The organism is Paenarthrobacter sp. GQ52 (assembly GCF_059759005.1).
In genome coordinates this window covers 56,317-158,189 of sequence record NZ_JCAXEJ010000009.1, presented here as the reverse complement: position 1 = coordinate 158,189, position 101,873 = coordinate 56,317, and the positions used below count along the sequence as shown (strand labels likewise).

88 protein-coding genes, 1 tRNA gene, 6 pseudogenes and 1 riboswitch (1 of these 96 running past the window's edge) are annotated in these 101,873 nt (G+C 58.0%); of the genes and pseudogenes, 28 read left to right on the top strand and 67 right to left on the bottom strand.

The features are described 5' to 3' along the window. From AC6CH8_RS14005 to AC6CH8_RS13985, 5 genes are all read right to left on the bottom strand, one after another. Positions 1–1,037 (bottom strand): ADP-ribosylglycohydrolase family protein (locus tag AC6CH8_RS14005; RefSeq protein ID WP_498191214.1); only part of this gene is annotated, 1,037 nt, incomplete at its 3' end. Between the two features lie 41 nt (positions 1,038–1,078). After that, the gene (locus tag AC6CH8_RS14000; protein ID WP_498191203.1) at positions 1,079–1,786 is read right to left on the bottom strand and encodes a DarT ssDNA thymidine ADP-ribosyltransferase family protein; all 708 of its coding nucleotides are present in this window, start codon (positions 1,784–1,786) and stop codon (positions 1,079–1,081) included. After that, positions 1,783–3,201 (bottom strand): 3'-5' exonuclease, encoded by a 1,419-nt coding sequence (locus AC6CH8_RS13995; protein ID WP_498191201.1) that lies wholly within the window; start codon positions 3,199–3,201, stop codon positions 1,783–1,785. The genes AC6CH8_RS14000 and AC6CH8_RS13995 overlap by 4 nt, the downstream gene beginning before the upstream one ends. A gap of 95 nt (positions 3,202–3,296) precedes the next feature. Next, a complete protein-coding gene (locus AC6CH8_RS13990; RefSeq protein WP_498191212.1) occupies positions 3,297–4,532 on the bottom strand; it encodes a helix-turn-helix domain-containing protein in 1,236 nt (411 codons plus the stop codon). After that, positions 4,462–4,899, bottom strand: coding sequence for a hypothetical protein (locus AC6CH8_RS13985; RefSeq protein ID WP_498191216.1), 438 nt, complete (start codon positions 4,897–4,899; stop codon positions 4,462–4,464). Before AC6CH8_RS13985 ends, AC6CH8_RS13990 begins: the two co-directional genes overlap by 71 nt. A 1,254-nt stretch (positions 4,900–6,153) precedes the next feature. Between AC6CH8_RS13985 and AC6CH8_RS13980 the strand changes: the two genes are divergently transcribed. Then, a complete protein-coding gene (locus AC6CH8_RS13980; RefSeq protein WP_498191200.1) occupies positions 6,154–6,387 on the top strand; it encodes a DUF2188 domain-containing protein in 234 nt (77 codons plus the stop codon). Between the two features lie 453 nt (positions 6,388–6,840). After that, positions 6,841–7,794 (top strand): hypothetical protein, encoded by a 954-nt coding sequence (locus tag AC6CH8_RS13975; RefSeq protein ID WP_498191198.1) that lies wholly within the window; start codon positions 6,841–6,843, stop codon positions 7,792–7,794. Between the two features lie 597 nt (positions 7,795–8,391). On the opposite strand, the gene AC6CH8_RS13970 is transcribed toward AC6CH8_RS13975, so the two are convergent. The 3 genes from AC6CH8_RS13970 to AC6CH8_RS13960 form a co-directional block, all read right to left on the bottom strand. Beyond that, positions 8,392–8,898 carry an HAD domain-containing protein gene (locus AC6CH8_RS13970; RefSeq protein WP_498191196.1) on the bottom strand — a complete coding sequence of 169 codons (507 nt, stop codon included), beginning with the start codon at positions 8,896–8,898 and terminating at the stop codon, positions 8,392–8,394. Positions 8,899–9,239: 341 nt separating this feature from the next. Beyond that, positions 9,240–11,018 carry a hypothetical protein gene (locus tag AC6CH8_RS13965; RefSeq protein WP_498191194.1) on the bottom strand — a complete coding sequence of 593 codons (1,779 nt, stop codon included), beginning with the start codon at positions 11,016–11,018 and terminating at the stop codon, positions 9,240–9,242. A 209-nt stretch (positions 11,019–11,227) separates the two neighbouring features. Then, positions 11,228–11,614: a hypothetical protein gene (locus AC6CH8_RS13960; protein ID WP_498191192.1), complete on the bottom strand. Its 387-nt coding sequence runs from the start codon at positions 11,612–11,614 to the stop codon at positions 11,228–11,230. An 861-nt stretch (positions 11,615–12,475) separates the two neighbouring features. On the opposite strand from AC6CH8_RS13960, the gene AC6CH8_RS13955 reads away from it, so the two are divergent. Next, the gene (locus tag AC6CH8_RS13955) at positions 12,476–13,231 is read left to right on the top strand and encodes a DUF1889 family protein (RefSeq protein WP_498191190.1); all 756 of its coding nucleotides are present in this window, start codon (positions 12,476–12,478) and stop codon (positions 13,229–13,231) included. A 93-nt stretch (positions 13,232–13,324) separates the two neighbouring features. On the opposite strand, the gene AC6CH8_RS13950 is transcribed toward AC6CH8_RS13955, so the two are convergent. Together AC6CH8_RS13950 and AC6CH8_RS13945 are read right to left on the bottom strand one after the other, a co-directional pair. Continuing rightward, entirely contained in the window at positions 13,325–13,669 is a 345-nt protein-coding gene (locus AC6CH8_RS13950) for an AfsR/SARP family transcriptional regulator (RefSeq protein ID WP_498191188.1), read from the bottom strand. 1,085 nt (positions 13,670–14,754) lie between these two features. Next, a pseudogene (locus AC6CH8_RS13945) lies at positions 14,755–15,627 on the bottom strand (IS3 family transposase); the annotation flags it as partial. Between the two features lie 252 nt (positions 15,628–15,879). On the opposite strand from AC6CH8_RS13945, the pseudogene AC6CH8_RS13940 reads away from it, so the two are divergent. Continuing rightward, positions 15,880–16,928: pseudogene (locus tag AC6CH8_RS13940) on the top strand (IS110 family RNA-guided transposase). Positions 16,929–16,948: 20 nt separating this feature from the next. On the opposite strand, the pseudogene AC6CH8_RS13935 reads toward AC6CH8_RS13940, so the two are convergent. The 8 genes and pseudogenes from AC6CH8_RS13935 to AC6CH8_RS13900 form a co-directional block, all read right to left on the bottom strand. Then, positions 16,949–17,227, bottom strand: a pseudogene (locus AC6CH8_RS13935) (transposase); the annotation flags it as partial. A gap of 370 nt (positions 17,228–17,597) precedes the next feature. Continuing rightward, positions 17,598–18,029, bottom strand: a complete 432-nt coding sequence (locus AC6CH8_RS13930) for a hypothetical protein (RefSeq protein WP_498191186.1) — start codon at positions 18,027–18,029, stop codon at positions 17,598–17,600. Positions 18,030–18,103: 74 nt separating this feature from the next. After that, entirely contained in the window at positions 18,104–18,550 is a 447-nt protein-coding gene (locus AC6CH8_RS13925; RefSeq protein ID WP_498191184.1) for a toll/interleukin-1 receptor domain-containing protein, read from the bottom strand. A gap of 368 nt (positions 18,551–18,918) precedes the next feature. Continuing rightward, positions 18,919–19,272: a hypothetical protein gene (locus tag AC6CH8_RS13920; protein ID WP_498191183.1), complete on the bottom strand. Its 354-nt coding sequence runs from the start codon at positions 19,270–19,272 to the stop codon at positions 18,919–18,921. 7 nt (positions 19,273–19,279) lie between these two features. Further along, complete coding sequence (locus AC6CH8_RS13915; RefSeq protein ID WP_498191181.1) at positions 19,280–19,885, bottom strand: hypothetical protein; 606 nt, start codon at positions 19,883–19,885, stop codon at positions 19,280–19,282. Positions 19,886–20,430: 545 nt separating this feature from the next. Then, the gene (locus AC6CH8_RS13910; protein ID WP_498191179.1) at positions 20,431–20,892 is read right to left on the bottom strand and encodes a hypothetical protein; all 462 of its coding nucleotides are present in this window, start codon (positions 20,890–20,892) and stop codon (positions 20,431–20,433) included. A gap of 407 nt (positions 20,893–21,299) precedes the next feature. Beyond that, positions 21,300–21,446, bottom strand: coding sequence for an S-4TM family putative pore-forming effector (locus AC6CH8_RS13905; RefSeq protein WP_498191210.1), 147 nt, complete (start codon positions 21,444–21,446; stop codon positions 21,300–21,302). Continuing rightward, positions 21,398–22,225: pseudogene (locus AC6CH8_RS13900) on the bottom strand (S-4TM family putative pore-forming effector). Before AC6CH8_RS13900 ends, AC6CH8_RS13905 begins: the two are co-directional and overlap by 49 nt. 744 nt (positions 22,226–22,969) lie before the next feature. Here AC6CH8_RS13900 and AC6CH8_RS13895 point away from each other — a divergent pair. Then, positions 22,970–24,520, top strand: coding sequence for an MFS transporter (locus AC6CH8_RS13895; RefSeq protein ID WP_498191177.1), 1,551 nt, complete (start codon positions 22,970–22,972; stop codon positions 24,518–24,520). A gap of 1,011 nt (positions 24,521–25,531) precedes the next feature. Here AC6CH8_RS13895 and AC6CH8_RS13890 read toward each other — a convergent pair. Further along, a pseudogene (locus AC6CH8_RS13890) lies at positions 25,532–26,454 on the bottom strand (FGGY family carbohydrate kinase); the annotation flags it as partial. A gap of 842 nt (positions 26,455–27,296) precedes the next feature. On the opposite strand from AC6CH8_RS13890, the gene AC6CH8_RS13885 reads away from it, so the two are divergent. Further along, positions 27,297–27,467: a hypothetical protein gene (locus tag AC6CH8_RS13885; protein WP_498191175.1), complete on the top strand. Its 171-nt coding sequence runs from the start codon at positions 27,297–27,299 to the stop codon at positions 27,465–27,467. Positions 27,468–27,602: 135 nt separating this feature from the next. After that, positions 27,603–28,142, top strand: a complete 540-nt coding sequence (locus tag AC6CH8_RS13880; RefSeq protein ID WP_498191173.1) for a TetR/AcrR family transcriptional regulator — start codon at positions 27,603–27,605, stop codon at positions 28,140–28,142. Positions 28,143–28,471: 329 nt separating this feature from the next. On the opposite strand, the gene AC6CH8_RS13875 is transcribed toward AC6CH8_RS13880, so the two are convergent. The 4 genes from AC6CH8_RS13875 to AC6CH8_RS13860 form a co-directional block, all read right to left on the bottom strand. After that, complete coding sequence (locus AC6CH8_RS13875) at positions 28,472–29,281, bottom strand: ABC transporter permease (protein WP_498191171.1); 810 nt, start codon at positions 29,279–29,281, stop codon at positions 28,472–28,474. A gap of 29 nt (positions 29,282–29,310) precedes the next feature. Further along, complete coding sequence (locus tag AC6CH8_RS13870; protein WP_498191169.1) at positions 29,311–30,195, bottom strand: ABC transporter permease; 885 nt, start codon at positions 30,193–30,195, stop codon at positions 29,311–29,313. 98 nt (positions 30,196–30,293) lie between these two features. Then, positions 30,294–31,463: an extracellular solute-binding protein gene (locus AC6CH8_RS13865; RefSeq protein ID WP_498191168.1), complete on the bottom strand. Its 1,170-nt coding sequence runs from the start codon at positions 31,461–31,463 to the stop codon at positions 30,294–30,296. Positions 31,464–31,518: 55 nt separating this feature from the next. Then, a complete protein-coding gene (locus AC6CH8_RS13860) occupies positions 31,519–32,592 on the bottom strand; it encodes an ABC transporter ATP-binding protein (protein ID WP_498191166.1) in 1,074 nt (357 codons plus the stop codon). 175 nt (positions 32,593–32,767) lie between these two features. Between AC6CH8_RS13860 and AC6CH8_RS13855 the strand changes: the two genes are divergently transcribed. Together AC6CH8_RS13855 and AC6CH8_RS13850 are read left to right on the top strand one after the other, a co-directional pair. After that, positions 32,768–33,610, top strand: coding sequence for a FadR/GntR family transcriptional regulator (locus tag AC6CH8_RS13855; protein ID WP_498191164.1), 843 nt, complete (start codon positions 32,768–32,770; stop codon positions 33,608–33,610). Next, complete coding sequence (locus tag AC6CH8_RS13850) at positions 33,607–34,317, top strand: cache domain-containing protein (RefSeq protein ID WP_498191162.1); 711 nt, start codon at positions 33,607–33,609, stop codon at positions 34,315–34,317. Before AC6CH8_RS13855 ends, AC6CH8_RS13850 begins: the two co-directional genes overlap by 4 nt. 796 nt (positions 34,318–35,113) lie before the next feature. Here the strand turns inward: AC6CH8_RS13850 and AC6CH8_RS13845 are convergent. The 9 genes from AC6CH8_RS13845 to AC6CH8_RS13805 form a co-directional block, all read right to left on the bottom strand. Beyond that, complete coding sequence (locus AC6CH8_RS13845) at positions 35,114–36,469, bottom strand: NAD-dependent succinate-semialdehyde dehydrogenase (RefSeq protein ID WP_498191208.1); 1,356 nt, start codon at positions 36,467–36,469, stop codon at positions 35,114–35,116. Between the two features lie 266 nt (positions 36,470–36,735). Then, on the bottom strand, positions 36,736–38,169 hold the full coding sequence (locus AC6CH8_RS13840; RefSeq protein WP_498191160.1) for a hypothetical protein: 1,434 nt from the start codon (positions 38,167–38,169) through the stop codon (positions 36,736–36,738). Between the two features lie 6 nt (positions 38,170–38,175). Further along, positions 38,176–38,985, bottom strand: a complete 810-nt coding sequence (locus AC6CH8_RS13835; protein ID WP_498191159.1) for an ABC transporter permease — start codon at positions 38,983–38,985, stop codon at positions 38,176–38,178. 49 nt (positions 38,986–39,034) lie between these two features. Continuing rightward, positions 39,035–40,003: an ABC transporter permease gene (locus AC6CH8_RS13830; RefSeq protein WP_498191157.1), complete on the bottom strand. Its 969-nt coding sequence runs from the start codon at positions 40,001–40,003 to the stop codon at positions 39,035–39,037. 114 nt (positions 40,004–40,117) lie between these two features. Next, positions 40,118–41,287 (bottom strand): ABC transporter substrate-binding protein, encoded by a 1,170-nt coding sequence (locus AC6CH8_RS13825; RefSeq protein ID WP_498191155.1) that lies wholly within the window; start codon positions 41,285–41,287, stop codon positions 40,118–40,120. Positions 41,288–41,352: 65 nt separating this feature from the next. After that, a complete protein-coding gene (locus AC6CH8_RS13820) occupies positions 41,353–41,751 on the bottom strand; it encodes a hypothetical protein (RefSeq protein WP_498191153.1) in 399 nt (132 codons plus the stop codon). Between the two features lie 56 nt (positions 41,752–41,807). Beyond that, positions 41,808–42,953, bottom strand: coding sequence for an ABC transporter ATP-binding protein (locus tag AC6CH8_RS13815; protein WP_498191151.1), 1,146 nt, complete (start codon positions 42,951–42,953; stop codon positions 41,808–41,810). Between the two features lie 95 nt (positions 42,954–43,048). Next, complete coding sequence (locus AC6CH8_RS13810) at positions 43,049–43,624, bottom strand: helix-turn-helix domain-containing protein (protein WP_498191150.1); 576 nt, start codon at positions 43,622–43,624, stop codon at positions 43,049–43,051. A gap of 906 nt (positions 43,625–44,530) precedes the next feature. After that, entirely contained in the window at positions 44,531–44,896 is a 366-nt protein-coding gene (locus tag AC6CH8_RS13805; protein ID WP_498191148.1) for a hypothetical protein, read from the bottom strand. Between the two features lie 665 nt (positions 44,897–45,561). On the opposite strand from AC6CH8_RS13805, the gene AC6CH8_RS13800 reads away from it, so the two are divergent. After that, positions 45,562–46,218, top strand: coding sequence for a response regulator (locus AC6CH8_RS13800; protein WP_498191146.1), 657 nt, complete (start codon positions 45,562–45,564; stop codon positions 46,216–46,218). Then, positions 46,215–47,285 (top strand): sensor histidine kinase, encoded by a 1,071-nt coding sequence (locus AC6CH8_RS13795; protein WP_498191144.1) that lies wholly within the window; start codon positions 46,215–46,217, stop codon positions 47,283–47,285. The genes AC6CH8_RS13800 and AC6CH8_RS13795 overlap by 4 nt, the downstream gene beginning before the upstream one ends. A 248-nt stretch (positions 47,286–47,533) precedes the next feature. On the opposite strand, the gene AC6CH8_RS13790 is transcribed toward AC6CH8_RS13795, so the two are convergent. The 4 genes from AC6CH8_RS13790 to AC6CH8_RS13775 all read right to left on the bottom strand — a co-directional run bounded on the left by AC6CH8_RS13790 (position 47,534) and on the right by AC6CH8_RS13775 (position 54,790). Beyond that, positions 47,534–48,826, bottom strand: coding sequence for an alpha/beta hydrolase (locus AC6CH8_RS13790; protein ID WP_498191143.1), 1,293 nt, complete (start codon positions 48,824–48,826; stop codon positions 47,534–47,536). Between the two features lie 76 nt (positions 48,827–48,902). Continuing rightward, positions 48,903–51,401, bottom strand: a complete 2,499-nt coding sequence (locus AC6CH8_RS13785) for a bifunctional lysylphosphatidylglycerol flippase/synthetase MprF (protein ID WP_498191141.1) — start codon at positions 51,399–51,401, stop codon at positions 48,903–48,905. 133 nt (positions 51,402–51,534) lie between these two features. Then, positions 51,535–52,752: a cation:proton antiporter domain-containing protein gene (locus tag AC6CH8_RS13780; RefSeq protein WP_498191139.1), complete on the bottom strand. Its 1,218-nt coding sequence runs from the start codon at positions 52,750–52,752 to the stop codon at positions 51,535–51,537. A 280-nt stretch (positions 52,753–53,032) separates the two neighbouring features. Further along, on the bottom strand, positions 53,033–54,790 hold the full coding sequence (locus tag AC6CH8_RS13775; protein ID WP_498191137.1) for an ABC transporter ATP-binding protein: 1,758 nt from the start codon (positions 54,788–54,790) through the stop codon (positions 53,033–53,035). Positions 54,791–54,865: 75 nt separating this feature from the next. Between AC6CH8_RS13775 and AC6CH8_RS13770 the strand changes: the two genes are divergently transcribed. Both AC6CH8_RS13770 and AC6CH8_RS13765 read left to right on the top strand, forming a co-directional pair. Further along, positions 54,866–55,420 (top strand): TetR/AcrR family transcriptional regulator, encoded by a 555-nt coding sequence (locus AC6CH8_RS13770; protein WP_498191135.1) that lies wholly within the window; start codon positions 54,866–54,868, stop codon positions 55,418–55,420. A 573-nt stretch (positions 55,421–55,993) separates the two neighbouring features. Then, positions 55,994–56,485, top strand: a complete 492-nt coding sequence (locus AC6CH8_RS13765; protein WP_498191133.1) for a DUF3846 domain-containing protein — start codon at positions 55,994–55,996, stop codon at positions 56,483–56,485. Positions 56,486–56,564: 79 nt separating this feature from the next. Here AC6CH8_RS13765 and AC6CH8_RS13760 read toward each other — a convergent pair whose 3' ends face one another. From AC6CH8_RS13760 to AC6CH8_RS13750, 3 genes are read right to left on the bottom strand one after another with little or no spacing between them, the layout of a single operon-like run. Further along, the gene (locus AC6CH8_RS13760; RefSeq protein ID WP_498191132.1) at positions 56,565–56,843 is read right to left on the bottom strand and encodes a helix-turn-helix domain-containing protein; all 279 of its coding nucleotides are present in this window, start codon (positions 56,841–56,843) and stop codon (positions 56,565–56,567) included. Between the two features lie 58 nt (positions 56,844–56,901). After that, a complete protein-coding gene (locus AC6CH8_RS13755) occupies positions 56,902–57,459 on the bottom strand; it encodes a hypothetical protein (RefSeq protein WP_498191130.1) in 558 nt (185 codons plus the stop codon). A 25-nt stretch (positions 57,460–57,484) separates the two neighbouring features. Continuing rightward, complete coding sequence (locus tag AC6CH8_RS13750; protein WP_498191128.1) at positions 57,485–57,736, bottom strand: hypothetical protein; 252 nt, start codon at positions 57,734–57,736, stop codon at positions 57,485–57,487. A 624-nt stretch (positions 57,737–58,360) separates the two neighbouring features. On the opposite strand from AC6CH8_RS13750, the gene AC6CH8_RS13745 reads away from it, so the two are divergent. The 3 genes from AC6CH8_RS13745 to AC6CH8_RS13735 all read left to right on the top strand — a co-directional run bounded on the left by AC6CH8_RS13745 (position 58,361) and on the right by AC6CH8_RS13735 (position 60,277). Further along, complete coding sequence (locus AC6CH8_RS13745; RefSeq protein WP_498191126.1) at positions 58,361–59,101, top strand: GIY-YIG nuclease family protein; 741 nt, start codon at positions 58,361–58,363, stop codon at positions 59,099–59,101. 135 nt (positions 59,102–59,236) lie between these two features. Then, positions 59,237–59,914 carry a hypothetical protein gene (locus AC6CH8_RS13740; RefSeq protein ID WP_498191124.1) on the top strand — a complete coding sequence of 226 codons (678 nt, stop codon included), beginning with the start codon at positions 59,237–59,239 and terminating at the stop codon, positions 59,912–59,914. A 21-nt stretch (positions 59,915–59,935) separates the two neighbouring features. Next, positions 59,936–60,277 (top strand): hypothetical protein, encoded by a 342-nt coding sequence (locus AC6CH8_RS13735; protein WP_498191123.1) that lies wholly within the window; start codon positions 59,936–59,938, stop codon positions 60,275–60,277. 1,974 nt (positions 60,278–62,251) lie between these two features. Here the strand turns inward: AC6CH8_RS13735 and AC6CH8_RS13730 are convergent. Further along, entirely contained in the window at positions 62,252–62,488 is a 237-nt protein-coding gene (locus tag AC6CH8_RS13730) for a helix-turn-helix domain-containing protein (RefSeq protein ID WP_498191121.1), read from the bottom strand. A gap of 262 nt (positions 62,489–62,750) precedes the next feature. Here AC6CH8_RS13730 and AC6CH8_RS13725 point away from each other — a divergent pair, with 262 nt between their 5' ends. Next, positions 62,751–63,863: a hypothetical protein gene (locus AC6CH8_RS13725; protein ID WP_498191119.1), complete on the top strand. Its 1,113-nt coding sequence runs from the start codon at positions 62,751–62,753 to the stop codon at positions 63,861–63,863. Between the two features lie 80 nt (positions 63,864–63,943). Beyond that, positions 63,944–64,426 (top strand): hypothetical protein, encoded by a 483-nt coding sequence (locus AC6CH8_RS13720; protein ID WP_498191117.1) that lies wholly within the window; start codon positions 63,944–63,946, stop codon positions 64,424–64,426. 211 nt (positions 64,427–64,637) lie between these two features. Here AC6CH8_RS13720 and AC6CH8_RS13715 read toward each other — a convergent pair whose 3' ends face one another. From AC6CH8_RS13715 to AC6CH8_RS13670, 10 genes are all read right to left on the bottom strand, one after another. Beyond that, positions 64,638–65,627, bottom strand: coding sequence for a hypothetical protein (locus AC6CH8_RS13715; protein ID WP_498191116.1), 990 nt, complete (start codon positions 65,625–65,627; stop codon positions 64,638–64,640). Between the two features lie 140 nt (positions 65,628–65,767). After that, positions 65,768–67,354: a type IV secretory system conjugative DNA transfer family protein gene (locus tag AC6CH8_RS13710; protein ID WP_498191114.1), complete on the bottom strand. Its 1,587-nt coding sequence runs from the start codon at positions 67,352–67,354 to the stop codon at positions 65,768–65,770. After that, positions 67,351–67,836, bottom strand: coding sequence for a hypothetical protein (locus AC6CH8_RS13705; protein ID WP_498191112.1), 486 nt, complete (start codon positions 67,834–67,836; stop codon positions 67,351–67,353). Before AC6CH8_RS13705 ends, AC6CH8_RS13710 begins: the two co-directional genes overlap by 4 nt. Positions 67,837–68,142: 306 nt before the next feature. After that, a complete protein-coding gene (locus AC6CH8_RS13700; RefSeq protein ID WP_498191110.1) occupies positions 68,143–68,889 on the bottom strand; it encodes a hypothetical protein in 747 nt (248 codons plus the stop codon). Then, a complete protein-coding gene (locus tag AC6CH8_RS13695; protein ID WP_498191108.1) occupies positions 68,879–69,343 on the bottom strand; it encodes a hypothetical protein in 465 nt (154 codons plus the stop codon). The genes AC6CH8_RS13700 and AC6CH8_RS13695 overlap by 11 nt, the downstream gene beginning before the upstream one ends. Then, entirely contained in the window at positions 69,340–70,635 is a 1,296-nt protein-coding gene (locus tag AC6CH8_RS13690) for a protein kinase domain-containing protein (protein WP_498191107.1), read from the bottom strand. The genes AC6CH8_RS13695 and AC6CH8_RS13690 overlap by 4 nt, the downstream gene beginning before the upstream one ends. Continuing rightward, positions 70,595–71,362 carry a protein phosphatase 2C domain-containing protein gene (locus tag AC6CH8_RS13685; RefSeq protein WP_498191105.1) on the bottom strand — a complete coding sequence of 256 codons (768 nt, stop codon included), beginning with the start codon at positions 71,360–71,362 and terminating at the stop codon, positions 70,595–70,597. Before AC6CH8_RS13685 ends, AC6CH8_RS13690 begins: the two co-directional genes overlap by 41 nt. After that, complete coding sequence (locus tag AC6CH8_RS13680) at positions 71,362–72,165, bottom strand: vWA domain-containing protein (protein ID WP_498191104.1); 804 nt, start codon at positions 72,163–72,165, stop codon at positions 71,362–71,364. The genes AC6CH8_RS13685 and AC6CH8_RS13680 overlap by 1 nt, the downstream gene beginning before the upstream one ends. A gap of 1,218 nt (positions 72,166–73,383) precedes the next feature. Beyond that, a complete protein-coding gene (locus tag AC6CH8_RS13675; RefSeq protein ID WP_498191103.1) occupies positions 73,384–73,881 on the bottom strand; it encodes a Clp protease N-terminal domain-containing protein in 498 nt (165 codons plus the stop codon). Between the two features lie 329 nt (positions 73,882–74,210). After that, complete coding sequence (locus tag AC6CH8_RS13670; RefSeq protein WP_498191102.1) at positions 74,211–75,038, bottom strand: hypothetical protein; 828 nt, start codon at positions 75,036–75,038, stop codon at positions 74,211–74,213. A 111-nt stretch (positions 75,039–75,149) separates the two neighbouring features. On the opposite strand from AC6CH8_RS13670, the gene AC6CH8_RS13665 reads away from it, so the two are divergent. The 9 genes and pseudogenes from AC6CH8_RS13665 to AC6CH8_RS13625 all read left to right on the top strand — a co-directional run. Continuing rightward, complete coding sequence (locus AC6CH8_RS13665) at positions 75,150–75,458, top strand: hypothetical protein (RefSeq protein WP_498191100.1); 309 nt, start codon at positions 75,150–75,152, stop codon at positions 75,456–75,458. 20 nt (positions 75,459–75,478) lie between these two features. Then, a complete protein-coding gene (locus tag AC6CH8_RS13660) occupies positions 75,479–75,721 on the top strand; it encodes a hypothetical protein (RefSeq protein ID WP_498191098.1) in 243 nt (80 codons plus the stop codon). Continuing rightward, entirely contained in the window at positions 75,700–75,933 is a 234-nt protein-coding gene (locus AC6CH8_RS13655) for a hypothetical protein (RefSeq protein ID WP_498191096.1), read from the top strand. Before AC6CH8_RS13660 ends, AC6CH8_RS13655 begins: the two co-directional genes overlap by 22 nt. Positions 75,934–76,207: 274 nt before the next feature. Continuing rightward, positions 76,208–77,272, top strand: a complete 1,065-nt coding sequence (locus tag AC6CH8_RS13650) for a DNA cytosine methyltransferase (protein WP_498191094.1) — start codon at positions 76,208–76,210, stop codon at positions 77,270–77,272. A 19-nt stretch (positions 77,273–77,291) separates the two neighbouring features. Next, positions 77,292–77,849, top strand: coding sequence for an MT-A70 family methyltransferase (locus AC6CH8_RS13645; protein WP_498191092.1), 558 nt, complete (start codon positions 77,292–77,294; stop codon positions 77,847–77,849). Between the two features lie 422 nt (positions 77,850–78,271). Next, positions 78,272–80,419 (top strand): type IV secretory system conjugative DNA transfer family protein, encoded by a 2,148-nt coding sequence (locus AC6CH8_RS13640; RefSeq protein WP_498191090.1) that lies wholly within the window; start codon positions 78,272–78,274, stop codon positions 80,417–80,419. Beyond that, positions 80,419–81,417, top strand: a complete 999-nt coding sequence (locus AC6CH8_RS13635) for a replication-relaxation family protein (RefSeq protein ID WP_498191088.1) — start codon at positions 80,419–80,421, stop codon at positions 81,415–81,417. Before AC6CH8_RS13640 ends, AC6CH8_RS13635 begins: the two co-directional genes overlap by 1 nt. After that, on the top strand, positions 81,417–82,019 hold the full coding sequence (locus AC6CH8_RS13630) for an antirestriction protein ArdA (protein ID WP_498191087.1): 603 nt from the start codon (positions 81,417–81,419) through the stop codon (positions 82,017–82,019). Before AC6CH8_RS13635 ends, AC6CH8_RS13630 begins: the two co-directional genes overlap by 1 nt. Positions 82,020–82,067: 48 nt before the next feature. Beyond that, positions 82,068–83,033: pseudogene (locus tag AC6CH8_RS13625) on the top strand (recombinase family protein); the annotation flags it as partial. Positions 83,034–83,078: 45 nt separating this feature from the next. Here AC6CH8_RS13625 and AC6CH8_RS13620 read toward each other — a convergent pair. The 13 genes from AC6CH8_RS13620 to AC6CH8_RS13560 form a co-directional block, all read right to left on the bottom strand. After that, a complete protein-coding gene (locus AC6CH8_RS13620) occupies positions 83,079–83,318 on the bottom strand; it encodes a hypothetical protein (protein WP_498191085.1) in 240 nt (79 codons plus the stop codon). A 640-nt stretch (positions 83,319–83,958) separates the two neighbouring features. Then, positions 83,959–84,034 (bottom strand) — tRNA-Ala (locus AC6CH8_RS13615). A gap of 117 nt (positions 84,035–84,151) precedes the next feature. Then, the gene (gene rsfS / locus AC6CH8_RS13610) at positions 84,152–84,556 is read right to left on the bottom strand and encodes a ribosome silencing factor (protein ID WP_054808905.1); all 405 of its coding nucleotides are present in this window, start codon (positions 84,554–84,556) and stop codon (positions 84,152–84,154) included. Positions 84,557–84,613: 57 nt separating this feature from the next. Continuing rightward, positions 84,614–85,858 (bottom strand): hypothetical protein, encoded by a 1,245-nt coding sequence (locus AC6CH8_RS13605; RefSeq protein WP_498191083.1) that lies wholly within the window; start codon positions 85,856–85,858, stop codon positions 84,614–84,616. Between the two features lie 7 nt (positions 85,859–85,865). After that, a complete protein-coding gene (gene nadD / locus AC6CH8_RS13600; protein WP_011775039.1) occupies positions 85,866–86,486 on the bottom strand; it encodes a nicotinate-nucleotide adenylyltransferase in 621 nt (206 codons plus the stop codon). Between the two features lie 55 nt (positions 86,487–86,541). Next, complete coding sequence (locus AC6CH8_RS13595; protein WP_017200576.1) at positions 86,542–86,781, bottom strand: hypothetical protein; 240 nt, start codon at positions 86,779–86,781, stop codon at positions 86,542–86,544. 82 nt (positions 86,782–86,863) lie between these two features. Next, the gene (locus AC6CH8_RS13590; protein WP_091467946.1) at positions 86,864–88,225 is read right to left on the bottom strand and encodes a glutamate-5-semialdehyde dehydrogenase; all 1,362 of its coding nucleotides are present in this window, start codon (positions 88,223–88,225) and stop codon (positions 86,864–86,866) included. Continuing rightward, complete coding sequence (proB, locus tag AC6CH8_RS13585) at positions 88,222–89,403, bottom strand: glutamate 5-kinase (RefSeq protein WP_498191080.1); 1,182 nt, start codon at positions 89,401–89,403, stop codon at positions 88,222–88,224. The genes AC6CH8_RS13590 and proB overlap by 4 nt, the downstream gene beginning before the upstream one ends. Next, the gene (gene obgE / locus AC6CH8_RS13580; protein ID WP_091467951.1) at positions 89,393–90,979 is read right to left on the bottom strand and encodes a GTPase ObgE; all 1,587 of its coding nucleotides are present in this window, start codon (positions 90,977–90,979) and stop codon (positions 89,393–89,395) included. The genes proB and obgE overlap by 11 nt, the downstream gene beginning before the upstream one ends. Positions 90,980–91,133: 154 nt before the next feature. Then, entirely contained in the window at positions 91,134–91,397 is a 264-nt protein-coding gene (gene rpmA, locus AC6CH8_RS13575) for a 50S ribosomal protein L27 (protein ID WP_003803426.1), read from the bottom strand. Positions 91,398–91,459: 62 nt separating this feature from the next. Further along, positions 91,460–91,768: a 50S ribosomal protein L21 gene (gene rplU / locus AC6CH8_RS13570; protein ID WP_024816904.1), complete on the bottom strand. Its 309-nt coding sequence runs from the start codon at positions 91,766–91,768 to the stop codon at positions 91,460–91,462. A 375-nt stretch (positions 91,769–92,143) separates the two neighbouring features. Continuing rightward, positions 92,144–93,694, bottom strand: a complete 1,551-nt coding sequence (gene thiD / locus AC6CH8_RS13565; RefSeq protein ID WP_498191077.1) for a bifunctional hydroxymethylpyrimidine kinase/phosphomethylpyrimidine kinase — start codon at positions 93,692–93,694, stop codon at positions 92,144–92,146. Continuing rightward, a riboswitch (TPP riboswitch) is annotated at positions 93,685–93,783 on the bottom strand. Its footprint overlaps the gene before it by 10 nt. Before the next feature lie 166 nt (positions 93,784–93,949). After that, on the bottom strand, positions 93,950–97,168 hold the full coding sequence (locus AC6CH8_RS13560; RefSeq protein ID WP_498191075.1) for an Rne/Rng family ribonuclease: 3,219 nt from the start codon (positions 97,166–97,168) through the stop codon (positions 93,950–93,952). 471 nt (positions 97,169–97,639) lie between these two features. Between AC6CH8_RS13560 and AC6CH8_RS13555 the strand changes: the two genes are divergently transcribed. After that, positions 97,640–98,308 carry a vitamin K epoxide reductase family protein gene (locus AC6CH8_RS13555; protein ID WP_420178252.1) on the top strand — a complete coding sequence of 223 codons (669 nt, stop codon included), beginning with the start codon at positions 97,640–97,642 and terminating at the stop codon, positions 98,306–98,308. Between the two features lie 79 nt (positions 98,309–98,387). Here AC6CH8_RS13555 and ndk read toward each other — a convergent pair whose 3' ends face one another. The 4 genes in view from ndk to ileS are tightly spaced (at most 41 nt apart) and all read right to left on the bottom strand, a layout consistent with a single transcriptional unit that may run on beyond the window. After that, positions 98,388–98,807: a nucleoside-diphosphate kinase gene (ndk, locus tag AC6CH8_RS13550; protein WP_014922034.1), complete on the bottom strand. Its 420-nt coding sequence runs from the start codon at positions 98,805–98,807 to the stop codon at positions 98,388–98,390. Between the two features lie 41 nt (positions 98,808–98,848). Further along, positions 98,849–99,301: a DUF4233 domain-containing protein gene (locus tag AC6CH8_RS13545; RefSeq protein ID WP_498191073.1), complete on the bottom strand. Its 453-nt coding sequence runs from the start codon at positions 99,299–99,301 to the stop codon at positions 98,849–98,851. A 1-nt stretch (position 99,302) separates the two neighbouring features. Further along, positions 99,303–100,664 (bottom strand): bifunctional folylpolyglutamate synthase/dihydrofolate synthase, encoded by a 1,362-nt coding sequence (locus AC6CH8_RS13540; RefSeq protein ID WP_091467963.1) that lies wholly within the window; start codon positions 100,662–100,664, stop codon positions 99,303–99,305. 3 nt (positions 100,665–100,667) lie between these two features. Beyond that, positions 100,668–101,873, bottom strand: partial view of an isoleucine--tRNA ligase gene (gene ileS / locus AC6CH8_RS13535; protein ID WP_498191071.1) — the final stretch only. It continues 2,082 nt past the right edge of the window; only the last 1,206 of its 3,288 coding nucleotides appear in the window; its start codon lies off the right edge, out of view — the gene reads right to left on this strand; its stop codon occupies positions 100,668–100,670.

Here is a 101,873-nt window from a genome sequence, read left to right as displayed (position 1 = left end):
GTGCCCAGCTCCCCCAGCCACGACGAGCCGTGCAAGGCTCCTAGAATCGACCCAGTCATCGAACAGAGCGTGTCGGTGTCGGCATCCACAAGAAACCCTGACCGGAGCAAGCCGCTCATGGGGCGTGAGGCCGTTCTAGCGGCAATGTACATGGCAGCGGCGGCCGCGACAGTTCCGGATCCACTTTGTCTCTTGTCAAAGCAACCGAGTTCAGTCAGGACTTCCTGGTCGTTCGCCATAGGACCACGAGACAACCCCTCCACAGCTATCTGTAGCAGGGTGTCCATTTCCGTCACTGTTCTCTCCCACAGGAGCATGGGTCCCTCCCAGTTCAGTTCAGTGTCAGCTTGTTGTAAAGACTCATGCCACTCGTCGGTTACGGAATTCATCAGGATTCCGGGGCTTCGCCAAGACTCGTCGTCAATGACGGAGTGCAGCAGCTCGCCATATTCTAGTGTCGTCGACTGTGTCAAGGCAGTTCTGAGCGTCAAGGCGTGAACCGCAGCACCAAGGAGAGCACGGGGGTGTCCATGAGTAGACAGCCCGTCCTTTACTACTCGGCGGAGGAGGCTATCACGCGTAGCATCCGTCGTGGCGAGGATATGAGGAGCTATACGCATGGCCACACCATTGGCACCGGCTGCAAAGTAGGACGCGACTTTAGTCCTATCGCTTGCCCTTGCAGCCCTCCACGGTGGCCTTCCCTCCGCCCAAGCTCTCGAGGCGCGTAGGACTGCCCCGCCACCGCCGCGTTGGTAAAGTGGCCACTGCGGCAGTTCAACCCTCGTTAGCCAGTCATACCAGTCAGTACCAACTAGGGACGACCGCGCGACGGCCAACAACAGCTGCGTGTCGTCACTGTATTGACCGGCACCCACCGGATCTCGATACCTTGAGAACTGGGTTCCCCCGTTCCTCAACCACGAACGGAACGAAGCTCTCGGCTCCCCTTGTCTGGCAGCTTTGCCACCGACTATCTGGCTTCTATCTTCTTGTGGCCACCCAAGCGCGTCGCCGACCGCGGCGCCAAGAAACATACCGACAGCACGATCGGGATTCTGGAAACGGTGAGTCGGATTCATACTAAGTCCTCAAGGGATGGTGTCCACCGGGATTCCGGGATCTCTCCCCCGGTGCGTAGGGCATTGGCAAGCTTCCATTTGTCGAAGAACAACGGTGCATATCGCCATTCCATCCGTCCTGGGTTCAAGCCAAAGGCATGCAGCATCACGTACAACTCTCGGGCCTTCTCGGAGGTTGGTGTAACTATGGCAGACACCGCTGACAATGGAACCGCTCCCGGAATCAGCACTTCGCTCTGCAGATCCGTTGGCACAGACGTTTTGTGCGTCGCGGACCTGGTGTACAGCCCGGGGGTCGACGGGTTCGCCCAGCACGCCAGCAGTCCCATCCCGCCTTCGGCCAAGAATGCCCCAGTTCCTTTAGCTGCATTGCACGGAGAGAAAAGAGCCCCAGGCCTCATAACCAACTCAATGTCGAGCACAAAAGCCACCCAGTCAGGGTAGTTCCTGAATGCGGTCTTTTGCGCGGCTATGGCTTGGTAGTAGGCATTCGGATATTCGAATGAACAACAGACGTGATTATTCCTCGCATCGAGCCGCAACTCGTCGGTAGGCGAAAATTGCTGCGGGGCGTTCTCAAGAAGGTCAAGGCTTGTTCGAATCGCGTTATCCGTAAAAATCGAGTGGACGTTCATTGCTGGTGCGAAATGAATGAGACGCGTCACTGGCACCTGTGCCAGTGCTTCGGCCACGGTCAGCGTCATGTAGGGTCCCTTTCGCTCCACAAACCGGCGTTCTCTGGCAGGAGTCGGGTGACCTGACCAGTGTGCGTCAGAATAAGGCCGGCACGAGCCCTGGTAACACTCACGTACAGTAGCTTGGCTTCACGAGAACACGCCTCCTCTTCGTCGAATGCTCGAAGTACGTCGGGATTTGGGACGCTGTCATCGTTGAGAAAGGGCATAATCACTGTGTCGAACTCAAGTCCTTTAGCCGAATGATACGTGCCTAGGTAAACTCCCGGGGCTTCATCCCACAAGGGCATGCTGGCGTGCAACAGCCTGTGCTGGAGGTTCCTCCCGACAGTCCTCACGTCAGCTCGAGTCCGCACTAGAATACCCACCGTTTGGTCCCTTCCGAGCTCCGCCGCCAAGCCACGAATGGCAGCAGCTTCTGCTCGCATGTCCGGGTAACGTGATAGGGCTGGTTTAGGCCCCGCCGCCGTTGGCTGCACTGGTTCGACGAGATCCGCGTCTCCTGAGTTCATGTACGGCGACCTGGCCATTGCAATGGCCACCCGGGCCACCTCCGCTGTATTGCGGTAGTTGTCTATGAAACGCTCAACTGGACGTCCATTGAGCCGGATTCCGGAGCTACGCCACGAGAGTCCCTGGCCATAGATAGCCTGATGGTAGTCGCCAAAGAAGGTCAATGAACCACCTGGTTGGACGGCGGCAGTCAGCGACCGGATGGCCTCCGGTGAGAGGTCCTGCCCCTCATCGATAATCATGTGCCGATAGAGTCGCCCGTTGGAATCAGTCGCTAAACTACTGCGGACGCTGGAAGCCATGTCATACCAGTCGTACACCAAGCCGACTGCTGCTCTGCGGCGGACATACTCTGACCGAACGGCCCAGACGAAAGCCCTTGATTGACCCGATTGAAGCGGAGTTTGACGCCCGATCCTAGCAACCCTCTGGTACTCAGCCTCCGTACCGAGACCCATGCCACTAATCCAGTGCAGTTCGTCTATGAACCAGTCGGGATGCCGCGAGGCGACCGTGCCTGGATCCACAGCACGCAGCGCCCATTCCCAGGCCACAGCCGCCAGAGCTGATTCGACATGCTCACGAACAGCATTGGGGTCTGCTATGGCATCTTTCGGCATTAATCCCCTGCTGGCGAGGTAACCTCGAGCGAAGCGAGAATAAGTTTCTATGGTGATGTTGTTCCTGGCTTCAGGGCCGAGGAATCTGAGGTACTTGACCAAAGTGTTGTTGTAGGTGACTACCAAAACTGGTCCGGAGTTCGCCGTTGCTGCTCGCGATAGATGAATAGCCCGGAGCATGGCCATGGTCGACTTACCCGTTCCGGCCGTGCCCAACACCACATTGTGCCGGTCCGAGGCCAAGTGAACAACGTGGCTCTGCTTGCCCTTTGGTGTTGGAAGCGGAGTCATGCCGTTCCTTCGCTGCCCGATTCCGCGGCGCGACCGAGAGCCGGCACGCCCGCCAGCGCTCGAAGCGCCGAGCCCCGTTGACGTGGATTCACTCCTCAAACACCGCCCCGACGAACATCCATCAATGACACAACGGTAGCCGAATGAGACCCTGCAGCATCGGACGCGGCGGTGGAATACGAGTCCATCGGGACACGCGATACTACTTGTCGAAAGAGCTCGATGGGCACTCGACTCTGGCTGGCGAGCTCCAGCTCGGATATACCCGCTTCTTCGAGGATTTCGACTGCACGCGGAAGCATGGATGGCTGTTCAACACTGTTAACCAGCCCCGGCTCACTTCGCCTCCAGCCTCGCGTTGAAACTGTCATCATGGCGTTCCTGTATGACACATCACTCAGTTCACCCAAGCGACGAGCCCGAAAGAGAATCGCCTGCATACTCACGCCGAACCGCTCCTTAAGCTGGCCGATCGTTGTCCACACTGACCTGCTCATGGATGTGGGCAGCGACTCCCGGATGTCACTGTCAGGCATGAGGAATTCCGCGGCAAACCGGTTCGCCTGCTCCTCAACCGTTCGTCCACCCGGCTCGGCGTCTTGATGCATGATGAGATGGCCAAGCTCATGTGCGACATCGAAGCGTTGCCTGTAGTAGTCCTGTTTCAAAGGGTTGAGAACGACCACTGGCCAGCCGGAACCATCGAAAGAGTAGGCATCGACTGACACCGCACCAGGTGGGCTAAATACGGCTAGGACCCCGTGGTTTTCTATGAGTCGAACCAGGTGCCCGACTGGTCCGGGAGCAAGCCCCCATTGCTTACGCACGAACCGAGCAGCATCCTCAGGTTCGACTCCGTCAGCGACGTCCTGAGAAACCGGAAAATATGGAAGGTCAATCTCCGGAAACTCGACGTGGCGTTCCATGGCAGCCGCAACATCAACGGCTAGCTGGCCATATGCCGTCGCCTGATCCCGGTCGATCTGCGTCGTGGAGCGCAGCGACCGGAAATGTGGGGTGGCCGCCAGCGACAGTTGCTCACGGCCCGCCATGAAGAATCCCGGATCCACTCCCAAAGACAGCGCCAACTCACCGACGGTCGCAGGCGAGGGACGCTTGGTTTCAGCTTCCCACCCGGCCAATGCGGTCGCACTTTTTCCGAGACGATGGGCGAGGTCACTCTTTCGCATCCCGGCCAGTTGGCGAGCTAGCCTTAACCGGTGCCCGGAGAACAACGCGGCTGCATCTGCAGCCGTAGCACTAGTTGGCACTGCTCGGAGTCCGCCCGCTTGCTTCTTCAGTAACTGTCCGCCGGAGACGCACTGGAGCATCTTCCGTCGTCGCGTCAGGTGGTGGCGTGGTGGGCTGTTCAAATCGACGACCACCCGCGCTTGGCGGCATTTGGTCGAGGTCATGGCGCCAGTGCCACGCGTTGCCGCCATCAACATTTAGGCGGGGGCTTCCGATGATTAACTCAGATTTTTGACTCACCGCGTCAAGCGTATGTGCCACGACGAAAGTTTCGAGGTCCAGTTGCTCTCCTGAAAAAGGAAGGAGCCAGTCACGATCGAGAAGGTTTGTGTCATCGAAAAGTGACGGATGACTATCCCAGTGGTGTTGCTTGGCCACGCGCTGCTTGGTTTCGCTCTTTTCACCCCAGGGCAAGCTGTCCGTCTTACCGAAATCACAGGAGGTCATGAGGATCCGGAGGTCCTCATGCTTCCAACCAGGACTCCCGTTTAGAGCAGATGGTTGCACCAAGCCCGGATCCAGTCTGGGCATAGTTGCAATGTCTTTGTCCGGGAGCTCCGCAAACAGTGCTGCCAAGCCACTGTTCGGCTCGGCATCGTCCGGGACCTGGTACTTCCCGCAGGAAAAGACCCTGTCCAGCCGATCGCGAAACAAGGTGTGACGCATGATTCCAAGCAGGGTGGCGTCGTGTCCGGCGTCTTCTGAATAGTCCGCGAGCGTCCGACTTAGCGCCGAATCATAGGCCCATCTTATGGCGTCAGGTATGCCCTCACCCTGAAGGCACCCAATGATCATATTTTTGTCAGTCACGGAAACAGACTACATCAGGAGCCAGTAAATAATGTGCCAGACCAAACCGCCGGCGTGTCCCCAGCATCACCCCCTCAGGGCGAAGGCATTTCGTGTCGCTGGGTGGAAAGCTTCGGCTCTGGACTGGTACTCATCCCCAGAGTCGACAGATGCCCGATGATCACAGACCGCACTGTCAGATACTTTTTCCGGGCACGGTTCATCCCAGGGATTCGGCGTCTAACTCCGGGCTCCCGAATCATCGCATTCTATGGCAACACGGAGGTCGCCCGTCACGCCGGGCTCTCCGCCAAATGGCGGGCAGTCGGTCCAGCTCGATCACTACCTGAAATTCTCAGAAACAAACCTCGTCCCTCCCGGATCCACAGCCCTAACCAGGGCGCGTGAGACCTGCGCGTCTAATTCGGCGCATTACGTGCTCCGGGCAGCATCTCCCAGAGCGAACCGATCAAAGTTCTGTTGCCCAGCGTTCCGCGGACGCCGAGGATTTTCAGGCAAGAATGGCCGCTGATCTCTCCGCCGGGCGAAGCATGCGCCGATGCGGTTGGGGACATGGCAACGGCGAGTTCAGATGTAGACGCAGAGGGGCTCTTACTGGCGGGCCTGAGAAGCTTCGGTCGAGCGGGCCTTGCACTCCAGTCGTCCAGTTCCTGCATGATTAGGCGATCACACCCCCAACACCCAACCCCGCAGTGTAAATGCGGGTCTACGGAGAGGCCTACGGTCGCAAGCGAGCAGCCCATTATGAATCTTCGGCGTACAGGCGGGGGCACCACGCTCCTGACCGAGGTGCGCCAAGGCTTCTAGCGCTGCCTAAACCCCGGCGCGTCGCTCCAGACAAACGTTCTTTCGACGGATAATTAGAAGAGACATTCGAAAGGAGGTGACAACATGACCAACAACAACTACAACGTGTATAAGCGCGGCGACGACTGGGTGGCTAAAGGACAAGACTCAAACCGAGCCTCTGCAGTCGTTGACACTCAAGCGGACGCATACGCCGCAGCGAAGAAGTTCTCCGGCAACAAAGGCGGTGGCGACGTGACTGTGAGCGGAGTGAACGGACAGTTCCGCTATAAGAACACCATCAGGCCAGCATCTGACCCGCGAAGCAGCAGAGGCTAGTTCGTTGGCTAGGACCGATGCAGGGGAAGAGTATCGGTCCTAGCCTTGCCTTGAAGATTGATCGAAATACCCTTTCCCAACACGTTAAGCACGGACGTTTGGGGTGGTCAGCCGCGAACCCCGTAGTCACTGATAACTGGCCCTTATGTTGATCGTGGGCTGGACCAAGAAGGCCTCATCGCTGGTAAAAGTTTCGGGGCTTGAACTACTAACGGTCTCATCCATCGGGACCTCGACAGGAATCATCGTGGCTGACATTGTTCAGGCATGCCCACATATCCCCCGCTCGCGCAACACCAAATTATGATCCTCGAATGGATCCGCGATGGTCATACGGAGACTGGTCCCCCGGATTACCCTCGTAGGATTTCGGCCAGGGCACTCGCCCGCCGCGATTTGATAACGATCAAGGGCCGAGGCCCCGCCTGGACGGCATCCTTGACGACACTGGGAATGGAAGCTCTGGCTAAGGCGGCCTCGCCGGCGCACCTTGAGGAACTCCTTTCGCTCACCGAGGGTTCTGCCTCAGATCCCACTTCCCCGTCGGATTCCGCAGACGTGGAAAGTAACGCTCCCGGCGAACGAACCGCAGACGGGAATCCAAAGTCTAAGAGCGAGCAACTACTCCAGTCACTGCTATCAAACGGCACCGTAACAGTGGATTCGAAGCACTACCAAAGCATTCAGGCTCAGGTGTCATTTTTGAAGAGGCGCGGCCTAGTTCCCAAAGCCAAGGACATCCACGTCAGCGGCGGATCATACGTCTCCAAGACAGTCAAGGTTGAGCTTATTGATCGACCGGAGTGGCAGTACATAGAGCTTGACCCCATAGACCTACCGGCCAGTCTCGGCAAACCATCGGACGCTGTTTCAACGCTCCAGAAGCGTGACGACAAGCTGGGCATGACGCCCTCTTGCTTTCGCCACGCTCTGCTCATCGTCCAAGCACTCTCTATACAATGCGCTGACCGCGGCTACTCCCTTCGGGGGCGGGCCAAGAACCAGTATGAGTGGATGAATGGTCCAAACTATCGAGATGACCCGCAGTATTCCGGCCACCTGGAAGTCCGTGTTGGGCCCGAAAAGTACGTATTGGTCCTAAGCCAGGAAACCAAGCGAGTACCCCATGTGCCAACTGCACGAGAAATGCGAAACGGATCAGCACGAGACTTCGACCACCTGAAAGCCGACTCTTTATGTATTCGCATAATGGGAAGGGAACGCAGCTTCTGGCGGCATGAATGGAGCGAATCGGCGCTGGGAGGAGGGCTCGAATTCCTGCCTCGGCTGTTCCAGGAGATCGAGCTTCGTGCCGACCGCGCCGCCCAGCAACGTAAGAAGCTCGAAGAGGAGCGTATCCAAACCCAACATAATTGGGAGGCAGCCAAGTCGAAGGCAAAAGAATGACATCTCCAGAAAGCGAAGCTCGACCTGCTCTATGAGCAACTGGGCCGGCGCAGGCTAGCAGCCGAGCTTGGGGACTTCACTGAGGAACTCCGGGGCCGGGCAGCAACCGTGGATGAGGCATTTCAACCACCCCTGCTCGCATGGATCCAATGGCTTGATGACTATAGAGCCGAAGTCGATCCAAACAATCACCCCGTAACCGTTCCCAATTTCCCAGAGCCGCAAGCGGCCGATTTGGAACCATTCATGGGTGGCTGGAGCGCCACCGGACCGTACAAGGCAACAGCACATCCAGCCGCACCCGCGTTACTGTCACCGGACCTTCGGACCTGGCACCCCAATCGAGACTCCTGGTGGTGAGGACTGCGTCGACCGCCGTATTCTGCGGACACTTCGCGAAACTCAGACGAGTCCCTGCAGGTGAGCTACTAGCCCGTCACCTACCTCGCTTGGGCATTGAGTTATCACCATTCGGCTCCCCCCGCTTAGCTGCCCGTCTCGTACCAGTTCTAAGCGCAGAAGCAACGAAAAGAAAGGCGACTTCAGGAGCACAAGTTCAGCCCCCTCGCTCCCCCTATGACTGGACGTTCAGGCGAATCACTGGCCCGCGAACTTCTCCACGTCCAGCACGTGCTCACTCGTGAGTCCCAGTCCCGCGTTCGGCTTCACCAGCAGCACGGGCTTGCAATACTCCTGTGCCCAGGAATAGGCGTCCGGGCCCAACACGTCGTCTACCCAGATGATGGACTCCCATGTCCTCTCACCAACATCTTCCATTCGATCAAGCCACCGAGTGACTGCGTGCAGTTTTGGGGTGGCGGCAAAAGACTGGCCGACTGATCGCTCTGGCAAGAGAACTCGAAGTGGTTCGTCGTGGAGCTGTAACTGCAGTTCCAATCCGTAGGTCTGTTGAGATGGCCGAGTCGACGCCCAGGCGATTCTGCCAACGACAGCCAGCCTTCTAACTAGTCCAGCTTTAGAATCCGACAACAGCAGCATCGGTCCCTCACCGACTGAATCATCCCTAACCAGCTTGGGATTCAGCACTCCGTCAATATCAAGCAAAACCAAGGCCTTCACATGGACGAACGTACCGCCTGCCATGCACGGATTCCATCCACTGTGAAAATTGATTGACAGTTGCGTAGCGGCCCCTGCTCCGTCACGTTCAACACCCGGAAGGGCAAGGCTCCTCGAACGCTGGGCTCAAACCTGTGAAGTCGCACCGCCCCGTTGGCTCACCAGGGTGCTGGATGACAGCCGTCTCACGTCACCATCGTCAAGTCACGGAGCTACCGACTCAGTGCCTCATAAGAGACCTGGATTTACCAACTCAGGGACTGAGGCATGGCAATTCGTACTATTGCGAGTAGGTTGGCGGTGCTATGGGATGGTCTAGGCGCTAGTTGCTGAGCAGTTCGAACAGATTTCGCTGAGCCCCAATCTCAAGCATCAAGAGCCGAGCGCAAGTCTTCTTCCCGTTCTTCAAGCTGCTGCACGAAGTCCAAGCAAAGAGTCTGGATGTTGTCCCGGTGTCGATCGTGCCCGAGTAATAGCTTTTGAAGGATTGCAGATTCTAGTGGGGTCGCAAAAGTCTCGTATTCCTCGTCCCCGATTAGGGAGTATCCCATAGTTGTAGCACCATCTGCCGACGCTAAGAATTTTCGCACGGGATCCATTCGCCGCCGTGTCAGCTTGATCCCTTCCTCGACGACAAACACATGAACATTGTCAGAATGACGACGCGAACCGTGCAAAGATAGAGTCAGCTCGGACTTGATGAACGCGTTGACGCCTTCCACTGCTGCAGCGGCCCTAGCTCTCGCAACTCGCGTTTCCGTTGCGAGATGCGTCGGCCCCCCTAACTGGTCGACGTCCAGGGGCTTTCCACTCCAAACGGTCTCCGCATCTTCAGTATCGAGATTGTATTGATCTGCGATGTAAGCCTTCGCCGATCTCCCCACCCCTTCCAAGGCGGCTCTAACGGCAGTCCGTCGCTCGAGGTTTGTCTCCATCCAGGGTGCCGTGCCGTGCCAGAGTGACGACAGGAGTTGCAGGTCTTCAGCTGTGTGCAGAAACGTCATGCGAATATGTGCCTCGCCTGATTCCAATCTGTCCCACCAGTGTGCTACCTCCTGCTTCACGCCACTTGACGTCCGAGCGCGATCCGCCCTCGGACGGTGAACAAGAAAAGCGTCAGTGTTCGCCACGATTAGATGATCTCTATAGGGGATTTCCGCAAACATCAGTCCTTCGAGGAAGCGGACCAGCTCTCCCGAAAAGGAGAGGCGCTCGATTGGCGATGCGGGTTTCAAAAGTATCTCGTCTCGCTGAGTCGAGTCGTAGGTCACACGTGCAGGGGAACCGTCTGCATCGAGGGTCTCGTCTAGAATCAATGCATTGCCATCAGTCATCAGCGGCCACCGCGGACCAAGAACTAGGCTTCGTTCTGTCAGCCTATTGGCTGATTCAAGGAGGGGCGCAAATCGCAGCTCATCTATTGCCGTCGGCATGATGGCGATGAGCTCTGGGTCCTCACTCAGCAAAAGGGGTATCGCATTGCACTCCGCCACGGCGGGATTCCAGTCTGATTCGCTCGGAGTAGTGCCTGTCCGGATAAGACTGTTCATCTCGCGCCGGTATGCGCTAATGGGATGCGAAATGTACACCCGGCGAACCTTTTCCACCTTAAGGATATTCTCAAGTAATACAAAAGGATGCTTCACCCCGAGGACGATCAACTGGCAGTCAAGGCTGCGAGCGAGACTTTCAGCAGCGATGGATTCGGTTCGGCGCCAAGATACGAGCATGTTGATAGCTTGGACTCGCGCCTCAAGACTTAGGTGTTCCTTTTCGCCATCGCCCTCACCATTGAAGCGTTTCCACGCGAAGCCGGGAGTCGCACGTTTGGTGAATGACTCCCAACTCTTCAACCGCACATGGAAATTGAGTGCTCCCGATTCCGCTCCCAGTTCTGCGTACATGTCATAAACATCGTCAATCAGTTGAATCACGCGCCCGATGGGGCTATTCAAATCATTGACGATCCTCAAGAACTGAGCAAGCGTGGAGACGTATTCAGTTCGGTCTGGCCTAAACAACGTCAGGTGACACAACACAACTGAATCTGGATGCCGACTAGCCTCCATAAGCACTCTTCTGGCCGCATCCGACCAAAGCTGAAGAGCCTTGTGACGTGGAAAGGATGACATGAAAGCGGCCATGTCCAAATTGGATATGGCCGAACTAACATGCTTTCGAACGGCGGTTCGATCATCTGTGCTTAGATTCGTCAGCAACTCCTGCTCGATGTCGAACACGTTGAGGCGGGCTTCAGACGCAACACGCCGCCCTACACGGGTGAGTCCAGTCCCTGGGGCCGCACATATTAGCGTAATCGACATCGCGTACCTTCTTTTGTTTGGGCTCGACCCTAGCGGGAAGAAGCAGAGTGCTGATTCACGTAAGCTTGAATACCGTCCTCTACTCTGTCTTCGCCGTAATAGGTGACATCATCAAGTTCTAGCTCAATATCGGCCCAGCCTTCGACTGGCGTTCGAGATGAGTACACCCCAACCGCCCCGAGCCGCCTTTGCATGTCTTCAACTCGAGGTGAATCAAACTGCTCTGGGGCGAGAGTGAAATTCGCAACTGCCACGGGATATTTTCCCTTCCTTGATTCTTCATTGGAGCGCGGAATTATCTCCGCATTCGAAACACCAAATTGCTTTTCTATTCCCATAAACGCGATCCTCCTGGAATCAAGTTTATAGAATTTAGTCGATTTCGTCTGTTGTGCAATTGTCAACGCAAGGATCATCTGAAAAAGGGTACTCGACTGCTATTAGCTCGATATGATCGGAAATCATGATAAAAGACAGCGCCGCTTACGACACTTCGACCGACGGCTCTGTGACGGGTCACTTATGATGACCACCTTCAAGCCTTTGCATGCCATCATGCTAGACGCTCATGGACGATGGTCAAGCACTCGCACGAGTCTTGATGCGTGTCGCGTCGGCTAGGGTAGGGGCTGGTCGTCACAGCGACCAGCCGGCCTCACTGATGATCGGCCCCTCCAGGACTAGCCTGATCAACGGGTCCGGATATGCATCCAAAGGTGTCTCACCCAGAAGAGGTGCTGGAGACTATAGGATCCTTATCCGTGCCAGTCTATTCTGAAGCCGGGCGCGATCCGGTTCCATCGAAGACAACATCCCTTCCAAAGTGGAGCGCTCCGCCACTACAGCCTCGGGGTTGGCCAGCCGCGGGCTGCCGGCACCGAGTCTGCCTGGGAAAGCCCCGCGCGACAATCTCCAATGGCAGCGGGACTGCGGGCTTCCCCTCAGATGCGCGATAACGTCGGCGGCGACTGCATGCAACTTTTAATTTCTATGGCTGGAAGCCTTGCCCAGCATCTTGAAAACTTCTTCGTGAGGGCACCGGTTACCAGGGCGCTGCGGCAGCCTTCAGTTTGAAACGCTTTCATTGCCACTTAGACAGCTTCCATTTCGAGGACCGAAGTGCCACAAGTAGACAACCAGCGATCTGATCGGGATTCTGCTCCCAGTTCATCTCATGGGGTTGCATGCAAGACAGCACGGACAGGTTCAGGCCGCGGCTATATTGTCATTGCTTGCTGGCAGACTGCTTTCCGAAGCCCACGACACTAAGGAAACCCATGATCCTGAGCAAGCCCAGCTTTTCCCCTATCTACTTTATTGAGGTTCAAAATGGACGCAGCTTTGAAACGGTGGTCGTGGCCGGTCTCGAATGGCTGCGCAGTCAACCAAATGGCCAGCGTGGCGTCCTGGCGTCCGACCAAGCAAGCGCGCTTCACGATCTCCCCGGAAGTCCTTGGCTTCGGTCTCTCGCGAAAGTCCACACAAGAGACTCGGGCATCGGAGCCGGTGGGAGCAACCGGCCACTCCTTGCCCTATTCCCGACCCGGGAGTTACTTCTCAAACTCACGGACCGCTACGCCGACCGTGTGTCGGCAATGTGCGTGCTCACCTACGGGGAGACAGACCCCTTTCCCAACGTGTGGCTCGACTACATTGGAGCCATCGACCTGATCACCAATCAGAAGCGAGGCATCAGCGCTGCAGACGGACTCGAGCCGGTCGTTGAAGCCGCCTTCGTTAGCCTGTGCGGCCAACTGACCGCTCAACTTTGTACCCCCGAACACGCTTCTGATCCAAATGGCGTCTCCATCCTTCTTGAACTCCAGCGACATGGCCATGAGCTGAACGAGAACAAGCTTGCTGCGTGGGCCATAACTCAAGGATTCTCGCGCCGGGACGTTGCTGAATTTGTCGAGCACATCAAGAAAGTGAAGAAGGGCCACCGATACTCCGCCAAGTCGTACGGCTCATGGAAGCCGAGCTACGAACAGTGGACGGGCCGGAGCGTCACGCCTTCCATGGGAACGGCCTAAGGATCGCAACGTTTCTCAAGAGATGGAGGATCGGCAACTGAATCAGTCCAGCACACGCGCCTCGTTCTTCTGCCCCGATGTGTCCTTTTCTTCTCATCTTCGAATAGCAACGGCAAGCCTCACCAAGTGGTCCGAAGGCCCGACTCCCAGCTCCGATGCCAATTTGCGCTTGAAGTTCTCGAATGTTTGCAGAGCCTGGGCGCGATTCCCGACATTCACTTCAGCGCGCATAAGGCCGACGCCGGATTCGTGTAACGGCTCGATTTCAAGAACGCTCTTGGCAGCTACGACCGCTCTTTCACCGTCGCCCGACTCCAGCCACTGGCTCGAGTGGGTGAGCAACGAGCGCAAGCGAACGTTCCGAAGCCTTTGCTGCTCCAGAACAACCCAGTCTTCGTACCACCCCGGGAGCAGTTCGGCCTGCAAAATTTGGGTCACGCAGTCAGCGTGACATGAAGGTGAGCTTGAACGCTCACAAGCTTCGAGCTGGTCTAAGAATTGCTGCAGGTCCACACAGGTCGACTTGGACAAGGACAGCGCCTGACCCGCGCACACTAATAATCCCGGAACCTGACGCGATAGTACGTGGATGCTGGCGCGGAGACTTTCTGTGGCCAGTCTCTCTGGACTGTCAGGCCATAGAATACCGCTGAAATATCGGCGGTGCCGCGACCCCAGAAGCGCGAGAGCACTAATGAGGCGCTGCTGACGCGTTGCAATGGGGATTTCTGTGTCCTCATGCCACAACTGCCAGCTCTGAAAGAGGCTCAACCGAAAGCGGACTTCTTCGCTCAGTGCCATGGTTCCCCCAAGCGACTGCTCGCATCCATGAGATCCATTGGATCCTGCAGCCAGCCCTTGCGGCGACTCACCAGCCGTCGCCGGGTTCAAATATTGGTCATGATTGAGTGAGCGCCCCCAGCGGCACTACTGTCCTCGGCAGACGGGCCAGCCATCTCGAGCCCGACACTAGGTCTGCCAATTGACAAAGTACCCCATCGGATTGTCGAAGGATACGAGCGCTCGTGATATTTCCTGGGCGAATCCTAGTATTGCGATCCTGTGCTGATGCAACCACATCGGCCTTCACATGCTCGCAACGCGACTGGCAGCGATGTGTGCAGCCAGTGCAACTCCAGGTAGACATCGCGGCTTCGTCGGAGGCTGTTCATCCATAGATTCTTATTGATGAAAAACATCCCGAAACTTGAGGTCCGCATGAGACTCTCTAAGCGAGAGTGGGTATCCAGGTATTTGGTCGCTTGAGAGGACACTATGAAAAACGATCAGGGGCGATCGTCACTACGCTACACGCTGGGTTTGTGGCAACTTAGATGACCGAGGCCAAGGGCGTCGGAGGACGGAATGAAGCTGGGTTGGCTATCAGCATCTGGTACGACTCCACAAATACGCATGAATTTAGAGCTCGAGTTATCTCCAGAACAAGCGACTCCGCCGACACAAGAATCAGATACGCCAAGACCCACGAAGGGGACTGCCCCGGCTTTTGTTGACTCGGGGTCTTAGGCCGCAGTGAGCGCGGTCCGGTTGATTGTTTCATATTCGATGGGCGTGAGTTTTCCTAGCCGTCTTTGCCGTCGCCGGCGGTGGTAGGTCCTTTCGATCCAAGTCGTGATGGCCAGTCTGAGGTCCTGCCTGGTGAGCCACCGCTGACGGTCCAGTACGTTCTTCTGCAGCAGTGAGAAGAACGATTCCATCGCGGCGTTGTCCGCGCAAGCCCCGACCCTGCCCATCGATCCGGTGAGCCCGTTGTGCCGGAGTGATTCGACGAATCGACGGGACAGGAACTGGGACCCTCGATCCGAGTGCACCACTGTCCCTGCAGGGTTGCGCACCCGCACCGCGTTCTCCAAGGCGGCGACGGCAAGCGAGGACTTCATCCGCGAGTCCATCGAGTAGCCGACGATCCTTCCGGAGTAGACGTCCTTCACCGCGCAGGGGTAAAGCTTCCCCTCGGCAGTGGGGTGTTCGGTGATGTCTGTCAGCCACAGCTCGTTGGGCGCGGCGGCGGTGAAGTCCCGCTCCACCAGGTCGTCGTGGACCGGTGGCCCCGGCTTCCGGTTCAGGCCCCGCTTCTTCGAGAACACCGACCAGATGCCGTGGTCCCTGCACAGGCGCTGGACCCTGTTCTCACCCGCCGCGATGCCCTCCTCCGGGAGCTCATCGGCGATGAACCGGTACCCGAACGCAGGATTCTCGGCATGGATGTCCCGGGCGGCGTTGACGAGGTGCGCATCGATCCAGTCCCGTTCGGTCACCGGGCTGGCCCTCCACCGGTAATAGCCTTGCTTGCTGAATCCCAACACCCTGCAGGTCACCGCCACGGGAACACCGTCGGCGGCAAGATCCGTGACCAGCGGGTAGATCTGTAATGGTCAGTAGCCGGCCCGAGGTTGGCTGGCAGGCTGGTCCCGGAGAACGGCGTGTGACTCAGGGTATATCCGACCCGCTCAGCGGTGTCTTGAAAATGACTCGTCCGCACCATTCTCCGGGCACAGGCCTGCCCGCACGGATGACCTGATCAGAAGACTGTCCACCACTTGGGTGTGACTCGTTACAGATGCGTCTCCAAGCGACTCAGGCAGGCTCCTGCCACCTGTCCGGTTCATAAGGAAAAGGAGATCACAATGGCGATTATCGCCGAGGAATTTGCGTTCGTCGTCGGAGTCGACACCCACGCCCGCACCCACACTTTCACCGCGGTTCATGCCGCAACCGGGGCAGTGGTCGACACCGCGGCTTTCCCGGCCACCTCCGCGGGAATGGACCGTGCGATCAATTGGATCCGGCGGCGCACAGGCGGGGAGAGGATCTTCGCTGCTGTTGAGGGCACGTCCTCCTACGGTGCCCGGCTCACCCAGGCCCTGCTTGCCGCTGACATCGAGGTTGGCGAGGTCAGGCCTCCCACCCGCTCCTCGCGGGCCCTCATCGGGAAATCGGATCCCATCGACGCCGAAGCCGCAGCCCGTTCAGTCCTGGGGCGACCCCGCGATCAGGTGATGGAGCCTCGGGCTGCAGGCACCAGGGCTGCGATCAGGATTCTGCTGGCCTCGCGGTCCCTGCTCGATCACCAGCGCACCGCGAACCGCAACGCCCTCACCGCCCTTCTCCGCGGCACAGATCTCGGGATCGATGTGCGTGCATCCCTGCGGGACACTCAGATCACCGCCATTGCAGCCTGGCGGTCCTCAAACAGCACCGAACCCGTGATCCGAATCGCCCGCGCCGAAGCCAAACGCCTGGCACTGGCAGTCAAAGACCTCAACATCCAGCTCGCCGAAAATCACAAGGCCCTGGCCCAGCTCACCGAAGAATTGGCGCCAGGGCTTCAAGCGGTCTCCGGGGTCGGGCCCGTAACAGGAGCGATCATCACGTGCGCCTACTCCCACCGCGGCCGCATCCGTTCAGAAGCAGCCTTCGCCGCCCTCGGAGGTGTCGCCCCACGCCCGGCGTCCTCCGGCAACACGACCCGGCACCGGCTCAACCGCTCCGGAGACCGTCAACTGAACCGCGCCTTCGACGTCATCGTCCGCACCCGCTGAGCTTCGACACCGAAACCAAGAACTACGTGGCCCGCAGCAGGGCAACAGGAAAATCAAACCGCGAGATCCGCCGGAACCTCAAACGCTACGTCTGCCGCTCCATCTTCCGTCAACTCCAAACCATCATGGCTTGACACAACCCATAGAAGAGTCATTTTGGGTTGATGTCCCTGGCCAGATAGGCAGCCGCCCGGCGCAGAATCTCGTTCTCCTGCTCCAACAGGCGGTTCCGCTTCTTCAGCTCCCGCATCTCGACCGAATCACCGCCTGCCGGGCCGGCTCCGGAACCCTTACGTTCGGCAATGGCAATCCAGCGCTTCAACGTCGTGACCGACAGCCCGAAATCCTTCGCAATCTGCGCCAGCGGCGCCTCGCCCTTGCGGGCCACATCAATAACATCCTGGCGGAACTCCGCCCCATAAGCCGTGGGCATGGTCAACATCCTTCCACGAGCACAAGCTCGCTAGGTCAAGGAGTCAACAAAACCGGGGGCAGTCCCGAACGTGGAATCCATACATACGAAAAGCTGGGCTTCGTTCACGAAGGTCGACGTCGAGCTGCCGTTCTGAATAATTCATATACACTCCCGTGGTGCGCGATTTATCGAATTCCTCGACCACATCCGCAATTACGCCTCCTGGCGTTCGGTCGCCTAGATGAGCGAGAAGGCAGTCCGAGTCGAAAACAAGGCAACGCCCCCTCTAACCACGATCAGCAAACAGACGGCATAACTGCTCCACTCGTAGGGTCCCGACTGTTTGCGCGGGAGTCGCGATGCGGAGTTGGCCTGCGCGCTCGGATCGTCAGGCTAAAGGGGCATCCTCAATTGGTCCTGTCCGATTTCCTTCGCTATCGAACCATCGCTCGCCAATGGCATTGCCGTCCTCGTCGTAATCGAAGACCTTCCTAGCATATGGAAACTGCCGGTCCGGCTCCACGCCAGGTTCAGTTTCAATACGTTCATCAACGGCCTTCCCGGCGGAGTCGTAGTTGACAACGCGGACCGTCTTCTCACCAAGGAACTTGATGATCTTCTTGGAACGAGCACCGGTAACGGAGTCGTACTCGTAGTACCAGACGTCCTCGACAATGGACCAACCACCATTGCTGTCCGGCGAGTACATCCGATTTTCAATGACACGGCCAAGCTTATCGAAACCAAATTCCTTGTAGTTTACAAGCCTGCCATTATTGAACACATCAACACGTGAAACGACTCCGTCGATCCAATGCATACAATAACCGTGACCAATTGATGCTTTCTGCGTGGTGGGACCAATGCCCACCGGCTCACCCAAATTGGAAATATTCAGGCCCTTAAACCAGCGCCTCCCGTATACGTACTGGATGTGCCTCTAATTTTTTTAACCAATTCACGCATACTCTTACTATATACACGTCGATTAGTAAAATCCAGTCTATAAATATGACTAATTCTGGCCGGTAAAGGAACTGTGGGCTTCTGTATCACGATCGGCAGGATATATGAGTCGCGTTTGCTAGCAATCATTCGCGTGAAGGCCTGTTCAAACTCGATTTCTCTGACATAGTACGACTGCATAGATGGATTAGATATGGCAAGGCAGAAGAAACGACTGGATTCAATAGCCTCTTCGATACTCTTATGCGTAGAATCACCAACAGTGAGGTCGATGGTGTCCAACCAGTACGAGATACCGTGGTCCTCCAGGTCAGCGACAATCTCGCTAATATATCGCCCATTCCGTCTTGAATATGAGATGAAGATGTCGCGCATATAGTCTCCTCGCTGGACTGTTGACCATGGCACAGTACACTCTGGTCCAGATTCTACTTGTCCAGGTTCCCTGCGCCCCCTCTGGCAAGATGTACGGCACGATCAACCCGTTACTCTGCGCCCACAGCGGCCGTAGTGCTCGCTAGGAGGATTCGGCAAGCCAGAGCAACTCGTTCACTTCCTTCCGATCCAACCCGATTTGCATAACTGGGCCGTAAGGCTGACAGCGGAGGCATTCCTCTGAAAACGTTCATACGTCACTGGGTGTGCCGGCTGCTCAAACGATTCACAACAGCGAAAGAGGGAGAAGGCCGGTTTGGCCTTCTCCCTCTACAGATTGTGGCACCCTTCACAGTGCCGCCTAGGTGTTATGCCTCTTTGATCCACCATGTTCCTTTTGAGCCGTCTGGACGGACTTGGTCTAAGGAGGTTTCGTAGATTTCCAAAATCCTGAAGACGACGCCGTAGGCGGCCCAGTCTGAGACACCTCCATGTTCGTCGGAATAGGTGCACCAGATGTCGTCCCCTACCCTTTTCGGCAAGTCAAATTCTGCGCCGAAAGGGCCCCGTTGGTCATCGGCGAAGCCGAGATAATGAACGACGATCTTGCCATCGTTTACCGAGATTTCAGTCGGTCTCAGGCTACGCGGGAGGCTAGCGTCAGCAAATAGCTGACGGACCGCAGCGAGGATTGATGAATGCAAGGCGGGCAGTTCTGTCATGTGGCTATTATCCCGCTGTGGCAGCGACCCAGGCCGGGCATGTCATGGGCCCGACGCAGTAGGTTGTGATAACGCCTTTCTGCAGACCGTCGCCCATGCGCGTGTTGCTTACAACAGCGCGAACGTCCATGGTCCGCTTGATCCTGCAGACACCCAGCCAGCACTCGTACTCGTTCGCCGGGGTCTGGTAAACGATGGTATTACCACCTTGGATTGCTCGTGTTTTTGGAAACATCGTGGTCTTCTTGATCATGTTCAAGGTCACGCGATGCTTTTGGACATGAGCCCATCCAAAAGCAGCACTCCCATTCCGGATGACAGTCGGCTTTGCCAAGTTGTCGTTCCAGCGTGAGTAGATTACATAGGCAGGATCGGCTGAACGGGCCAAAGAAGCCTCGGGGACGGCGCCTGAAGCATCACTGGCAGTCTTGACCGCCATCACATCGGATTCAAGGAAGGTCCCGTCCGATTGAGCCGGAACATCTCCAAAGACAGATATGGTCTTCTCGGGTGCTTGGCTTGTTGCGGAAGCCGGTGAGAGTGGAGAAAGTGTGAGTAGAAGGGCAGCAGCAGCACCTGCGGCCACGGCGCGTTTAATAGTGGTTATTTGCAAAGGAATCCCCCATCGATTTGGCGTTTGTCAGACTGACAAGCGCATGCAGAAGATAACCCATTGAACATTCTTGAGGCAAGTCAATTCGACAACGGAAAGGCGCCGTATTTCGTGGAGTCCAAGACGTGGACACACGAGACAGTTCCCCTGAAGCACCCGGTAGAACAACCAAAAAACCTCACAACCGAAGAGTCAGTCCGTCCCCGTCGCTTCCCACAACTCACAGCCGAGCAGTCCAACGTGTTTGCCCACGGACTGCCGGGCTGGCATGAGAGAAAAGCACCTAGCTTGTAAATGCGGAATCAGCCGCGAGACGGTAAGTCGGCACCTACGCCGGCACTCAGTCGCTCCACTCAGGGTTGGCCTGGATGAACTGCAAATCAAGGAAGCAGCGAGGCTCTAGTACCGTACCGAGGTGACTCACTAGATTCGATTGGCAAACGTGTAGGCGTGACTGCTCATCCGGTCGGGGCACGGTTGATTCAGGCTGGAGTGACCATGCGGAGTTCGCATGAGCATCCCACGCGAACCTAAGGCCTGCAACTTCACGAAACAGGAAAATCGCTGCCAAGGATGATGCGCCAAAGTCGTTTTGCTTCGGCGTGATCTCCCCGCCCTTCCGCGTCTAACGCGAGTTGCGCGCGCTTTTCTGCCGAGGCGAGAGCCGTGAGTAGTTCTTGCCTACCGGTCCAAGTGAGATAGGAGCTGAGGCTTCCACCCTGACCCCCTGGGTCAAAAACGTCCAGATGATTTGGAGCCCACAAAAAGAACTTGTGTAGCGCATCGCGATAGTTGATTCCCAACGACGAGAACACATGGCCGGCCACCGTTTCCAGATGGAAGAAGCGCATGCGTTTTGAGTGCGCTCGGTTCCAGGACTTGAGCAATCGAACGAGGGTAGCCAGATGATAGCTGAGTTTCGAGTTGCGATCGGCAAACCATGCGTTGGCGACTGTTGGTGCTGTGCTGATCCAACCACCAGAACCCATCGGGCAGCTGATAGACATCGTTTCCTATGTGAAAAACCGGCGCCACGTCGACGTGACCTCCAGTTTTATAGACGACTCGAACCGCCTGCCCTCGAGTACCAACTTGCTGAATGGATAGCCCGTTGTAGGCGTCACGAATACGGTAAATGAAGCTCTTGGAGTCATAGGCGTATTTACTCCAAGCACTATTCTCATTGGAGAACACAGCCAGGAAGTCACATCGTCAATTGGCCGTATAATTCTCGCCTTCGATGCCGAACCCATCAGTATGCCGTTCCAGAAAGGCATGTCTGATGTCGAAGGAAACTTCTCGAGGAGTCTTTCATCTACACTGCTCTTTCGAGCTGGGATCAGTGTGTTCTTGTGATAGTCAGCGGCAGAGATGTCACCCAGAAATACCGTTAGCGCTTGCGCCGTAGTCAAACTCATTTGTTTCCTTTCGAGCGCTCGCTCAGTTGCTCAGCGGCCGCGACCATCGCCTTCTCGTTCGATGGACGAGCCAGCTTGTAAAGCCAGTTAGGGATTAGCGGGGTAGTCCTGCGGAGTTCGAAGAGACTATCCTGCCACGCCAGAGATCGTCGCCCCCAATAGGCTCCTCGCCGCCGATCCGCTTCTCAATTGACCGAGCCAGATCGCCGCGTTCTGCGGCCGCCTTCTTGATATCCCGGATGTACTCGAAGGCATCGAGTGCTCCGGGAAGTACGGGAAGAAATACACCTAGTAAAAAAGTCGTCCAGGACAAGCCGAAGAGGCAACTGACTACGATCAACACGACAGCCCACACGATAGCCAGCGTGATTCAGCCTAAAACGGTGACCCGCAGTAGTTGATGGGAGTATGCAGCATTTGCCCGTTGCGCTACCGCTACAGCGTTTGACCCGCTGTCGCCGGGCGTGATCGGATACCAATCTTGCAACGACTCCCGTTTGGCGGTCTCCCCTAGTGCGGCCTTGTCGTCGGCAATCCTTGCCAGCTCTTCGAGCGAAGGTGTCTGCGAACGCTCAATGGACTGCGGCATTTGAAACACGTAGTGATCAAACAGTTCTTGGACTGCGGCACCGCGAGTCATTTCCGTACGTTCAAGAGAAGTGAGGATCGTTCGCCCAAAGAACTGCCAGGCTCCGGCCACCGCACCTACAGCAACTGCCACCGCAGGAAAGATCGCTGACACGGCCGGCGCTGCCAAGGCAATCAGGAGAAGACCGGCCCACCGCAAATATTGCCACCTCTTGGCCGCCGAATAGATCCGGCGCTGAGCTATCAAAAGTCGCAAGGCGTCGGGATTGTTCTGCCGCTCCGCGATTTTGGCACTCGGAGGGGGCACGTAGGTAGGTGTATTGTGAGTTGTCATACGGACCTACCTGTTGAAGAGAAGTTTGAGTTGATCAATGGCCTCATCTTCCCGCCCTTCTTTGCTAAGGTCCTTGGCTTTCGAGGCGCGTGTGACTGCCCTCGAGAGCTTAGACAGCGCGTCCCTGCGACTGGAATCAGATGAACAAGCGGTGAAGCGCGAAGCGAGTCCAGTCGGATCATTCATTGCAGCCAACTCCGCAACATGGATTTTCTTCAGCGAGAGATACAGATCCCAAAGCTGAGAATATACAGTTTCACCGTCTAGGTGTTTGGCGGCGCGCATTTCTAAATAGCAAGAGGACACGTGAACATTCCGGCGCCGTTCATAGCATATGCATTTCAGTACTTCGCACAGGGGAGTTCGCGAAACTGAGAATCATGGCGGCCAAGTAGTCATCTGGTGTCGCGGACTCCGGACTTGTTCTTAGGGTCCGAGACAAGGCTGCGTTCACCTGTTCCCACTGTTCGAGCTCGACCGCGCCTATTAGCTCAACTTTGGAACCGAAGTGGAAATGCAATCCAGCCTCTGTCATAGCGCCTGCGTCGCGACGGATTCAAACGTTGCGTTTGCGATGCCGTCCCATTCGATCACTTCGTTTTCTGATCCAAGCAATTTTGTTCGGTTGTTCGGCCGGACCATACGTATCCCCTGGCTCAGCTTTTCACGCGTTCGTTACTACACCGGCTAGACGGTATAGTAATGAATGCCAGTTGAGAGGTGAATGAAAGGTGAGGGGATTCCATGGCCGCTCGATCGAGGGCGACTTCAACGAGCGCGACTTCAACGAGGGCGGGCGCAAAGGAATGGTGGGCACTCGGCGTTCTGACACTGGCGGTCGTTATCCTGGCCATCGATGGAACGGTGCTAGCTCTCGCGGTCCCCGCACTTGTCGCTGATCTTGGCGCTACGACATCGCAGATTCTATGGATCGGTGATATTTATTCCTTCATGCTCGCAGGGCTCCTGATCACTATGGGAAACGTAGCCGATCGCATCGGCCGTAAACGCCTGCTTCTGATGGGCGCGACGGGCTTCGGCGTGGCGTCGGTTATAGCTGCTTTCTCCACGACACCGGAGATGCTGATCGCGGCACGCGCCCTGCTAGGTGTCAGCGGCGCTACCCTGATGCCTTCGACGCTGTCTCTTGTGCGGGCAATGTTTGACAATGCGGCCCAGCGGACGCGGGCAATTGCAGTTTGGACGGCGGGCGCTGTTGGCGGCGCGGCCGCCGGACCACTAGTTGGTGGAGCCTTGTTGGAGCACTTCTCCTGGGGTGTCGTCTTCCTGATCAATATTCCGGTTGTAATCGTAGTTGTGGTTGCCGGGTTCCTGTTGATTCCCGAGTCGCGGAACCCGGAGCGGGTAAAGATCGATCTTTTGTCGGCATTACTGTCAATTCTGGCCATCATCCCGTTGGTGTACGCTGTGAAGCGGATGGTCTGGTACGGCATTGATTGGTCCATCGTCGCCAGTGCTGTTGTCGGTCTCGCATCAGTTGTTCTATTCATCCGGCGGCAGCGAACGCTGAACACACCGCTTATCGATGTGACTCTCTTCCGTATTCCCGCCTTCTCCGGCGCAGTTGTCGCCGTCACGCTAACGATCTTCGCCTTTAGTGGCCTACTGTTCTTTTTCTCGCAGTACCTGCAACTTGTGCGCGGCATGAGGCCTTTCCTTGCGGGGGTATCGGAATTGCCTCTTACGATCGCTTCGCTTCTAGTCATCTTCATCGTAGGGTTCTTGGTGGGTCGCCTCGGACGAGGAAGATCCATTGGGGCGGGCCTCGCCGTTGCTTCCTTGGGCTTGGGCGTGCTCGCCGTTGCTGAGGGTCTTGAAGGTTTCCTCTGGCTCGGTGTCGCGCTGGCGCTCATAGGTCTCGGCGTTGGGGTGGCTTCGACACTTGGCACGGACGCCGTTGTCTCGGCGGTACCCAAAGCTCGAGCAGGTGCGGCAGCGTCCGTGTCCGAAACCGCCTACGAACTAGGCATCGCTCTGGGCATTGCGGTCCTCGGATCAGTCCAGGCAGGCATCTATCGCACCTCTCTTTCTTTGCCCACCACCCTCGCCTCGGACACAGCCGCGGCCGTGCGCGATTCCTTAGCTGGAGCACATCGAGTACTTGATCCAACAAATCCCGACGAATTGGCCGTGCTGACTCAGGCACAGAGCGCCTTTACCTCTGGCATGCAATTCGCCTCCGTGTTGGCAGCCGTCCTTCTGGCCGTCGCAGCGGTAATAGCTTGGCGGGTCATCCCTTCGGATGAGAACCCGGATTCCACCCCTGCCCATTGACCGACAGTTCTGCCTTGTTGCTTCGATCGCCTTGAACTGGCGAGATTGCCACGCCTTCACGGCTATCGAAAGCCTTGCGGAAGCGTACATTTTCTGCCGATACCCAAACGACGCCATTGTCAGGGGTCACAGTGTCGATATATGCCGGAACTACTTCTACAAGATCCCCTGACGACAGGACGGACCAGTCTGCGGTTCCTGACTCTTCACCTTCGAGGCTCTCAGGCATGTCGCGCCTTCATCTCGATCGTCATCAGGTCCAGCTCACGTGTAGACCCGAAAGGCACATGTTGGCAGAGGTCCACAGTAAAAGACCGCGTGTCATGTCGTGTAACGAGTATTCCCGACCTTCTTTCCCGTAGTGCGTGCTCCATGACTATTCGTACTGCGTCGTCTAGTTGTTCCTGTAAGCATTCAGCGACTGCAGCGGTGATGCTGATAGGTGGATAGTTGGGCATCTTTATAAACTCCCTATTCGTGGAATACCTGGAGCCGGCGAGCTAACCTCGCCCTTAGGGCCCACCATTGTCGTCATGTACCGAATCGGGCTGGCAACTCTCGAAATTGCCGATCGGGTAAGAGTAGGCCAGTCATAATCGTCCCTACTTCCTGTCCGGTTCAATGGCTCAACTGAGGTGACACAAGAGGTGCTGGCCTGGGCGAGTATTCACCGAAAACGGATTAGGCGTTCCGCCCCCGTCGAGGAGTTTCGGTGTGCGTGTAAGAACCTTGAGTGGACTGAGAGCTGCAGTTGCAAGACGCGCCGTCCAGCTCCACGTGTACAACTAGCGGTTCATGGCCGTCGAGGCGGATGGTCACCGGCTCTGAGGTGCCCGCCTCGACGGTAGTACGCCTCTTTTGATCACTCTTAATGCTCATGCTTCCTGTTTCCCTTCTAAGGCGGTCGTTGTGACCTGGGTTCGCATACTTTGGGCTGGGAATCTGCGCCTCGACGCGGCTAAGATGACATCCAACGCTCTCCCATCCGTTTTGGGAGAGGCACATCCTGAGTTACTTCACGTCTTCGTCGAGCCAGTCCATGGACTTTGTCCCAGCCTTCTTCCACAGCCGCAACTGGCGCTCCTGCTCTTCGGCCGGGAGGTGAGGTTCCCAGCGCCTGTCTTCGTTCCAGTTGGCGCTGAGCTCACCCAGGTCCTTCCAGAATCCGACGGCGAGCCCCGCCGCATAGGCAGCACCGAGGGCGGTGGTTTCCACTACCTTGGGACGGACCACCGGTACGCCCAGGATGTCTGCCTGGAACTGCATGAGTGCCTCGTTGGCGACCATTCCGCCGTCGACCTTCAGCTCGGTGAGCGGAACACCCGAGTCCGCGTTGACGGCGTCCAGCACCTCGCGGGTCTGGAAGGCGGTTGCTTCCAGCGCGGCGCGGGCAATGTGGCCCTTGTTGGCGAAGCGCGTGAGCCCGACGATCGCGCCGCGGGCATCTGCGCGCCAGTAGGGTGCGAAGAGGCCGGAGAAGGCGGGGACGATGTAGACGCCACCGTTGTCCTTGACACCGGCAGCCAACTCCTCAACTTCCGGAGCGGAGCTGATCATGCCCAGGTTGTCGCGGAGCCACTGGATCAAGGAACCGGTGACCGCGATGGAACCTTCCAGCGCGTAGTGCGGCTTGGCGTCGCCCAGCTTGTATCCCAGCGTTGTGAGGAGGCCGTTCTTGGAGTGAACAATTTCCTCGCCGGTGTTGAGATCAGGAAGCAGCCTGTGCCGTAGGTGTTTTTCGCTTCGCCGGGCTGGAATGCCGCCTGGCCGAAGGTGGCTGCCTGCTGGTCGCCCAGGATACCGGCAACCGGAGTTTCGCGGAGAAGCTGGGAGGTGTGGACCTGGCCATAGACCTCGGAGGAGGACTTAATGGTGGGCATCATGGAGGCCGGGACACCAAAGACGTCCAGGATTTCCTGGTCCCATTGAAGGGTTCTCGGGCAAATCGAGGGATCCCCCCTGCCCCCGACCGCTGGCCTGCCATCCCGCCTAGTCATCCGTAGATCGACCGGTCCGGCCGCCGAATAATGGGCATGTCACGGTACTCACACGCTCAGGTCGGGGAATCGAACGATCGGTAGCGCGTTCGATTGAAATGGTCGATGTGGTCGTCGATGGGGTCCACAGGTCAAACCGCAAGAGTCTTTCGAAAAATAACATCGCTATATCCGACCCGCGCTAAGACGTCGGGAATGACTCTAGAACATTGCTCTGGGCAAACCGTTTAGGTGGGTTCAACTCGCGCCCCATTTCCGGCGAGGTTTTGGGCCCTGCGTGTGGCGATTAAAGGCATCCCACTCGTTAATCAATCGAACCACTGCGCGCCTTTTGGACGTCCAACCGACCGCCCACTATCGACATTATTCTTCTCGGGTGCGGGAGCGCTCGTTTATAAATGGGCTTCGTTTTATCTCACGACATGCCACAGCAGAACTCTTTCGGGTGATAAATTCTGCTCATATCGTACTTATATATAAGCAGACCGGTAAGCACGCCCGCCCGAAATCATCGTTATGAATCCTAAAATGCCAGTTTATGTCACAACTCCGGAGGGCTTAGGACACCGCTGCGCTAACGTGGGCTTGCGAGTTCCTCAGCCCCAGCAATTATGTCAGCTACAAGCATCCCGAGCCTGCCCGACCCATGTCTCGTCCGGCTTAGCGGCAAGGCTCAGTTCAGCATCCAGGAGTGCATCGGTGAGACTCGAGTTCTGGCACATGCTCCAAACTTCGTAACCCTCGGATCTGTCGAAGAGCTGACGCAGCAAAGCTCCTTCTTGCCGGACCCAAATCACCTGATCATCCTTAGTAACGGCGTCTACGAGGCCGCTCCTGACTACTATTCCGTTTTGTCGAATCTGTACATCATGGCCGAGGACTGGCTTCCATTCGTGCTGAAGATGGAGTTTCACGATCAGTGTCCTTCCGAAGTGGTTTTCCGTTCCTAGACGGGAAAGTCTTCGTTTGTAGTGGTCACATGCCACTGCTTCAGGGTGGGATGCCTAATCATATTTTCGCGGGTTTCTGCACCGTCCAGACGGTACACTGTTGACAAACATCACTAACTTCGGAAAGACGGACAAATGCCTCGAAAATCAGTTTCCGCGGACACCGTCGTGGATGCCTACCAATCTCTGCTCATCGAAAGGGGTGAGCGTGCTGCAACACTCGCAGCAGTTGCCCATAGGGCAGGTTTATCCAAAGGGGGCCTGCTCTACCATTTCCCGAACAAGGAAGCGCTGATCACAGCTCTCCTTGAGCGGCTGGATCATTTGGCCCAAGAAGACACGGATCGTATGAAGGAGGCGCCAGAGGGACCAGCGGCGTACTTTATTCGCTGTTCGCTTTGGGCCGATACACCAATGGACCGGGCTTTCGTCGCTGCAACGAGGCTGACGGAGGTGGCTCACGGAAGGATCGGGCACAGATTTGCGGCGATTCAGCGCAGGTGGCAGGACGCTCTGGCGGAAAGTGTCGGTCCGGAAGTAGCCAAGGCCGTTAGCTACATGGGCGACGGGCTATATTTCAACGCTATCTTCGAAAGCGGTCAGGAAAACAGGAACCCTGCGCGTGAAGCAGATGTCGAAATCCTCCTAAAAGTAATAAAGCGGTTGCTCACTTAGAACCGCCTTGGAGACGCAGCCCCGCCATTTGGGTGGGATCTCCTTTAGATGATCCCACCCAACACCCCTGAGGCGTGCGCCGCTTCGCCGGCGAAACCTCTTTTCCACCGCGCCGCCAAAGCACCCGAGAAGTGGGATCGCTTCGTCCGGTGCAATGCCCGGAAGAATGCTCAAGAGCGAGGCTGTGTTTTCTGCGGTGGATGGCCTAGACAGGTCGACTTGGCCAACTTCTTTACTGCCACGCAGCCGTCGGCCCGTGCAAGTTGGCCACGGATTCTCCGTTCTCGCACTGAACCCATGAATAGCTCGGTCTCTCGGACTTATTCAGCCTACTTTGCGTCCGAGTCGGCCGAGACCTTCTGTGAGATGTACACAGGCACGAGTGACAGCAAAATCATCAGAGTCGCGACTACGTTCACTTGATTGACCTCGTTTGGGCGTGCCATCTGATTCATGATCCAGAGCGGCAACGTTTCGACGCCAGGTGGTGCCGTGAAGATGGTAACGACGATTTCATCGAAGCTAAGAGCGAAGGCCAGGAGGCCGCCTGCGATGAAGGCGCTACGGAACTGCGGAAAGGTCACGAGACGTAGGGTTTGTCCGAGCCCCGCTCCGAGATCCATCGATGCCTCTTCGAGGTTTGGATTTATGCGACGCAGACGAGCGATGACGTTATTGAAGACCATGACCACACAGAAGGTCGCGTGCGCGATGATCATCCCCCAGTACCCAATACTGATGCCCAAGGGCTTTAGCATCTGGTAAAAAGTGTTCGACAGCGCCACACCAGTGACTATGCCGGGAAGGGTGATCGGCAGCACGATGAGCAAGTTCACGGTGTGCTGTCCGAAGAACTTAAACCGTTGCAGCGCGAAGGCTGCGAGGGTTCCCAGAACGAGGGCAAAAATGGTCGCCACTGAGGCAACGATCACCGAATTCAACAGCGCTGCATGCACTGCTGGGTTAGAAATTGTTTTCCCCCACCACGTCAGTGAGAACCCCTGGATGGGCCAACCAGCGACTCGACCTGCGTTGAAGGAGTTCATGATGATTACGAACAATGGGATGTACATGAAGCCCATCGTGATGAGGGTGATGGACGCAAGCGCGATCTTAGTACCGCGGTTGAGGCGAAGCATTTGGATCTCCTGAGTTTCGGTAAAGCGAACTACAGCCGATCTATCGCTCCAGTGCGGCGTACCGAGGCGAGGTAGATTACGACTAGGACGATCGGCACAACAGAGAAGGCTGCGGCGAGAGGCGGATTTAGGTTGATGTTCTGCGCGATGATGCTGCCGATCATTTGGGTGGATCCGCCTACGTACATTGCAGCGATGTAGTCTCCCAGGCTCAATGAAAAGGTGAATACGGAGCCCGCGATAAGTGAGGGCAGCAGCAACGGCACCACGACGGTGCGGATGGTACGAACTCCGCTGGCTCCCAAATCGGAAGACGCATCAAAAAGGTTGACTGGGACCTGGGATACCGAGGCGTACACGGGGATTGCCATATAGGGGAACCATAGGTAAACCAAGGTGAGGATAACTGTCAATATTCCGAACCCGGGTCCCTGGATACCCAAGGGAGACAGCGCCCAATTAAAGAACCCCTCTTCGGTCCACACGAGCCGCATCCCAATGATCTTGACGAGGTAACCTGCCCACAGGGGCAGAGTCAGCAGCACGGCGAGTGCAGCTCGCATCCGCGGCCCGGCCACTTTGGCCATGAAGACGGCCAGCGGCACCGCGAACACAGCGCAGATGGCCGTCACCGCAAGGGCTATACCTAGCGTGCGCATCGCCGTACCGAGGTAGGCGGGGACGGTAACTAACCGTTGAAAGTTCTCCAACGTGAATCCGGGCTTTACACGTGAGGTGAAGGGATCCGTCGTCCAAAACGCCGTGATCAGCAGAAGGGCTAGAGACAGAATGTAAACACAGACAAGCCAGGTCATCGGCAGCGCAAGTAAGGCTGCTAAGCGTCCTCTTGGATGGCGGTGCAAGGCGGTAGAAATGGCCTTCTGTCTACGATTCGGAGCGGTGTTGGTGCTCACAGTGGGTCCTCGCTTACGAAAATGGTGAGAGGCTGCGCTGGGCAGCGGGTTGCGGGTGCCGTAGCGGCACCCGCAACGGGCTGGAAGTTAGACGAGCCCTACCCTTTGACAGTTGCCCAAGCGCTGGACCAGTCTTGGTAGTTGGTGCATTTGACGTCGGTGCGGCCGTCGAGGCACTGGTTGATTGGCGTGGTCCAGAAGGCCACCTGCTTGAAGTATTCTTCGTCGGTGGCGTGGAAGTAATCACAGTGGGCTTTCGCTTCGGCGCTTGTTGCACAGAATGCGGCATTTGCCGGGGCCATGCCGAAGTTCATAGCAATTTGCCCATTGACCTCGGGCGAGCTCGTGTAGTCCATCCACCTGTAGGCACAGTTCGGGTGAGCAGCCTTGGCAGCGACCATCCAAGCATCTGACCAGCCAGTTGAGCCCTCCTTCGGAAGCACGCTTTTGAACTTCTCATCCTGTGTCGCTTTTCGGAGCAACTCCCACGAGGTGCCGACTACTGAGTTGCCGCCCGTGAAGGAGCTAACGTTGGTGGTAGGCGACCAATATTCGGCGACCATTTTGTTCTGCTTTTTCAGCAATTCGACAGCGGCAGCCAGTTGCTTTTCGTCAAGCGCGTAAGGATTCTTGATGCCGAGGTCGGGCTGCGTCGCCTTTAGGTAGATGGCCGCGTCGGCAATATAGATGGGACTGTCGTACGCGGCGACCTTGCCGGCGTAGGGGCTGCCCTGCTCCCACACCACGTTCCAGCTATCTGGCTTCTCGGTCACGACCTCAGAGTTGTATTGCAGGATGTTTGCGCCACGTCCGATCGGAACCCCATAGACCTTGCCGTTAAGTGTGTCGTAGAGCTGGCCCTTCATTCCTTGGACGATGTCGTCACCGAAGTTTGGAACCAGTTTGAGGTTGATCGGCTGAACATTGCCATCAACGATGAGTCGAAGGCTTGCGTCGCCGGAGGCGGAGACGAGGTCGTACTCTCCGGTACGCATGAGTTGCACCATCTCATCACTGGTCGCGGCGACCTTGCGGTTCACCTTGCACCCGGTCTCGGCAGTGAACTTGTCGGCCCAGGCGGGTTCGACAAACCCGGACCACGCGACGATGTTGACCTCACCCTCATTGCTACCGAGTTCATTGACTTGAGGGAGGTCGGGGACATCAATTTTCAGTCCTCCAGGGGCGGACTCGCCGTTGGCACAGCCCGACAACGCGAGACCGACCGCCATCGCGAGTGCTGCGGAGGAGAATAGTTTCTTCTTCATCACGTGTTCCTTCATATTGTTGGGTGGAAGCAGGCCAAAATTGGCCCTTCGTAGATCAAATGGCGACGGGCTCTCCGGGAACGACGACCGCTTGATCCCTTGCGAAACGCAGGCTCACGGTGGAACCTCGGGTGAGGCTGGGGGTAATGTGCGGCATCTCGGTGTTCTGTCTTTCGGACATGAACCGCAGTCCTTCAGCGGTTTCGACCAAGTAGCGGGTGTGGGCGCCGGCATAGACGGCCTCAATGATGCGGCCCGTGAGTGCGACACCGCCCGCTTCCCCTGGGACAGACGGCTCGACAAGACGAACTCGCTCTGGGCGGACACTATGAGCGGCAGCGCTGCCGAGAATACGCTCAGAATGCTCCGCTGTGAGTAGATTCGTGACGCCAAGGAAACCGGCAACAAACTCAGTCTGCGGGTACTCGTAGACATCGCGGGGGCTGCCTACCTGTTCAATTTTGCCGCCGTTAAAAACAGCCACCCGATCGGAGAGAGTAAGCGCTTCCTCCTGGTCGTGGGTGACGAACACAAAGGTGATACCAACCTCACGCTGGATCTGCTTCAACTCGAACTGCATCTGCTCACGTAACTGCTTGTCGAGAGCCCCGAGGGGCTCGTCGAGCAGCAGCACCTTCGGGCGCAGGATCAGAGCCCTAGCCAACGCTATCCGCTGACGCTGACCACCCGAGAGCTGCGAAGGGCGGCGCCCGGCTACGTGGCCAAGCTGCACCTGCTCCAAGGCTTCCGATACGCGGCGCAGTCGTTCCGCCTTGCCTAAACCGCGCACCTTCAGCCCGTAGGCGACATTGTCAGCGACGGTGAGGTGGGGAAAGAGAGCATAGTCCTGGAAGACCGTGTTGACCTCGCGGTCGAATGGAGCGTGTCGGGTGACGTCGTCACCATGCAGCAAGATCCGACCAGCGTTGGGCTCCTCGAAGCCCGCAATCATGCGAAGCACGGTGGTTTTACCTGAACCTGACGGACCCAGCATGGAGAAGAACTCCCCTGCCCGGATGTCGAGGTCAAGGTCTTTAACTGCTACGAGGTCGCCGAAATGCTTGTGGACACCCTGAATGGAAACTGCGATTTCATCCTGGTCGCCTCGTGGTGAATGGGTGTGGGGCATGAGATCGATGCTCCTCGGGATCGTCGTTGAACCGGTGAATAGAACACTAACTTACTATATTAGAGGTTTTGTAGTGAACTTCCTCTCATTACGTTTCGATCACATGAGGTTGGGGCATTTCATGGGCGAGACATGGAAGACTCGAGTCGATGCCCATAGAGAGCGGAGTAAGACCTTGAGCAGTACCCTCGTCCAGTCGCCCTCAAGCCGATTGCGCACAGCAGCCTTTGCCCCAATCGGCGAGGAGGGCCGCACCGAGCTCGTTGAAAGACGGATCGTGCAGGCAATCTCGGTGAGTGCATTCACCGAAGGCGAGCGGCTGCCGAGCGAGACCGAACTATCTCAACTGCTCGGAGTCGCAGCCGTAACGGTGCGCGAAGCGCTCCTGAGCCTGCGTCATCGTGGACTCATCGAAACCCGACGTGGCCGGAACGGGGGGAGCTTTGTCCGGCCGAGCCATGGCACCGTCGAAGAGGTCAATGCACGTGCCCTTATGTCGATGCCCCGTGTTGCGCTCGCCGATCTGGGGGTCCACTATGAGGTCATTTCGGCAGCGTGCGCGGAGTACGCCTGCCTACGGGCGACACCCCAGGAGCTTGGGGCAGTCACCGAGGTATTACAGGCCGCCCGAGACCTCGATTACCCCTCTTGGCGGCGCCGGATTACCGAGGTACAGTTGGAGCTCGCGGCACTCAGTCAGTCCGTACGCCTCACCAACGAGCACGTGAGAGTACAGACCGAATTCACGCCGCTGCTTGCTCTACAAGACCTTAACCGCGTCAGACGGATGGCAACATATGACGCGCTCATAGCCCAGATCACTGCGACGCTTTCGGGCGACATTAGCGCCGCCCGGAGCGCAGTCCGTGAAAGCATTCGGGCCTCGACACGTTGGCTGGTAGCCTTTCGCTCCGACCTCATCGCGCACCCCCAGGAAAGCGCCTTTCGTGCCACACTAGAATCGCGTCGCGAAGATACTTGCGCTGACGACGACCTCAACGAGGAGGGAAACACGTGAAGACAGAAGACAGGCAAACGCTGAAGAGCGGGATAGACGCAGTGGACCGATTCTTCGATGGCGTGTTTGCACCGCTCGAGGCTTGGTTGCCTGACCTGGGGAAGCAGCTCAAGGATCAATTGGAAAAAGGTCCGCTTACAGGTGTGCAACTCGCGGCACTCGTTGAGCCTGGCGCGCATCGCATACTCGATACCCTCGACCGTCCCCTCTATGGTGCGGGTTTTTGCGCCAGCGAAATGGTAGTGACCGAAGGCAACCCCCTTGCCTGGTGGCAGGGCTCGGACCGTACTTTGCTCGCGTCCTCCACTTTTGGACCAGGGCAAGCAGCCATCGACCTCGTTCGACTTGAGTGGTATCGCGTACCTAAGGAGACCGGCAAACCGCACACGGTCGGGCCGTTCGTCGACTATCTTTGCTCGAACGAGATCACCATCACGTCTGCAATGCCCCTGTTCGTCGAAGGGCGCTTTCAGGGAGTTGCTTGCACGGACGTTCTCGTGTCCTCCCTTGAGGAGGTTTTGCTCCCATGGCTAGCGCCGTCGGCTACGGCTCTCATAAACGCGAACGGCCGCGTTGTGATTTCGAACGACCCCAATTACGAGACCGGGGACCGCTATGCTGGCGCCGGTGCCGACAACACCCCCGGCAAGCCGCAAGGCATTGTTCGCTGCCAGCGCTACCCGTTCGCGCTCGTTACTGCGCACTAAATAACGAACCCGGGCTCGCGTACGTCATGACTTCGGTCAGCACCGGATGACCGGAGTTGCATGCTCGGGTTGCGCCCTGACCCTAAATGGCCCCCTAATACGGCAAACGCAGTCGTGGCGTTGTACCTCCTAATCGAAACACCACTCAGGGTCACAACCAACGCCCACCTTCTCGGTATCAGCGCACCTAAAAAATCCATCACCCGCTACAGCGAGTAGTAAGTTGTCTGTTATGAGGACGAAGCAGGCACCTACGTCAAAAAGCATCACTACTTCACGCAGGCAACCGCTTGATTCCCCACGCACGGTCAGCCCCGAACGCATCACCAGCGGTGAGGCGTATCGAACACTCGCTGGCCGAACAAAGCAATCAAGAATCTGATGTCGGTCAACACAGGTTACGAAACTCGCTTGTCCCCCCGCCTAAGAGTGCACTAAAAGACCCTGTTACCCGCGCATGCTTGCAGGTAACAGGGTCTCCCCCCAACTCCAGAACGAAGCCAGATCGACGCAACGGTCGAGGATTCGCCCACAAGTCAGGCGGCAGGATGGAGTTCCCCACCGCGTTCCGTGGTGGGTCACACACCACCTTGGGCGCCTCCAGGGTCCATTCCCAGCTTGGTCCCTAAATGTGTCAGATCCACACTCACACCACACGGCTGCTTCCATCCGGACCAGTCCCGTTCTTGATTCAGGATTGAAGCAAGGTGAGGGTTTTGACGGTCAGGGCGCTCATGGTCAGGGCGCTCATGCTCAAAACGACCACTCACGCGGGCCTAGGTTTGCTTGAAGCGAGTTATCGGTCGGCCACGTAGACAATACGCTTATTTGCGAATTCGTCCATCCCGAGTGGTCCAAGTTCACGCCCGAAACCTGAGCGTTTGACTCCCCCAAACGGCAATTCGGCGCCCTCGCCGGCCACCGAATTGACATTAGTCATCCCAACGTCCAACTGTAGAGCAAGCTTCTGGGCACGGGATGGATCCGCACTGAACACGGAGCCACCAAGGCCATATGGGGTGTCATTGGCGAGACTGAGAGCCTCCTCATCCGAGCCTACCGAGTACACCACCGCAACTGGGCCGAAGAGTTCCTCTGAATAGGCGCGCATCTCCTTGGTGACTCCAGTGAGCACGGCAGGAGAATAATAGGCTGCCGGCGCCGCTGCCAAGACTCCCCCGGCATGCAGCGTCGCTCCCTTAGAAACGGCATCATCGACCTGCTGGGCCAACGTCTCAGCCGCCTTACGCGAGGACAGTGGCGCGTACGCGTTGAGCTTCGTAGCCTTCTCGGTCATTTTATTCACAAAGTCGTCGAAGATATCCTCCATCACGATAATCCGCTTATTGGCATTGCACGCTTGCCCGGCGTTGGCCATCCGGAAGGTCCACGCTGCATGGACCACCGAGTCTAGGTCTTCGGAATCAAGTACTACCATGGGGTCAGATCCGCCGAGTTCAAGCACGCATTTCTTAAGATTCTTACCGGCCAAAGCGCCAATGACTGCCCCAGCCCGTTCCGATCCAGTCAGCGAGACCCCCGCGATACGCGAGTCAGCAATAATGGTTTCGACCTGATTGAACGTTGCAAATGCGTTGATGTAAACCCCTGCAGGCACCCCAGCATCCTTCATGATTTGCTCTACGGCCAGCGCCGATCTAGGAACGGACTCGGCGTGCTTGAGAATGATCGTGTTGCCCAGCATCAAGTTTGGGGCCGCGAAGCGAGCGATCTGGTAGAAAGGGAAGTTCCACGGCATGACGCCAAGCAAGGGGCCTATGGGAAGTTTTTCCACCGTCGCCTTGCCCCCTGCGAAGGATTTGATCTCCTGGCCAGCGACCAACGTCGGGCCTTCTTCCGCAAAGTAACTGAAGATATCACTACAAAATTCAGCCTCCCCGACACCTTCAACGTGTAACTTACCCATTTCTTCGGTGGCGATTTTCGCAAGGGCCTCGGCGCGTTCGGCAAACAGCCTTGCGACTTCCTTCACGACCTTTGCGCGGTCGGCGATTGGGACGGTTCTCCAGTCAAGGTAGGCACGGTGGGAAGCTGCAAGAGCGCCTTCGATTTCTCGGTCTGTTGCATGCTCAAAGGACTGTTTGACTTCACCTGTGGATGGGTCAACCACTTGATAGCGGGGAGTGACCATGAGGAACTCGCTTTCTTCTTGAGTCGATCGAGAGAGACGATTCATATTTGGTTGATTGCTTAGCAAACGACGCCTGACAGGTCGAGTGACGAGAGGTACGGAAAGGCCAGGTGGTCGGGGCTGTGAGATCCCGACCACCTGGCCATGATTGCGGCGAGCTCCGAGCGGCGAGCCCTCGGTCCTGTCTGCTTAAGGCTGCATTCGCGCGGATTGCGGACCCCCGAGAGGTAGAGTCGTAAGCTTCCGCTGGCAGGGGATGCCCGGTATCAGATCGCCTCAGCCGTGGCCGCGGCGCGAACTGCTGCCAGGGCTGACACCAAAGCAGGCTCATTGGGGGCTTCTTCGCCGAAATACCACCAGAACAGTCCCCCGACACTGCGAGCGCCAGCCAGGGACGCGACGTAGTAGTGAGCCGCAAGCTGGGCTCGGGCATCTGCGGTCTCTGCGCCACCAGCCCATGGTTCGAACTTCTCAAACGCCCAATAGCCCCGCTCACCGGCCTCCGCGTCAGGCAGAACATCGCCTGACGGGTCGTCGTGCCAGTATCCGAACTCGCCGAGACCGATTTGAGGGGCGGAGACGGACTCGGAGAGTTCATGCATCACCGCACCAAGCGCGATTCCCATGGGGCATGTTTCCACGTAGACCGACAACAGAACCGCGTCCACTGAATCGAACAATTGACGATGCTTCTCGACAAAGTTGAACGGCGCCTCTTTCAGAACCGTGGCCGTACCCATCGCCCAGTACAAAGAGATGACTGTCCTGGCGGTACCGTCCGCTAGCACAACGTCGCGCGCCGCTGCAGTCTTCTCCCCCATCTCGTTGATGGGCTCAATCCACGACGCGTTGATTTCACTGCCGATTTCCCAAGCGTGTACGCGTCCACTGAAGTGGGCTACAGCTTCGGCGGTGCGTTCACGATACTCATCCACGGTGAGCGCTCCTGAGTCGTAGGAATCAATCGCCTGTCCCAGCACACGAATGCCTCCCGCAATCAGTGCATCTACGATGGGGTCGTACTCGCTAAACTCCCTGTGGGCGGCCATCACAACACGTGCCCATCCCTGGGTGCTCTCCGACGGGTCGACTGTGGCTTGCACAGCAAGTTTAACGGACTCGTCCGACGGCTCAGTCAGCGTCACCCCGACCCAGTTCTCACCGTCAGCTGAGGCGAGACGGCGGCGTCCCAACTCCAGATCATGCAGGTCAACGGCTTCGTGGATGAGGTCCAGAGCATCCCAGAACGCCCTCGCCTGATGCTCCCCCGCCAAAGTCTCGGCCCGGTGCCCCGCCTCGACCGCCGCTGCGATCGCCTGTTCCAGTTCAGATGAGTGCTCGTTATTCGTACTCGTGGTCGAGAGAACCGTTGACGTCGCCATCAGATGGCGCACCGCGGCGTGAGGAAGCGAGATCGATTCTGATTTGCTTGCCGGTATCGGCACCCGCAAGGAGCTGTAACCACGAGAACTCGGCAGGTGCACCAGGAGGAAGTCCCCTGGTTGCCCCCCAGTCACAATGAGTTGTTCGTCGACGACACTGATTGCGTCACACGTTCGCAGAATCCACGAATCTCCACGGGTGGTGGCCGCAAAGGGCCTATCCGCATCCGCTGTATTTCCTGCGAGCAGAGTGATGGCATCGTTCGTGTCTAAACGGGAGCCGTCGGCACCGAAGATGAGGATTTGCTTGACATTCATGGTTGGTTACTCTCTGGTCGAGCCGAGGTTCTTCGGCCGGGAAATTATTGCGGAAGCTATGACGCACAGGATGCAGATCAAGAACATGGCAGCCCCAATCACGTCGACTTGGGGAGGGAGCTGACGACGTAGCAGTCCGTATAGCCACGTTGGGAAGAAGACTGTGCCGCCTGATGTGAAGTTCGTGACGACAAAATCGTCAAGCGAAAGGGCGAATACGAGGAGGGCGCCCGAAAAGATGGCGGGCAGTATCAAGGGAAACGTCACAGTCGTGAACGTGGCCCATCTAGACGCACCTAAGTCCCTCGCCGCTTCCTCCAAATGGGAGTTCATGTCGACTAGACGTGCACGAACCACCACGACCACGAAGCCAACTCCCAAGGTGATATGGCCGATCAGCGTGGTGGTGAGTCCAAGCGGATAAAAAATGCCGGGTGGGATAGTTGAAGCCATAGGTTCGGCCGTTGCCGTCGCCACGAAAACGCTGAGGAGCCCCGAACCCAAGACCAGCTCGGGTGTAGCGAGCGGTACGAACGTCAACATCGAGACAGTTCTTTTGCCTGCGAATTCATGTCTGGCTATGACGAGCGCGAGCATCGTACCGAGGACTGCGCAACCTATAGCGGACAAAATAGACACCACCACGCTATTAACCAAAGCCTCTTGTAGCTGCGGAACGTCAAGCGGATTCAGCCAGGCGTTCAGGCTGAAGGAGTTCAGTGCATAGTTGAAGCGTCCTGCCGGTTCGTTGAACGAGTACACAAACATGATCAGAACGGGAACGAACACAACCGTGATGACAACGTACGTAAACATGCGCAGGGCGCGACCCTGCCGCTTTGCGGAGAGTTGAGGCGTGACAGTTCTAGGCGACATTGTCGAAGACCCCCTTTGAGCCGATGGCCCGTGTATAGACCGTGATCAAGATGAGCATGAAAACGACCACCAGCATGGAAAGTGCGCTTGCACCCGAATAATCGGCCTGTGTGAGGAAGCGATACTGAACCGAGTTGCCCATCATGCGAGTCTGGACGTTGCCAAGCAACGCAGCGTTGACGTAGTCACCAAGCGCTGGGATAAACGACAGCAACGCCGCCGCAAATATTCCAGGTTTTGCCATGGGCAGAGTGATGTGTACGAAAGTCTCCGTGATAACCGTGCGGCAGAACAACGAACTCAAGACGGCTGGAACAGTCACCCAAATGAGTGCTTCCCAGGACAACAGCGAACCGGATGTAAATGCGAAATAGCCCAGGAGACCGAGGAATGCCCCGGCGAGAAGGCCCGGTACCGTGCCTTGCTTGCCCCAGTACTTCGCGCCCAGATCGGTGGACGCCTCACGAAGAGACGGATTTTGCTGGTTGAACGCTGTGTACAGGGGCAAAATGACGAAGGGAAGCAATTGGTACGTCAGACCCGCCACCACCGCGTAACTCGTACCGAGTAGCGAAAACTGATCGTTGACCCAGCCAAATTGGTGAAGTGTACTGATAACCGGCCCATCTCCGCCGAGAATGCGCTGCCAAGCAATGATCCGGACGAGGTAGCTGCTTAGGAAAGGGGCGATCACCAAGAACAGCAGTAGCAACTTACGCTTACCGGAGTGCTGAGCGATGGCGTAGGCGACGGGGGTTCCGATAAGGAAGGCCAAACATGTCGCCAAACCGCCGAGCTTGAATGAATTAGCGATATTCTCCATATTCTCGGAGAGCACCCGCCCGTAATTCGATAGCGTGAACTCAGAGGGAAGGCCTGTGTACCCCTCGGAAATCGAGCCGGTTGAAAACGACAGGGATAGCGTCTGCAGTAATGGAAAGAAGAAGAAGAGGATCATCCACACTGCTGGCAACGCGAGCAACAGGTAGGGGCCGAAGAGGAAGGGTCTCGAACGGAGGCCTTGGCGGTCGCGGGGCTTCGTGGGAACAGGGGAACTGGTTGTCAGCACGTGTCAGCTTCCGATCTCTGTAGCCCAGTAGCTGTAAATGGCATCCCGGTCAGCTTGCTTCCGAAGGGGTGGATAGGGGTAGGTACGGGCTCGGACGTCGTCAGCCGGGAAAATGAGTGGGTTCTCCACGAGTTCCGGTGCGACTTTCTCCATGGCTTCTTGGACTCCTGACACAACGGGGGTTTGCAGTGTCCACGCGGCGAAACGCGCAGCGTTAGGTGGGTCGTACCAAAAGTCGATCATTTGCTCTGCTGCTCGCGCATTCTTAGCACCTACGGGAATGCCGAGATAGTCCACGTAGCCGGCGACGCCTTCTTCAGGAATCGCGAAACCGATCTGGTCGGAGTCATTGGCAGCGACGGTAGCCGGTGAGGCGATGGCTGCCCAAAGATCTCCAGATGCCAATTTCTGTGTGAAGTTTTCCCCATCAGATGTTCGTAGCTGACCGTTCTTGATAAGAGGCTTCAGGGAGTCAATGGTGGTCCGGGCTTCGTCTACATCCAGTTTCGCGGGGAGGTTTTTTACCGTTCCTTTTGCCCGCAAGTACACGGCCCAGGATGCAATGTTAGCCTCAATATCTGAGAACAACGCGACCTTTCCGTGGACCTGACTGGACAGGAGCTGGGACCAGGAGTTGATTCCGTCAGGGAACCTGTCCTTTCGGTAGGCGATACCGAGCGCCGCGTAATCGAACGGGACTCTCAGCTCCGGCTTTTCCACTTCCATGAACTGAGGCAGGAGATTTTTGTACACATTCGGGATCGCAGCAGGATCGAGTTTCATAAGCCAGTTGTTCTCGAGGAACACCGGGGCAATGGTCCCCGAGCAATTGAAGAGGTCCCACTCCAGCGGCAGGTTCGACTGCAGCACGGGTCGCGATGTTGCGAGGAACCCTTCGGCACTGGCTATCGCCTCTGCATAATAAACATCAATACCGGTCAGTTTTTCGAACCGTTCGATATCTTCGGGAGAGATCTCACTTGGCCATGCCGCCCACCGGAGTTCCTTGGTGGGCGTAACGCTTGCAGCTGGGGCATTCTCTATGGAAGGGCGCGCGACAGAGAGCCCACGTGTGGAACAGGCCGATAAAGCGAATACGGACAGCCCGGCTGATGCAAGCACTGACCGCCTGGTGAACAGAGACCGAGCGGCTGTCGGGTCCTCATGATTCATAACAGACTCCTTTGTCTTTAATAATTGGCGGCTGGGGCCTGTTGGCCCCAGCCGCCAATTAGTCATCAGTCCCGAACGTGGATGTAGAACTTGCTGATCGGGCCGTGCTGAATCCACTTGCCTTTGTCGGTTCCCTTGTAGATCAGCAGGTCTCCAGCCCCGGCGTTGTACTGGTTTCCGGACTCATCTTCCAAGGTGGCCCCGCCATCGACTACGAAGTCGAAGCACTGACCCTCTCCGACGATCTCACCGATGTCGGCATCCCGCTTCCAGACTCCGACAGTTACCTTTCCGTCGGCGGACTCGAAGATGATTGAATGCTGGCCAGGTGGTGTGCCCTCGGGAGTGAGGTCGCCTGGCATGTCCTCGGCGTACTCCTCCCAATTGATGCCGGGGTCGGCTAGGCTGACAACCCTGACGCTGCCATTGGACAGATCTCCTGCAGCGTTTGTGTGTTGTGGCATGGTGTTCTCCTATTGATTTACGGACGGCGTCCGCTATTGATGGGTTTGGAAAAGGTCTATTTAAGAGGCAGTACGTGGTTGTCATTACGCCGGGGCCGTAGGTAGACGGCCGCGCCCGGAGTTACAACTTGTGGGCTAGTCTCAGCTTGATCGCGAGTTATTGAGCAGTCCACGCTGTTCCCGTCATCGCCGACCGAGACACGGACGTGGTAGCTGGACCCGAGGAAGGCCGAACTTATCACCTGGCCGGTAATACCAAGTGACGTTGACGCCAGACCATCGGCGGGATCGATTAGCAGGTCCTCAGGGCGAATGACGATGGTGCACCTCGGTGTGCTGACCGCATGATTCACGTCGACCGTCCAGACCGGGCCGAGGTCGAGCCTGACCGACATCTTGTCACCCTGCCGTCCAACAATCTCGCCGTCAAGGAGATTAGGTTGTCCCACGAATTCTGCAACGACCCTGTCCGCCGGACGTCGATACAAGTTCGTCGGCGTAGCAACCTGCACCAGGCGGCCACCGGCCATAACTGCAACGCGGTCAGACATTTCGAGGGCTTCCTCCTGATCGTGTGTCACAAACACGAAGGTGATGCCAAGGTCCTTCTGAATTGACTGCAACTCTGTTCGCAGGCGAACTCGCAGCTGGTAGTCAAGCGCCGCAAGGGGCTCGTCCAGAAGGAGAACACTAGGCCTGTTGACGATGGCCCGAGCGAGAGCAACTCTTTGCTGCTGACCGCCGGAAAGCTGCGATGGTTTGCGATCAGCGAACTGACTCAGTCCCACTCGCTCCAGCTCGGTCATAACCAACGGTCTAGCATCGCGCTTGTCGACTCCGGACCGACGCAACCCGTATTCGACGTTTCGATAAATCGAGAGATGGGGAAACAGCGCGTAGTTTTGGAAAACGTAGTTCGTCGGCCTGTCCGCGGCGGGAGCGTGGGTGAGGTCCCGGCCCCCGATGCTGATTTGCCCATCGCGAGGCGATACGAATCCGGCTATGGCGCGCAGGGTGGTCGTTTTTCCACACCCGCTGGGCCCCAGCAGCGTGAAAAACTCTCCTGATTCGATTTCAAGGTTGAGGTTTGACACCACCGGCGTGTCGCCATAGCCGCATTCAAGGTCGCGAAGGGTCACGTGCCCAGCACCGAGCTGCGTTTTCTCGGTGTGGTTACGGTTTTCTTCAGTAACAGATTTCACATGCCACTCCTAGTTGTGAGGCTTAGGAATGACTATAGATACATGTTTCCTCCTAGACAAGAGGTTTTCCAAAAGAAAACGCTGGTTTCATAGATTTAGCTGGAAGACGGCAGCGCTGGCGAGACCACCCACAAGACCTGGGCGCTCTCCAGACCGGTATTTTCAAATGAGTGCAGCTGCGACGGCGAGAAGGTGAGGCAGTCTCCTGCGAACAGTTGGACGTCATCCGCGTCCCCCAGTCGGAGACTGATGGTCCCTTGCAACACCATGGCGAATTCGATCTCAGATGGAAGGCTGTATGCCTCGAAACCGCTTCCGCCGCCGGGCTCAATCACACTCAATATGGCCTGTAGTCGACGCTCCCTTCGGGGAGTCAACAGGTACTCGACCAAGTCGTTGCCACCGAACTCGATTCTTGGATACTTGCCACTGCGCACCATATTCGACGAAGATCCGTCGAAAAGATCTCCAATGCTTAGCGAGAGAGCGTCGCATAGCCTCACCAGGGCTGCTACCGAGGCTGTTGCCTGTCCGCGTTCTAGACGCGAAATGAACCCTTTGGTCAGCCCACTTATAGACGCAACCTGTTCCAGCGTCATACGTTGTGCCAGTCGTTCTGTGCGTAGGCGTGCCGGGACGCCAGGTAGCGATTCACTCGTAGACATCTTCATTTCCCCCTCCCTGCATGAGATGACATACCGCCAAGGTGAGACGCGTATGTGATGTTGAACTGCTCCAGCAAGACCCCGACCATCGAGCTTCCTCCTTTGGAAATCACAACTTCTGTGCGTTTAGGCGACGTCGAGAAGGCCGCTCGATCGTCTTGACCACGTTAGCCGCACATATGATGCATTAGAGGCAGAGTTGTTCGATGGAGTCAAAGGAGGGAGTCAGGCGAATCGAACAAGCAAGACCCATCCGGTACGTAACAAGCTTGAGCTTGCTCGTGCTTTTTGAGTAAAATCTTGCGCTCCAGGCGGTATCGACAAAAGACAGTCCTCGGTTCACCCTTTGTTAGCCAGCGCCGCGGGATACTCTGGCATCCGACCGCAGTGCTATGTGACCAACATTTTCGCGCCTGCTCCTGCCGCTAGTAGCGAACTTTACGGCCACTGGGTTGCCGGCCAACCCCCAGGCGGGCCAGCCACCAAGACACCGAGTGGACGATAACTGGAAAGGGATCGCGGGGCAATCGATGTCGATTCGGACCGCTCGAAGGCACGATCGTCAACGCCGCCCGTACCGCCACGGGTGGGGGCCGATGAAGATGGATGGTCCCTGAGATACGGCGCAATATCTTTGAGCGCTGAACACCGGAGCCTTGGTATCGCGGACGGGCCGAAGCCGGCGAAGGCCCGCGCAACCTCCCGCGTTTTCCCTCAATGCAGACAAAGCAAGTGCGCCCTGGATTCACCTGGCTTTGTACTAATAGAGTCCTCAACGCCCCCGCACTCCCCCGGTACGTAACCCATTAGTCTGCCCAACAGCGGTGTCCCAAGCAGAAGTTGGATCCGCTACATAATCCACAGGGCTGGGTCTCGGTCGCATACCAACTTCCGGCGAATGCGCCAGGCGGGCTAAGCGTCGTTGCTGGTTCCCATAAAGACCTCTGCGTCTCGTTCAGCCCAGAGGATGTTGCCATCAGCGGCTAAGGCATGAACACCGATGGCGTTCAGTATCTCTCCGCCTTGTGAAACATCATTTTGTGTAACCAGATAACTAAATGACCGTGAAACGGCTTGCCCTGGTGCGACGGTCCCCAGGTTGAGTTGTGCTTGGGTCGGCTGCTGGGCGAAGGTGAGACTATGCAAAGCCGCGTTCGTAAAAGAACGTAGGATTATGCGGGTCTGGCTGATCGACTCCTGGGTATCATTTAGGATCCAGACTGTGAAGGTAACGGTTTGACCCGCTACGGCTTCCCGAATGCTTGCGCTGTTGACCACGCATAAAGTTTGAAGGCAACGCCTCCCGCAGCAAGGACAGCGCATTGCAGGCACTGCGCATTCTTCGAACGCGGCCCAGTGGAGGCGCCACCAACGCACAACGCCAAGCGCGAACTCCTTACCGCGCGCTCGAACACAAGGAATCAGCGAACCGGGTCGTCGCTGCTCCCGGCATGTGGCAGGCAGACCGACGTAGGTATCATGTCGGGCCACGAACTCCGGCGGGGTTAGCATATCTGATGACATAGAGACGGAACCTCTAGAGAGTCGCTTGAAGTTCCCGATCTCATGGACCAAGGCGTAGCGACCCAACAACGCGAGCCTGCGTCTAAGCACTGGATGAAGCCGGACCGGCCGCAACACGTCCCGAGCTGCCGCGAGACCGGCAGTGCACGGCCATTTGGCATTGTCTTAATCGGACGCGTTTGGTTGCAGCGTTTTTGGCGGGGACCCCGCCATCACCCGCGGATACCGACGTGGACATGCCATTTTCCCATCATGTTTCAATTCAATCCAATCCGACTCTGAATCAACCCTTACGGAAGGTCCTCTTCGGATCCATCCATCGACTGGCCGGAACATACCCCGGCACTCGGCGGGTTTCCTGCACTATTGAACCTTCCCCACAACCTGCGCCGTAATGTGATGAAAGAAAGGCAGGACCCATGATCCGTGTGATGATCGTTGATGACGAAGCATTGGTGCGTTCCGGCTTCCAACTGATTCTTGGTGAGGCAGATGATATAGAGGTTGTGGCCGCAGTTGACAGTAACAAAGCGCTCGAAGTGATCCAGAAGACGGAGCCGGATGTAGTTCTTTTAGATATTCGCATGCCCGGGCGCAGCGGCCTCAGTGTTCTAAACGACATACGTGAACTTTCACTGCCTCCCGTAGTTGCGGTGCTTACTACATTCGATTCGGACGACTACATCGCTCGCGCGCTCGGGGCCGGCGCCGCTGGGTTTCTAGTGAAGGACACAGACCCAGAACAACTCCCCATACTGGTTCGTTCACTGGCAGCAGACGGTATTGTGCTCTCCCCTCAGGTATCTAGGACGGTAATCGATGGATATCTAGGTGCTGAAGATCGTGCCGCCAGCATGCTGCTGAAGGCATTGACGCTGCACGAAAAACAAGTGCTTGTCAGGCTCGCACTTGGAGAATCGAACACTGAGATCGGACAACGCCTTCATCTCAGCGTTGGCACCGTCAAAGACCACGTCAATGCAATACTCGGCAAGCTCCGGGTCTCTACGAGGCTGCAGGCAGCCCTCGTAGCTGAGCGCGGCGGACTCACTGGATCGTCGGTTCTAGACACATGATCCGCCAGCCAAAGCTAACGCCTCTTGCGACCGATTGCCTCCTCGTGGCTGTCGCCCTTGCCGACGGTTTCTTCTCGCTGAGGTCCGTTGGGTACATTGAGGTTGCCGTAGTGATCGCAGGCTCGTTTGGGCTTTTGCTTCGTAGACGTTGGCCGTGGGCGTCTCTCGTACTGGCCTCCCCTGCATTGGTAACCGCCTCGGCCATTATCGCTGCCCTTATAGGCTTATATTCAGTTGCGATTAAAGCACGGCGCATTTGGCCAGTGTCGGGAGCCGGTTTACTCGTTTTTCTCATCTCGACAGTCTCTTGGTGGAACTGGAACGACGCCGGCGACGCAATTTTGACGGTAATTTATGCAGCGCTAACGACGGGTGCGCCGATTGCCGTCGGGTTGCTCGTCCGTACACGGCAAGAGCTATCTGCCCGTTTGGTCGAGCTGGACGACGCACGTTTGAAAGAGCGTGTTCGCGCCGAGAATGAGACCCTCACCGCAGAGCGCGCTCGGATTTCACGCGAGATGCACGACGTCGTGTCCCATCAAGTCAGCCTGATAGCTGTTCAAGCAGGGGCACTCCAGGTAGCAACAAGAGACGCAAACTCGAAGGCCATAGCCCGTACTATCCGTTCATTAGCCGTGAAGACCCTTGATGAACTCCGCCAGATGGTCTCTGTGCTTCGTGCCGCCGGCGACTCAACCGCGTCACTTGCCCCTCAACCCACCGTCGCTGACATACCTGCCCTTGTGGCTGACAGCCAAGTCCCGACTACCCTCCACCTCGACCTGCCTGAGGGGTTACCCGCAGCCGTTCAGCGTGCCATCTACCGCACTGTACAAGAAGGCCTTACCAATGCCCGAAAACACGCGCCTAGGACAAATGTCACGGTCAGGGCAGGAAAACACGGCCACACCTTGGAGGTAGTTATACACAATACTGTTCCGACCTCTGCTCCCACAGAACTTCCCTCCGCTGGGCACGGGTTGATCGGACTACGTGAACGGGCGGAATTACTTGGAGGTTTCCTTTCTGTCAGAAAAGACCCGGCGGAGCTCACACCCTCATCCTGACAATCCCTGATTCCCCTGGACAAGGTGGGCAACCTATTGAGCCAAACTCGGGATCTACTCGGCGCTCTTGGTCACTCCCAGAGTAAATTAGCCTTGTAACGAAAATTAGAAGGCGTTTGTGCGTCACAATCTGCACACTTGGGTGAAGCACGAACGACGATAGCCAGTAGAGATGGCGCCGTCCATTGTCGTTAGGCATTAGCGGCCGCCGGGCGAACAGGCTCCCGGGACCTACCTTGAAATCGCTGTCAGTTAACTTGTTTCAGGCCCAACCGCGGATATAAAACCTCAAACCCCTTTTCGAGACCTCCTAGTAGGGCATCCGCTAGATGGCCTGCGTCTGGGACTTCATGGTACGTCGTTGTCATCCCTGCTCTCGTGGCTGCGCCATGCAACTCCTGGGCTGCTCGCTTGTAGGTGGTGTCATTCGCGCCCACTGTGAAAACAGCGGTCGTGTCCCTAAAGCTGGTTTTGCTGAGAATGTTGACTGGCTTTTGCGCGTCACAGGCGCCTTGATTGCCGTGGAAGAGCTCAACGAGACTCGCACCGGGGTTTTCGGCACCTGGGTATTCTTCACCGGAGATGTCGAGGATGTTTCTGAAGACATCGGGATGCTTAGCCCCTAGCGAGATAGCGCATTGTCCCCCGTTCGAGTATCCAGCAATCGTCCAGTTCCTGGGATCGTTCAAAATGTTTAGATGGCCTCTGGCGAAGTCCAGAACGTCCTTCATAACGTACGTTTCGACGTTGCCGTATCGGCTGCCGTCCACGCAGCCAGTATCCTTCTGGTCGGGTCCTATTTGATCGGCCACGATGACAATCGGGGCTAGGCCCTTGTTTTTGGCGGCGTATCTGTCCAGGACAGATCCAACATCTGCGGGGTCCGGGTTGCCGGGCTGCCCCATGAGCATAACTATCAGGGGAAGCTGCGGCGGGTTGGCCACCTGTGCTGCTGGAGGTAAATAGATCCCGGCTTCTCTCGCCACGAAGCCAGAAACTGTTGCTGGTATGGACTTTTTGCCCTGCAACCCTTTCTCTGGCATGTCGCTCGGCGGAGCCCAGCGTTCGCCGAGCGACAAGGACGACCCCACGTCCGAATGAGTGATCGGGGGGAGGGTGATGTCCTTGGCCGTTGAAATCCCCACTAAAGAACCCAGAGTGCGATTGAGCCCAAAATCGGCATTGATGCCCAAGCCAGCCGTCACGACAAACACTGGAACGGCGAAAGCGGCAGTCACTTTTCGCCAGATATGGCTGTGGCGGAAGTTCGTTACGGCCACGGCTAGGGACCCCAGCAGTGCTGCGAACCAGAGCACAGTGAAGCCGCTGAAACCTATGCCGAACACGTTGAAGACGTCCGTAACAAGCCACATGACTAGGACGCCCAACACTGCTCCGATAGCGGCGGCGGAAATGGCCTCGACGAACTTCTGACGTGGCGAACGACAAATTAACACGAAGAAGAGTGTTGCGGCTATGGCAGTGGCTGTTCCTACGACTGCCGGGGTAGTGATATTGGCGGCAAGCAGAGCAGAGAACATAGGGCTTCCTTTCCGGGCGGGATCTGGCCGATCAGTTCGTGCTGGGAAGCCTGAGCCCGTGTCGCTGGACGATGGTTCAAGAGCGGAGGCTGAGAGTGGGTTCCCTGGTCATCATCTGCTTCAGCATTGTGGTGCTCTGTTTAGCTGATAGTCCTGGCAAATAGGCGGACGTGATGGCGAAGCCGATGGATGGGAGCGCGAGAGGGTCCTGGTAATAAATGTAAAGACGTCGGTGCTCGGGCTGGAAGCGGGACTTGAAAGCTGCCAGGGACTTGAATCCATACATCGGTTCCAGCGCATCACCGAGCATCGCTAGGATTTTGTCCGCAGCCGGTGTGTCCTCATTCGAGGTAACTCCGCCCGTATTGGCCAGGGGCGAACCTGAGAGGGAAATCGTGGGGACGTCTGTTTTGAAGTGCGTCACCGCTGAGGCGATGAGAAATTCCATGACACCCTTGAAACCAATTGTTCTGCGTCGCATGAAATCCAACGTCCAGCCTGTGATATTGCCTTCGCTGTAAACCGGGAGCCAGCTAGTGACACCATGAACCACGCCTTCGTCGTCCACTGCGACACAGCACAAGACGTTTTCGTCCTTGAGTTCATCGATTCCCCCTAGAGTGAATCCCATTTCTGGCAGGGACTTGCCTGCCGCCCATTCTTCGGAGATTTCCGCGATCTGCACACGTAGCCGAGGCGGCATATGGGGATAGTGATACCAATGGTCCTTGATGCCCAGTTTGCCCGCCTTGTTGAGTGCCGTGCGGACGTTCTGCCATTCCTTGCCTTTGAAGGACATGGTCGCGATGTTCAGGAGCGTCTCCTCGGCAACCTCAAGCGCTCTAAAGTCCAAGCCATCCAGGGCCTCGCCAACATGTGAAGTCGCCGAGTAAAAGCAGGGTGTGAGACCCAAGTCGAGGCAATGTGCAACGAACTCTCTGACAGCTTCTTTCTGGGATCCGGTATCACCGAACGGACCTGCGACGGTCAGCGCTACGCCGTTATGTACCTGGTATGCGACACCGGCCCGACCATCGGGGGCGAACCAGTAGAAGTTGTTGTCCCACAGAGCCATCCAGGACAGTGTTCCTCCACCCCGCCGAAGCAATTCCCGAACCTTTTCCCGTTGTTCGTCGGTGCCAACACCTCTGAGATGGACAAGCCTGAAGTTGCGAAATGCAAGGAACCCGAAGAGCAGCCATATCACGGCGCCTCCTACGCTGTAAATCAAGGTTGTCGTGAATCCCTGGGGCAATTGGACGACGAACGGCATGGGAAAAGGAATCACCACATGGGTGAACTGCAGGAGAAGATCCCATAAATTGGACCTGCTGTGATTTCCCTCGGCAAACCAAAACACTGAATACCCGACCAAGGTGATGCCGGTAAGTGCCGCCGTGTTGTTGATCATTGACCTAGTTGATCGTGGATCTGGGACGACCTGGAATCGCTGACGCGTCAGCAACAGGAGAACCACAATTGCGGCCGGCAGGAGGACGGCAGGCAGCACGTACATCAATAGGGTTGTGGACGAAACTGCCCCCTGAGGAATGGCCACAAGGTCAGAAAGTTGTATCAGGACCGCGGCTGCGAAAATCAGGTTAATGACCAACGCCGTCCAGAGAGCCAGCCGACGACCGCGACGAAGCCCTTCGGAACACAACAGCAGCAGAATCAGCGGTATCAGAGACAAGACTGCGGCTCCGGGGCTGCTAACACCCACCGTATTCTGCAGCGCAACGCACCCCGAGCTGCCGCCGCACAACTCGGTCACTTCGGCCGGGTCCGGCCTATTCTGGAGGGAAACTTCGCTGATAGTGGATAGCGGCCCAAGGGCAAAATTACTTGCAAGCTGGGTTAGCAGGGGCCCAACTGCGAAGACGCCAACGATTGTGGCGATCAGGAACCGACCTTCGCGCGGTGATGAGAACATACCTGCATGCGTGTTCTGCCGTCGCCCCGTTCCCAAGATCCTGCCCCCGGCGATGCCCAAGACGGCTCCGGCCAACAGTTGCAGAGACTGCGCCACCCCAACGTAGAGAACAAACATGACACCAATAGCAAGCAACCATGTTCTTAGGCGCCGTCGCCAAAGAATGTTGAGCGACGCCGTTGCCGCGCCCAACGCAGCAGCGGCACCACCATAGGCGCCGACGATGAAATCGCCGCCGAGGTAACTTAGCCATTCATCGTTAAGGACCCGCCCCGTCAGAACCAGCCCTATCAGGACTAATGAGCTCACTACGTTCCCGATGAGGAACGCAAGAAGTGTCTTCCGAGAACCCACAATGCGCTCCGCAATACCGACGCCCACCGCGAGGACGCCCACCAGAACCAAGTAGTCCAACCACGAGGTAGCAAAGAAGGCACTAGTAGAAACGGCCCACCAATCACTCGCCGGATTAGAAGTATCAATGCCAACTGAGCTCATCAGTTGAGCAGACGGGCCGTTGATCAATGAACCACTGACTAGGCCTATGCCGATCACTGCACAAACCAGCGAGGCTGTGACGGGAACGCGGCGTAGGAACAGCCGCAAGCGGGCGATTCTAGTAATGGCAGCTCCGGCAGTCATGCTGCGCAGTGTCCTTTCAACGAAGTAAAGTCTTGGTCCGAATTTCGGTTGTCCACATATTTCAGGACCTCTGCGTTCTGCTTGGGTGCAGTAGTTTGGCGCTGCTCTTCCTCAACGGCAGGCAGAAACGTCGCTAGGTCCTCTGCGGGAGGCGCTTCCCATAGAGGCGGGTTATCAAAATTGTGCCGCCAGCCCCGTGAAGAATGAGACTGCCCAGAACGACCATGGCTGTTGCCGCTAAGACTGGGAAGCCCTGGCTTTCCGGCAGTGCGTTGAAAGCCAAGAGGCCAAAAACGATCGACGCTGCTCCCCGAGGTCCCATGGCTGCCATAAACAGCCTGTCTTTGCGCCGGACTTTGGAACCGGCCAACGACACCCACACAGGGATGAACCGACCCAACGTCAGGGCAAAGAATGCCAATAGCAGTGCTGGCCACCAGTCGTAAGTGGCGCTGATGAGTGTGACGGCGGCCACTCCGAAGGCCAGCCATAGGAGGAGGCTCACGAAGGACGTCAGATCTTCGACAAAGGAAAGTTCCATCTCGTCCTCCCAGTCCTTCCCGCGCGCTATGCGGAAAGCTATGCCACAGACAAAAGCCGCGACAAAGCCGTTTGCACCCACCATGACGGCAAGTCCAAAGGTCGTGATTGGTAACGCCACAACGCCGATACGTATGCTTTGCCCGTCTGCCCAGCCAGACGTCAAGGCGCCTCGGAATATCCGGCCGGCCGCGGTTCCCAGGACAGCACCGGCCACCACGGCGAGGAGCCCCGCTGGCGCGGCTTTTACGAGAGCGCCGACCGCGTCAGCATCGGAAGAATTTTCGGTCGCGGCCAGTGCCAGCGCCCCGAGCAAGAGCGGCGAAACCAGCCCATCGTTATAGCCGCTCTCGACGCTTAACCACCGACGGACCTGGTTGGGGACACGCTTGTCTTTAAGAATCGACAATTCTGGGGAGAAATCTGCGGGAACAGAGATACACGCAATTGCGAGGACGGCAGCCGTCGTCAGTCCCAGCGGAAGCGCCAGCCCTAGCGCTATCACTAGTGCCACCGAAAGCGGCAGTGCAATAAAGAGAAGGCGCAGAGGCACGGCGCCGAACTGTGCCCGGACCGACCCGCGGACGTCCACAGCGTCAACGAATAGCAGGAGCGCCAGCGTTACTTCTGCAAGGTGCAAGGCAAGATGCGAATCGAAGAACTCTGTTGAATCACTTGTGCTGTACCAGCCGATGACCGCACCCATTGCCACCATGATCATGGGCCCATTAATCCAGATGGCTTTTAGCTTCCGATGAACGAGAGACCAGACGAGCGACGCCACGCCAAGCAGTGCGATGGTTATAGCCATGGGATATCCGTTCTTTGGCCAAGGGCTGTCATGAGCCGTTGTATACGTATCGGTGACAGACGCCTGCGATACAGGCCGCAGTCATTACAAGCCAAGACAGTCCCCCGGCAAGGTTCGCTGCACGAGCCAGGCCACTAACAAGATTAGGGCGCACCACGATGTGGCCCCGGCTCCCTTTGGGGCTTCCGGGACAACATCTAGGCTGGGCACTCGAGCCCCCGTGGCGGGGGTCGCGGACGATAGGTACTCCTGCCGCATCATCTCCGACCCAGGCTGAAGACTATCGAGACGACATCTCAGAAGTCGCCACTTGGCTAGTTTGAATACTGAGGGCCTCCACGAGCTTTCTATACAGGCCGCTGCTCTGAAGAAGTTCTTCATGGGTTCCTTGGGCAACCACGCGGGCTGAATCCATAACGACAATCGTGTCGGCGTCCAACACAGTAGATAGTCGGTGCGCAATTGTGACAACTGACGCTGTCGAGGCGTAGTCACGAATGACATCGTGAATAGCCGCTTCGGAAACGCCGTCCACTTGTGCCGTTGCCTCGTCGAGCAACAATACATCGGGATGGACGAGAAGCGCGCGAGCGAGTGCAATCCTCTGGCGCTGACCACCCGACACTGTCATATCGCCGAGCGGGGTTTCCAACCCGTCGGGCAACGTCTCAACAAACGCCTTGAGCCGAATTTGGTCGAGCACTTTGCTAATGTCTTCATCCGTAGCAGCCGGGTTTGCAAATGTGAGGTTGTCCCGCAAGGTCCCCGGCAAGGTGGGGGTTTCCTGCTCGACATACGCCAAGCGACCACGAATATAGTCTGAACCGAGCTGATCGTACGACACCCCTCCGAATCGCATTTCACCGCGTTCTGGGTTCAGGAACCGCAAAATAAGGGAAAGCACTGTCGTTTTCCCCGCGCCCGATGGACCAACGATCGCTGTGTGTCCCTTGGCGGGAATTGTTAACGTTAGGGACTCCACCGCGGGGGGCCCATCCGGGTCATATCGCGCGGTGACATGATCGATCTCGATAGCGGGGGCTGAAGGAGACATTGCGGGTATCTGCCTTCGTGGTTCCTCCGGTTCAACATCAATTTCATCAAGTTGTTTGATCCGCACGGCCGCAGCGACACCTGCCTGCAGGCTCGTCAAGTTATGGCTTAGATCCATAACGGGGTCTAGAAGTCCAAACACGTAGAGCAGAAATGCAACCAGGACGGGCACAGTCAACTCACCTTGGGAAACCCGCCACGCGCCGACACCAAGAATCACAATAGTCGCCGCCTGGATGCCAAACCATGCCACGCTCCACACCAATGCTTCACGGCGTACGGCCTTGATGCTCTGAGACCGAGACTCCTGAGCATGTCCGAGCAGGACCGATGCCTGACGTTGCTCGGCGCGGGCAACCTTGACCGTCTTTATTGCGCGCAGCGTTCCTGCCAAGGTGCCACCAAGGTCACCAAGGGCGGCTTGGGATCGCTCCTGTGCTTTTGCGATTGCCCCGGTAAGCAATCCGAAGATCACAGCGATGAGTGTCACAGCGGCCACTGTCACGAGCAGGAGAATACCGTCGAGCAGCGCCATCATTACCAGCGTTCCCACAAGCATGATCGCGCCGTTCACAATGCCAACCACGCTCTCCGAGGCAGCTTCACGCAGCAAAAGTGAATCGCTGGTAACACGGGTGACCAGTTCGCCGGTGGGCCTCCGCAGCAAAGGTAAGACCTTAGCGCCGAGGAAACGACGGATCATTCCCTCGCGAGCGTCGTAGACAACGTGCTCGGCCAGGGTGCCGAGGACCACCCACTGCCACCAGCTGACGGCCGTTCCGACGACAAGCAACCCCGCTAGGAGCAGTACCGGTCCCTGGAGATCCCCTCCGAGTGATTCGAGAATTTCCTGCGTCACCAAAGGCGTGGCCAAGCTCATGGCGGTGACGACCAGACCTAGACCAAGGGCGAAGATCAGGGTTTTGGCTCGAGGGCGCGCAAAGCTCCAAAGGATTGCTGCGCTCGATTTTGCTGCTACGTTCATGACTCTCAGTAAGACAGTTCTGTCTCATAAAGTCAACTTGACGATCCATTTCAAACTTATGCGAGTATGGGATGCGTGAAACCAACGACTCCAAACGACCGCGTGCGGGACCGCACCCGAACAGCGTTACTCCTCGCCGGCATTACCGTGCTCGCCAGCAATCGGTCAGCAGCCCTGGCTGAAGTTGCCCGGGAAGCTGGTGTAGCACGCAGTACCCTCCACCGCTATTTCCCTGACCGGAACGCGCTATTCGCCGAGATCGAGAGTCTGGTGGAGGAGAACTACAACGAGGCGTTGGATCGAGCTCGCACGGAAGATGGGAGTGGGCGGGAGGCCTACGAAAGACTGTTGGGCGAACTGCTGGATCGGTTGTCAATTTTCGCATGGTGGCTCCTGTCCGAGGACGACGATGACGACGTCGACAGCGACGCCGACCTTCGCGCTCTTTCTCTTATCCGGCGGGGACAGGCCGACGGCACCCTCGACTCCCAGCTGGATCCTCGGTGGATCGTGACGTCCATATGGTCTCTGCTCTGGACTGTCCACGAAGAGGTCGCCCATAATTACCGGACTCCCCGCGAACTCCGTGAAATGTGTCTCCGTAGCCTAATGAAACTCGCTTCGGCTTAATCATGTGAATCTTGCAGCCAGCGGGACCTGTCTGTAAAAATAGGGCCCGCCCTAGAGACTGAACCATGGGCATGCAGACCCCAGTAAAACGCGTGCCATCGTCCCTATAGTGCAAGCTACTCTTGCAAATGCGCACAATAAGACTTTCGCTTCCAGGCTAAAAACCACCCGGCCAGTCCCAGCTCGCCAGTCGTTAGTGACCGAGGACTGAACCGCAGAGGACCAGCGGCCGTAACTTCAATATCGGCCCCTGCTTCTCACTCGCAAGAACTCCCACCTACAGAAGGATGGGCATCCGTGGAGCGCCTCCATCGTCTTGACCACTTTCAGGATTGACTTTCGTGATCAAAAGCCTCATAAAGGATGACGCAGGGTGTCATTGGACAAACTATGTGGGCCCACGCCGGTTGCGGCCATCACCCTAACTCTCCGAAATACCTTGCGACACCTCGAGAGCAAATGTCATGTGGGGGCACACAAGGTGGACTCCACTCGCTCCCCGTTTCTGATCGCTGTTGTCAATCTCCATCCACCGCGGGTGGAGAAAACAACCACGATCGGAAGGTGATCACGATGGCAATGAGTGCCATTTTTCCCTATGACGAAGAACAGCCTCTGCGGCTCGAGAGCATGGCAAACTTACATGACATTCAACATGCCGTTGGCGGCTACATCGAAGCAGTCGGAGCGGGCGATGCCCCAGCTATGACCTTGTTCGTAAACGAGGACGGAAAGGTCCTGGGACTGCCAGTAAACCGGCGGGCAACACTCCTGTGGTGGCTTCTTGCCCCTCGAGCTCGACGTCTTGACGTACTGTGCGGTGACGTTGTTCTGCTCGGAGCACCCGACAAAGCGGGCCTGTCCACGAGTATTCCCACGGAGTTCCGCAATTTACTGTTTGATGCTTCACAGTTCAAAATCGAAGTCCAGACCGCCGACAATCCGGAATCATGGAATGGAAACCGGCAAGTCTTCGATGACTACTTCAGGGCAGTTGCAAGCGCCCTAAGCCTGTCCGAGCGGTGGACAGCCGTGGAACAGGTACGAGTCGTGATTGCCGAGTGACAAAAGCGCCCCTGCAGACCGTAGTCTGCAGGGGCATTTCATACCCGTGTCCACCCGCTGAAAGTGACTGTAGGATGCTTTATCCCTTGATGCTACGCGGATCATTGCCCGGAAATACGGTGTCTTTGGCTCTCACTGCACCGTCGGTACCGTGGATGAACAACTCGCCACCGCCGTTGTTGCGAAGATACTTTCGAGCTTCCTCAGTTGCAATGCGCCACACGTTCCTGCCGCCGACCTGGATACCCCGCAGGTCACCGGACTTCAGCAGCGCCCTGATCTGGCTCACTGACACATTCAGCTCTTCGGCAACCTGTTCAATGGTCAGGAACCGGTGCTTCTTCCTCTCATCGGACACTGCTCCATCGTAGAGCGCAATGTTGCAGGCTCAGTGCTGATGGCTCGGGAGGTGTCCGCTACTGGCACCAACCGAGCGAGTATTTACGGGATAAGTCCTCTGCGATACGGATTCCTTTTTCAGTCCAGAAGTCCTCGTTGACCCATTCGAATGGCGTAGCCACCCATTGCTCGAACTCTTCACTGAACTTCCGCTCTGAACACATCAGCGTCAGTTCCAGATCCGGTTCATTAAGAATCCACCAATCGGCACCGGGATCCCACAGCAATAACCTGCCCAGGCTGCCGTGGTTGTTCATCACCCATTCAACAAATGACCAGGGTGTTTGCAGTGCCTCATCCGGCACTTCAAGAGGAAGATTTGGAATGACGAAGTTGCTGGATAAGGTCCGACCGTCGGCATGTCTCGACGACCAACCGTCAAGTTCCTCGTGCTCGTCAATGCGGAGGCTGAGCACGCCGGTTCCTTTGAGTATCTGCAAAGTTGCCTCGCTGAAGTAAACCGCCCCCAACATGATGCCGGCCTCGCAAGCTACAACCGCTTCGCCGGCTACAGCAGCTGGCCAGCCATCTTCGAGCTCAAAGGGAACGCCGGGGCGGTGTCTATTGGTGCTCAAACCGGCCTGCTTTCAATGAGCTGCTTTAGATGTTGTACGGCTTGAAGACCACGAGCATGACGATCGCAATGACGATGTCCACAATAGCGAGAACCAGCCATGGGGTGGCTTTGACGCCGTGAGCCTCAGCTTTACGTGCATAGATAAAGGCTGCGATGCCGAGGGGGATTCCCAGAATAAACAAGCCGATGACGCCCGTAATGATGGAGGTTTTCCGGAACTTGGCACCCTGCATCAGGTGAAAATCAACCGCTGCGGCTTCTTCTGTTGAGGTCATGTGTCTTGTTCCTAAATGTGATGGGGATCGAATTGAAGAACATCCTCCATCAGCGTCTGCTCAGGCACGTATAGTTCTCGGCGCGGCCTTTGAGCTGACCTGGCTTCCGTTCCAGGCAGTAAGTTTGCAGACATGGGGAAATCAGCACACGCTGCCGGAGGGGCGAGCGATGCCGGTGTCGTCGGAGGCGGAGTGAACGACATGGTTGCGGAGCACTGGTCACTATGAGGGAGTACATCTTATGCCCGAGATGCGAGCAGGGACGTGTCGAAACTTACCGTGTAAGGAAGACCGGTGACTTCTTTCAGCTGTGCGACGAGTGCGATGCAGTTTGGTCTCCCGGAATCGGACCCAACCTGACTCAGTTCGGTACCTACGACACGTTCATGCTTGTGCGGGGGCTGTCGGACGTGTGGGACGAAATCGATGCAGTGGCCGAGCCGTAATCACTGAAACGACGATGGGCTCAGGCAGTGTGACATACAGTGATCGAGTGCCTGATCTTGATTCCCTTGCCGTTGCTGTCCCTGCGTCCGACAGCCCTGTCAGTACCACCCCACCTCGCGCGCATCCCTGACGCTTGGTCATGTCCTTGCCGCCATAGGCTCAGAGGAAAAGCCAGCAGTGCAGCTTGAAGACATTCTGATCATTCGCCACACCTTCAACTCCGGCGATCCTGGTTCTTTGCGGGGGCCCGAGGACCTGACCGAGGAACGGGTGCTTGCCTATACCCGCGAGCAGAAGTTCGCCGCGGCTCCCAAATACTGGGTCATCTTCGTGGCCGACGGCGGCAAACGCTCCCGTCTCTGGGGCGCCTACGAGAACCACGGCGAGCTTGAGCCCACCGAGATGTACAACGTCTTTGATCTACGGCGCAGCGAACTGTTCGCATCTCTGGAGGACCGGCTCGTCATCGAATGGGACAGCCCCATTGCCTGGTGCCGCCGGGCCGACGCTGCCAAGACCTCCCGCATGCCTGTGCTGGAAATCACGGACCGTGACAAGGTCCCTTTCCCGGGGTTCGACGGCGTGCTACTCCCCTACCACCAGCTGCGCGAGATGGTCGAGGATTCACGCTACACGGACTGGCGTGCTGCACTCTCTGAGGTCCAGGGCATCTACCTGATCACAGACTCTTCCAACGGCAAGCAGTACGTCGGGAAGGCAGACGGCGCCGAAAGGATTCTGGCCGGTGGAGGGTGTACGCGCGTGATGGCCACGGCGGGAACGTGGCTCTTCGGGAATTGGCGTTCCAGAGCACAGCCGGCGAAGGCACAACAGCTGCAGCGAAGACAGACCATGCCCGGCACTTCGTGTTTAGCCTGCTCAGGGTCTTCGGGCCAAGCACGCCGTCCTCGGAAGTGAACACAGCAGAGTCCCACTACAAGGCAGCCCTGATGACGCGCACCTTCGGCCTGAACAGGAACTGATCGTGCTGCAGATGTCCGTTTCGATCCCGACATACCTGGACACGCCCGCGCCGCCACTTATGCTCATACAGTGTCAATTCTGAGAGGGCGGTCTGTGCTGCTGGTAACCCGAAGTACCTCCCTCATGATCTCAGCCCTGGCTATCACCACAGTCCTTGCCGGCTGCGTACATCCCATCGCCCCTGACGCAGCATCAGTAACGCCAACAAGTTCAGGCAGCGCTGCATCAAACGGCCTTATCAAGGCAGTCCACAGCGAATGCGACTTCGGTGATCAGATCCTCAAGTATCTGGCCACCGGGGACAACCAAGGCGATCCCCAGCTGGACACTGTGCTCGCTGATTACGTCGGCGTTCCATTGCCCAAGGCACGCGGCATTGCTAATCAGAAGATCCAGGACTGCGATGCAAAACTCACCAAACAACAGCAGGCGGTAGTCGAAGAGTCCGCTGCAGCAGTAGCACAAGAGAACCGGGCGTCCGCAGCGGCCGAAGAGTCAGCACAGGCCGTCCAGGACAGAGCAGCGCTACTGGTGATCGAACAGGACACCTGCACATCGGCTTTGGGTGGGACAGTCAGCGACAACGGCGGCGGCCAACGGGACTTCTGCGTCTCAACGAACGTGGGTGCTACCAATGATGGCAGCAACACCAGCTGTGCATACGCGCTCATCGCATTTCAGCCGGACGGTACCTTGCTGAAAGAAGACGTCACCGGCGTTCAGCATGCGTACCCCGGCTGCTTCTAAGCCCCTAAGGAAGCGCTGCCTTTGAATGACTTATCCCCCGCCCACCGCATCCTGTTGTGGCAGGCAGTTGAGGACTACTCAGGACTATGGGAGTGCCCGTGGGAGCTCAGAGCGATCAACCCTTCCGCCAGTGATGAGGACCTGAGAATGGAAGCACCAAAGACCGTCGCTGAACTTTTGTCCATGGGGCTTGTTGAGCTCTACTACTGCCAAGAGCCTTACGGAGAAATAAGCAAAATACCCGACGCCAAGGCCACCGAGTTGCTGTGCGCAGACGAGATCTGGGCGGTTCCGGCTCCTGCGGCCGTTTCAGTCAGGTTCTCGGCGACCAACGAAGGCACTTCCCTTGTCGTGCTGCCGTGAACGCCATGAGCGCCGATTTCCTTTGCCCTGCCTGCCCCCAGAGCTACGTCGAGCCTTATCGTGTGAAGACAACCGGAGAGGTCTTCCAAGTTGGCGGCGAGTGCGATGCGACGCGGGCTACTGACGCCGCGCGATAACGCCCGAATACAGCATCTTCCGATGGTTGTTGACGGAGCGAGGATCCAGTCATCTCTGAGTTGGGGAAAGGTGGCCTGAACCCAGGCCACCGGAGCGAATTATTTTCAACAAACAGCCTGATCAAGATGCGGGCTTACTCGCTGAAGTCACAGGCCGTGGCAGCGGCGAATTCTCCTGCGGCCGACTGCAAAGGGCGTGCAATGCGCTGGCCCTGGCCTGCAACAGTTCAGTACTTGTAGCCGACGAAGCCACCAGGGCCCTCGACGTCGTCAGCCAAGCCAAATTGCTCGACGCCCTGGCCCGAAGCCCCACTCTCCGGCGGCCTCGATGCTATTCGTTACGGACAACTTGCCGCTGCCGAAGAACTACGCAGCCGAGCCATAGTCCTGCAAACGGACAGATCGTGGAAGAGGCCCCTATAGACCAACTGCTCACCGACCCCAAACATCCATACACAGGACAACTCGTAGAAGCCGCGAGTGTCTGCATTCAGGCAGAAAGCGGTTCGGAGAGTTCGGGCGTTCAAGGCGATCACAGCGCATTTAATATAGGCCGACGTAGAGCACGCTATCTGCAATTTCCCTCTGTTTTAGGCTGGACCAATGTAACCTCGACGTTGACTCCGCGACCACTCAGCACAGCCACCAGCAGCTCACCGCGGCCACCGTCATCGGCATCCACTTGCAGCCCCCAGCTCCCGGGTTCGAGCGCGGGGATCGAGAACCTGCCGTGCGCGTCGGTGAGAACCACCGCGTCCGGCAACGGTCCAGGACCCAATTGGAGTCGTACACGGACATGGACGTTCGAACCTCCACTGAGATACACACGAAACGCCCTCTAAGTACTCCGTCCCAGAAGCTACTGTTTTTTCGCGAGGGTTTTGGGGCCCTCGCAAGTTGCGCTTGGTTCGGCCCCCTGGCGTCCGAGTGCGACAGCCTGTCGGAATGAGTCCCGACAGGAGGTGCGGCCGACGCAGGTTCGGCCGCGCCTCACCCATCATGCACAGGATGGACACGCAGCCCCACGCCTAACCAGTTAATCGACTGATGCACTCACCTGCGTGAATGATGGGCGAGTCCCGCCCCGTTGAATTCACGCAACGTTGTCCGGTATTCCGCTAGCCAACTCGACGACCCGCTCAGGATGAATAGTTCCCTTTTACATCCGAAAGGAGAGGCGAAATCACCCACTCAAATGAGGTCTCTCTCCGCCGTCACAGGTGCAGCCAGCACTCCCACAATTTAAGCAATGTCTGCTCCAACGTTCAGCTACCGTCACGAAGAAGCCCACAGATTTCGACATTTGCCTCTACCGTTCGCCGGTAGTGAGAAACGACGCCCCCAGCCCGACGGAAAGACGTTGAGATAAAAGGTGCGAGGGAGTCAAGGTAGCCTGGCACAGGTAAGGCAGGAAAAGCCCACCGCAGTCCGGATCGATCAGGCCCCTATCGGTGGAGCCGGAGGCGTGAATCAGGTACCGAAGGGCCTGGAAATATGGTTTTCTGCCTTGTCCCTCCTTGTCAAGCAGTGGCTGGGACAGGCATGGCGCCCACTTAGGGCCAACTCCCCCAAACTTCCGAGTACCCAAGTACAGGTGTCAGATAAGTCCGCAAACGGCTGGATTCGACAATCATCGGCAACCTGCCCCAAATCGGGGTGCGCTGCCCAGAACTGCCAATTCCGAGCCCCTTATCTGGGTCCGTCCGGTCGTTCTGCAAGCGATCCAAACGCACTCTAACTAACTCATTAGCCGGAAGGTCCGAAGACACCCAAAAATCAACGGCAAGGATCGCCCCTGAGTTCTGTCCGGATCATAGTAGGGCGTCGGGGCCTTGCGTCAGCTGAGTTTGAGTTGGCCGACGATGGTGGTGAGGTCGGTGCCGAGTGCTTTGGCGATCCGGGCGGTCTCGATCACGTCGAGGCGACGTTCCCCGCTCTCGTACTTACTAATGAAGGACTGCTGCACGCCCAGGACCTGGGCGAGGTCGACCTGGCGGATGCCCGCGTCCACACGAAGACGCTGCAGGAGCTCGCGAAACTCCCGGTACTCCTCGCTATAGATCGACTTGGCCACGCCCCAAGTCGATCCTGCCTTCCCAAATATCCCAAGATCGGATATTGTCGCGACGGGGGCGGGTCCATCAAGGATCGGCGTCCTCGCGGAATGCGTAACGACCGGATGGGGGGTGGATCGAATGAGCGGCGGCGACAGCTAAATAAGCGTGGCCGGAAGGCCCATATTCAACATTCAGGGGTGGCCACTATTTTGACCACCCCTGAATGCGATTCTTCTCTTTTCAAATCAGAGCCCATGCGTCATAATCAAGCGCAGCCCTATGCACCGCGACTACCTCCAACGCATTTACCGCCTTAAGGTCACGATCGTGGCCCTCGCTTCGCTTGGTCTCGGAATCGGCCTTCAAGTTCTTGCTGCCCACATTCATCAAATCCCAAGTGTCAGCTGGGCAGGCTTCCTTCCACTTTCGGAAATAGGCGGCACCCTCTTCGCGGCCGGCCTCTTCGGCATCGCATGGGACTACTTCGACGGCAAAGACAAAGAGGACAGGGAGACCGAGCGGATCCGCCGCATCCTCAAGGAAGCCGCACCTGACTTTCGTGACGCTGTGGTCCGCGGCTTCGCGGTCGAGAGCGACGATCTTAAAAGGGTTGCTACGCCTGAACTCCTCGACAGCATCGCCGGCAACGTCCTCGCTCTTAGACTCGGCGATCGTGAGTTCGCTGAAGAGGTCTACGCGGACATCCGCGACCAAGCCATCCGGGCTCCCGAGAGATGGCACCACGTCAAAGTATCCATCCGCCTCTCCTCTATAGATGAGAGGAGCACCCATGGTGCTCCTCGGTTCGTCGTAACTGCCAAGTGGGAATACACAACCATCCCCAGCCATGGCACGCAGAAGTTCGCATGCGTCTCCGACCGTGATGAATTCCGGGAACTCGTCAGTGATACCCCTGCCACGTTCGCCTGGCGCATGGCGCCGCGACCAGGCTTTGACGCCAGCGACAAAAACGCGTTCGAACTCGTGCAGTACTCAATCGACGGTGAAATACGAACCATTCGCCGGACCGCCAGGAAGAGCGGCCAGACCTACTCCGTGAATATCGGCCACGACATTGTGGCAGCTCAACAACCAATCAAAATCTCTTACACCTACAAAACCATCGTGGCTCAGGACGGACACTTGCTGCACTTCGACATTGACCAGCCGACGAAGGGTCTAAGCGTCCTCCTCGACTACAGCGACGTCGATATCAGGGACGTCAAGATCCTCGACCTCATTGCCAGTAGCAAACACGCCCGCGTCGAACGTACTCCTCTGTCCGTACCAGGCCGAACCGTCAACGTTGAATTCGATGGCTGGGTCTTCCCAAGAACAGGTATCGCCTTCGTATGGACGCTCAATGAAGAAGGTAGCAGGCACTCGACCTGATGGATCAGAAGATGCCAATCGCTGTGAATGGTTATGTGCTATGTTGCCGCCCGTGCTGGCGCGCCAAGTAGTCCGTTCGGATGGACGTCAGTGGCCAGGGATCTTTTCGCCCGGGTTGGCCACGGCGCGGTTTCGATCCTGGACACGTCGTTGCTGGTGGTGCGGGCGTACCTGGTGATTGGGATCGTCATTGCCCTATCTCCGTTGGCCGCCGCTGGCCCCTCGAAGCGACCAACGCCGCTCCCCCGATCCTCGCCGGACTGATTGTTGCGGTGATCACGGGGCCTTCGGCTCAGGGCGCGGCCATCGCCGTCACGCTGGTCAGTTGGACCTCCTTGGCGGCCCACGCCGCAGCGCTGGCTCAGGAGGCGAAGGCACAACCGTATGTGAGAATCCTCCCCATTTTAGGTGAGGGCCGCGTTCGAGTGCTTTGGAGGTACATAGTTCCCCTGTCACCGGGCTGCGGAATTACTCCCCAGGACCACGACGAGCCGGATAGGCGGCCTGCCGCCGACGGCTTAGAGAGCAATGACGCCCTTGATACTGACGCCAACCAGGATTAATCTCGGCAACAATGTCCCGACTTGCCTCTATGGTCCAATGGAGATTCACCAAATGTTTGAGGGACTGCTGGGCAGCCCTACACCAGTGCGCCTCCGCTCGGGCGCTCCTTTTACGCGTAGGCGATCTACGGGGTCCCTCCATGCTGAGTTCGGGGAGCTTTGATTAGAACTCCACGGCTCTCCATTCCGAATTTGCACTTCTACGGCTCAATTATTCCCTGAAAACGCGGGGGCCTGCTTGAGAAGACCGCCAATTAAGTCCTAGGGACAGCTCACTTTGAGGGAGAATAATTGCTATTGGTGGCATCGATGCTAGGGATAACCGCTCGAAGAGATCCCGAAGTAGCGAATCAGCCTCGCTATCGCATCTTAGAGCAGACTGCCTGGCAACCTCATCTCGCGCCGACGGCTCCATTGCTTCAAATTCTTCAAAGGACACCAGCTCGTCGGTGGGCAGAAGATCATGCGCTAACTCTGCAAGACGAAAGAATACAGCAGAGGTCTTCGCGAAACCGAGAGCGATTTCATCTGAACACTCAAGAGAAATATCGATCGCGTTCCTGCAAAGACGAGCGAAACCTAAAGCCTCGTTGTGCGAATGATCTTCTATATAAGCCGCAAAGTCATTATATCCAATAATAGCAGCCACACTCATGGAACCAGATTCAGACGCAAGCAACTCATACTCTCGAAATGCCGCTAGTACGTCACTTTCGTAGCCTCTCCTGACCCTATCATCTAAAACTCCGCGGGAAGGACTCCCGGTGGATAAGACACCAAGCCAGTGGTTCACTTCGGTATTTCTATAGTGACCACTTTGACTCGATTCAATGTGTTCATGCTCCTCATGCTGCTTGAGGAAAGTTCTACTCAGAATGTCCATCCAGTCAGCACTAACAATAGCGGTAGAGCCTTCGAGTATGCAGTGTTTCCAGACCTTTAGAAGTGAAGCATCGTCGGCCAGATCAGTTTTCCATGAATCGTCTGTCCGCATTCTTTTAGTAACCTCGGGGAAGTTGAATAGCCGACGGGAATCGGATGCAAACTCCGGTCTCCTCTTTACCGCTTCCCCGGCCTTCCCCTCAGAGAGTTCCTGAAAGAGCTCCGCGATCGCGGTGGCGGTAAATCTAATTTCCTCAGATCGACCTAGAAGCTTCTTAGAATCTACAATAGTTCGAACTCGCTTGCGGTCAACAACCAACTTTTACTCGACTTCGCTTTGTGTTATATGGACCGCAAGAAATGTGCACATAGATAGGGACTCATAGAAACACTTCGGTGTATAGTCACAGAGCATTCGAAAGAACCCGCGGAAATGTGAATGCGCTGACGATGTAAAGGTTAGGAGTTTCTACTAAGTACGGATCTCCAAGAATCCGATTCCCACCATCCTGGCACCTTCACGAATCCCGAACTCCCGCTAACTCTGATAAATGCCGTTCCGGTCGGCATTTGATTGATTTCGTGAGGCTCAACGGCATGGCGAAGAGACGCTACATCCTTGACAGGTGCAACACGGTTCAATTCAGATCGGAGTTCGTCGAACGTTGAACCAGGCGGGCCGAGGCTCTGTCCCTTGGCCGCGTATCGCAGACGTAACCTAGCGAGAGCTATGCGCTCTTGGAGCTTGCCAGAAATCGAATCGTCCTGTTGTGTTAGCTGATCCAGCTCCCTCGATGCCCCTGCCAACGCCTCACGGGTGGGAAGCCTGCCCCAGGCACCATGGCCTCGGGCATCAACCGTGACCTCCGTGTGGGTTCTGGCCGCGAGCGGCGTCAGCGACGAAAGGTCGCTTAGGAATTGGTAGTCGGCGAACCCGGGCATGACGATCAGAGGGCTGCCCTCAACCATGCCGCGTCCTTCGCCAGGCCAGATATGCTCGATTCTTCTGACATCCTGGATTCCCAAGATAGTGGTGATCCCGTCACCGCCGCCAGACGACATGATGTCCGGCAGAGTATGCACGGGAGCAATGTTGGCGACTTCATCCAGGGCAAGCATCAGCCCATAGGGGCGTGAATCGCGGGCTGCGGCGCGCCACTCGGCGACAAGTGATGAAATTAGTGCTGCGACTACAGGGGCGACGGTTCGGGCAATACTGGATCGAGCTCGGATGTACAGGGTTGATGTCCCACGAAAGAGACCTTCTAGGGTGAAAGCACCGTTGCTTGTCGCCCAGATCAGGTGTTGCAAGGCCGGAACCACCATTGCCTCAAGTACCGCGAAACAGTTCGTACGAGTCTTTGCGTCCAAGCGACCGCCATTGGCAAAGTTTTGAAGGGCAAGACAAGCGGGGTGGGTTTCCCCGAAAGCGCTCCGCAACTTGTCAGCTAGCTCTGCGTAGCTCAGCAGGGGGGCGCCATTTTCAGGACGAGGTCGGGTCAGGCGCAGGCGGTCGATGAAGCTCCGGTCAGATTCACCGGCCTTGGCACAGAGAAAAAGCATGGCCGCAAGCAACTGCTGAAGCTGGCTTCGAAAGAAACCGGCATTCTCGATGGATCGATCGTCGAGGATACTAGCGTAGGCGATGCTAGCCGCACGCTCGCTCGCCACTTTCCAGTCGTGGGCTCCCTGAACGATGCTCCATGTCATCGTTGACCCGGCTCTATTGAACACGGCATCAAGGGCAAGGTCGACGACGACACCGCCAGATGCAGCCGCTGCCCGCTCGCGCGGTTCTCTGCTGAGCTCGACAAGGTCTGGATACAGAGACCCGTCCTCATGACGAGTCGATGTGCAAACCACAAGGCCTGGAAAGCTCACGACTGATTGGAGAATGACCCGTGTGGACTTGCCGGCATTGGGTGGTCCCACAACGCAGAGAGTGTCTCGAGCTGAATTGTAGGTGGGTTTGCCATCAATTTCACCTACATAAGCACCTAGTCGGCCAGCAGCAAGTGAGCTGTGCAGGTGCTCAATCGAATTCACAGCAAGTCCCCCTCGGTCGCGTCCACGGAGTCTTCCACCGCATCAATGTCCTCCGGAGCAGGAATGGTCTCGGCTTCAGGTGCGACATAGGGCCCCGGCGTAAGCAATTCACCACGATTATCAACGACAAGGTCATTTAGCAGAATCTCGGGACTTGAATCCGGTTTGTTTGACATGGCACGGTCTACATAACCTGAGATTCCGTCAGAACCAGACGGGACGAATGTCGTAGACTTTTCGGGATCGGCCTCATTCTGCCAAACGACTCTTCCTAAGTCTTCGCTTCCGTATAGTCTATTCGAACTGTCATTTTGATCGAAAGATACTACGATGTCAGGAGCGTTCATTACATTAGCCGCTTCCTGCAGGAAGTCCTCCAGCTCAAGATTTTCGTCTCTACGGTGGTTCGATGCGTGATTTGCAAAGCCCTCAAGAACTTCCTGATCCGGCAAGGAAAACTCTGGTTCCCACGCTGAAGTCATTAGCTCCCCTAAAGTTGAGTCGAAAAGTTTGAACTAAGGTCGGTTTGTATGACCAGGGGTCAGCTCATAGATTACATTTATGAGCTCTTCTCTCGGAAGAATTCCCACATTATCGACTAGGAGCTGCCATTCTTCATCGTCAGGACAGAACTGACCGGAAGTAAATTCATTTAATGCCAAACCAATTGCGGCTAACTCTTTACGGCTTATTTCGAATACGAAATTCTCGCCCTGCTGACTATGTCTCATACGAATTCCTCCAATAACTTACCTCTAGATTATAGATAATTAATAAAATAGTTCAAGTTATTTTGAAAGAAACTTCTCGGCAGCCCACAAAGGATAGAACTTTTCCTTCCACTCTTCACGGCGCTGCCGCCTCTCTTTGATTCTCACTTGCTGGTCTCGTCGCGACAGTTCGACTACGTTCTCGCGCCGGTCGAGTACCGCTTGCTCTTCTGCCATGTACTGAGTATGAGCAGCATTGTCCCGGTCCAGTTGCTCTACATTCGATAACTGTCCTTCTCTGGCGGCTTGACGGCTCAGGGTTATATTGGCATCGTTTCTCAGCTCTGCCTGCGATGCCTCCGCAAGTTGCTTCTCAACCTCCGCCGCCCCGACCGCCTGGCTATTCTGAAGAGATCTCACCCTAACCTTGGACTCACGGGAGATCTCTTCAAGAATTCGCTGGGTCTCCGTTTCAGCTGTCTGAAGTTGAAGCTTGGCCACTTCGTTGGCAATGTGGTAAGGCAATATCCCGGCGCGTTCGACCGCCTGAAGAAAGCCCTCGATAAGTTCGCGTTTTCCTGCCGGCGTGTTCGGCGGCGCAAAACCGGCTTGCGCTGCAGCTATCTGAAGGTCATGGTCGGCGAAGATCTGGGCGAGAAGTATGTCGTCCGACCTCTCAGTACCTAACGTAGCCCCTGAGCTTTGGATGCTCTGTGGCAGCCTTTGGAGTATGTCGCCAAGGGCCTGGGCTTGGGTGTGATTGAAATCCTTAAGCTGATCAGCAAGGTCTTCAAACTGAAAATCCGAATATTCATTAATGGTCATCAAACTCTCCTTCGTGATGTTGAACGTTAACGACAACCTGAGCGCGTTCAGGCCAGAAGCGACCCGGATCGAAGACTCGGACCATGATGCCGGGATCCGTGAGTCGAACGTAGCCTTCGTCACGGAATGCTCTGTAAACCGTTCCCTCGTACTGCCCGCCACTGATTGATGACGCACGAGTCACGAACTGGGCCGCCGGTCTTCCCTGTGGCTGCGAGACTTTGCGAGCCGCGTCCCGTGGGACGTCAGGCAACTTGCTGTCGTTCCCAATAGGCCGCTCCGATTCGTTCTTCCGAAGGGTTCGAGCCTTGGTAGCCGAGCGCAGAGAGGACCCAAGATACTTCCGTCGAAGACGTCGCTGCACTACTGCCAGACAAACGGCACCGAGAATGACTCCCAGCATGCCTGAGACGATCGCAACGAGCAGGTACTTGATCATTCGGTCCTCAGTCATCGTGAGAGCAGGAACCAGAAGGTGGAAACAAGGACAACTGCAAATCCTGCTAACCATGCCCAGTTGGAGGACGTGGCCTTCTTTTTAGTTGCTATCGGTCTGTTGGCTGGGCGCTGCGCCGGGCGGGAATATGTCCCGATTGAACCTGGCTTGGTTGCAGGTGAACGTACAGGAGCATGTGACTTGGAAGCCTCAGTTTGGACTCTTGGCGTCCTTTTCACTGTAGGAGCCGCAGATAGCCGCTCGGCTGCACTAACAGCTTGGCTTCTGCACAGCACACAGCCCGTCATTCCGAAGGCGGCATGGCCGCAAGCCATTATTTCGAGCTCAAGACGGCACTTGATCAATGCAGATTCGAGTGTTCTGGCCGTGGCGTCGCGGTCTCCTGGATCAGGTGCGAGCAACCCTCTGAGTGCCTCTACGAGGTACTCCGGCAGATCATTCATGCCTTTGGATTTTTCGAATTGTGGTCCTGGTGGCCGCATTTCCTCAAGCCAGAGCCAGCTCCGGCCGGAGTCAATGTTGGCCTGAGGGGAATTAGTATCGTTCTTCGGGTCAACGCCGTCAAAGGGCCCGGCCCCGCCGAGGAGCATCTTGGTGCAGTGAACGGCCAGGATGAAGAGATCGGACCGCTGGCTTGCCTCGCGCGTTTCCGCATTTTCGGGTGCACGCCAATTGAATGTCGCCTCTCGTGCTTGTCGGCGAGGGTTGACGGTACCGTATGGATCACAGTCAATGAGGCTGACGTGTCCCTCCTGGTCGATGAGGACGTTCGTGTCCGAGAAGTCACCGATGACGTATCCCCGGGCGTGTATTTGTCGGACTATGGTCGCCAGCCGTAGGGCCGCATAGACGGTAACTGACAGGTCCCGAATAAAGGGAGTTCGGGTGAAGTCTGCAAGTGAGACAAATCGATCGGAGTCCACGCGAAGGACGGCAACCCCAATAATTTCGTCCGTATCACTGTGCACAACGAACATCGGTGCAGCAACAGGGGAATGAGCGGTATCGTCCTGGTTGCCGTCGTCAGCAAGTAACGGCGGAATCCGGTCTAACTGGTTGACCCTGCAATGTTCGACAAAATTCTCGATGTCGACAGGCGGAGCAATCTTATAGATCTTCAAGGCGATGGTTGCTAGAGCTGGGTCGTTAGTAGCGTCGGTGGCTTCAAACACATCCGCCGTAGCACCACTCCCAATGAATGAGCCGAGCTTCAAAGACCGGCCACGTACTGCCTTCGGAACTCGAATTTCAACCGTGTCGCCGGTTTGCCATTGCGATGCCAATGTCATCCCCCTTCGCACCCCTACCGTCAATCAGCCCCGAAGAAAGCTCCTGTTCTAGGGCAGTCAACGACAGATCGCCTTTTTCGTATTTGGCCAGTACATCGCTCAGATAAGGATCAACATGTTCGAAAAAATTGACGTCGGCTGCATCTGTAAACCTTCCACGCAACAGTGTCCGGTCCAGCCCGTCTGTGGTGAGAAGTACTCTCTGCAAAAGCGGGTCATCCAGATCGATGGCAGTCCATGATGCAGTGCTCCCATTTGGATTCAGAAGCGTCGCTACACCGCCGGCTTCATCGCGCACTGGGCCGAGGAGGGGAGAGAGCTTCCCGTTGTAGGAGCTGGTGAAGCACATGCTGTCTCCTACAGAACGAACCGCCAATCTCCCTCCTCGTTCGACGCACAACGCGAACGTGCACTGCAGAGTCTTCATATTCTCGAGGTCCTCTAGGCCCCATTCCATGGCCCAGAGCCACCATTGTTGTGCCACCGACTCGCACAACTTGTCGGCGATGAGGCCCGCATTGCCAGGCTGGAGACTTGCATTCGCCGCCTCAGAGCATAGGATTTCAATGGCTTTTTGGGCACCCAGAGCCGAGTTGGGTTGGCTTCCGACCCCATCCGCCACGACGAGGAACAGCGTTTCATTGTGTATCCCACTCCAAGCTGCGTCTTGAGACTCGACTTTATTTCGACCGCGAAGCACAATTGAGGTTGGTTTCCAGAAGGTCATCAGTCGTCAATCAGGGACCGCGCGGCATTTGCCTGACCAAATCGCTCCCACTCTTTCAGTCGTGTGCCCAAGCCATCGTAGATCTCCTCGGCGCTTGCATTCGGATCCGTACTCATTGCCTGGCCCATAGTTGTACTTAGGAACTCGATGAGTTTAGAAAGGGGCCGGGCGTGAAGGTCGTAGGAAGACTTAGGCGCCAGCTCAAGAAGTACATCTTGCTTTGCTTCGTAGGTGCCAATCGCGAAGAATAGCAAGTGCCGCGCTTTTTCCGCTGCACGCAGCTGGGGAATGACCGCCTTGTACTTCAGATCGTTAGGCTCCCCATCTGTGATCAAGAACAGAATGGGACGGCGAACAGTGAGACCCTCCTTATCTCGAATCGCCTTTCGTCGGCTCTCAATCAGGCCGATAGTTTCGGAAAGGGCCTCTCCGAGGGGTGTCACGCCACGAGGAGCGGGAAAGTCTTTAGGAATTTCGTTGACGTCTTTGCCGTAGAAAAACGGCGAGCTCGTCATTCTCGCACCTGCGAAATTCATCCATTCCACAGCCCGCTTCTGATCCGGTTTTCCAGGAAAAAGCCCCAGTGCAAACTCGGCGATTCCGTCAAAGTCCTTCGCATCGTGCATGCTGACATCAGAGTGAAGGGACAACATCTTACCTAGACCCTCCCTAAGCGCATCAATCCGAGTCGTAACACCTGACGATTCTGTGATGTTTTTCGCCATAGAACTCGACACATCAGCAAGGACAACGACGAGCGCCCTCTCCGTTGCAGATTCTGGATCCACGTCCGCCCAGCCCATAATTCCCCCATGCGGTAATTACCCGGACGAACCGGCGACTATTAAAGCTCGACACTTGGCGGTCGAGCTTGCCTCGATATTGCCGCGGCATGCCGAGGCTGTAAACGCTTATTCGCTACATAGCCAAAGATGACGTAACCCGCCGAGCCCGTTCATTGAGCAGCTGCAGCAACTCGTCGGCCTACCACAGGCAGGGACCACGGATCGTCCAGGCAATTCGGGACGTCGCGGAGGCGATGCAGCATTCCGATTCTGGCGACAGGATCGTCGTGAGACGGGCAAACGGAGCTGCCGGTTCAGCCTGCGCGGAGATCGTCGCGGAGGCACATTTGAGCCACAAATGGGTCTCCGCTCTTGGGGAACTTAGTTCTTCAAATCTCTAAGCCATGTCTTCGCCACTCAAGAGGACCGCAGCGCCATAACAAGCCCTTCGAGGGCGGCCTCAGGTGCCGAGGCGCACCCTATTGTTGGAGTGGCAAGGTGACTAGGGAGTCTACTCATCTCCTCCAACACAAATCGATGCATCCCGGGCCAGTGGCCAACTATGTGCCCTCCGGAAAGCCCTATGGTTCGGGGGCGAAAAACTACTGTTAGCTGGTTCAGGAAGCCACCCAAGCGATAGCCAAATCGCTCTATTGCATCCGTTGACCTCTTCTCCTTCACGTCCTTAAAGCCAGCTGCGCCAAGTGCCCACCAAGCCGCTTGATCTGGCGCAGATGTGTGCAACCTGAAGTCGCCGAGGTCCCAATTCTCGCCGCTAATGGGACGGAGAAGTTGGCCAGCCTCATCGAGAATCCCGAAGGCCAAGGACGTCCCCAAAGCGACGGAGATGGCTCCGAGCTTTAGGTCGGTATGCCGAAGCATCGACATTGCGTGGGCTTCCCCGTCGTTGAGTACAAGGGCTCGAGCTCCTGGAAATTCGCCCGCTATCGAATCGCGCAAGCTTCCTTGAAGCCACGGGGCGACCCTACTCAACCGGACCGCGCCGGTAACGTTTTCAACAAATCCCGGCACTGATATCGCAACATGCCTAGGCCGTCGTTCTATTCGTTGCACTGCTTCGACAAGTTGTGCCATCGAACCTATATGCCCGCGTTGTACCCGGCCCAGGCGACCGCCCTTTAGGCCTGCCAAACGTGTACCAGACCCACCGATGTCAACAACCACCGAGTGCTCCAACGATTCGCCCATCTCCCGTTTGCTATGCACGAATGGACCCTAGCGATTTTCTTTGTTCTTAGCCCTCGCAAGGTACCCAACGAGGTGTCCGTCATGCTGGTCAACAGCACGACAGAAAGCTTCGGTATCTAACCCCGTACTGACTGCAGCGTCCCGGATCTGTTCGCTTGCTTCGAGCGCCCCCAGAAATAAGTCCCCGGTACTCACGACGTCGTGCTTTTTTTTGATTGCGATTCGGAATCCGCGCTCCATCACGGCTTTGCAGTCCTGAGAGAAGGGCAGCTTCCGTCGTGGGTCGTCGTTCTCATAGCAAGGTGTCAAAGTCAGTTCGGGGTCAAGAGACGGGCAAAGAATGCGACGGAGTTGCACCAGATCGACACGCTGATCCTGAAGCACAAGGTTGGCCGTCCCCGCCCCTTCCTGCGTCATTCCATAGATGAAATGCGTAGAGTCTATTTCCGCCGACCCGTCGGCGTCCGCTGCTTCGATTGAGAGCAAAACGCTACGCCGTGCGAAGTCACTAAAGTAGTCAAACATGACCGCCCCTGCCTAAAGCATCCCGATAAGTCCATGTAGTCTACGTCGCACTTCAACGGACCATCGCGTCGCGCTCCTGCGAGCTCCGTGTCCCTACTATGCATCTTGCCGGGGCTGTTCTTTAGCCGCCGATCTCATTGTCGTCTTGGCGGTCGGACGGGAAAACGCCTTGCTGGTCGGCAGCAGAACTTCAACGTCGCAGCTAGGCTGGTCAGCTGCTGCTCGGAGCACACCACTCGATCAAGGCACGAGCGTGTGCTTTGACCTGATTTACTCGTGCTTTATTTCCAGAGTCGCTGCGCGATGTGCCGGGCTGCGAAGTGCCAGCTTCAGCTCGTAAGTGCAACCACCTCGATGGTCGCGATGGTCCGATAAGTCGCAAACCGGACCACCAAATCTCCCGAAATCTGAGTCTTGTCTTCGAACATAACCGTCCGCATCGGGCTGTCCCGCACCTCCACGGAGATAGTGAGGACCTTTGTTTCCTCTTGCCGGTTCCCTGGCATCTCAGGCAAAGCGATTCGAAGACGATGTCGGTTGAGAGCGTACTCATCGTTGCTCGCGGACGCACTCCTGTAGTTCTCAAGGTCTGCGCTAATTTCCCGTTCAACCAGAACATCCGCCGCTCTGTAAGTCCACACTCGTATTCGAGGAGCTCGCGCCTCGAGGCCCAGGGTCGTCATCTGGTCGACGGTCACCAGGACGTTGGCGTCGTCTGTATTCTCGACGTCTATGCTCATGAGCTCCGTGCCTAGCCGACCGCGAACACTCGCCATTTGGACGAGGTCTCTCGCGATTATCCTCAGCCCGGCATCGCTCCAGCGCCGCGCCGTCCGCTGGTCCTTCCACGCCTCCCCCGACAGAGTGCTGGCTGCATCCTCCAGGCGACCAAGCACGCTGTCGTAGGGGCTCGCAATGGAGATCGCGGCAGCCGCTTCATCCCGGCCCAGTTCCTTGTATCTGCGCAGTTCCCGCTCAAACATAAGGAAGGCATCCACAAGGTCCATGCCACCGCAGACCAGCCTCAGGGCCTCGAACTGGCTGAACTTCTGGATCGTCAACCTGCCCCTGCCGCTTCGCAGGGCTGACAGTTCGCTCAGGACCTCGGCTTCCAGCGCGTCGAAGTCTTCTAGTTCGGTGTCCAGCGTCCCCTTCATCAATCCATGATGGATGCTGTCGCAGTCTCATGCACTTTTTTGTCACGACACGAGCAAAGCGCTCCGGCTTCAATTGTTCCTATCACCAACCCCTGAATAGGAGCCAAGCAGATGTCCGACCTCATTCGCCGCCCCGGCGGTTCAACGTCCCCCTACAGCGCACCGGAGGGCTTCTCCCGATCAGAAGGCAAAGGCCTTCAGCGCCGGCAGAATACCGAAATCGCCAATGGCCTCGTGACGGCCACCCGAGTGCAGGCTGCGGGTTACGTGGCAGCCACCGGAATGCAGCTGACTGCCATGTTGAGCCGCGAAGCGCAGTTTCAGTCAGAAGGAGACCCGCGGGCAGCGGAACGCTTGAACTTCATTGCGGATTCCTTCGCGGAATACGCGGCGTTCGAAGTCCGCCGGTTCCAGCGCTGACTACAAGAAAGGAGACGTCCATGAAGCACACATTCGGCAACCCCCTGGCCGCCCGCCACCAAACGGAGCTAGCTGTTGAGAATGAGGCGACAGCCCATCTCTTCATCGGCCGGGTCACTGCACTCGTCGATGAGCTGGACTTGACCGCAAAATCTGTTGCACTCGTTTCGCCGGCCACCGCCCGCCATATTCGACTCTTTACCCAGCAACTGGCCACATTTGCCCTCACTGCCGTCGAGACGTGGCCGCAGGCGAGGCCCTGACCATGTGGGCAATCATCGTTGCTGTTTTGCTGGTTGCGCTACTTGTACCACTGCTCACACTGTCCTATCGGCGTTGCGGTTGTGGCCGCGCAGGCGGTGCTTCAGGAAGTGCCGAGACTGCGGCAATCCGGCGGGCAGCCGAATGCAGCGTCCGGTCACTCCACGACGTGTATGGACAAGCCATGGCTGAGATGCGGCGTGACGACCGCTAGCAAAGGCAACTTTCCACGCCCGTTGTGATTTCCACACTGCCATCCACCCGTTAGCGACTTCACAGAATGCTCGACCTCTGTCACCGACGCTGCCCGTCTGTTCGAGTGTCCGATCGGGCGGGCCCGTAGGCGATCGGACGATTTACCGATTCAACTAAGTGTTCTTAAATACAGCCAGGCCGCAGCAAAAAGCGCTCGAAGCTACAAACCAACATCACCACATCCCGGGGACCGGGGATGTTCGCGGCCAAAAGCAACTAAGAGAAAGGAGACTATGACCCCACCCGAATCCATCACGTCACCTAAGAGATCTCGGATCGAAGCGCGAGACGTCAGCACAAGTATCCCCCGCTTTTGCCATACGGACTGCCTTCCACGCAGCCATTCACCACCCCGGTTCGCCGACCTATTTGCAGGTATCGGCGGATTCCATCTGGCGTTTCATCGCTTGGGGGCGGTCTGCGTGTTCGCGGCGGAAACAGACCCTTATGCCAGGAAGACCTACGAAGCCAACTTCAAGTCCATCAGTCCGATGCTATTTTCCGAAGGAGGGTTCACCGAGGACGTGCGATCCACCCAACCAAGAGAGATGCCAGACTTCGATATTCTCTGCGCCGGCTTTCCTTGTCAGCCGTTCAGCGTCATCGGCCGCCGTAAGGGGTTCCAGGACGTTCGCGGCACACTGTTCTTCGACATCGCTCGAATCATCGAAGTCAAGCAACCGGCAGCGTTCTTTCTCGAAAACGTTCAGGGCTTGCTAAGCCACGACGAAGGGGCAACCTTCGAAACGATGAAGCGGCACATTACCGAAACGCTGGGCTACTCGTTTCACCACAAGATTGTAAGAGCATGCGACTTCGGACTCTTCCAGCTGCGCCCTCGCGTATTCATGGTGGGGTTTCGAGTTCCCGGTACACCCTTCGAGTTTCCTCAACCAGAACCGCTGACTAAGACTCTGAGTCACATCCTCCGAGGCAAAGTCGAGCGGGACATCGGCAGGACCGTCCTTGCCAGTGGCCGCGGCTTCCGGCTGGAGCACGGCAGGAACTGGGACGGCTACCTCGTTGATGGCAACGAACATCGGCTAACAGTCCCAGAGACGGCAGCCCTGCAAGGCTTCCCACCAGACTTCAAGTTTCCCGTTTCCACAACCCAAGCGATGAAACAACTCGGCAATGCCATTGCCGTTGCACCGGCCGAAGCGACCGCCCGGGCTGTTCTTGCGTCCATCGGTAGGACACTGCAAGAAATCCGCATCCAAGGGACTTCACCCATTCCGCCTCGCCACACAGCACCTATCCACTTCGAAAGGACCCACAGTGAAGCTATCCACCCATAATCAAAAATATGCCTGCATCTTGGCCGACCCTCCCTGGGATATAGATCAAAAGGGCAAGCTCGGCGCGGAGCGCCACTACGACCTCATGTCACTGGATGCGATAAAGGCCATGCCTATAACTGACCTCGCTGCTGACAACAGTTGGTGCTTCCTTTGGGTTACTAATGGGACGCTCAGGGCGGGATACGACGTCCTCGAGGCCTGGGGCTTCACGCCGCGAGTCCCGTTCACTTGGATCAAGCCGAAGTTCGGGCTCGGCAACTACCTGCGGCACGCGTCCGAACACATCCTGATCGGAACCCGTGGCAGCGTGAAGCCCAAATTCCGAAGTCAACCCACGTGGATGTTCGCGCCCGTCCAAGACCACTCACACAAACCTGAAGAGTTCTACGCTCCGATCGAGCGTCTCTGCGACGGCCCTCGGCTGGAACTCTTCGCCCGACGACATCAGCCAGGCTGGGATGCCTGGGGTAACCAGATCGACAGCCAAATCACCATCCCGGGCTACCCCGTACCGTCCGACTTCGATGAGCAAGACACGCTCACGGCGGTTGAACCGACTCGCAGCAGTGCCTGATAGAACACCTCGCAGCCCGCTCCGTTGGCTTCTCGATTGCAGCCTGATCTTGCTGATTGCTGCTATAGCGATCAATTGGGCCATCACGCTGCTCGCCGAGGTTTGGGTTGGACTTGTGCTCACGCTCGCGGGCTGCGCGGCAGTAGGCGGATTCCTCATCTGGTGGCGGCTTTGGCGACGGCGCTGGTGATCATTGGCCACAGTAAAAATCAAGACGAAAGGAGGACTACGTATGGGAAAACAAAGACGACGAGGCAACCAAAGCGAGAAGCGCCTCCGCTTGCGAAGCATCCGACGCGATCCACCGAACCTCGACGGCCTGACTAAAGCGCTGTTGAATATGGCTCTCCGCCGGGCTGCCCACGAACAAGAAGCTCAGCGACTGGGCCACCACCGAGGACCGTCCGACGCGGAGGCTGGAAATGAGTAGGGATCAGGATCCTCTCGTTTGGCGTGAGCTCAACTGGCCACGGCCTCTGACGGTGGAAACCGTGCGTGCATTCGTGCGCCACCTGATCTCAAACCGTACTTTTGGCAAGGTGATCTGGGAAGTCCGAGGCCAACACGGAAAGGTCACTCACCTTGTGGCCACCAACAAGAAACAGTCTCGACGGTTTGCCCACCTCGTACGACAGTTGGTGCCCGGAAGCACTCTAACGAAGCCTGACGGTAGGCAGGACGTGTGGTCGGCCGCACACCTCCAGCTGACCCCTTCCGCTCTATCAACAAACATCGAGGACCCTGAGACTATAAGCCGGTCCGTGCTTGCTGCTCTCTCGGCGGCCCGCTTCGAGGATGATCTGCTCGTTTTGCAAGTCATTCTCGGTGAAGGCCGCAGCCCACGCTTCATCGAGCAGTCGGCTGACCCCACTCAAACGTGGTGGGGAATTATCAGCAGGGGCCAGAGACCGGCGGCAAGCGATATGCGCTCAAGCATGGCCCGAAAGGCGTCAATGCCTAGTGCGCTAACGGTGATACGGATCGGCGTCACCGCAGACTCTCCTGCCAAGCGACGCGCCCTAGCGCTGGGGGTTGCAGGGGCCATTGGCACCATCGAGGGACCCGGTGTCCGTACGAAGTTGAGCCGTGAATCGCCGAACCGACTCAACGAGGCCCGAATCCACTGCTTCCATTGGTCACAGATTCTGAGTTATCAGGATCTAGCAGTCCTATTGGCGCCCCCTTTGGGACTGGCCGATCTACCAGGACAGCCTCCCATGCATCCCAAACGGCTGCACGCATCATCTGAAGTCGATAGTAGCGAGCGTGTTTTTGCGTTTAGTAACGCACCAGGCAAGCGGCAGCATATGGGGATCGGCGAAGCCGATGCCCTCAGACATGCCGTATTCGTTGGCCCAACGGGCAGTGGCAAGTCCACAGCGCTGCTCAACACCATCGTTGCCGATATGTTCGCAGGTCGATCCATCTGCGTCCTTGACCCTAAGCGGGACCTCATCGACGACGTTCTCAGCCACGTGCCGGAGAGCCGGCAGGACGAGGTTGTCCTCCTCGATGCGAGTGACGACCAGCCGGTCGGTTTCAATCCTCTCGCAAGCACGGGGCGCAACGCGGAAGTCGTCGTCGATGGCATTCTCGCGGCCATAAGGGACATATTCGACGGCATCGGCCCCCGCAGCCAAGACATCCTGCATGCCTCCCTGATCACGTTGGTGCGAGCCGGTGGGCATACTTTGGCCGACATCCCTCAGCTTTTGAGTGATGCGCTATACAGAAGACCGCTCACCGCTGCCCAAGCCGAGGATCCCGTCTTAGCGGGCTTCTGGGCATGGTACGACGGGCTCAGACCCGATGCCCAGGCTTCGACAACGGCCCCGCTCCTAAACAAGCTGCGTGTCTTCCTACTTCGTCCGCAACTGCGCCGTGTCCTAGCCCAGGATGCCCCACGATTCGCTGTCAACGATCTCTTTACGAAGTCACGCATCCTTCTCGTGCCCCTCAACAAGGGAGTAGTCGGTGCGGAGTCCGCGTCGCTGCTTGGGTCGCTTTTGATAGCAGAGTTGTGGCAATGCATCCAAGCCCGAGCAGCAGTACCCCCCGGCCAACGCCAGGCGGTAATCGTGACCGTCGATGAAGTTCAGGATTACCTGAAAATTGGCGACCTGGCGGACGCCTTGGCCCAGTCGCGGTCCCTCGGTGTGGGGTGGCAGCTAGCCCATCAGTTTCGCAAGCAGCTCTCAACGTCGATGTCGGCCGCCATCGACAACAACGCCAGGAGCAAGGTCGTGTTCGCTTTGGAAAGCGAAGACGCAACAGCCGTGGCCCGCATGGCACCAGGGCTTGAGGCCATCGATTTCCAATCCCTCGGCAAGTTTCAGATCTACTGCAACCTTGTTGCCCAGGGCCAGCCGTCGGGATGGGCCTCTGGAACGACCATGCCGCCACCGATCAAGATCAGTGACGCTGATGCCATTCGCAGACGCAGTCGACAGCTCTACGGCGCTGCCCTACAGACAAAGCCCCCGCCCGCCGCCAGCGATTCTTCAACATCTAACGACCGATCAACAAAACCGCCGACCGCCCCCATCGGCAGAAAGAGGAGGAACAACTAATGAATGAAATCAAGCCAAAACCGGAGACGATGACGACGGACAATGACGATGACGAGCATCCGGTCGGACGTCCGGTCGCTGACACCAAAGATCCCCAAGATCCGCAGGAGTCCGCCCCTGAACCGTCATTAAAGCTAGGGACTGATCCTCCCGTTGGGAGGACACTACGTGCTGGCAGGCATCAAAGACGCGAACTCCTGGCTCTGCTCAGTCCACGGGACCGCAGTATCCTTCTCGGCCTAGCCGCTCACCGATACCTCAGCACCACCCAGGTACAAAGACTGTACTTCTACGATCACAAGACCGTTCTGGCCGCCGTACGCGCTACCGGACGGGTCCTTCAGCGTCTCCATGGACATGGGCTTGTCATGCGGCTTCAGAGACGAGTCGGAGGCCTGAGCGGAGGCTCAAAGGCCTACATCTGGGCCGTAACAGATCCCGGAGAGAAAGCTATCGGCGACATCAAAGGGGTTGCTGGAAGGCGTCGACGCTACGATCAGCCATCTGCACATCACCTTGAGCACCTGCTCGCCGTTACTGATGTACGGCTCGAGCTCATTGAAGCGGACCGATCCGGAGCCTTCACGGTTTCCAGAACGGAGATGGAACCCGCCTGTTGGCGTCCGTACCTGAATCGGAATGGTCAGCCGGCTCATATCAAACCCGACCTCTACGCCATCACTCAGACCCCTGAATTCGAGGACCACTGGATGATTGAAGTCGACCGGGGCACCGAACATCTACCCGTGATCCTCCGCAAGTGCCACGCTGTGCAGCTTTATCACGACCGCGGTCACGAACAAGCGCGTCATGGCGTATTCCCGCTGACCGTCTGGGTCGTCCCCAACGAAGCACGGCAACGACAAATTGAAGTTGCGATTGTGGAGAACGCAACCCTTAGCAGCGCCCTCTTCCGCGTCGTTGAGCTTAAGGATCTAGCGGCACTCGTCGCCACAGGGGGCGCGGCGGAGACGAACCAGAAGGGAGGAAACAAATAATGGAGAGCCTATGGATCCGCCCGCCTCAGTCCGATCCTGAACGCCTGGGCCCGACCTCGGACACACCGTATATCTATGTCAGCTCAACGGCCGACTTTGTGAACCGAGTACGGCATTCTGCATGGATTCGCGCCGACCAATCTCCAGACGAGATCGAAGAGCAAATCCGTGAACTGTTGGATGCTTCTCCTTCCCTTCAACGAGGCGGATCAGGAGCCTCTGGTTGGTTCATTGAGGACACGAGAGGGTTCGGTGTCTATGAAGCGCTCCTCAGCTACGATGCCGCGGAGGTCTCGAATGTGGGGCTTGGCATCGCAACATACGGTGAACCGTTCGCTGCTTATGCCATGAAGCACCCCGGTGGCGAGAACCTGCTCACGGACTTTGAGGAATTCTACATAGCGTCCTACGCAGACGTGGATAACTGCATAGATGCATTCCTCGAGACTATGGGCTGGAGCCAGGCGTTGGAGGAATTCAAGGCAGAGCAAGGAATCAACTGTCCACTGGAGTTCGATCGTTCCTGTATCTGGGAGCAGTACAAAGAGGCATGGGAAGTCATTGAAACGAGAACAGGATCGGTGCATGTGTTCGCAACCTAGTTATCCACAGTCCATCCACAACGTCACCGGGGGGTGGAAGGACACCCCATGCAGCACAGCGAATTTGACCGTTCCATTCGCGGTGAAGAAGAGCTATTCTCAGAGACGCCTAAACGGAGACCTGACATGAATGCACACTCGACCGCCAGCGCCTACGCCACAACAGACGACGTTGCGGATCTTGTCGATGTGCAGGCAGAACAACGTCCTTTGATCCATTTGTCCGACGAAGCGCTTCCTGGAACCCGCGCTGTGCTCTACCTCCGAGTCTCTTCCAAGGGCCAGGTCAACACGGATTATGATCCAGAGGGTATCTCCATCCCAGCTCAGCGTGAGTCGTGTATCCGCAAGGCAGAACAGATGGGCCTGACCGTCGTCGACGAGTATGTAGAACCCGGTCGGAGCGCCACGGAGATGAGCAAGCGCGTAGCCTTTCAGGAAATGTTGCGGCGACTTCGTGCAGACCGAGATGTCGATTTCGTCATTGTGTACAAGCTCTCTCGATTTGCGCGCAATCGAACAGACGACGCGATCGTCATGGCGGATCTGAAAAAGCGCGGGGTCACCCTTATCAGTGCAACGGAGAGCATTGATGCCAGTCCTGTTGGGCAACTGATGCATGGCCTCCTAGCTGCCTTCAACGAATATCGCTCGGCTGAGGACGGCGCCGACATCAAGTACAAAATGGCGCAGAAGGCCAAGAAGGGTGGCACGCTGGGCAAAGCGCCGCTAGGGTACCTAAACGTCAGAGAGTACTTCGAGGGCCGCGAAGTGCGGTCAGTCGTTGTGGACGCGATTCGAGGGCCACTTGTGGCGCAGGCGTTTGAACTTTATGCCACAGGCAGCTACACGTTCGCAGATCTTTCGGTGGCTATGGCTGATCGAGGCCTCACAACGAAGGCGACAGCCAAGCGCCCGTCAAAAGCCGTTGCACCCACGTACTTCTCACGCTTGCTCCGGGATCGCTACTACGTCGGGATCATCACCCACGAAGGCACCGAATATCCTGGGCGCCATGAACGCCTTGTAAGCGACGAAGTCTTCGAAAAGGTGCAGCAACTACTGGACAGCCGCAGCAATGCTGGCGAGCGAAGGCGCAAGCATCACCACTACCTCAAGGGGACGCTGTACTGCAATGTGTGCCACGAACGCGGTGTGGTCCGGAGGATGGTTGTAGCCAGGGCTCGCGGACGGCACGGTAACTTCTACTACTACTACTTCTGTGTTGGACGAGGCGTTGGCAAATGTTCGAGCGGCTACATAAGTACTGCGCTTCTCGAAGAAGCTATGTTCGCTCACTACCGACGAATCCAGTTCACCGGAGACTTTATTGAGCTCGCGAGGACGCATATGCACGACGCTCTTCGAGAAAAGGAAACCGCAAACCTGCTCTTGCAGCAACAGCTTGCCGCAACCCTATTAGAGTGCGACAGCAAAGAGGAGAACCTCCTAGACCTAGCCGCTGACGGAATACTGCCCAAGGAGAAGATTCGCACACGACTGACTGATATCGAGCGACAGAGACGCCGAGTCAAGGAGCAACTCGCCAGCGTGAGCTCAAACCTCGAGGCCGGCGTCCGTTATCTGGAAACCTACTTACGATTACTGGCCGACCCCGAGGCGCTTTACCGAACGGCAACAGATCAGGAACGCAGACAACTTAACCAAGCCATATTCGTCAAAGTACTCGTCGACAACGAATCCTCCGGGGACACGCTGATGGCCGAGCCGGTCGTCACCCTTGCAGCAGCTGAGGCGGGCCACAAGGCACTGCGAAGTGGGCAGAGCCTTGAAGATGCTCACGAGCAGGCTGTGACATTCCACGAGGCGCATAGAGAGCAAAAAAGGAGAGCTACCAAGATTGGTAGCTCTCCTTCTTCTCTTGCTTCGGGCTTATTCCACGGCATCTTCGACGCCAATGTTTCGAATAAGACCAATATGGTGGAGCTGAGGGGACTCGAACCCCTGACCCCCTGCATGCCATGCAGGTGCGCTACCAGCTGCGCCACAGCCCCATATTCTTGCTGCTTCGCAACTGGTTTTTTGGACCATCCGCGCCGAAGCAACTCAAATATCTTAGAACAGCATTTCCGAAAATTCCAAATCGGACATATTTCGGCTGACCGCTATTCCTAGTGCTCGGAATCTTCCGCCGAAACAGCCTTCGCAGAAGCGTCGTCGCCCAATTCGAGGTCCACCACAGGGCAGTCCTTCCAGAGGCGTTCCAAGGCATAGAAGACACGATCTTCAGCGTGCTGGACATGGATCACGATGTCCGCATAATCCAAGAGAACCCAACGGCCTTCAGAGCGGCCCTCGCGGCGCACCGGACGAAGATCCTGCTTCATCAGTTCTTCCTCGATGCCGTCAACAATGGCGTTGACTTGGCGTTCGGTGGGAGCGGACGCAATCAGGAAGACGTCGGTGAGCGCCAAACGCTCACTGACGTCCAGGGCGACAATGTCCTCGGCAAGCTTGTCTGCCGCGGCACGCGCAGCGTGACGGGCGAGGGTAATGGATTGTTCATGTGCAGACACGGGTACTCCTTGTTGTGGCCAGTGGCCTGTGTTGGCGTGAGCCGTTGTTCAGCGGAATTAGCCGCTGGTGATCATGATGATGCCGACGATTAGCGCCACGATGCCCAACCCCAGGACGCCGAATTGCAGCAACCTGTTCCGTTGCGCCCGGGCCAAACCGGCGGTGTTGGCATCCAGGGGGTCGAGGCCATACGCGGCGCTGGCCGAAACCGGTGGGCGCTGGGTCTCTTGACTGGGCTCCGCGGCGGCGACAGGACGTTTCCCGACCGACTTCGCAACTGCTTCTGCGCGGGCAAGAACGCCGGCACGGCCGCGTGCTGCCGGCTTTTTTCCCTGGGCTTGTTCTGCGTCGAGCTTTGGCCCCGCAGAAGTGATCAGCGGTACAAAGGTGGTGCTCGGGCGCTTCATGACAGGGCGTTCGATCCCCGGCATCTTAACGAACTCCAAGGGAGTCACCATCGCCAGGTTGTTAGCCGTGGAAGGACCCACCGTAGCGGCCGGCGACTTACCGTCAACTCCGGAACCCGACGCATTCTTTGCGGGTTCCGACGTGTTTTTGGCGGATTCTCCCTGCGTCTTCTCGGCAAGCTTCTGCTTAGCGGCAGCGCGCTTGTTCAGGACGGCAGCACGCTCGGCAAGGGCGATCTGCTGGGCCAGGACCTCAGGATCTACAGCCAATGGGTCCTGCTCGGCAATGTGTTCCAGCTTGGACGTCTGGTTTTCCACCTGCGCGGCGATCAGCTGCCGAACCGCAAGCGCCTGCTCCACGGACATTTCGGACTCAGCAGGAGCCTTGCCGCTTCCCGCGCCACCCGTTGTGGGCTTGGGAGCGCCTTGAGTCTTCTCGTTGGGAGCTTTGCTGGCAGGCTGCGGCTTGTAAGAATCCGGTTTGGAAGACTTGGCACCCTCCGACTGACCCGTGTCCTTTGCCGCTGGGGCGGGAACAATGGGATTCATTGAGGTAGCAACTTCGGCCTGAAGTTGCTGGAGGCGCAACTGGCGACGAGTAGGCGGTCCCCCACCGGAGAGCTGCTCCTCTTTGTCCGCCAGCTCCTTGATGGTGCGCAAAGCGGCACGATCCCGGGCACGGATCTGCGATGACCGTTCCTGGGCTGCCGGTCCCACTGCGTCCACAGGGACGTCGGCGGCACGACGATTGCGGCCGTTCGGGCGATCGGCTTGAGGAAGGTTTTCCACGTCCGCAGGCGCGGACGTATCCACTTGCTCAGCCTCGGGGTTTTCCTCCCGGGCACGTCGAAGCTCGCGCCTGCTACGGATGGGTCGCTGGTCCTGGCTGCTCATTCAAAACTCATTCAGTACGTGCTTGGTCGTCTGATCCGGACAGTGCTGGTGTCAGATCCGCTGCGTTCGCCGGCGCCGCATACAGTCCATATTTTGCGATGTACTGCACAACTCCATCAGGCACGAGGTACCAGACAGGATTTCCGGCCCCAACGCGGGTCCGGCAATCCGTGGAGGAGATGGCCATGGCGGGAACTTCCAACAGGCTGACGTCGTCCCTGCCCATGTCGTGCAGTTCATGGCCGGGACGGGTCACGCCGACGAAATGGGCCAAGGACCACAATTCGTCAACGTCCTTCCACGAAAGGATCTGCGCCAAGGCATCTGCACCCGTGATGAAGAACAGGTCAGCGTCAGGACGCTCTGCACGGAGATCGCGGAGGGTGTCGATAGTGAACGTCGGCCCCGGCCGATCAACATCCACACGGCTTACTGTGAACCTTGGATTGGAGGCCGTGGCGATGACGGTCATCAGGTAGCGGTGTTCAGGCCTGCTGACCAGCTTGTGTGACTTCTGCCAAGGCTGGCCGGTGGGCACGAAAACCACTTCGTCAAGGCCGAACTTGGCTGCGACTTCGCTGGCAGCCACAAGGTGGCCGTGATGAATGGGATCAAATGTTCCACCCATCACGCCCAGCCGGAGCCTGCGCCCCGCCTCCCCACGCGGTGTTGCGGCGATAATGTTAGTGGCCTTGGCCGTGGGTGTGCTTGTTCGGGTGCTGGCGGTGCGGATCGGCGTGCTCTTCAACGGCCTCGTGACGGTTGCCGAGGTTGGTGTAGGAGAGGGTAACGAACAGGAGAACCAGCATGAGGGCGAACATCACGACGCCGAAAACCCACGGCTCGGCCCACAGTGGAGCGAGTTCCTCGTGGCCGCCTTCAGTTTGGGCGGCAATGGACGTGGCGATCTGCTGAAACAGCATCTTCTCCCCTATTGGTTCTCAAAGGATTTTCGACGGCGGGACTCCCCACCGTTCCGGACTTCTGTTCTATGTTACCGCGTTGCTAGGCGCGGATCTGGCCCTCGCCCTGGACGATCCACTTGGTGGTGGTCAGCTCCGTGAGGCCCATGGGACCCCGGGCGTGCAACTTCTGGGTGGAAATACCCACTTCGGCTCCGAGGCCGAGCTCCCCTCCGTCAGTGAACCGGGTGGAGGCATTGACGATCACGGCAGCAGAGTCAATGTCCGCAATGAACTTCTCAGCGTTGGCCAGGTTGTTGGTGAGGATCGCTTCCGTGTGACCGGTGGTCCAGGTGCGGATGTGGTTGACCGCTTCATCCAGGCTGTCCACCATGGCAACCGCGAGATCAAGGTCCATGTATTCGGTGGCCCAATCGTCATCGTCGGCGGGAACGGTTTCAACGTCCTTGCCCAAGGCAGAAGCGATCCGCTCATCAACGTGGAGGGTGACGCCGGCTGAACGCAGTGCTTTGGCAACAGCAGGCAGCACAGTGGCGCCGGAGTGCACCAGCAGGGTTTCAACTGTGTTGCAGACGCTGGGGCGTTGCGTTTTGGCGTTGAGGAGGATTTCCACAGCCATCTCTTCATTCGCGGACTCGTCAATGAAGATATGGACATTGCCTTCGCCGGTTTCGATGACAGGTACAGCGGAGTTGGTCACAACAGTCTGGATGAGATCCCGTCCACCGCGGGGAATCAGGACATCCACCCGGCCGCGGGCACGCATCAGTACGTTGGCTCCTTCGCGACCGTACTGGTCCACAGTCTGCACGGCATCCGCGGGCAGGCCGACTGAATCCAGCGCTTCGCGAAGGATCTGAACCAGTGCCTCGTTGGTGTTCGCAGCGGCGGAACCTCCCCTGAGGATTACTGCGTTCCCGCTTTTCAATGCCAGGCCTGCGATATCCACCGTAACGTTCGGACGGGCCTCATAAATGGCGGCGACAACACCCATCGGGACGTTCACTTGGCGCAAGCGCAGTCCATTGGGCAGTGTTTGTCCGCGGACCACGTTTCCCACGGGATCGGGCAAGCCAGCCAGGTTCTCCAAGGCAGCGACCAAACCGTCGATGCGGGCAGGAGTCAGGGTCAAACGGTCCAGCAAAGCCGCTGACGTACCGTTGGCACGGCCCAGGGCTACATCCTTGGCGTTGGCCTCCAGCACGCGCTTCCGGTTCTCCACCAAGGCAGTTCCGATGGCACGCAACGCGCGGTCCTTCCATGCACGGTTGGCCTGTCCCATGCGGCGTGCAGCTTTACGGGAACGGTCCGCGATGGCGTGAACAGCTGCCTGGACATCTTCCGGTGACAACGGGACGCCTGCCGCGGGGTTCTCCGGCGTCTGGCCGGTGGTACCGGATACGTCGGAGATCACAGGGGCGTCAGGGGTCAGCGCTTCAGTCATGCTCCAAGTTTAGATGAGCGCGACGCCCTCAGGAGCACCAGATCGTCAACATGAACAACTTCGCGGTCATAGCCGCGACCCATGGCCTGGCCGAGCTCCTGCGTTGTACGGCCCAACATGCGTGGGAGTTCCTCCGAAGAGTAGTTCACCAGGCCGCGTGCCACCACGGTTCCGTCATGGGCAACCATCTCGACGGGATCTCCTGCTTCGAAATCACCGCTAAGGTCCGAAATGCCTGCGGGAAGGAGTGACCTGTGCCGGTCGCGCACGGCCTTCACGGCGCCGTCGTCGAGTATTAAACGGCCGTGAACGGTGGCCAGGTGTGCCAGCCAGAGGAGTCGGACCGGCTTGCGATTGCCGTTAACGGCAAACCACGTTCCAACGTCCTCGCCAGCCAAAGCCGCAGCAGCATTGGCCGTGGACGTGACCAGGGCATGTATACCCGAACCGGCAGCGATGGACGCTGCTTCCACCTTGGTCATCATGCCGCCGGTTCCGACGCCGGCTTTGCCCGCCTTGCCTATGGTCACGTCCTCGAGGTCCTGCGGACCACGGACCAGAGGAATACGCTGGGCGCCCTGGGACGGCGGGCCGTCGTAGAGGGCGTCGACGTCGGACAGCAGCACGAGCGCATCGGCGCGAACCAAGTGGGCCACCAAGGCAGCGAGACGATCGTTGTCACCGAAACGGATTTCATGCGTGGCCACGGTGTCGTTCTCATTAACTACCGGAACGACACCAAGGTTTAGCAGCCTGTCCAATGCCCGGAAGGCATTAGTGTGCTGCGTCCGGCGCATCAGGTCATCGGCGGTCAACAGGACCTGGCTGACTGTTACACCGTGGGCGCTGAAAGCCTGGGTATACCGTGCCATCAGGAGTCCCTGCCCCACACTGGCGGCAGCTTGCTGCGTGGCGAGGTCCTTGGGTCGCTTGGCCAGGCCTAAAGGGGCAAGCCCGGCAGCGATGGCACCCGAGGACACCAGGATGATCTCTGTCCCCGCATTGCGCTTTTCAGCCAAGGCATTGACGAGCCCCGTGAGGGACTTTTCGGAGATGCCCCCCTTGATGCTGGTCAGTGAGGACGACCCCACTTTGACAACAATCCGCTTGGCGGTGGCAAGGGCTTGGCGCTCAAGTCCCTCAGCTATGTCCGGAGCGTCGACAGTCTTAGTCGTCATCACCGGAATCCAGGTGGCTTTCCTTCACTGCCTGGGCACGGCGACCACTGACGGATTCAGTCCAGATGCCAGCCTTGCGTTCAGCTTCAAGCTCAGCCCTCGCGGCAGCCTTGGCTTCGCGGCGCTCGATCTGCTCGTCGCGCTTTTGTGAACGCGTGGGGCGGTCGCCGATGTCCGCGACGCGAATGTCGGTTCCGCGTGGCGTCGCCAGGAGCTCGGCGCCGGCCATCATGGTGGGCTCCCAATCGAACACCACGCCGTCGTCTTCACCGATAACCACGGTGTCGCCGGGCTTGGCGCCAACCTTGAAGAGCTCGGTTTCAACACCGAGCTTGGCGAGGCGGTCGGCGAGGTAGCCAATCGCTTCCTCGTTGGTGAAGTCGGTTTGCTTGACCCAGCGCACGGGCTTTTCGCCCAGGACGCGGAACAGCGGCTCGAGGTTTTTCTCCTCGCGGCGGATCTTGAAGCCCGACTCGTTGACGGCGCGCGGCCTGAGGACGGGAGCAGTCACCTTGGGAGGCGTGGCCTGAACGGCGTCACGGGCTGCCTGGACGATCTCAGCCATGGCAAAGCCGAGCTGACGCAAACCCTCGTGGCTCGTTGCAGATACCTCAAAAACGCGGTAGCCACGCGCTTCGAGGTCAGGACGGACGAACTCGGCCATGTCCTTGCCGTCAGGAAGATCCACCTTGTTGAGGACTACCAGCTTCGGGCGCTCGTTAAGGGGCACCACTTCACCGTCAACACCGGCGTAGCTCATGTCAACTGCATACTTCTCAAGTTCGGCCTCGATGATGGCGAGGTCGGAAAGAGGATCCCGGTCAGATTCAAGGGTTCCGCAATCAAGGACGTGAACCAGTGCAGCACAACGCTCTACGTGACGCAGGAAGTTGTGGCCCAGGCCCTTGCCTTCGCTGGCGCCCTCGATCAGGCCGGGAACGTCGGCGATAGTGAAGCGGACATCGCCGGCCTGCACCACGCCGAGGTTGGGAATGAGGGTAGTAAACGGGTAGTCGGCAATCTTGGGCCGGGCAGCAGACATGGCTGCAATGAGGCTCGACTTACCGGCAGAAGGGAAACCAACAAGGGCGATATCTGCGATGGACTTCAGTTCCAGGACGATATCGCTGGATTCACCTTCGATACCAAGCAGGGCAAAGCCCGGAGCCCGACGCTTCTGCGATGAAAGGGATGCGTTGCCGAGGCCGCCCTGGCCGCCGGCAGCTGCAATGTACTCAGCACCCTCGCCGACGAGGTCGGCCAGAACGTCGCCGTCCTTGGTCTTGACCACGGTGCCATCGGGCACGGGAAGAATCAGGGTTTCACCGTTCTTGCCGCCACGCCAGTCACCCATGCCGGGGCCACCGTTGGTGGCGTGGCGGTGGGGAGCGTGGTGGTAATCAAGCAGGGTTGTGGTCTGGGCGGATACGCGCAGGATGACATCGCCGCCGTTGCCGCCGTTGCCGCCGTCGGGGCCGCCGAGCGGCTTGAACTTTTCCCGCTTGACAGAGACACAGCCGTGGCCGCCGGTTCCGCCGGATACGTGCAGGACTACCCGGTCTACAAAGCTCGCCACGTGAATCTCCTCAGTTGCTGTCTTACAGCGCTTGTTGCTGTTCCCAGCGTTGTTGCAAAAACCAGTGCGCTAAAGCGCCCTAGTCGATTGTAATGCGGTTAAAAGAACGGTGGAGCGGGCCGTTTGGCCCGCTCCACCGGTTCAGAACTTGTAGTTACTCTGCAGCTGCAGCAGCAACAATGTTCACTACGCGACGGCCGCGGCGAGTACCAAACTCAACCGCACCGGCCTGCAGTGCGAACAGGGTGTCGTCGCCACCGCGACCGACGCCTGCACCGGGGTGGAAGTGGGTTCCACGCTGGCGAACGATGATCTCGCCAGCGGAAACTACCTGACCACCGAAACGCTTGACGCCCAGGTACTGAGCGTTGGAGTCACGACCGTTGCGAGTGGAACTCGCGCCTTTTTTGTGTGCCATGTGAAATGCCTGCCTCTAAATTTCTGGGGAAACTGAAAAACCTGAACAGCGGGTAACGAAAGTTACGCGATGCTGGTGATCTTGATCTTGGTCAGTTCCTGACGGTGACCCTGACGCTTCCGGTAGCCGGTCTTGTTCTTGAACTTCTGGATGACGATCTTCGGACCACGGAGGTCCTCGAGGATCTCAGCCGTGACCTTGACGTTGGCCAGTTCCGCAGCTGCGGAGGTGACCTTCTCGCCGTCAACCAGGAGCAATGCGGGCAGCTCAAGCGTGCTACCGGCTCCACCGGGGACGCGGTTCAGCGTTACGTAGTCTCCAACGGAAACTTTTTCTTGGCGGCCGCCTGCGCGGACAATCGCGTACACCACTTGGGTACTCACTTCTCTCGACGTTTATTACAAAATTTGCGTGCGGAACCTTGAACCGGAATCAGCCCTGGTTCGCGCTGTGCCTCAACGCCGTGGACTTCTGAATCGAAGTCCGCGAGTCATCCCATGAACAATTCCAAGGGGCATAACCCAAGTGTTGGCGTAAGCACCGAAGATCAAGATTACGCTAGTTTGACCTTCAGCTGCAAATGAGGCCGGGTCCGGAGGCTACCTCGTGACTTGCATCACCAGTTGTAACGGACTCTCCCGGCACCGTGCCCATACAGCCTACAGGGTTTGAGCGAGATTAACGCGATCCGGCCAGCGACGCGCGGACGTGTCGCCGCAATTGGCCTCAAGTGCGTGCCCGGAAAGCTACTGAGCGCGCGTGAACGAAGCCTGGGCAAACAGCCTGGGAGCATCGAAAAACGCCGTCTCGTAGCGGCAGGACTGAGTGAAAGCATCCATCATCGCAGTCCGCTCCGTGCCGGAAGCCGCGACGGCCGCGGCAGCAGTGAAGTTGATCGCTTTCCGCGTTGCCGCCGCGAAATCCTCGTCGGCATAGGTCTTCAACCAGTCCGCATATGCGTGGTCCGCCGGCGCGCCGGCGTCTACGTATGCCGTATGAAGCTGCTGACCCACCTCCGCGTACAACCAATAACAGGGCAGGATCGCCGCCAGCACCACGGCGTAGCTGCCGGCGGCGGATGTTGCCAGTAAATGGTCCACGTAGGACTTGGTAACCGGTCCGGTTGCCGTGGAGGCTTCGCGCGTGCTCAACCAGTTCCTGTGCAACTCCGATTCAACCTCCAGGCACTGCTGTGATGCCTTTGCCCAGAACAGTTGTTCTTCCTCCGTGGGCGCCAAGGCGCCCGCACGTGCCAGGACCCTCGAATACCCATTGAGATAGATGGCGTCCTGGGCAAGGTAGTAATTGAAGTCACGTTCCGGCAGCTCGCCGGATTGAAGTCCTTGAATAAACGGGAGCCCGTAAATCGCTTCGAGTTCGGGGACGGCTTCGTTCCACATCGCCGCAGCGAAAGCGCCCGGCGTGGATGCCTGCTGGAAGTGGTGGAAGTGGTTCACGGGCCCGTTGCCTTGACCCACGTGCAGGCTGTCAGAGGCCTGCAATGCCCCTAGCAACCACGGCTTGACTTCCCGCAATGAAACTTCCCAGTCACCGGTTCGTGCCTGGACTGTGGCCAAGGCGGAAGACAGAGAGCACCCGGTACCGTGGCTATTCCGCGTTGCAACCCGGGGACCTGCCACTGCGACCACGTCCTGAGACAGCAGCCCGCTCGTGTTCACCAGCGCATCCGGGCACTCCGGCCCTGGCAGGTGGCCACCCTTGACCAGGACCGTGTTTCCGTACTCCGCTGCCAGCCGTTTGCCCTGGTCCAGCGCCGAAGCCCAGTCAGTTGCCTCGGGCTCCCCCAGCAACATGGCCAGTTCAGGAAGGTTCGGCGTAATGAGGTGGGCCAAAGGCAGCAGCGAACGCAATGCCTTCTCAGCAGACTCCCGCAGCAGCCGGTCACCACTGGTGGCCACCATCACCGGATCAAGGACCACGACGGCGGGACTCACCTCTTCGAGCCAGCCCCGGACCTCGTTGATGACGGCTGCGTCGCCGAGCATTCCGATCTTGACGGCGTCAATGGTGATGTCGGCACTAATGGCTTCCAGTTGCTGACGCAGGAAGTGCGCGGGAGGGACGTGGACGGCACTGACCTCCCTGGTGTTTTGCGCGGTGAGGGCCGTGATGGCAGCCATGCCATACCCGCCAAAAGCGGCGATGCTCTTCAGGTCCGCCTGGATTCCGGCACCACCTGAAGGGTCCGAGCCGGCAATGCTCAGAATGCGCGGGGTTGGACGGCCCGAAGCCGGAGCGTCGAGGGGGTACACCGATGAATGTGATGATGCAGTCATGAGGACATCCCTTCGCCGGTGCTAACCGGACAGGTTCAACGGGTTTGGATCTCAGCCTGGCCCAACGCCCGGCACCCCGTGTCAGTCCCCAAGCGTAGCCGGGAAGCAACGCGCCGCGGGAACCGGGCCACACCGACGCCCGGATGTGACTCTGAACGTAGCCTGTGCTTGGCTTGCCGAGCGGACGCAAAAGGACCCCGCACTACCCGCCGTTTGGCAGATAGCGCAGGGCCCTCTTCAACTTATTCGCCGCGATTAGAGCTCGGAAGCAGGAACTCCAACGCCGAGGATGATGGGCTCATCTTTTGGTGCCTTCTTGGCCGGTTCCACAGGCGCCTTGGCCTCGTGGGCCGAACCCCGGGTGGCCGACGCTGTCGCCTCATGGTGTTCAACGCTGGTTTCATTGGCCGCGCCCTGGGCCCTGCTGGCACTCCGGTTACGGCGACCACGACGACCACGCGAGGCTGAAGCAGCCTCGGGGTCTTCCTCAGCAGTCCTTGCCGGAGAAGCAGCCTTCGGGGCTGCAACCGGAGCGGCTTCCTGCTCGGGTGCCGGAGCCGCACCGAGGTGCGAAAACGCTTCGGCCAGCAGATCCAGGCTCATGGCAGGCTTGGCTGCCTGCGGTTCCTCGTGGTGCTCAACGAACGGCAAGGCAACTTCTTCCCCGCCGAAGCGCAGCACGGGAGTAGATCTTGCTTCCTGGACTGCTGCTTCCCTGCTTGCAGCATCGCGGGCTGAAGTCCCTGCTTCGCCGCTGCCTGCTTCACTACTGGCGGCGGTGCCGGCTGTAGGGCTTGCGTCCGGCTCGTGCCGGCCTGCCGCCCGCGCTTCCTCCTCTGCACGGTGAACTTCGTCGTCGTGCAGGTGTGCGGCGTGCGCTGCAGCGGCAATCGTCGCCAGGGCGGCCCTGGTTGCCTCGGCTTTGGCTATCCGGGCAGGATCCTGCGGTTCAGCCGTGGTGGATGCTGCGGCCGGGGCGGACGTGGTGGTGTGGACCTGCGCGGGAGCTTCGGCAACAGCCGGTCCCCCGCCCTTGCCGCGGCGGCGTTTGCGTTCGGTCCGCGCAGCAGGCTGCTGCGCTTCCGTATGCGGGCGGTGATGTTCAGCAGCCACCACGTTGGCGCGTCGGTGCTCAACGGGCTCGTCGTGCGTGACGACACCTCGGCCAGCGCAGTGCTCGCACTGCTCACCGAAGACCTCAAGGAGGCCGGTACCCATGCGCTTGCGCGTCATCTGGACCAGGCCCAGCGACGTTACTTCGGCCACCTGGTGCTTGGTGCGGTCCCGGCCGAGGCACTCCACCATGCGGCGGAGGACGAGGTCGCGGTTGGATTCAAGGACCATGTCAATGAAGTCAATGACGATAATGCCGCCGATATCGCGCAGACGAAGCTGGCGAACAACTTCTTCGGCCGCTTCCAGGTTGTTCTTGGTGACGGTTTCTTCAAGGTTTCCGCCACTGCCGGTGAACTTGCCGGTGTTGACGTCCACCACAGTCATGGCCTCGGTGCGGTCGATGACCAACGAACCGCCGGACGGCAGGAAGACCTTCCGCTCCAGGGCCTTGTGGATCTGCTCATCAATGCGCCAGGCGGCGAAGATGTCCTGATCCTTGGTCCACTTTTCGAGGCGGCCCACCAGATCAGGGGCAACGTATGTCACGTAAGCCTCGATGGTGTCCCAGGCGTCGTCGCCGGAGACGATCAGTTTGGAGAAGTCCTCGTTGAAGACGTCACGGACCACCTTGATGGTGAGGTCAGGTTCGCCGTAGAGCAGTTCCGGAGCCAGGACCTTGGTGGACGAGGCCTGTCCTTCGATGCCTTCCCACTGCGCACGCAGACGGTTGATGTCGTGGGTGAGCTCTTCCTCCGAAGCGCCCTCGGCTGCTGTGCGAACAATGACACCGGCGTTCTCCGGCAGGCGGTCCTTCAGGATGCGCTTGAGGCGGTTGCGCTCGACGTCGGGCAGCTTGCGTGAGATGCCGGTCATGGAACCACCGGGTACGTACACCAGGTAGCGGCCCGGCAAGGAGATCTGGCTGGTAAGGCGGGCACCCTTGTGTCCCACGGGGTCCTTGGTGACCTGGACCAGGACGGAGTCGCCGGACTTCAGGGCGTTCTCGATCCGGCGCGGCTGGCCTTCAAGGTTGACTGCGTCCCAGTTGACTTCACCGGCGTACAGGACCGCGTTACGGCCCCGTCCGATGTCCACGAACGCAGCTTCCATGGACGGCAGCACGTTCTGGACCTTGCCCAAGTACACGTTGCCGATCAGGGAGTCCTGCTGGGTCTTGGACACGAAGTGCTCAGCAAGCACACCGTCTTCCAGGACACCAATCTGTATTCTGTCGTCGCGCTGGCGGACGATCATCTGGCGGTCCACCGACTCGCGGCGGGCAAGGAACTCAGCCTCGGTGATGACCTGGCGGCGGCGTCCGGTTTCACGGGACTCGCGTCGGCGCTGCTTCTTGGCCTCCAGCCTGGTGGAGCCCTTGACGCCGGTAACGCGGTTGGAGGGTGCTGTCTCCGTGATGGGGCGCGGCGCGCGGACACGGGTGACTGTGTTGGGCGGGTCATCATCCGAGCCGCCGGTCAGTTCAAGATCCTGGTCTCCACGGCGGCGACGACGCCTGCGCCGAGACGTGACACCTTCTTCGAGGGCTTCTACTACCGGCGCTTCCTCGTCCTCGGACTCGGTGCCGTCATCGGTCTCGTTCTCGTCCCGCTCGGTTCCACGGCGGCCACGGCGGCCGCGGCTCCTGCGACGCCGGCGACTACCTGCGTCTTCCAGCTCGCCTTCAGTGGTAGTTTCGGTTTCTTCTTCGGGCTCCTCAGCCTTCTCTTCCACCGCGGCGACGCGGGGAACTGTGGTGAGGTCCGGGGCCTGGAAGATCATGGAGGTGATGGAAACCGGCTCCATGAACAGGGAGGTGGACGTTGCAGGGGCAGCTTCTTCGGCAGCTTCGTCCGCGGTGGCTTCCGCTTCCGGGTTTTGGGCAGCAGCATCGGTGGCTACCTCAGCGACCGGTACTTCCGGCTGGGAGCCTTTTTCCGGCGTCGTGGTTTCTTGCGCGGCTTCCGCGGCAACCGGCGCCTCTATTGCTTCAGTTTTGGGCTTGGTAACACGACGACGGCGGACCGGCTTTTCGGGGGCCGGCTCAGCGGCCGCTTCGGGCTTGGCTTCGGCAGCTGCCGGGGCGGCAGCGGCGTCTTCGCCCACAGCAGTGGCTTCGTCGTCCAAACCGGGCAGGGTTTCGGCGGGCTCTGCCTTCTTGCGGGAACGCGTGCGACGCACTGGTGCTGCGGCGGCCTCAGGGGCGGCTTCCGAGGCGGGGGCCTCGGCCGCAGGTGCCTCTACGTCAGCGGCGACTTTGGGCGCTGCCTTGCGCCGGGTCCTGGTGGCTTTCTTGGGCGCTTCCGCAGTTTCCGCGGGAGCTGCCTCGTCATTAACGGCTACAACCTGGTCATTATCCATATGTGGCAACACTCCTGCCCCAGCGACGCCGCCACATCCGGCGCCCAGTGGAGCAAATATTGTCAAAACCCGCAGGCGTTGACAGAAGTCGGCAGTATGCCTTCCGGTTCGCACCAGCATTGGGGTGCGGCAGCCCTGGAAGGCCGGCGGCTTTATTCTGAAACCCGTTGTTCTGCTGCCACAACCAGGTGCCGTCCATTGTCATGGCGGGCCTACCGAGGATCACACGATCCGGGCATGCCCAGCTCATACTGGCGGTCTTGGGAACAAAGTCACCGGACCGGAATTCGAATGTGGATCGACTCCCGGCCATGTTCATTCTCTCACACCCCTGCACATTCCCAGGGTAGGTCGCTGTGTCGTGGAGCTCCGTGCACAAGCTGGGGCCGGCGCCCAGCCTTCGGAGTTACAATCCTCCCAAGAGCCCTTCCCGGCTTGCCGGGCCATTTGTCGAAAAGGATCACATCCGCGATGCCAAGCACCGCCAGGGAAAACCTGGCCAACAAAGCCACAAGCCATGTGGAGGACATGTCCACCCAGCAGGATTCCCTCCCCAACACGGTCCGTGACAAGCCTTTCGCGTGGCTGCTGTTGATCACCGGCGTCGTTGGCTGGCTGGCTTCCGGAATCCTGGTGCTGGAGAAACTTGAGGTCCTCAAGGATCCCAACCACGTGACAGTGTGCGATGTAAATCCGTTTGTCTCCTGCGGTGAAGTGATGCAGACACCGCAAAGCTCGGTGTTCGGCTTTCCCAACATGTTCATCGGCATCGTTGCCTTCGCTGTCATCATCACTACAGCCATGGGCATTCTTGCGGGAGCCAGGTATTCACGGGGCTACTGGCTGGGCCTGCAAACCGGTGTGACCCTTGGTTTCGCGTTCGTTGTGTGGCTATGGTCGCAGGCACTCTACGTCATTCACGTGCTGTGCCCGTTCTGCATGGTGGTGTGGGCCGCCATGATCCCCCTGTTTGTCTGGGTAACCATCCGCAACGTCACCAGCGGGGTCATCAAGGCGCCGCCGGCACTGGTCAAGCTTTTGTCCGGATCGGGATGGATCATCGTTGCCCTGCTGTACATCGCCGTGATCGCCACGATCTTCTTCTCGTTCATCCACCTCTTCGTGGCGTCCACAGCGTAGAACCACCACTCGCGAGATAACAGTTAAGGCCAATGTTCACGAAGAACATTGGCCTTAACTGTTATCTCGGCGGGGGTGTTTAGCCCTCGAACCAGATCTTGATCTCACGCTCTGCGGAGTCGACTGAATCTGAGCCGTGAACGAGGTTCTGCTGGACTGCCAGGCCCCAGTCGCGGCCGAAGTCGCCGCGGATGGTGCCCGGTGCCGCCGTCGTCGGATCCGTTGTTCCGGCCAGCGAGCGGAAGCCTTCGATCACGCGGTGGCCTTCGAAGACTGCAGCGATAACCGGTCCGCTGAGCATGAACTCAACCAGCGGCTCGTAGAACGGCTTGCCAACGTGTTCCTCGTAGTGCTGCTCCAGCAGCTCGCGGGTCGCGTTGACCTTCTTCAACTCCGCCAGGGTGTAGCCCTTGGCTTCGATCCGTGCGAGGATGCTTCCACCCAGGTTGCGGGCGACGCCGTCGGGCTTGACCAGGACAAGTGTCCGTTCAATGCTCACAGTTGCTCCAATGTGGTTGTTTGGTGGTTTTCCCAGCCAGTTTACGGGGTTTGCGGGCCAGTCTGGTCACCGTGCGCTGCATCCCATTCCGCCTGCTCGCGGTCGCGCTGGGCCACCTCGCGGTCAATCCGCATACCGGCCCTGATCCCGTACCACCAGCAGATGGCAAACAGGATCCCCACAATGAACATGGTGGGCTCGGCGAAGCCCGTCAGGATCAGCACAAGCTGCAGTGCCCAGCCAACCCCGATGCCCCATGGCTTGGACAGTACGGCGCACGCCAACACCAGCACCACCGTCAGTGCGATGCCAACCCCAAGAATGATGCCGGGGTCAACTTCTCCACGCCTCAGGCCGAAGACTGCCAACGTGCCGAAGAACGCGACGAAGGCTTCAAGCAGGAGCACGGTAGACGCGAACATCACCTTGGTGGATCGGCGCTTCTTGGGCATGCCGGGCCGCCATTCACGCTGCGCCTTGGTCATTTTCGCCATGCTACGCACTCGCCTTTCCGAGCAGGATCCGCGCCTCGGCGACCACAGTGATGGAACCTGTTACCAGGACACCGCCGGCCAGGTCATCGTTGGATTCGGCGCGCTCCACAGCCCATTCCAGGGCGTCGTCCAGCTTCTCCGCGATGTGGACGTTGTCCTCGCCGAAGCCGAGGTCGACGGCGAGTTCGGCCAGTTCCGCTGCCGGAACGGCACGCGCCGAGTTGGATTGGGTGAAGCAGAATTCCTCGGCCAGGCCACCCAGTGATTCCTTGAGGGTCTTGAGGATCTCCTCGGCGTCCTTCTCCCGAAGAACGCCAACCACAACCACCAGCTTGCTGAAGCTGAAGGCCTCCTGGATGGCTTCCGACGAGACGCGGATGCCGTCCGGGTTGTGTGCAGCATCCACCACAACTGTGGGCGCAGTGCGCACAACTTCCAGCCTGCCGGGCGAAGTCACGTTGCCAAAGGCTTCTTTGAGCACCTCGGCATCGAGCTCTTTCTCTCCCCCACCGAAGAACGCTTCCAAAGCCGCGACGGCTACGGCGGCATTTTCGGCTTGGTGGGCACCATGCAGTGGCAGCAGCAGGTCTTCGTAGCGGCCGGCGAGACCCTGAATGGTCAGGACCTGGCCGCCCACAGCGACGCTGCGGGACTCGACACCGAATTCGACGCCCTCAAATCGGAACGGCACGTCAACTTCACGGGCTTTCTCCAACAGGACCTGCGCAGCGTCAACGGGTTGAGCTGCACTGACCAGGAAGCCGCCCGGTTTGATGATGCCGGATTTCTCGTAGGCGATGTCCTCGGTGGTGTCACCCAGAAGATCCGTGTGGTCCAGCGAAATCGGTGTGATGACTGAGACTTGGCCATCGCCAACGTTGGTGGCATCGGTGATGCCTCCCAAGCCGACTTCCATGACGGCAACATCAACAGGCTGATCAGCGAACACCGCGAAGCCAAGAATAGTCAGGCACTCGAAGTAGGTCAGTCGCGGCTGGTCTTCGGCAACGAGCTCGCTGTCCACGATCTCCAGGTAGGGGCGAATTTCGTCCCAGATACGCACGAACGTCGCATCCGGTACAGGCTCTCCGTCAATGCTGATGCGCTCAGTCACTTTGGACAGGTGCGGGCTGGTGTAACGGCCCGTGCTCAGGCCGTGGGCACGCAGACCGGCCTCGATCATGCGTGCCGTGGACGTTTTGCCGTTGGTGCCGGTGATGTGGATGATCGGGAAGGCCTTGTTCGGCTCCCCCAGCACATCCATCGCCCGGAACAGCGGAGCCAGGCGAGGTTCCATCTTGTTTTCCGGGGCACGGCCCAGAAGTTCGGCGTAGACACTTTCAACCGAGAATTCGTCAGTCATGGATCAGGCCCCTGCCTTTGCGACGGTGACCTGCGGTTCGTCGACACTGGCCAACAGAACCTCCAGTTCCAACGTCAGAGTTTCGGTCTTGACGAGTTCCGAGTTGGCTTCCAGGGCGTCAACCACATCCTGTGCGGCCTCCACGGAAGTGCGGATGCGGTCGCTGACGTTCAGTCCTGCGTCCTTGCGCGCCTGCTGGATGGCGCGGACCATGTCGCGGGCCAGTCCCTCGGCTGCAAGTTCAGGAGTGACCTCGGTGTTGAGGACAACGAAACCGCCGCCCGGCAGGACAGCTACTGCCGAGCTACCGCCGTCGGCCGTTTCTGCCACGACAGTTTCAAGCGTGTATTCCTGGGGCTCGAGCTCCAAGCCACCGGCCACCACCACGCCGGAGTCATTGACAGACCAATCGCCGGACTTGGATCCCTTGATGGCCTGCTGCACGTTCTTGCCAAGGCGCGGACCCGCGGCCCGGGCGTTGACCACGAGCTTCTGCTCAATGCCGAACTCCTCAGGCGAGGCAGTTGCAGCGTCCAGGAGCCGGACGGAACGCAGGTTCAGTTCATCGGCGACGACGGCGGCAAAGCCTTCCAGCGCATCTGCACCAGGTGCCACCACGGTCAACTCCTGCAACGGCAAGCGGACGCGCAGGTTTGCTGCCTTCCGGAGGCTTGAGCCGGTGGAGCAGATTTGCTGGACGCGGTCCATTGCTTCAACCAAGTGCGGGTTGGACGGGAACAGCGAAGCGTCAGGCCAGTCGGCGAGGTGAACAGAGCGGCCACCGGTCAGCCCACGCCAGATCTCTTCCGTCACCAGCGGCAGCAAGGACGCCGATACACGGCACACCGCTTCGAGCGCGGTGTAAAGCGCGTCAAAGGCGTCAACGCTTTCATCGAAGAAGCGCTGGCGGCTGCGGCGCACGTACCAGTTGGTGAGCATGTCCAGGTAGCTGCGCAGCTCATCGCAGGCACCGGAGATGTCATAGCTGTCCAGGCTTGCGGTGACATTGCGGACCAGGTCCCCGGTGTTGGCCAGGAGGTACTGGTCGAGGGTGTCGGCGTAGCCGTCGTAGCGCAGCTTCGCCTCGTAGCCCGAGCCGCCATTAGCAGCGTTGGTGTACAGCGTGAAGAAGCTGTAAACGTTCCACAGCGGCAGGATGACCTGGCGTACGCCGTCGCGGATGCCCTGCTCGGTGACCACAAGGTTGCC

What these genes read in the sequence shown, in the direction of transcription:
- AC6CH8_RS13750 (WP_498191128.1), bottom strand. Translation starts at nt 57,736, where the DNA reads ATGACCTCAACAGAAGAAGCCGCAGCGGTTGATTTTCACCTGATGCAG.
- AC6CH8_RS13825 (WP_498191155.1), bottom strand. Translation starts at nt 41,287, where the DNA reads ATGAATCATGAGGACCCGACAGCCGCTCGGTCTCTGTTCACCAGGCGG.
- AC6CH8_RS13630 (WP_498191087.1), top strand. Translation starts at nt 81,417, where the DNA reads ATGGAGAGCCTATGGATCCGCCCGCCTCAGTCCGATCCTGAACGCCTG.
- AC6CH8_RS13725 (WP_498191119.1), top strand. Translation starts at nt 62,751, where the DNA reads ATGCACCGCGACTACCTCCAACGCATTTACCGCCTTAAGGTCACGATC.
- AC6CH8_RS13910 (WP_498191179.1), bottom strand. Translation starts at nt 20,892, where the DNA reads ATGTCTATCAGCTGCCCGATGGGTTCTGGTGGTTGGATCAGCACAGCA.
- AC6CH8_RS13690 (WP_498191107.1), bottom strand. Translation starts at nt 70,635, where the DNA reads ATGACATTGGCATCGCAATGGCAAACCGGCGACACGGTTGAAATTCGA.
- AC6CH8_RS13920 (WP_498191183.1), bottom strand. Translation starts at nt 19,272, where the DNA reads ATGACAGAACTGCCCGCCTTGCATTCATCAATCCTCGCTGCGGTCCGT.
- AC6CH8_RS13845 (WP_498191208.1), bottom strand. Translation starts at nt 36,469, where the DNA reads ATGGTCACTCCCCGCTATCAAGTGGTTGACCCATCCACAGGTGAAGTC.
- AC6CH8_RS13830 (WP_498191157.1), bottom strand. Translation starts at nt 40,003, where the DNA reads ATGATCCTCTTCTTCTTCTTTCCATTACTGCAGACGCTATCCCTGTCG.
- AC6CH8_RS13640 (WP_498191090.1), top strand. Translation starts at nt 78,272, where the DNA reads ATGAGTAGGGATCAGGATCCTCTCGTTTGGCGTGAGCTCAACTGGCCA.
- AC6CH8_RS13590 (WP_091467946.1), bottom strand. Translation starts at nt 88,225, where the DNA reads ATGACTGAAGCGCTGACCCCTGACGCCCCTGTGATCTCCGACGTATCC.
- AC6CH8_RS13705 (WP_498191112.1), bottom strand. Translation starts at nt 67,836, where the DNA reads ATGACTTCAGCGTGGGAACCAGAGTTTTCCTTGCCGGATCAGGAAGTT.
- AC6CH8_RS13680 (WP_498191104.1), bottom strand. Translation starts at nt 72,165, where the DNA reads ATGGGCTGGGCGGACGTGGATCCAGAATCTGCAACGGAGAGGGCGCTC.
- AC6CH8_RS13990 (WP_498191212.1), bottom strand. Translation starts at nt 4,532, where the DNA reads ATGCTCCAGTGCGTCTCCGGCGGACAGTTACTGAAGAAGCAAGCGGGC.
- AC6CH8_RS13695 (WP_498191108.1), bottom strand. Translation starts at nt 69,343, where the DNA reads ATGACTGAGGACCGAATGATCAAGTACCTGCTCGTTGCGATCGTCTCA.
- AC6CH8_RS13840 (WP_498191160.1), bottom strand. Translation starts at nt 38,169, where the DNA reads ATGAATGTCAAGCAAATCCTCATCTTCGGTGCCGACGGCTCCCGTTTA.
- AC6CH8_RS13930 (WP_498191186.1), bottom strand. Translation starts at nt 18,029, where the DNA reads ATGCATTGGATCGACGGAGTCGTTTCACGTGTTGATGTGTTCAATAAT.
- rpmA (WP_003803426.1), bottom strand. Translation starts at nt 91,397, where the DNA reads ATGGCACACAAAAAAGGCGCGAGTTCCACTCGCAACGGTCGTGACTCC.
- AC6CH8_RS13635 (WP_498191088.1), top strand. Translation starts at nt 80,419, where the DNA reads ATGAATGAAATCAAGCCAAAACCGGAGACGATGACGACGGACAATGAC.
- AC6CH8_RS13895 (WP_498191177.1), top strand. Translation starts at nt 22,970, where the DNA reads ATGGCCGCTCGATCGAGGGCGACTTCAACGAGCGCGACTTCAACGAGG.
- AC6CH8_RS13670 (WP_498191102.1), bottom strand. Translation starts at nt 75,038, where the DNA reads ATGAAGGGGACGCTGGACACCGAACTAGAAGACTTCGACGCGCTGGAA.
- AC6CH8_RS13595 (WP_017200576.1), bottom strand. Translation starts at nt 86,781, where the DNA reads ATGCTGTTTCAGCAGATCGCCACGTCCATTGCCGCCCAAACTGAAGGC.
- AC6CH8_RS13780 (WP_498191139.1), bottom strand. Translation starts at nt 52,752, where the DNA reads ATGGCTATAACCATCGCACTGCTTGGCGTGGCGTCGCTCGTCTGGTCT.
- AC6CH8_RS13785 (WP_498191141.1), bottom strand. Translation starts at nt 51,401, where the DNA reads ATGACTGCCGGAGCTGCCATTACTAGAATCGCCCGCTTGCGGCTGTTC.
- AC6CH8_RS13540 (WP_091467963.1), bottom strand. Translation starts at nt 100,664, where the DNA reads ATGACTGACGAATTCTCGGTTGAAAGTGTCTACGCCGAACTTCTGGGC.
- AC6CH8_RS13555 (WP_420178252.1), top strand. Translation starts at nt 97,640, where the DNA reads ATGCCAAGCACCGCCAGGGAAAACCTGGCCAACAAAGCCACAAGCCAT.
- AC6CH8_RS13545 (WP_498191073.1), bottom strand. Translation starts at nt 99,301, where the DNA reads ATGGCGAAAATGACCAAGGCGCAGCGTGAATGGCGGCCCGGCATGCCC.
- AC6CH8_RS13765 (WP_498191133.1), top strand. Translation starts at nt 55,994, where the DNA reads ATGGCAATGAGTGCCATTTTTCCCTATGACGAAGAACAGCCTCTGCGG.
- AC6CH8_RS13800 (WP_498191146.1), top strand. Translation starts at nt 45,562, where the DNA reads ATGATCCGTGTGATGATCGTTGATGACGAAGCATTGGTGCGTTCCGGC.
- AC6CH8_RS13775 (WP_498191137.1), bottom strand. Translation starts at nt 54,790, where the DNA reads ATGAACGTAGCAGCAAAATCGAGCGCAGCAATCCTTTGGAGCTTTGCG.
- AC6CH8_RS13875 (WP_498191171.1), bottom strand. Translation starts at nt 29,281, where the DNA reads ATGCTTCGCCTCAACCGCGGTACTAAGATCGCGCTTGCGTCCATCACC.
- nadD (WP_011775039.1), bottom strand. Translation starts at nt 86,486, where the DNA reads ATGGGTGGAACATTTGATCCCATTCATCACGGCCACCTTGTGGCTGCC.
- AC6CH8_RS13975 (WP_498191198.1), top strand. Translation starts at nt 6,841, where the DNA reads ATGGAAGCTCTGGCTAAGGCGGCCTCGCCGGCGCACCTTGAGGAACTC.
- AC6CH8_RS13960 (WP_498191192.1), bottom strand. Translation starts at nt 11,614, where the DNA reads ATGATCCTTGCGTTGACAATTGCACAACAGACGAAATCGACTAAATTC.
- AC6CH8_RS13720 (WP_498191117.1), top strand. Translation starts at nt 63,944, where the DNA reads ATGGACGTCAGTGGCCAGGGATCTTTTCGCCCGGGTTGGCCACGGCGC.
- AC6CH8_RS13700 (WP_498191110.1), bottom strand. Translation starts at nt 68,889, where the DNA reads ATGACCATTAATGAATATTCGGATTTTCAGTTTGAAGACCTTGCTGAT.
- AC6CH8_RS13650 (WP_498191094.1), top strand. Translation starts at nt 76,208, where the DNA reads ATGACCCCACCCGAATCCATCACGTCACCTAAGAGATCTCGGATCGAA.
- AC6CH8_RS13860 (WP_498191166.1), bottom strand. Translation starts at nt 32,592, where the DNA reads ATGCCCCACACCCATTCACCACGAGGCGACCAGGATGAAATCGCAGTT.
- AC6CH8_RS13985 (WP_498191216.1), bottom strand. Translation starts at nt 4,899, where the DNA reads ATGACCTCCTGTGATTTCGGTAAGACGGACAGCTTGCCCTGGGGTGAA.
- AC6CH8_RS13660 (WP_498191098.1), top strand. Translation starts at nt 75,479, where the DNA reads ATGAAGCACACATTCGGCAACCCCCTGGCCGCCCGCCACCAAACGGAG.
- AC6CH8_RS13970 (WP_498191196.1), bottom strand. Translation starts at nt 8,898, where the DNA reads ATGGCAGGCGGTACGTTCGTCCATGTGAAGGCCTTGGTTTTGCTTGAT.
- AC6CH8_RS13955 (WP_498191190.1), top strand. Translation starts at nt 12,476, where the DNA reads ATGATCCTGAGCAAGCCCAGCTTTTCCCCTATCTACTTTATTGAGGTT.
- thiD (WP_498191077.1), bottom strand. Translation starts at nt 93,694, where the DNA reads ATGACTGCATCATCACATTCATCGGTGTACCCCCTCGACGCTCCGGCT.
- AC6CH8_RS13560 (WP_498191075.1), bottom strand. Translation starts at nt 97,168, where the DNA reads ATGGATAATGACCAGGTTGTAGCCGTTAATGACGAGGCAGCTCCCGCG.
- AC6CH8_RS13835 (WP_498191159.1), bottom strand. Translation starts at nt 38,985, where the DNA reads ATGTTTACGTACGTTGTCATCACGGTTGTGTTCGTTCCCGTTCTGATC.
- AC6CH8_RS13665 (WP_498191100.1), top strand. Translation starts at nt 75,150, where the DNA reads ATGTCCGACCTCATTCGCCGCCCCGGCGGTTCAACGTCCCCCTACAGC.
- AC6CH8_RS13605 (WP_498191083.1), bottom strand. Translation starts at nt 85,858, where the DNA reads ATGAGCAGCCAGGACCAGCGACCCATCCGTAGCAGGCGCGAGCTTCGA.
- AC6CH8_RS13965 (WP_498191194.1), bottom strand. Translation starts at nt 11,018, where the DNA reads ATGGCCGCTTTCATGTCATCCTTTCCACGTCACAAGGCTCTTCAGCTT.
- AC6CH8_RS13820 (WP_498191153.1), bottom strand. Translation starts at nt 41,751, where the DNA reads ATGCCACAACACACAAACGCTGCAGGAGATCTGTCCAATGGCAGCGTC.
- AC6CH8_RS13675 (WP_498191103.1), bottom strand. Translation starts at nt 73,881, where the DNA reads ATGTTTGACTACTTTAGTGACTTCGCACGGCGTAGCGTTTTGCTCTCA.
- AC6CH8_RS13790 (WP_498191143.1), bottom strand. Translation starts at nt 48,826, where the DNA reads ATGTTCTCTGCTCTGCTTGCCGCCAATATCACTACCCCGGCAGTCGTA.
- AC6CH8_RS13685 (WP_498191105.1), bottom strand. Translation starts at nt 71,362, where the DNA reads ATGACCTTCTGGAAACCAACCTCAATTGTGCTTCGCGGTCGAAATAAA.
- AC6CH8_RS13925 (WP_498191184.1), bottom strand. Translation starts at nt 18,550, where the DNA reads ATGCGCGACATCTTCATCTCATATTCAAGACGGAATGGGCGATATATT.
- AC6CH8_RS14000 (WP_498191203.1), bottom strand. Translation starts at nt 1,786, where the DNA reads ATGACGCTGACCGTGGCCGAAGCACTGGCACAGGTGCCAGTGACGCGT.
- AC6CH8_RS13880 (WP_498191173.1), top strand. Translation starts at nt 27,603, where the DNA reads ATGCCTCGAAAATCAGTTTCCGCGGACACCGTCGTGGATGCCTACCAA.
- proB (WP_498191080.1), bottom strand. Translation starts at nt 89,403, where the DNA reads ATGACGACTAAGACTGTCGACGCTCCGGACATAGCTGAGGGACTTGAG.
- AC6CH8_RS13865 (WP_498191168.1), bottom strand. Translation starts at nt 31,463, where the DNA reads ATGAAGAAGAAACTATTCTCCTCCGCAGCACTCGCGATGGCGGTCGGT.
- AC6CH8_RS13795 (WP_498191144.1), top strand. Translation starts at nt 46,215, where the DNA reads ATGATCCGCCAGCCAAAGCTAACGCCTCTTGCGACCGATTGCCTCCTC.
- AC6CH8_RS13995 (WP_498191201.1), bottom strand. Translation starts at nt 3,201, where the DNA reads ATGACTCCGCTTCCAACACCAAAGGGCAAGCAGAGCCACGTTGTTCAC.
- AC6CH8_RS13980 (WP_498191200.1), top strand. Translation starts at nt 6,154, where the DNA reads ATGACCAACAACAACTACAACGTGTATAAGCGCGGCGACGACTGGGTG.
- AC6CH8_RS13810 (WP_498191150.1), bottom strand. Translation starts at nt 43,624, where the DNA reads ATGAAGATGTCTACGAGTGAATCGCTACCTGGCGTCCCGGCACGCCTA.